The organism is Burkholderia sp. SRS-W-2-2016 (assembly GCF_001931485.1).
Taxonomy (GTDB): domain Bacteria; phylum Pseudomonadota; class Gammaproteobacteria; order Burkholderiales; family Burkholderiaceae; genus Paraburkholderia.
Map to the genome: position 1 here is coordinate 1 of NZ_MSDV01000042.1, position 114799 is coordinate 114799.

General features: G+C 65.5%; 98 protein-coding genes, 4 tRNA genes, 1 other RNA gene, 3 pseudogenes and 1 riboswitch (1 of these 107 cut by a window edge). Of the genes and pseudogenes, 43 read left to right on the forward strand and 63 right to left on the reverse strand.

The window, feature by feature from the left end:
• From BTH42_RS18450 to BTH42_RS18465, 4 genes are all read right to left on the reverse strand, one after another.
• Nucleotides 1–632 (reverse strand): electron transfer flavoprotein subunit beta/FixA family protein (locus BTH42_RS18450; protein WP_075302000.1); only part of this gene is annotated, 632 nt, incomplete at its 3' end.
• A gap of 263 nt (nucleotides 633–895) precedes the next feature.
• Complete coding sequence (locus tag BTH42_RS18455; protein WP_075302002.1) at nucleotides 896–1693, reverse strand: MetQ/NlpA family ABC transporter substrate-binding protein; 798 nt, start codon at nucleotides 1691–1693, stop codon at nucleotides 896–898.
• 53 nt (nucleotides 1694–1746) lie between these two features.
• The gene (locus BTH42_RS18460; protein ID WP_075302004.1) at nucleotides 1747–2400 is read right to left on the reverse strand and encodes a methionine ABC transporter permease; all 654 of its coding nucleotides are present in this window, start codon (nucleotides 2398–2400) and stop codon (nucleotides 1747–1749) included.
• Nucleotides 2390–3424 (reverse strand): methionine ABC transporter ATP-binding protein, encoded by a 1035-nt coding sequence (locus tag BTH42_RS18465; protein WP_075302006.1) that lies wholly within the window; start codon nucleotides 3422–3424, stop codon nucleotides 2390–2392. The genes BTH42_RS18460 and BTH42_RS18465 overlap by 11 nt, the downstream gene beginning before the upstream one ends.
• Nucleotides 3425–3663: 239 nt before the next feature.
• On the opposite strand from BTH42_RS18465, the gene BTH42_RS18470 reads away from it, so the two are divergent.
• The gene (locus BTH42_RS18470) at nucleotides 3664–4569 is read left to right on the forward strand and encodes an alpha/beta hydrolase (RefSeq protein WP_075302008.1); all 906 of its coding nucleotides are present in this window, start codon (nucleotides 3664–3666) and stop codon (nucleotides 4567–4569) included.
• Between the two features lie 6 nt (nucleotides 4570–4575).
• Here the strand turns inward: BTH42_RS18470 and BTH42_RS18475 are convergent, their stop codons facing one another.
• Both BTH42_RS18475 and BTH42_RS18480 read right to left on the reverse strand, forming a co-directional pair.
• On the reverse strand, nucleotides 4576–5406 hold the full coding sequence (locus BTH42_RS18475) for an enoyl-CoA hydratase (RefSeq protein WP_075302010.1): 831 nt from the start codon (nucleotides 5404–5406) through the stop codon (nucleotides 4576–4578).
• A gap of 52 nt (nucleotides 5407–5458) precedes the next feature.
• The gene (locus tag BTH42_RS18480) at nucleotides 5459–6382 is read right to left on the reverse strand and encodes a histone deacetylase family protein (protein ID WP_075302012.1); all 924 of its coding nucleotides are present in this window, start codon (nucleotides 6380–6382) and stop codon (nucleotides 5459–5461) included.
• A 345-nt stretch (nucleotides 6383–6727) separates the two neighbouring features.
• Here BTH42_RS18480 and mltB point away from each other — a divergent pair, with 345 nt between their 5' ends.
• Complete coding sequence (gene mltB, locus BTH42_RS18485; RefSeq protein WP_075302206.1) at nucleotides 6728–7906, forward strand: lytic murein transglycosylase B; 1179 nt, start codon at nucleotides 6728–6730, stop codon at nucleotides 7904–7906.
• Between the two features lie 133 nt (nucleotides 7907–8039).
• Here the strand turns inward: mltB and cysM are convergent, their stop codons facing one another.
• From cysM to gyrA, 17 genes are all read right to left on the reverse strand, one after another.
• Nucleotides 8040–8942: a cysteine synthase CysM gene (cysM, locus tag BTH42_RS18490; RefSeq protein WP_075302014.1), complete on the reverse strand. Its 903-nt coding sequence runs from the start codon at nucleotides 8940–8942 to the stop codon at nucleotides 8040–8042.
• 276 nt (nucleotides 8943–9218) lie between these two features.
• On the reverse strand, nucleotides 9219–9587 hold the full coding sequence (locus BTH42_RS18495; protein ID WP_075302208.1) for a helix-hairpin-helix domain-containing protein: 369 nt from the start codon (nucleotides 9585–9587) through the stop codon (nucleotides 9219–9221).
• Between the two features lie 78 nt (nucleotides 9588–9665).
• Nucleotides 9666–10658 (reverse strand): ADP-glyceromanno-heptose 6-epimerase, encoded by a 993-nt coding sequence (gene rfaD / locus BTH42_RS18500; RefSeq protein WP_075302016.1) that lies wholly within the window; start codon nucleotides 10656–10658, stop codon nucleotides 9666–9668.
• An 81-nt stretch (nucleotides 10659–10739) separates the two neighbouring features.
• Nucleotides 10740–11756 carry a D-glycero-beta-D-manno-heptose-7-phosphate kinase gene (gene rfaE1, locus BTH42_RS18505; RefSeq protein WP_075302018.1) on the reverse strand — a complete coding sequence of 339 codons (1017 nt, stop codon included), beginning with the start codon at nucleotides 11754–11756 and terminating at the stop codon, nucleotides 10740–10742.
• Entirely contained in the window at nucleotides 11722–13125 is a 1404-nt protein-coding gene (locus BTH42_RS18510; RefSeq protein WP_075302020.1) for a UDP-glucose/GDP-mannose dehydrogenase family protein, read from the reverse strand. Before BTH42_RS18510 ends, rfaE1 begins: the two co-directional genes overlap by 35 nt.
• A 56-nt stretch (nucleotides 13126–13181) precedes the next feature.
• Nucleotides 13182–14357, reverse strand: a complete 1176-nt coding sequence (gene lapB / locus BTH42_RS18515; RefSeq protein ID WP_075302022.1) for a lipopolysaccharide assembly protein LapB — start codon at nucleotides 14355–14357, stop codon at nucleotides 13182–13184.
• Between the two features lie 70 nt (nucleotides 14358–14427).
• Nucleotides 14428–14721 (reverse strand): lipopolysaccharide assembly LapA domain-containing protein, encoded by a 294-nt coding sequence (locus BTH42_RS18520; RefSeq protein ID WP_075302024.1) that lies wholly within the window; start codon nucleotides 14719–14721, stop codon nucleotides 14428–14430.
• Nucleotides 14722–15018: 297 nt separating this feature from the next.
• Complete coding sequence (locus BTH42_RS18525) at nucleotides 15019–15342, reverse strand: integration host factor subunit beta (RefSeq protein ID WP_006050255.1); 324 nt, start codon at nucleotides 15340–15342, stop codon at nucleotides 15019–15021.
• A gap of 21 nt (nucleotides 15343–15363) precedes the next feature.
• Entirely contained in the window at nucleotides 15364–17097 is a 1734-nt protein-coding gene (gene rpsA / locus BTH42_RS18530; protein ID WP_075302026.1) for a 30S ribosomal protein S1, read from the reverse strand.
• Between the two features lie 162 nt (nucleotides 17098–17259).
• Nucleotides 17260–17946 (reverse strand): (d)CMP kinase, encoded by a 687-nt coding sequence (cmk, locus tag BTH42_RS18535; RefSeq protein ID WP_075302028.1) that lies wholly within the window; start codon nucleotides 17944–17946, stop codon nucleotides 17260–17262.
• Between the two features lie 46 nt (nucleotides 17947–17992).
• Entirely contained in the window at nucleotides 17993–19297 is a 1305-nt protein-coding gene (aroA, locus tag BTH42_RS36060; protein WP_256702093.1) for a 3-phosphoshikimate 1-carboxyvinyltransferase, read from the reverse strand.
• A gap of 18 nt (nucleotides 19298–19315) precedes the next feature.
• Nucleotides 19316–20257 (reverse strand): prephenate dehydrogenase/arogenate dehydrogenase family protein, encoded by a 942-nt coding sequence (locus BTH42_RS36065; RefSeq protein WP_256702097.1) that lies wholly within the window; start codon nucleotides 20255–20257, stop codon nucleotides 19316–19318.
• 61 nt (nucleotides 20258–20318) lie between these two features.
• Nucleotides 20319–21440, reverse strand: coding sequence for a histidinol-phosphate transaminase (gene hisC, locus BTH42_RS18545; protein ID WP_075302030.1), 1122 nt, complete (start codon nucleotides 21438–21440; stop codon nucleotides 20319–20321).
• A 96-nt stretch (nucleotides 21441–21536) separates the two neighbouring features.
• Entirely contained in the window at nucleotides 21537–22616 is a 1080-nt protein-coding gene (gene pheA / locus BTH42_RS18550; RefSeq protein WP_075302042.1) for a prephenate dehydratase, read from the reverse strand.
• A gap of 64 nt (nucleotides 22617–22680) precedes the next feature.
• Nucleotides 22681–23763: a 3-phosphoserine/phosphohydroxythreonine transaminase gene (gene serC, locus BTH42_RS18555; RefSeq protein WP_075302044.1), complete on the reverse strand. Its 1083-nt coding sequence runs from the start codon at nucleotides 23761–23763 to the stop codon at nucleotides 22681–22683.
• A 244-nt stretch (nucleotides 23764–24007) separates the two neighbouring features.
• Nucleotides 24008–24613, reverse strand: coding sequence for a DUF2059 domain-containing protein (locus tag BTH42_RS18560; protein ID WP_075302046.1), 606 nt, complete (start codon nucleotides 24611–24613; stop codon nucleotides 24008–24010).
• Between the two features lie 125 nt (nucleotides 24614–24738).
• Nucleotides 24739–27375 carry a DNA gyrase subunit A gene (gyrA, locus tag BTH42_RS18565; protein WP_075302048.1) on the reverse strand — a complete coding sequence of 879 codons (2637 nt, stop codon included), beginning with the start codon at nucleotides 27373–27375 and terminating at the stop codon, nucleotides 24739–24741.
• A gap of 487 nt (nucleotides 27376–27862) precedes the next feature.
• Between gyrA and ompA the strand changes: the two genes are divergently transcribed.
• The 10 genes and pseudogenes from ompA to BTH42_RS18620 all read left to right on the forward strand — a co-directional run bounded on the left by ompA (nucleotide 27863) and on the right by BTH42_RS18620 (nucleotide 37374).
• Nucleotides 27863–28510: an outer membrane protein OmpA gene (gene ompA, locus BTH42_RS18570; RefSeq protein ID WP_026228725.1), complete on the forward strand. Its 648-nt coding sequence runs from the start codon at nucleotides 27863–27865 to the stop codon at nucleotides 28508–28510.
• A gap of 241 nt (nucleotides 28511–28751) precedes the next feature.
• A complete protein-coding gene (ubiG, locus tag BTH42_RS18575; RefSeq protein WP_075302050.1) occupies nucleotides 28752–29450 on the forward strand; it encodes a bifunctional 2-polyprenyl-6-hydroxyphenol methylase/3-demethylubiquinol 3-O-methyltransferase UbiG in 699 nt (232 codons plus the stop codon).
• A 30-nt stretch (nucleotides 29451–29480) separates the two neighbouring features.
• The gene (gene gph / locus BTH42_RS18580) at nucleotides 29481–30194 is read left to right on the forward strand and encodes a phosphoglycolate phosphatase (protein ID WP_075302052.1); all 714 of its coding nucleotides are present in this window, start codon (nucleotides 29481–29483) and stop codon (nucleotides 30192–30194) included.
• A 160-nt stretch (nucleotides 30195–30354) separates the two neighbouring features.
• Nucleotides 30355–30724: a transfer-messenger RNA gene (gene ssrA / locus BTH42_RS18585) on the forward strand.
• Nucleotides 30725–30930: 206 nt separating this feature from the next.
• Nucleotides 30931–32172, forward strand: coding sequence for an integrase arm-type DNA-binding domain-containing protein (locus BTH42_RS18590; RefSeq protein ID WP_075302054.1), 1242 nt, complete (start codon nucleotides 30931–30933; stop codon nucleotides 32170–32172).
• On the forward strand, nucleotides 32169–32807 hold the full coding sequence (locus BTH42_RS18595) for a hypothetical protein (protein WP_075302056.1): 639 nt from the start codon (nucleotides 32169–32171) through the stop codon (nucleotides 32805–32807). Before BTH42_RS18590 ends, BTH42_RS18595 begins: the two co-directional genes overlap by 4 nt.
• 96 nt (nucleotides 32808–32903) lie before the next feature.
• Nucleotides 32904–33227: an AlpA family transcriptional regulator gene (locus BTH42_RS35810; RefSeq protein WP_218642015.1), complete on the forward strand. Its 324-nt coding sequence runs from the start codon at nucleotides 32904–32906 to the stop codon at nucleotides 33225–33227.
• Nucleotides 33224–33715 carry a hypothetical protein gene (locus BTH42_RS34880; RefSeq protein ID WP_143752114.1) on the forward strand — a complete coding sequence of 164 codons (492 nt, stop codon included), beginning with the start codon at nucleotides 33224–33226 and terminating at the stop codon, nucleotides 33713–33715. Before BTH42_RS35810 ends, BTH42_RS34880 begins: the two co-directional genes overlap by 4 nt.
• Nucleotides 33716–33928: 213 nt before the next feature.
• Nucleotides 33929–36675 (forward strand): annotated as a pseudogene (locus BTH42_RS18610) (bifunctional DNA primase/polymerase).
• A gap of 213 nt (nucleotides 36676–36888) precedes the next feature.
• On the forward strand, nucleotides 36889–37374 hold the full coding sequence (locus BTH42_RS18620) for a hypothetical protein (protein ID WP_075302064.1): 486 nt from the start codon (nucleotides 36889–36891) through the stop codon (nucleotides 37372–37374).
• 122 nt (nucleotides 37375–37496) lie between these two features.
• Here the strand turns inward: BTH42_RS18620 and BTH42_RS35815 are convergent, their stop codons facing one another.
• The 4 genes and pseudogenes from BTH42_RS35815 to BTH42_RS18635 all read right to left on the reverse strand — a co-directional run bounded on the left by BTH42_RS35815 (nucleotide 37497) and on the right by BTH42_RS18635 (nucleotide 39834).
• The gene (locus tag BTH42_RS35815) at nucleotides 37497–38387 is read right to left on the reverse strand and encodes a restriction endonuclease subunit S (RefSeq protein WP_256702098.1); all 891 of its coding nucleotides are present in this window, start codon (nucleotides 38385–38387) and stop codon (nucleotides 37497–37499) included.
• Nucleotides 38388–38438: 51 nt separating this feature from the next.
• A pseudogene (locus BTH42_RS36070) lies at nucleotides 38439–38723 on the reverse strand (restriction endonuclease subunit S); the annotation flags it as partial.
• 59 nt (nucleotides 38724–38782) lie between these two features.
• Nucleotides 38783–38986 (reverse strand): type I restriction-modification enzyme R subunit C-terminal domain-containing protein, encoded by a 204-nt coding sequence (locus BTH42_RS18630; RefSeq protein WP_256702094.1) that lies wholly within the window; start codon nucleotides 38984–38986, stop codon nucleotides 38783–38785.
• Nucleotides 38983–39834 (reverse strand): DUF4145 domain-containing protein, encoded by an 852-nt coding sequence (locus tag BTH42_RS18635; RefSeq protein ID WP_083654846.1) that lies wholly within the window; start codon nucleotides 39832–39834, stop codon nucleotides 38983–38985. Before BTH42_RS18635 ends, BTH42_RS18630 begins: the two co-directional genes overlap by 4 nt.
• Nucleotides 39835–40921: 1087 nt before the next feature.
• Here BTH42_RS18635 and BTH42_RS18640 point away from each other — a divergent pair.
• A complete protein-coding gene (locus BTH42_RS18640; RefSeq protein WP_075302070.1) occupies nucleotides 40922–41290 on the forward strand; it encodes a hypothetical protein in 369 nt (122 codons plus the stop codon).
• A gap of 190 nt (nucleotides 41291–41480) precedes the next feature.
• Here the strand turns inward: BTH42_RS18640 and BTH42_RS18645 are convergent, their stop codons facing one another.
• Entirely contained in the window at nucleotides 41481–41747 is a 267-nt protein-coding gene (locus BTH42_RS18645; protein ID WP_075302072.1) for a hypothetical protein, read from the reverse strand.
• 202 nt (nucleotides 41748–41949) lie between these two features.
• Nucleotides 41950–43029: a substrate-binding domain-containing protein gene (locus BTH42_RS18650; RefSeq protein WP_075302074.1), complete on the reverse strand. Its 1080-nt coding sequence runs from the start codon at nucleotides 43027–43029 to the stop codon at nucleotides 41950–41952.
• Nucleotides 43030–43162: 133 nt separating this feature from the next.
• On the opposite strand from BTH42_RS18650, the gene BTH42_RS18655 reads away from it, so the two are divergent.
• From BTH42_RS18655 to BTH42_RS18670, 4 genes are read left to right on the forward strand one after another with little or no spacing between them, the layout of a single operon-like run.
• Nucleotides 43163–43648, forward strand: coding sequence for an NAD(P)H-dependent oxidoreductase subunit E (locus BTH42_RS18655; protein WP_075302076.1), 486 nt, complete (start codon nucleotides 43163–43165; stop codon nucleotides 43646–43648).
• Nucleotides 43645–45222 (forward strand): NADH-quinone oxidoreductase subunit NuoF, encoded by a 1578-nt coding sequence (locus BTH42_RS18660; protein WP_075302078.1) that lies wholly within the window; start codon nucleotides 43645–43647, stop codon nucleotides 45220–45222. The genes BTH42_RS18655 and BTH42_RS18660 overlap by 4 nt, the downstream gene beginning before the upstream one ends.
• A gap of 15 nt (nucleotides 45223–45237) precedes the next feature.
• Complete coding sequence (gene fdhF / locus BTH42_RS18665) at nucleotides 45238–48183, forward strand: formate dehydrogenase subunit alpha (RefSeq protein WP_075302080.1); 2946 nt, start codon at nucleotides 45238–45240, stop codon at nucleotides 48181–48183.
• Between the two features lie 8 nt (nucleotides 48184–48191).
• Nucleotides 48192–48461, forward strand: a complete 270-nt coding sequence (locus BTH42_RS18670; RefSeq protein ID WP_075302082.1) for a formate dehydrogenase subunit delta — start codon at nucleotides 48192–48194, stop codon at nucleotides 48459–48461.
• A 162-nt stretch (nucleotides 48462–48623) separates the two neighbouring features.
• Here the strand turns inward: BTH42_RS18670 and BTH42_RS18675 are convergent, their stop codons facing one another.
• The gene (locus BTH42_RS18675) at nucleotides 48624–50381 is read right to left on the reverse strand and encodes an FAD-dependent monooxygenase (RefSeq protein ID WP_075302084.1); all 1758 of its coding nucleotides are present in this window, start codon (nucleotides 50379–50381) and stop codon (nucleotides 48624–48626) included.
• Nucleotides 50382–50613: 232 nt separating this feature from the next.
• Here BTH42_RS18675 and BTH42_RS18680 point away from each other — a divergent pair, with 232 nt between their 5' ends.
• Nucleotides 50614–52461 carry a tetratricopeptide repeat protein gene (locus tag BTH42_RS18680; protein ID WP_075302086.1) on the forward strand — a complete coding sequence of 616 codons (1848 nt, stop codon included), beginning with the start codon at nucleotides 50614–50616 and terminating at the stop codon, nucleotides 52459–52461.
• Between the two features lie 123 nt (nucleotides 52462–52584).
• On the opposite strand, the gene BTH42_RS18685 is transcribed toward BTH42_RS18680, so the two are convergent.
• The gene (locus BTH42_RS18685; protein WP_075302088.1) at nucleotides 52585–53886 is read right to left on the reverse strand and encodes an MFS transporter; all 1302 of its coding nucleotides are present in this window, start codon (nucleotides 53884–53886) and stop codon (nucleotides 52585–52587) included.
• A 325-nt stretch (nucleotides 53887–54211) separates the two neighbouring features.
• Between BTH42_RS18685 and BTH42_RS18690 the strand changes: the two genes are divergently transcribed.
• Nucleotides 54212–54736: a GNAT family N-acetyltransferase gene (locus BTH42_RS18690; RefSeq protein WP_075302212.1), complete on the forward strand. Its 525-nt coding sequence runs from the start codon at nucleotides 54212–54214 to the stop codon at nucleotides 54734–54736.
• Nucleotides 54737–54960: 224 nt separating this feature from the next.
• Nucleotides 54961–56100, forward strand: a complete 1140-nt coding sequence (locus BTH42_RS18695) for a hypothetical protein (RefSeq protein WP_075302090.1) — start codon at nucleotides 54961–54963, stop codon at nucleotides 56098–56100.
• Nucleotides 56101–56170: 70 nt separating this feature from the next.
• Here the strand turns inward: BTH42_RS18695 and BTH42_RS18700 are convergent, their stop codons facing one another.
• From BTH42_RS18700 to BTH42_RS18710, 3 genes are all read right to left on the reverse strand, one after another.
• Entirely contained in the window at nucleotides 56171–56896 is a 726-nt protein-coding gene (locus tag BTH42_RS18700) for a DUF2968 domain-containing protein (RefSeq protein WP_075302092.1), read from the reverse strand.
• A 275-nt stretch (nucleotides 56897–57171) separates the two neighbouring features.
• Nucleotides 57172–58716, reverse strand: coding sequence for a type 1 glutamine amidotransferase (locus BTH42_RS18705; protein WP_075302094.1), 1545 nt, complete (start codon nucleotides 58714–58716; stop codon nucleotides 57172–57174).
• A gap of 151 nt (nucleotides 58717–58867) precedes the next feature.
• A complete protein-coding gene (locus BTH42_RS18710; protein ID WP_075302096.1) occupies nucleotides 58868–60625 on the reverse strand; it encodes a cation:proton antiporter in 1758 nt (585 codons plus the stop codon).
• Nucleotides 60626–61101: 476 nt separating this feature from the next.
• On the opposite strand from BTH42_RS18710, the gene BTH42_RS18715 reads away from it, so the two are divergent.
• The 7 genes from BTH42_RS18715 (at nucleotide 61102) to guaD (ending at nucleotide 71502) form a co-directional block, all read left to right on the forward strand.
• The gene (locus BTH42_RS18715) at nucleotides 61102–62481 is read left to right on the forward strand and encodes an amidase (protein WP_075302107.1); all 1380 of its coding nucleotides are present in this window, start codon (nucleotides 61102–61104) and stop codon (nucleotides 62479–62481) included.
• A gap of 324 nt (nucleotides 62482–62805) precedes the next feature.
• Nucleotides 62806–63315, forward strand: coding sequence for a disulfide bond formation protein B (locus BTH42_RS18725; RefSeq protein ID WP_075302109.1), 510 nt, complete (start codon nucleotides 62806–62808; stop codon nucleotides 63313–63315).
• Between the two features lie 412 nt (nucleotides 63316–63727).
• Nucleotides 63728–65278 (forward strand): xanthine dehydrogenase small subunit, encoded by a 1551-nt coding sequence (gene xdhA, locus BTH42_RS18730; protein WP_075302111.1) that lies wholly within the window; start codon nucleotides 63728–63730, stop codon nucleotides 65276–65278.
• Entirely contained in the window at nucleotides 65278–67737 is a 2460-nt protein-coding gene (gene xdhB, locus BTH42_RS18735; RefSeq protein ID WP_075302113.1) for a xanthine dehydrogenase molybdopterin binding subunit, read from the forward strand. The genes xdhA and xdhB overlap by 1 nt, the downstream gene beginning before the upstream one ends.
• Nucleotides 67738–67867: 130 nt before the next feature.
• Complete coding sequence (gene xdhC, locus BTH42_RS18740) at nucleotides 67868–68884, forward strand: xanthine dehydrogenase accessory protein XdhC (protein ID WP_075302115.1); 1017 nt, start codon at nucleotides 67868–67870, stop codon at nucleotides 68882–68884.
• A gap of 80 nt (nucleotides 68885–68964) precedes the next feature.
• Nucleotides 68965–70017, forward strand: a complete 1053-nt coding sequence (locus BTH42_RS18745) for an adenosine deaminase (RefSeq protein ID WP_075302117.1) — start codon at nucleotides 68965–68967, stop codon at nucleotides 70015–70017.
• Nucleotides 70018–70092: 75 nt separating this feature from the next.
• Nucleotides 70093–71502 (forward strand): guanine deaminase, encoded by a 1410-nt coding sequence (guaD, locus tag BTH42_RS18750; protein WP_075302120.1) that lies wholly within the window; start codon nucleotides 70093–70095, stop codon nucleotides 71500–71502.
• 122 nt (nucleotides 71503–71624) lie between these two features.
• Here guaD and BTH42_RS18755 read toward each other — a convergent pair whose 3' ends face one another.
• The 17 genes from BTH42_RS18755 to BTH42_RS18835 all read right to left on the reverse strand — a co-directional run bounded on the left by BTH42_RS18755 (nucleotide 71625) and on the right by BTH42_RS18835 (nucleotide 88498).
• Nucleotides 71625–72869 (reverse strand): NAD(P)/FAD-dependent oxidoreductase, encoded by a 1245-nt coding sequence (locus BTH42_RS18755; protein ID WP_075302122.1) that lies wholly within the window; start codon nucleotides 72867–72869, stop codon nucleotides 71625–71627.
• A gap of 92 nt (nucleotides 72870–72961) precedes the next feature.
• Complete coding sequence (locus BTH42_RS18760; protein ID WP_075302124.1) at nucleotides 72962–73384, reverse strand: signal peptidase; 423 nt, start codon at nucleotides 73382–73384, stop codon at nucleotides 72962–72964.
• Nucleotides 73385–73470: 86 nt separating this feature from the next.
• Nucleotides 73471–74709: a beta-ketoacyl synthase gene (locus BTH42_RS18765; RefSeq protein ID WP_075302126.1), complete on the reverse strand. Its 1239-nt coding sequence runs from the start codon at nucleotides 74707–74709 to the stop codon at nucleotides 73471–73473.
• Nucleotides 74706–75932: a beta-ketoacyl-ACP synthase gene (locus tag BTH42_RS18770; protein ID WP_075302128.1), complete on the reverse strand. Its 1227-nt coding sequence runs from the start codon at nucleotides 75930–75932 to the stop codon at nucleotides 74706–74708. Before BTH42_RS18770 ends, BTH42_RS18765 begins: the two co-directional genes overlap by 4 nt.
• Nucleotides 75932–76657, reverse strand: a complete 726-nt coding sequence (locus BTH42_RS18775) for a 3-ketoacyl-ACP reductase FabG2 (RefSeq protein ID WP_075302130.1) — start codon at nucleotides 76655–76657, stop codon at nucleotides 75932–75934. The genes BTH42_RS18770 and BTH42_RS18775 overlap by 1 nt, the downstream gene beginning before the upstream one ends.
• A complete protein-coding gene (locus BTH42_RS18780; RefSeq protein ID WP_256702095.1) occupies nucleotides 76654–77262 on the reverse strand; it encodes a hotdog family protein in 609 nt (202 codons plus the stop codon). Before BTH42_RS18780 ends, BTH42_RS18775 begins: the two co-directional genes overlap by 4 nt.
• Before the next feature lie 5 nt (nucleotides 77263–77267).
• Nucleotides 77268–78452, reverse strand: coding sequence for a beta-ketoacyl-[acyl-carrier-protein] synthase family protein (locus BTH42_RS18785; protein WP_075302132.1), 1185 nt, complete (start codon nucleotides 78450–78452; stop codon nucleotides 77268–77270).
• Nucleotides 78449–80974 carry an MMPL family transporter gene (locus tag BTH42_RS18790; protein ID WP_075302134.1) on the reverse strand — a complete coding sequence of 842 codons (2526 nt, stop codon included), beginning with the start codon at nucleotides 80972–80974 and terminating at the stop codon, nucleotides 78449–78451. Before BTH42_RS18790 ends, BTH42_RS18785 begins: the two co-directional genes overlap by 4 nt.
• Complete coding sequence (locus BTH42_RS18795; RefSeq protein WP_075302216.1) at nucleotides 80974–81675, reverse strand: outer membrane lipoprotein carrier protein LolA; 702 nt, start codon at nucleotides 81673–81675, stop codon at nucleotides 80974–80976. Before BTH42_RS18795 ends, BTH42_RS18790 begins: the two co-directional genes overlap by 1 nt.
• Before the next feature lie 140 nt (nucleotides 81676–81815).
• Nucleotides 81816–82268, reverse strand: coding sequence for a thioesterase family protein (locus BTH42_RS18800; protein ID WP_075302136.1), 453 nt, complete (start codon nucleotides 82266–82268; stop codon nucleotides 81816–81818).
• Between the two features lie 60 nt (nucleotides 82269–82328).
• Nucleotides 82329–84074 (reverse strand): glycosyltransferase, encoded by a 1746-nt coding sequence (locus tag BTH42_RS18805; protein WP_075302138.1) that lies wholly within the window; start codon nucleotides 84072–84074, stop codon nucleotides 82329–82331.
• Nucleotides 84074–85822, reverse strand: a complete 1749-nt coding sequence (locus tag BTH42_RS18810; RefSeq protein WP_075302140.1) for an AMP-binding protein — start codon at nucleotides 85820–85822, stop codon at nucleotides 84074–84076. The genes BTH42_RS18805 and BTH42_RS18810 overlap by 1 nt, the downstream gene beginning before the upstream one ends.
• Complete coding sequence (locus BTH42_RS18815) at nucleotides 85819–86490, reverse strand: hypothetical protein (RefSeq protein ID WP_075302142.1); 672 nt, start codon at nucleotides 86488–86490, stop codon at nucleotides 85819–85821. Before BTH42_RS18815 ends, BTH42_RS18810 begins: the two co-directional genes overlap by 4 nt.
• Nucleotides 86490–86741 (reverse strand): acyl carrier protein, encoded by a 252-nt coding sequence (locus BTH42_RS18820; protein ID WP_075302144.1) that lies wholly within the window; start codon nucleotides 86739–86741, stop codon nucleotides 86490–86492. The genes BTH42_RS18815 and BTH42_RS18820 overlap by 1 nt, the downstream gene beginning before the upstream one ends.
• 3 nt (nucleotides 86742–86744) lie before the next feature.
• The gene (locus BTH42_RS18825) at nucleotides 86745–87044 is read right to left on the reverse strand and encodes a phosphopantetheine-binding protein (protein ID WP_075302146.1); all 300 of its coding nucleotides are present in this window, start codon (nucleotides 87042–87044) and stop codon (nucleotides 86745–86747) included.
• Nucleotides 87019–87813 carry a 1-acyl-sn-glycerol-3-phosphate acyltransferase gene (locus BTH42_RS18830; protein WP_075302148.1) on the reverse strand — a complete coding sequence of 265 codons (795 nt, stop codon included), beginning with the start codon at nucleotides 87811–87813 and terminating at the stop codon, nucleotides 87019–87021. The genes BTH42_RS18825 and BTH42_RS18830 overlap by 26 nt, the downstream gene beginning before the upstream one ends.
• Complete coding sequence (locus tag BTH42_RS18835) at nucleotides 87797–88498, reverse strand: beta-ketoacyl synthase chain length factor (protein ID WP_075302150.1); 702 nt, start codon at nucleotides 88496–88498, stop codon at nucleotides 87797–87799. Before BTH42_RS18835 ends, BTH42_RS18830 begins: the two co-directional genes overlap by 17 nt.
• A 546-nt stretch (nucleotides 88499–89044) precedes the next feature.
• Nucleotides 89045–89261: riboswitch (yybP-ykoY riboswitch) on the forward strand.
• Between the two features lie 8 nt (nucleotides 89262–89269).
• Here BTH42_RS18835 and BTH42_RS18845 point away from each other — a divergent pair.
• Nucleotides 89270–89842: a TMEM165/GDT1 family protein gene (locus BTH42_RS18845; protein WP_075302154.1), complete on the forward strand. Its 573-nt coding sequence runs from the start codon at nucleotides 89270–89272 to the stop codon at nucleotides 89840–89842.
• An 82-nt stretch (nucleotides 89843–89924) separates the two neighbouring features.
• Here the strand turns inward: BTH42_RS18845 and BTH42_RS18850 are convergent, their stop codons facing one another.
• Nucleotides 89925–90623: a DUF4136 domain-containing protein gene (locus tag BTH42_RS18850; RefSeq protein ID WP_075302156.1), complete on the reverse strand. Its 699-nt coding sequence runs from the start codon at nucleotides 90621–90623 to the stop codon at nucleotides 89925–89927.
• Between the two features lie 290 nt (nucleotides 90624–90913).
• Here BTH42_RS18850 and pepN point away from each other — a divergent pair, with 290 nt between their 5' ends.
• The 3 genes from pepN to BTH42_RS18865 all read left to right on the forward strand — a co-directional run bounded on the left by pepN (nucleotide 90914) and on the right by BTH42_RS18865 (nucleotide 94915).
• Complete coding sequence (gene pepN / locus BTH42_RS18855; RefSeq protein ID WP_075302158.1) at nucleotides 90914–93619, forward strand: aminopeptidase N; 2706 nt, start codon at nucleotides 90914–90916, stop codon at nucleotides 93617–93619.
• 129 nt (nucleotides 93620–93748) lie between these two features.
• The gene (locus tag BTH42_RS18860; protein WP_075302160.1) at nucleotides 93749–94765 is read left to right on the forward strand and encodes a class 1 fructose-bisphosphatase; all 1017 of its coding nucleotides are present in this window, start codon (nucleotides 93749–93751) and stop codon (nucleotides 94763–94765) included.
• Between the two features lie 74 nt (nucleotides 94766–94839).
• Nucleotides 94840–94915, forward strand: a tRNA-Thr gene (locus BTH42_RS18865).
• Nucleotides 94916–95007: 92 nt separating this feature from the next.
• On the opposite strand, the gene BTH42_RS18870 is transcribed toward BTH42_RS18865, so the two are convergent.
• Nucleotides 95008–96114 carry an acyltransferase gene (locus BTH42_RS18870; RefSeq protein ID WP_075302162.1) on the reverse strand — a complete coding sequence of 369 codons (1107 nt, stop codon included), beginning with the start codon at nucleotides 96112–96114 and terminating at the stop codon, nucleotides 95008–95010.
• A 912-nt stretch (nucleotides 96115–97026) separates the two neighbouring features.
• Between BTH42_RS18870 and BTH42_RS35525 the strand changes: the two genes are divergently transcribed.
• The gene (locus BTH42_RS35525; protein WP_008921206.1) at nucleotides 97027–97176 is read left to right on the forward strand and encodes a hypothetical protein; all 150 of its coding nucleotides are present in this window, start codon (nucleotides 97027–97029) and stop codon (nucleotides 97174–97176) included.
• 276 nt (nucleotides 97177–97452) lie between these two features.
• Nucleotides 97453–98043 carry a chorismate mutase gene (locus BTH42_RS18875; RefSeq protein ID WP_075302164.1) on the forward strand — a complete coding sequence of 197 codons (591 nt, stop codon included), beginning with the start codon at nucleotides 97453–97455 and terminating at the stop codon, nucleotides 98041–98043.
• A 53-nt stretch (nucleotides 98044–98096) separates the two neighbouring features.
• Here the strand turns inward: BTH42_RS18875 and BTH42_RS18880 are convergent, their stop codons facing one another.
• Nucleotides 98097–99245, reverse strand: a complete 1149-nt coding sequence (locus BTH42_RS18880) for an exonuclease domain-containing protein (RefSeq protein ID WP_075302166.1) — start codon at nucleotides 99243–99245, stop codon at nucleotides 98097–98099.
• A 246-nt stretch (nucleotides 99246–99491) separates the two neighbouring features.
• Nucleotides 99492–99695, reverse strand: a complete 204-nt coding sequence (locus tag BTH42_RS18885) for a cold-shock protein (protein WP_075302168.1) — start codon at nucleotides 99693–99695, stop codon at nucleotides 99492–99494.
• A gap of 400 nt (nucleotides 99696–100095) precedes the next feature.
• Between BTH42_RS18885 and BTH42_RS18890 the strand changes: the two genes are divergently transcribed.
• Both BTH42_RS18890 and BTH42_RS18895 read left to right on the forward strand, forming a co-directional pair.
• Entirely contained in the window at nucleotides 100096–100347 is a 252-nt protein-coding gene (locus tag BTH42_RS18890) for a hypothetical protein (protein WP_075302170.1), read from the forward strand.
• Nucleotides 100348–100880: 533 nt separating this feature from the next.
• Nucleotides 100881–102029 (forward strand): porin, encoded by a 1149-nt coding sequence (locus tag BTH42_RS18895; protein ID WP_075302172.1) that lies wholly within the window; start codon nucleotides 100881–100883, stop codon nucleotides 102027–102029.
• 146 nt (nucleotides 102030–102175) lie between these two features.
• Here the strand turns inward: BTH42_RS18895 and greB are convergent, their stop codons facing one another.
• Nucleotides 102176–102745 carry a transcription elongation factor GreB gene (gene greB / locus BTH42_RS18900; RefSeq protein ID WP_075302174.1) on the reverse strand — a complete coding sequence of 190 codons (570 nt, stop codon included), beginning with the start codon at nucleotides 102743–102745 and terminating at the stop codon, nucleotides 102176–102178.
• A 126-nt stretch (nucleotides 102746–102871) separates the two neighbouring features.
• On the opposite strand from greB, the gene BTH42_RS18905 reads away from it, so the two are divergent.
• Together BTH42_RS18905 and BTH42_RS18910 are read left to right on the forward strand one after the other, a co-directional pair.
• Nucleotides 102872–102948: transfer RNA gene (locus BTH42_RS18905), tRNA-Arg, on the forward strand.
• 78 nt (nucleotides 102949–103026) lie between these two features.
• Nucleotides 103027–103103 (forward strand) — tRNA-Arg (locus BTH42_RS18910).
• Nucleotides 103104–103215: 112 nt separating this feature from the next.
• On the opposite strand, the gene BTH42_RS18915 is transcribed toward BTH42_RS18910, so the two are convergent.
• From BTH42_RS18915 to BTH42_RS18935, 5 genes are all read right to left on the reverse strand, one after another.
• The gene (locus BTH42_RS18915; RefSeq protein WP_075302176.1) at nucleotides 103216–103701 is read right to left on the reverse strand and encodes a phage protein NinX family protein; all 486 of its coding nucleotides are present in this window, start codon (nucleotides 103699–103701) and stop codon (nucleotides 103216–103218) included.
• 196 nt (nucleotides 103702–103897) lie between these two features.
• On the reverse strand, nucleotides 103898–106258 hold the full coding sequence (locus BTH42_RS18920; protein WP_075302178.1) for a bifunctional (p)ppGpp synthetase/guanosine-3',5'-bis(diphosphate) 3'-pyrophosphohydrolase: 2361 nt from the start codon (nucleotides 106256–106258) through the stop codon (nucleotides 103898–103900).
• Nucleotides 106259–106343: 85 nt separating this feature from the next.
• A complete protein-coding gene (gene rpoZ, locus BTH42_RS18925; protein WP_044848533.1) occupies nucleotides 106344–106547 on the reverse strand; it encodes a DNA-directed RNA polymerase subunit omega in 204 nt (67 codons plus the stop codon).
• A 60-nt stretch (nucleotides 106548–106607) separates the two neighbouring features.
• Nucleotides 106608–107288 carry a guanylate kinase gene (gene gmk, locus BTH42_RS18930; RefSeq protein WP_075302180.1) on the reverse strand — a complete coding sequence of 227 codons (681 nt, stop codon included), beginning with the start codon at nucleotides 107286–107288 and terminating at the stop codon, nucleotides 106608–106610.
• Nucleotides 107289–107306: 18 nt separating this feature from the next.
• On the reverse strand, nucleotides 107307–108230 hold the full coding sequence (locus BTH42_RS18935) for a YicC/YloC family endoribonuclease (protein ID WP_075302182.1): 924 nt from the start codon (nucleotides 108228–108230) through the stop codon (nucleotides 107307–107309).
• 276 nt (nucleotides 108231–108506) lie between these two features.
• On the opposite strand from BTH42_RS18935, the gene rph reads away from it, so the two are divergent.
• The 4 genes from rph to BTH42_RS18955 all read left to right on the forward strand — a co-directional run bounded on the left by rph (nucleotide 108507) and on the right by BTH42_RS18955 (nucleotide 111241).
• A complete protein-coding gene (gene rph / locus BTH42_RS18940) occupies nucleotides 108507–109244 on the forward strand; it encodes a ribonuclease PH (RefSeq protein WP_075302184.1) in 738 nt (245 codons plus the stop codon).
• Nucleotides 109245–109264: 20 nt separating this feature from the next.
• A complete protein-coding gene (gene rdgB, locus BTH42_RS18945) occupies nucleotides 109265–109870 on the forward strand; it encodes an RdgB/HAM1 family non-canonical purine NTP pyrophosphatase (protein WP_075302186.1) in 606 nt (201 codons plus the stop codon).
• The gene (gene hemW, locus BTH42_RS18950) at nucleotides 109867–111096 is read left to right on the forward strand and encodes a radical SAM family heme chaperone HemW (RefSeq protein WP_075302188.1); all 1230 of its coding nucleotides are present in this window, start codon (nucleotides 109867–109869) and stop codon (nucleotides 111094–111096) included. The genes rdgB and hemW overlap by 4 nt, the downstream gene beginning before the upstream one ends.
• A gap of 55 nt (nucleotides 111097–111151) precedes the next feature.
• Nucleotides 111152–111241: transfer RNA gene (locus tag BTH42_RS18955), tRNA-Ser, on the forward strand.
• Between the two features lie 101 nt (nucleotides 111242–111342).
• Here BTH42_RS18955 and BTH42_RS18960 read toward each other — a convergent pair.
• Both BTH42_RS18960 and BTH42_RS18965 read right to left on the reverse strand, forming a co-directional pair.
• Nucleotides 111343–111573 carry a hypothetical protein gene (locus BTH42_RS18960; RefSeq protein ID WP_075302190.1) on the reverse strand — a complete coding sequence of 77 codons (231 nt, stop codon included), beginning with the start codon at nucleotides 111571–111573 and terminating at the stop codon, nucleotides 111343–111345.
• 158 nt (nucleotides 111574–111731) lie between these two features.
• Entirely contained in the window at nucleotides 111732–112952 is a 1221-nt protein-coding gene (locus tag BTH42_RS18965; protein ID WP_075302192.1) for a Bcr/CflA family multidrug efflux MFS transporter, read from the reverse strand.
• Nucleotides 112953–113382: 430 nt separating this feature from the next.
• On the opposite strand from BTH42_RS18965, the pseudogene BTH42_RS18975 reads away from it, so the two are divergent.
• Nucleotides 113383–113976: pseudogene (locus tag BTH42_RS18975) on the forward strand (hypothetical protein); the annotation flags it as partial.
• 291 nt (nucleotides 113977–114267) lie between these two features.
• Nucleotides 114268–114799, forward strand: partial view of a glutamate-1-semialdehyde 2,1-aminomutase gene (hemL, locus tag BTH42_RS18980; RefSeq protein WP_075302196.1) — the 5' portion only. 752 nt of this gene lie beyond the right edge of the window; only the first 532 of its 1284 coding nucleotides appear in the window; it begins with the start codon at nucleotides 114268–114270; its stop codon lies beyond the right edge, outside the window.

A 114799-nucleotide genomic window follows, 5' to 3' on the forward strand; every position in this document is an offset into this window, starting at 1 on the left:
ACGTTCACGCCGAGGTCTTCGGGCTTGATCGTTTCCAGCGGCTTCTTCTTGGCCTTCATGATGTTCGGCAGCGTCACGTAACGCGGCTCGTTCAGGCGCAGGTCGGTGGTGACCACAGCCGGCAGCGTCAGCGCCAGCGTTTCCGCGCCGCCGTCCACTTCGCGCGACACCGTCGCCTTACCGTCGGCAACAACAACCTTCGACGCAAAAGTAGCCTGCGGCAGATTCGCGAGCGCCGCGAGCATCTGGCCGGTCTGGTTCGAGTCGTCGTCGATCGCCTGCTTGCCGAGGATCACCAGTTGCGGCTGTTCCTTGTCGACCAGCGCCTTCAGCAGCTTCGCAACCGCCAGCGGCTGCAGGTCTTCATTCGATTCGATCAGGATCGCGCGGTCCGCGCCGATCGCCAGCGCGGTGCGCAGCGTTTCCTGCGCCTGCGTGACACCCGCCGACACGGCGATCACTTCAGTTGCGACGCCGGCTTCCTTCAGACGCACCGCCTCTTCAACGGCGATTTCGTCGAACGGATTCATCGACATCTTGACGTTGGCAATGTCGACGCCCGTACCGTCCGATTTCACGCGGACTTTCACGTTGTAGTCGACCACTCTTTTCACTGGCACCAGAATTTTCATGCACACGCTCCAAAGTTACGAATACGTCAACCCGTCAAACATTATAACGACTGCCCCGATGGCAGCCTTGTCGCGGGCGCATTAGCACGAGGATATCGCTCCCCAGCGGCGTGACGGCAATATCGAACGATCGTTCTATTTTAATCTCGAAAAAACCCGGGCGACAACCCCGGGTTCCGACTCAGACCTCTAATTCGCATCGCTGTCTGCCTGACTGTTCGATTTGCCGTCGTTTCTTGCGAGGTCCGGGCGCTGCAATCACATCACCACGAAGTGATCACCGCTCCGCCAAATTTGCTCTCTACGAACTGCTTCACTTCCGGCGAGTGGTAGGCCGCCACCAGTTTCGCGACCCACGGCTTGTTCTTGTCGGCCTCGCGGATCGCGATCACGTTCACGTACGGGCCCTTCGGATCTTCGAGCGCGATCGCGTCCTGCTTCGGCTTGAGCCCCGCTTCCATCGCGAAGTTGGTGTTGATCGCGGCGGCGTCGACGTCGCCGAGCGAGCGCGGAATCTGCGCGGCGTCGAGTTCGACGATCTTCAGCTTGCGCGGATTCTCGACGATATCGAGCGGCGTCGCCTTCAGGCCCGCATCGGCGCGCAACTTCAGCAGCCCCTGCTTTTGCAGCAACAGCAGCGCGCGGCCGCCGTTGGTCGGGTCGTTCGGCACCGCGATCTTGGCGCCCGGCTGCAACTCGGCGAGCGACTTCAGCTTCTTCGAATAGATCCCCATCGGATAGGTGACCGTATCGGCGATCCGGATCAGCTTGTAGCCGCGGTCCTTCACCTGCGCCTGCAGATACGGGTCGTGCTGGTAGCTGTTCGCGTCGAGGTCGCCGCCGGCGAGTGCCGCGTTCGGCTGCACGTAATCGGAAAACTCGATGATCTTGATGTTCAGGCCGTTTTTCGCGGCGACCGTCTTCACGACGTCCATGATCTGCGCGTGTGGGCCGCCGGTGACGCCCACCTTGATCGTGTCTTCCGCGTGCGCCGCGGTAGTGGCGAACAGCGAGGCCGCGCCGAGCGCGGCGGCCAGCTTGAGAATCGAACGACGTTGCATGATGAACCTTCCGACTTTATCGGCGGGCCGCCCTGACGGGGCCTCGCCTTTGTTTATTTATGGCTCAGACGACGCACGAGCCAGTCTCCAAACGACTGCACCAACTGCACGAACACGATCAGGATCAGCACGACCGCGAGCATCACTTCCGGCAAAAAGCGCTGATAGCCATAGCGGATGCCGAGGTCGCCGAGACCGCCGCCGCCGATCGCGCCGGCCATCGCCGAATAGCCGACCAGCGACACGAACGTGATGGTCAGCCCCGCGATCACGCCCGGCAGCGATTCCGGCAACAACACCTTGAAGACGATCTGGCTGGTGGTCGCGCCCATCGCCTGAGCCGCTTCGATCAGCCCGCGGTCCACTTCACGCAGCGCGGTCTCGACCAGACGCGCGATGAACGGCGCGGCGGCGATCGTCAGCGGCACGATCGCGGCGGCCGTGCCGATCGAGGACCCAACGACCAGCCGCGTGAACGGAATCACCGCGACCAGCAGGATGATGAACGGCGTCGAGCGCACCGCATTGACGAGCACGCCCATCGTGCGATTGACCGCGACGTTCTCGAGCACGCCCTGACGGTCGGTCAGATACAGCAGCACGCCGAGCGGCACACCGACCACCGCGCCAATCAGTCCGGACACGCCGACCATCACCAGCGTTTCCCAGAACGACTGGACGAACATATCGAACATTTCACTCAACATGCGAGAGCTCCTCTACCACCACACCCTGCTCGCGCAGAAACGTAATTGCCTGCGCGACCTTGCCCGGTTCGCCGCCCGCGAGCACCGCGAGCGAGCCGAACGCCTGGCCCTGGATCTCGTCGATCTGGCCATGCAGGATGTTGAAATCGAGCTCGTAACGGCGGATCGTCTCCGACAGGATCGGCTGATCGACGCCCGAGCCGGTGAACGCGAGGCGCAGCAGATGGCCGTTGCCCGTCTGCAGCCGCTGCGCGACCCGCGCCTTCAGCGCCGGCGGCAATTCCTGCGCGATCACGTCGCCGATCAGCGCGCGCGTAACTTCGTGGCGCGGCTGCAAAAACACGTCGATCACCTTGCCCTGTTCGACGACGCGGCCCGCGTCGAGCACCGCGACGCGGTCGCAGACCTGCTTGATCACGTCCATCTGGTGGGTGATCAGCACGATCGTCAGGTTCAGTTCGCGGTTGATGCGCTTGAGCAGGTCGAGAATCGCGCGGGTGGTTTCCGGGTCGAGCGCGGAGGTCGCCTCGTCGGAGAGCAGCACCTTCGGCTTGCTCGCGAGCGCGCGCGCAATGCCGACACGCTGCTTCTGGCCGCCGCTGATCTGCGCCGGATAGCGGTCCTTCTGCGCCGACAGCCCGACCAGCTCGAGCAGCGGCAGCACGTTCGCCTCGATTTCGTCGCGCTTCATGCCGGCCAGTTCGAGCGGCAACGCGACGTTCTCGTACACGGTGCGCGAGGACAGCAGATTGAAGTGCTGGAAGATCATGCCGATCTCGCGCCGCGCGTCGCGCAGTTGCGCGGCGGGCAGCGTGGTCAGATCGCGGCCGTTGACGACGATATTGCCTTCGGATGGGCGCGTCAGCAGGTTGATCGTGCGCACGAGGGTGCTCTTGCCCGCGCCGCTGCGGCCGATGATGCCGAACACCTCACCCGCCGGAATCGACAGATTGACGTTGTGCAGCGCCTCGACCCAGCCCCGGGGTCCGGCAAAGCGCTGGGAGATATTGCGAATTTCGATCATGGACAAACGAAAACGGCGGAGGCTGCCGGCGAGCGTATTGCTCCCGACTAGCGGCCGCCGTTGCTTTTATTGGGATTTGAGCCGCCATTCTACCGCAGCGCCGACATACGCTTTAATAATCAATTCCGATCTTTTCATAACCTGAAAGCATTAGAGGAGCGGTCGAGCACGCGAAGCTCGCGTGCTCAACGCGGCTGCGACTATGATTCGCTGCACCGCCATCAGTCGATCCCGCCGTCATGCAGACCTCCCCTAGCCACACCGTGCGCGCGAGCGCCGGCCGTCTCAAGAACGCCCCGCCGCAGCGCGAGTCGATCAGCACCGCCGACGGCGTCGAGTTGCCGCTGTATCGCTGGCGCCCGGACGGCCAGCTTCGCGCGACGGTCGCACTGCTGCACGGGCTCGCTGAGCACGCCGGCCGCTATGCGGCATTGGCCGGCCGGCTCAACGCGGCCGGCATCGAGCTGGTCGCGATCGATCTGCGCGGCCACGGCGATGCGCCCGGCAAACGCGCGTACGTACGACGCTTCGACGACTACCTGCTCGACGCGCAGGCGTTGCTCGACGCCGCCGCGCAGAGTTGCGCGCTGCTGTTTCTGATGGGGCACAGCATGGGCGGCGCGATTGCCGCGCTGTATGCGATCGAGCGCCTCGACGCGAGCGGCCGGCGCCTCGCCGGTCTGATTCTGTCGAGCCCCGCGCTCGCGCCGGGCCGCGATGTGCCGAAATGGATGCTCGCGGCGAGCCAGATAATCAGCCGCATCTACCCTTCGTTCCCGGCGATGAAGATCGACGCCGCGCTGCTGTCGCGGCTGCAACCGGTCGTGAACGCGAACCGCAACGATCCACTCGTGCATCACGGCGCGATTCCCGCGCGCACCGGCGCCGAGCTGCTGCTGGCAATGGCGCGGATCGAACGCGGCCGCGCGGACCTGCGGATGCCGCTGCTGGTGTTTCATGGCACCGAGGACAAACTCACCGAACCCGACGGCAGTCGCGCGTTCGGCGCTCATGCGGGCTCCCCGGACAAGACGCTGACGCTGCACGAAGGCAGCTATCACGAGACGATGAACGACCTCGATCGCGACCGGGTGATCGGCGCGCTGGTCGATTGGATCGAGCGGCGCGCGGTGGGGAGAAGCTGAAGCGCGTTACTCGCGCTTCCAGTCCGGCGCGCGTTTGTCGATGAACGCCTGCACGCCTTCGAGCGCCGAGTCGTCCATCATGTTGCAGGCCATCGTCTGTCCGGCCAGCTGGTACGCGGCCTCGATGCCCATTTCGAGCTGGCGATAGAACAGCCCCTTGCCCGCGCTGACCGCCTCGACCGGCTTCGCGCAGATACTCGTCGCGAGCCGCGCGAGTTCGTCGTCGAGCGCATTGGCGGGCGCGACGCGATTTACCAGACCCTGCTGCTTCGCGTCGGCCGCGTCGATGAAATCGCCGGTCAGCAGCATTTCGAGTGCCGCCTTACGCGACAGATTGCGCGACAGCGGCACTGACGGGGTCGCGCAGAACAACCCCAGATTCACGCCCGACACCGCGAAGCGCGCGGTATCGGCGGCGACCGCGAGATCGCACATTGCGACGAGCTGGCAACCGGCCGCGGTCGCGATCCCATGCACGCGCGCGATCACCGGCTGCGGCATCCGCTGGATCGTCAGCATCAGCTTCGTGCAGCGCGCGAATAGCTGCTGGTAGTACGCAAGCGACGGCGCCGCGCGCATCTCCTTCAGATCGTGTCCCGCGCAGAACGCCCGCCCGGCGCCCGCGATCACGACGACCCGCGCGTCGGTTTGCGCGAGCGCGGCGAGCGTCTGCTGCAGTTCGTCGAGCAACGCCTCGGACAGCGCATTGAACGCATCGGGCCGGTTCATCGTCACGCGTACGACACCCGGCACGCGATACGCGTCGTGCTCGACCTCGACCAGCGACGCGCTGCCGGGGTTAGCGTTCGCATTGACGTTGTCAGGGCTGGCGTTCATGGCTCGTGGATTCCTCGTTGCGTTGATGTTCGGGCGCGCAAACCGCGCGGTATCAGATCTCCGCCAGCGAGCGCAGATGCGCGACCACGCTGCGCCCGAGCGCCGACAGGTTGTAGCCGCCCTCCAGACAGCTGACGATGCGCCCGCGCGCATGGCGCCGCGCGACTTCGCGCATCTGGTCGGTGATCCACGCGTAGTCGTCTTCGACGAGTCCCATGTTGCCGAGATCGTCTTCGCGATGCGCGTCGAAACCGGCCGAGATGAACAGCATCTCCGGCTTGAATTCGTGCAGGCGAGGCAACCACAGCATGTCGACCGCCTCGCGCACGGCCATCCCGTTCGAGCGCGCGGACATCGGCACGTTGCACATGTTCGGCGACTGGTTGTCGGCGCCGGTGAACGGATAGAACGGGTGCTGGAAGATGCTGCACATCAGCACGCGCGGGTCGCCCGAAAACGCGGCTTCGGTGCCGTTGCCGTGATGCACGTCGAAGTCGACGATCGCGACGCGCTGCAAGCCATGCACGTCGAGCGCGTGGCGCGCGGCGATCGCGACGTTGTTGAAAAAGCAGAAGCCCATCGCGCGCGCCGGCTCCGCGTGATGGCCGGGCGGACGCACGCTGCAGAACGCGTTGTCGTAACGGCCTTCGATCACCGCGTCGGTGGCGGCCACCGCCGCGCCCGCCGCGCGCAACGCGGCCTGCCACGTATGCGGATTCATCGTCGTGTCGGGATCGACTTCCGCGATGCCCTCGCTCGGCGCGAGGCCGCGGATGTAGTCGACGTGCGCCTGCGTATGCACGCGCAGCAACGCGGCTTCGTCGGCGAGCGGCGCGGACTCGCGCTCGAGCAGCGCGTCGATGCGGCTCGCGATCAGCTGATCCTCGATCGCCTGCAGGCGCGCCGGACATTCGGGATGCCACTGCCCCATGTCGTGCAGCAGACAGTCGGGGTGGGAATAGAAGCCTGTTGCCATAGTTCTGATCTGCGTCTCTTGTCGCCGGCGCATCTCGATGCGCGCGGCGTGTCTCCGTCGAACGGCGCGCCCATCGCCACCGCGATATGCAGCGCGCCCATCTTCATCAAGTTACCACACGATACCGCGCCGGCGGCGCTGTCGCAGATTCGGCACGGTGTTGCGAAAGGCGTCGGGTATACTGCCCCGACCCGTTGTTCGCGTTTTTCGTTGCTGCCGCTTCCCGTCCTTCACGCATCGCGCTCACTGCTCACCATGACCGTCAAGCTTGCTCTGTCCGCACGATCCCCACGCACTCCGCTTCGCCTCGCCACCCTTACCGCCTCACTGTCCGTCGCAGCGTGCCTGTTGATCGCCGCGGCGCCGGCGAGCGCCCAAAAGGTCGCGAAAAAGGCACCGGTGCAGGTCGCGCAGAGTCAGCCGCAACAGGCCGTGCCGCAAGGGCAAACGTTTGAGGAAGAGATCATTCCGCAGCGTTATGCGAACAACGCGAACGTCGATGCGTTCATCAGCGAGATGGTCGCGCGCTACGACTTCGACGAAGCGTCGCTGCACGCGCTGTTCGCGGGCGTCAGCTATTCGGCGACCGCGGTGAAGCTGGTCACGCCGTCGCCGACGCCGTCGGTCAAGAACTGGCGCGCGTATCAGGCGCGTTTTCTCGACCCGGTGCGGGTGAATGCCGGTGTGCAGTTCTGGCGCGAGAACCAGGACACGCTGCAACGCGCGGCCCATGAGTTCGGCGTGCCGCCGGAGGTGATCGTCGGCATCATCGGCGTCGAGACGATCTACGGCCGCTATATGGGCAACTTCCGCGTGCTCGACGCGCTGACCACGCTCAGCTTCGACTATCCGAATACCGCGAATCGCGCGGACCGCCAGGCCACCTTCCGCAAGAATCTCGAAGACTATCTGGTGTGGACGCGCGACGCGCAGATCGACCCGACCACGGTGCTCGGCTCGTACACGGGCGCGATCGGCATTCCGCAATTCCTGCCGAGCAGCATCGTGCAGTACGCGGTGAACTACGACGGCAACAAGCGCATCGATCTGCGCACCAGCGAAGCGGACGCGATCGGCAGCGTCGCGAATTATCTGCGCCAGAACGGCTGGGAAAGCGGCCGGCCGGTGGTGTGGCGGATCGGTTCGGACATCGGCAGTCTCGGCGTCGCGCAGGCGGCCGCCAACGGTCTGCCGGAGCCGCACTGGCCACTCGATCAATTGCTGCGCGCCGGGCTCGTGCTGAACGAACCGAATGTCGATATCGCGGCGGAAGCGAGTACGCCGGTGACGGTGGTCGATCTGCCGTCGCCGGGGCGCGGCACTGAGTTCAAGCTGGGCCTGAAAAATTTCTATGTGCTGACGCGTTACAACCGCAGCTTCTTCTATGCGCTCGCGGTGTATCAGCTCGGTCAGAAAGTGAAGGCGCAGATGGAAGCGCTCGATGCGGCGAGCGCCGCGAAGGCAGCGAACAACGGCAATGCGGTGCAAGGCGCGGCTAGTCCGTCGAATTCCGCTTCGCAGTGAGTGATATGTGAGGCGCTGAAGCGCGACCCGCGCTTCGCGTTGCAAGCATGAAAAAAGCGCCGGCTAGACCGGCGCTTTTTCTTTGGCTCGCGCACACGCGATGGTGCACGCGAAAGTTCTACTGCGCGGTGGCTTACGCGGGAAACACGCCGGTGGACAGATAGCGGTCGCCGCGATCGCAGACGATGAACACGATCGTCGCGTTCTCGACCTGACGCGCGATCCGCAGCGCGACTTCACACGCGCCGCCCGACGAAATGCCGGCGAAGATCCCCTCGACCGACGCGAGCCGCCGCGCCATCGCTTCGGCCGCGGCCTGGCTCACGTTCTCGACGCGATCGACGCGGCTGCGATCGAAAATCTTCGGCAGATACGCTTCCGGCCATTTGCGAATGCCCGGAATACGCGAGCCCTCTTCCGGCTGCGCGCCGATGATTTCGATCTGCTGGTTCTGCGTTTTCAGATAGGTCGACACCCCCATGATCGTGCCGGTCGTGCCCATCGACGACACGAAGTGCGTGATGCGCCCTTCGGTGTCGCGCCAGATTTCGGGGCCGGTGCCTTCGATGTGCGCAGCCGGATTGTCCGGGTTCGCGAACTGGTCGAGGATGATGCCCTTGCCTTCGCGCTGCATCTGCTCGGCGAGATCGCGCGCATACTCCATGCCGCCCTTGACCGGCGTCAGCACGATTTCCGCGCCGTAAGCGGCCATGCTCTGCCGGCGCTCGACCGACAGGTCCTCCGGCATGATCAGCACCATCTTGTAGCCGCGGATCGCGGCGGCCATCGCCAGCGCGATGCCGGTGTTGCCGCTGGTCGATTCGATCAGCGTGTCGCCCGGCTTGATACGCCCGCGCGCTTCGGCCTTCTTGATCATCGACAAAGCCGGCCGGTCCTTCACCGAACCCGCGGGATTGTTGCCTTCGAGCTTCGCGAGAATCACGTTGTTGCGGCTGCGGATCTCGTCGTCGGGAAGCCGGACGAGTTGCACGAGCGGCGTGTTGCCGACCGTGTCTTCAATCGTTTTGTATGCCATGGCGGGTCTAGCGGTCGAGACGCGAAAGTGGGAATTGAATCTAACGATTCTAAACCACGACGTCCGCCGCTGCGGTTCGGCCCTGCTGCCCGCATGGATGCAGACCGCGGCCCACGCAAAAAACCCGCGGAGGGAACCGCGGGAAATGTGTGTGTATAACGGGGGCGTCGTTCGCTGCATGCGCCGCGGCAGCGCGAAGCCGCAACGATCCGGCGAACGATGCGAGCGGTCCGGCGCGCATGCCGCACGAGCGGCAAGCACACCGGCCGCGGTGGCCTATTTCTTCACCGCCACTGCGGCGCCACCTTTCTGCGCGGCGGCCTGGGCAGCCGCGGCGGGCTCTTTGGATCCAGCGACCGCAACCTGCGTGCTAGCAGCAGCGCCAGCCGGACCGACAGCGAGACCTTCCGCCTGCAGGCGCTCGACGGTACGCCCGCCCATGCCCTTGACGCGTTTGCCGAGATCGGTCGGGTCCTTGAACGGACCATGCGCGCCGCGCTCGTCGAGAATTGCCTTGGCTTTCGCCTGGCCGATGCCCTTGATGCCGAGCAGCGCATCCTCATTCGCGGTGTTGACGTCGACCATCGCATACGCGTGGCCGAAAGCGGCGAGCATCGCCGCGGTAACCAGTACTTTTCGAAACATGTTGGAATCTCCCTGTTGCCACTGACCGGCGACCATCACCGGCCAGGAGATTCCAGTTTAGAGAGGAAGCCGTACTAATTACACCTGGCCGAACAGCCAGCGCACGTAACGGTCGACGCCTTCCTGCACGCTCAGGAACGGCGCGTCGTAGCCGGCCGCGCGCAGCTTCGACTGGTCCGCTTGCGTGAAGCACTGGTACTTTCCGCGCAGCGCGTCGGGGAACGGGATGTACTCGATCAGCCCGCGCTGCACCAGCTCGGCGAGCGACAGCGCCGGTTCGTTATTGAGCGCGCGCAGCGTGTTGACCACGCTGCTGGCGATATCGTTGAACGGCTGCGCGCGGCCGCTGCCCAGATTGAAGATGCCCGACTTGTCCGGGTTGTCGAAGAAGAACAGATTGACCTTCACGACGTCTTCGACCGACACGAAGTCGCGCGTCTGTTCTCCGGCCGCATAGCCGTTGTACTCGCCGAACAGCTTGACCTTGCCCTCGGCGCGGAACTGGTTGAAGTTGTGGAACGCGACCGATGCCATGCGCGCCTTGTGCGTCTCGCGCGGGCCGTACACGTTGAAGTAGCGAAAGCCGGCGATCTGGCTTTTCGCGGTGGGCAGCACGCGGCGGATCACCTGGTCGAACAGGAACTTCGAATAGCCGTACACGTTCAGCGGCGCCTCGACCTCGCGCTCCTCGACGAAGCGGCTCGAACCGCCATACGTCGCCGCCGACGACGCATACAGGAACTGGACGTTCTGCGCGAGGCAGATGTCGAGCACGTCGCGGCTATAGCGATAGTTGTTCTCCATCATGTAGCGGCCGTCGGTTTCCATCGTGTCCGAGCAGGCGCCTTCGTGGAAGATCGCGCGCACCTTGCCGAACTCGCCGCGCCGGAAGCGTTCGACGAATTCGGTCTTGTCGAGATAGTCGTCGATTTCGCAGTCGACCAGATTCTTGAACTTGTCCGCGCGCGTCAGGTTGTCGACGGCGATAACGCGTTGTTCGCCTCGCTCATTGAGCGCCTTCACGAGATTGCTGCCGATAAAACCGGCCGCGCCGGTGACGATGACGGTCATGATGATCCTGCGATAGTGAGCGGTGGATGACGCCTCGCGGGGCGCGGGGCCGCTAGGGACGGCGGCGCCCGGCGGGCGGTATCAGGAAAAGAGTTCGTCGTAATCGACGGTGGCGGTGCCGAGTTTGCCGACCACGATGCCGGCCGCGCGATTCGCGAGCCCGACCGCGTCGACCAGCGACAAACCCGCGCCGAGCATCGCGGCGAGCGTCGCGATCACGGTGTCGCCGGCGCCCGACACATCATACACTTCGCGTGCAACGGCCGATGCGTGCAGGATGCCGTCGTCGGCGAACAGCGTCATGCCCTCTTCCGAGCGCGTCAGCAGCAGCGCCTTGAACTCGAGTTCGGCGCGCAGCTTCGTCACGCGCGCGATCAGATCTTCTTCGGACTTCCACTGCCCGACGACCTCGCGCAACTCCGCGCGATTCGGCGTGATCAGCGTCGCGCCGCGATAGCGTTCCCAGTCGTCGCCCTTCGGATCGACCAGCACCGGCTTGCCGGCCGCGTGCGCCTTCGCGATCATCTGCGTGACGTGGGTCAGGCCGCCCTTCGCGTAATCGGACATCAGGATCACGTCGTGCGACGGCAGCAGCTCGTCGAAACGCGCGAGACCCGCGAGCAGCACTTCGTGCGCGGGCGAGTTTTCGAAGTCGACGCGCAGCAGTTGCTGTTGACGCGACAGCACGCGCAGCTTGATCGTCGTCAGCAGCGCCGGGTCGCGTTCGAGATGCGGCGCGACGCCGCTTTCGCCGAGCAACTGCACGATCCGCTCGCCCGGTTCGTCATGGCCGACCACGCACAGCAGACCCGCCTGCGCGCCGAGCGCGACCGCGTTGCGCGCGACGTTCGCCGCGCCGCCGAGACGATCTTCCTGGCGCTGCACGTGCACGACCGGCACCGGCGCTTCCGGCGAGATACGGTTGACGTCGCCGAACCAGTAGCGGTCGAGCATCACGTCGCCGACCACCAGCACGCGCGCCGCGTTCAGTTGCGCGCGCGGCACCGTCGGCAGCGGCTGCGCCGGCGTGGCCGTGGGCGCCGTGGGCGCCGTGGGCTTTGCCTCAGCCATGGGCCGGAAGTTCAGAGGGTTGGGCATAGGGGCGTCCAATAGCGTGATAGTCAATGCCGAGTTCGGTCATCGCGTCCGGTTCGTACAGATTGCGGCCGTCGAAAATCAGCGGCGTTTTCAGCACCGATTTCAGGTGCGCGAAATCAGGACTCTTGAACTCCTTCCATTCGGTCACGATCACGAGCGCGTCGGCGCCGGTCAGCGTTTCGTCCTGGGTGCTCGTGAACGTGAGGCGCGCAAGTTGTTCCGGCGCATCGTGCAGGTCAATTGCGAACACGCGGCGCGCTTCGGTCACCGCGACCGGATCGTACGCGCGCACCGTCGCGCCCCGCGCGAGCAGCTCGCCGATCACGCGACGGCTCGGCGCCTCGCGCATGTCGTCGGTATTCGGCTTGAACGCGAGACCCCAGACCGCGAAGGTCCGGCCGCTCAGGTCCTCGCCGAGTTTCGCGGTGACCTTGTTCACCAGCACGTCCTTCTGCGCGTAGTTCACTTCCTCGACCGCTTCGAGAATGCGCAGGTTGTGGCCGCTTTCGCTGGCCGTGCGGATCAACGCCTGCACGTCCTTCGGGAAGCACGAGCCGCCATAGCCGCAGCCCGCATACAGGAAGTGATAACCGATGCGCGGATCGGAGCCGATCCCGCGGCGCACCGCTTCGATATCGGCGCCGACGCGATCGGCCAGATTCGACATCTCGTTCATGAACGAGATGCGGGTCGCGAGCATCGCGTTGGCCGCGTACTTGGTGAATTCGGCCGAGCGCACGTCCATGTACAGCGTGCGTTCGTGATTGCGGTTGAACGGTCCGTACAGACGCTTCATCAGTTCGCGCGCGCGCTGGCCGGCTTCGTCTTCGTCGATACCGATCACGATGCGATCGGGACGCATGAAGTCGTCGACCGCCGCGCCTTCCTTCAGGAACTCGGGATTCGACACCACCGAGAAGCGATGCTGCGCGCTGCCGGCGAGCCCGCGCTTCGCGAGCTCTTCTTCGATCACCGCGCGCACGCGCTGCGCGGTGCCGACCGGCACCGTCGATTTGTCGACGATCACCTTGAAGCCGCTCATCGTGCGGCCGATGTTGCGCGCCGCCTCCAGCACGTACTGCAGATCCGCCGAGCCGTCTTCATCGGGCGGCGTGCCGACCGCGATGAACTGCACGTCGCCGTGCGCGACACTGGCCGCGACATCGGTCGAGAACGTGATGCGGCCGGCCGCGCGGGTGCGCGCGATGATTTCCTGCAGGCCCGGCTCGTGAATCGGCACGCCACCGTTGTTGAGGATGTCGATCTTGCGCTGGTCGACGTCGAGGCAGAACACGTCGTTGCCGATTTCGGCGAGACAGGCACCGGTGACGAGACCGACATAGCCCGTGCCGATAATGGTGATTTTCATACGCTTTCCGGTAGAGGGTTCCGGTGAAGGGTACCGACCGTGATGCCGGCGGCGCGTCAGCTCGACGCGTTGATCGGCTCGACGCGGCGCGGCGCATAGGTTTCCCAACCGCTGCAACCCGGACACTGCCAGTAGAAAAGCCGCGCTCTGAAACCGCAATTCTGGCAGGTATAGCGCGGCAGGTTTTTGGTGCGCTGCCGGATCAGTGTGCGCATCAGTTCGAGCTCGCTGCGGCGCGGCTCTTCGGCGACCGCCTGCTGCGCTTCGAGCAGACGCGTCATGCCGGCGAGGTTCGGCGACTTCTGCATCTGCGAGCGCGCGAGCGCGTGGGCCGCATCGGCACCGCGCAGCGACGCGACGTGCTGATACGCGACGTCGAGCAGATCGTTGCTCGGATGACGGTCGACCCAGGTGGTCAGCAGATCGGCCCCGTCCTGCGGGCGGCCGAGCGCCTCGTACGCCTTCATGATCTTCTCGGCGACGAGCGGCAGATACGCGGGATTCTGTTCCTCGACGCGGCGCCACTGCGTGATCGCCGCTTCCGGCGCGGCGCCGGCCGCGTCGACGTCGCCGAACAGGATCGTCGCGCGCACGTTGGTCGGGTTCGCCTTCAGCGCGAGTTCCAACTGACGGCGCGCCTCGTCCGGCTTCTTCTGCTGCAGCGCTTCCTGCGCGAGTTCGCAATGGAACTGCGCGATTTCCTTGTCGAGCGACGGCGCGCCCATCGTTTCGAGGTGACGCGCGGTATCGATCGACTTGACCCAGTCCTTCTCGATCTCGTAGATCGTCAGCAGCGCGCGTTGCGCGCCGAGTGCGTAGTCGCCGCTCTGCAGCGAACGGAAGGTTTCCTCCGCGCGGTCGAGCAGCCCCGCTTTGAGGAAGTCCTGGCCGAGTTCAAACAGCGCGTGATCGCGCTCGCTGACCGGCAGATCCGCGCGGCTCAGCAGATTCTGGTGCACGCGGATCGCCCGATCGGTTTCGCCGCGGCGGCGGAACAGATTGCCGAGCGCGAAGTGCAGCTCGACCGTTTCGGGGTCGAGTTTGACGACTTCGATGAACGCGTCGATCGCCTGGTCGGGCTGCTCGTTGAGCAGGAAATTCAGGCCGCGGAAATACGAGCGCGGCAAGTTGGCGCTCTCGGACAGCAGCGTCTTGAGGTCGTAGCGCGCGGCCATCCAGCCGAACGCGAACGCGACGGGTATGACGAGCAGCCACCAGAAGTCTAGATCCATGCGATTAATGCAAATGAGCGGGGAAGCAAACAACGAAAAGCCGCGCGTGGAGCGCGCGGCGCAGAATCGGTCAGATCAGCGGCGGCATCGGCGGCTGTTCGACCACGGCCGGGGTTTCGCGCGCGACGCGCAACTCGCGCCGGAGCTTGCCGTTCTCCATGCGCAGACGCACGACGGCGGGCATCGCCGATACCAGCCCGGCCACGAGGCCGATCACGAAAAACGCGAGGCCGATCAGAATCAACGGCGCCGACCACGTGTAGCCGGCGAGGAAATTCAGCGCAGCGGGTTGCATGTTGGAGAGCGCCAGCACCAGCAGCAGCACGAACACCAGCACGCGGATCAGCCAGACGAAAAATTTCATGAATAGATCTCTTGACGGCAGTTGCGGGGTGACGCCGGCTTGATGACGCGTCGCGCCACGGTGTTGCCCGCGCCGAAGTGACCCGTATTGTAATTGAAGCCCTCGCGGCTGGGCAGCAGGTGGCCGGAAGCCCCCTTGCGGGCACTTTCAGCACGTTGCGCACCGTCACGGACAACAACCCCAAAAAACGCGGGCGAAAAAAAAGCGCCCGAAGGCGCTTTTCCTGGTCTTTTGCCGATTGGCTTTGGCCGCTGACGACACTAGCTTTGCCACGCTGCAAGACGCACAGCGGAGTCATTACAGGTCGTCATCCGGCTCTTCGGCTTTCAGCGGCTCGCCCGCACGGCGATCCACCCGCTCACGCAATTCCTTGCCCGGCTTGAAGTGCGGTACGTACTTCTCGGGTACCAGCACCTTCTCGCCCGACTTCGGATTGCGTCCGACGCGGGAGGGACGGCGGTTGAGGCCGAAGCTGCCGAAGCCACGAATTTCGATGCGATGACCTTTGGCAAGCGCCTCCGACATCGCATCGAGCATCGTCTTCACCGCGAAATCCGCATCCTTGAGGACAAGTTGCGGAAATCGCGTAGCCAGCTGGGCGACCAATTCCGATTTGGTCATACTGCAGCAGACCTCTCAGGCTTACTGGTTCTGGCCGTCGAGCTTGGCCTTCAGCAGCGCGCCGAGGTTCGTCGTGCCGGTAGCAGCTGCGCTCGAATCCGAAGCAGCGAGGCCGCGGATGGCTTCCTGCTGCTCAGCCGAATCCTTCGCCTTGATCGACAGGTTGATGCCGCGCGACTTGCGATCGATGTTGATGATCATCGCGTTGACCTTGTCGCCTTCCTTCAGCACGTTGCGAGCGTCTTCCACGCGGTCTTGCGCGATTTCCGAAGCACGCAGGTAGCCTTCGACTTCACCCGACAGCTGGACCACGGCACCCTTCGCGTCGATCGACTTGACGGTACCGTCGACGATCGAACCCTTGTCGTTCATTGCAACGTAGTTGCTGAACGGGTCGCCTTCGAGCTGCTTGATACCCAGCGAAATGCGTTCCTTCTCGACGTCGATGCCGAGAACGATCGCTTCCACTTCGTCGCCCTTCTTGTACTTGCGAACGGCTTCTTCGCCGGTTTCGCTCCACGACAGGTCCGACAGGTGAACCAGACCGTCGATGCCGCCCGGCAGACCGATGAACACGCCGAAGTCGGTGATCGACTTGATGGCGCCGCTGATCTTGTCGCCCTTCTTGAAGTTGCGGCTGAAGTCGTCCCACGGGTTCGGCTTGCACTGCTTCATGCCGAGGCTGATACGGCGGCGGTCTTCGTCGATTTCGAGAACCATGACTTCGACTTCGTCGCCCAGCTGGACAACCTTCGACGGCGCAACGTTCTTGTTGGTCCAGTCCATTTCCGACACGTGGACGAGGCCTTCGATGCCCGATTCCACTTCGACGAATGCGCCGTAGTCGGTGATGTTGGTGACCTTACCGAACAGGCGCGTGCCCGACGGGTAACGGCGCGAGATGCCTTCCCACGGATCGTCGCCCAGTTGCTTGATACCGAGCGAAACGCGGTTCTTTTCCTGGTCGAACTTGAGGATCTTCGCGGTGACTTCCTGGCCAACCGACAGAACTTCGCTCGGGTGACGCACGCGACGCCATGCGATGTCGGTGATGTGCAGCAGGCCGTCGATGCCGCCGAGGTCCACGAACGCGCCGTAGTCGGTGATGTTCTTGACCACGCCTTCGACGATCGCGCCTTCCTTCAGCGTTTCGAGCAGCTTTGCGCGCTCTTCGCCCTGGGTCGCTTCGATAACAGCGCGGCGCGACAGCACGACGTTGTTACGCTTGCGATCGAGCTTGATCACGCGGAATTCGAGGGTCTTGCCTTCGTACGGGGTCGTGTCCTTGACCGGACGCGTGTCGACCAGCGAACCCGGCAGGAACGCGCGGATGCCGTTGACCATCACGGTCATGCCGCCCTTGACCTTGCCCGTGATCGTGCCGGTCACGAGTTCGTTGTTGTCGAGCGCTTTTTCCAGCGACAGCCACGAAGCCAGACGCTTCGCCTTGTCGCGCGACAGGATCGTGTCGCCGTAGCCGTTTTCCAGCGCGTCGATCGCGACGGAAACGAAGTCGCCCGCCTGCACTTCTACCTCGCCCGCGTCGTTCAGGAACTCTTCGAGCGGGATGTAGGCTTCGGACTTCAGACCAGCATTAACGACCACGAAGTTGTGGTCGACACGCACGACTTCGGCGGAGATCACTTCGCCGGCGCGCATGTCCTGCTTGGTCAGCGACTCTTCGAACAGAGCCGCAAAAGATTCGGTATTCGGGGTAGAGGTTTGCAGGTCGGACATAAAAATCAGAATTTGCATGGTGTTCGCTGCGCCTCGCCGACCGGAATGGTCAGCTGATCGGCATACACGCGAATGCCACGCGGGGTTAAAGGTTAAAAACAACGCTTCGCGACCATCGCGAAGCACCTACCAGCAACGGAACCGCCACTGGCTGACCGCCGATGCGTTACTTGTTTCAAGTCACGCTTGCGGGACCAGCGCTTCATACCATTGCACCACCTGCTCGACCGCCTGGTCGACCGACAATGCGGAGGTATCAAGCAGCTTTGCATCCGCTGCGGGCTTGAGCGGCGCGGCCGCGCGCTGACTGTCACGCTCGTCGCGCTCACGCAAATCCCGGAGCAAGTCATCTATATTAGCAGAAAATCCTTTTTGGATCAATTGCTTATGCCGGCGCGCCGCGCGGGCCTCGACGCTGGCGGTCATGAACACCTTCAGCACCGCGTCCTGGAAGATCACCGTGCCCATGTCGCGGCCGTCCGCGACCAGCCCGGGTTCCTTGCGGAACGCCCGCTGACGCGCCACCAGCGCGGCTCGCACCGGCGCGTGCACGGCGATCGCCGACGCACGGCTGCCGACTTCCTCGGCGCGGATTTCAGTCGATACATCGTGGCCGTCGAGCTGCGCAAGGCCCTCGCGGAACGTGATGTGCAGGTCGTCGATCAGCTTGACCAGCGCGTCGATGTCGTCCGCGGCGACGCCGTAGCGCAGGCTCGCGAGCGCCGCGAGCCGGTAGAGCGCGCCGCTGTCGAGCAGGTGAAAGCCGAGGCTCGCGGCCACCAGCGCGGCGACGGTGCCTTTGCCGGAGGCGCTGGGGCCGTCGATCGTAATAACAGGCGTCTGGTGAAAGGGGCGGGTCGGTTTCATCTAAAAAGTCGCACGTCAGGCGATTCGCACGCGAATCTGGGTTGAATCAGGGTTGCGCGAGCGCGGTGAAGCGCTCGAAATAATCGGGGAACGTCTTGCCGACGCACTTCGGGTCGTTGATCCGGATCGGCACGCCGCCCAGACTCACGAGCGAGAAGCACATCGCCATCCGGTGATCGTCGTAGGTGTCGATCGCGGCGTTCGGGATCAGCTTTTCGGGCGGCGTGACGACGAGGAAATCCTCGCCCTCCTGCACCTTCGCGCCGACCTTGCGCAGCTCGGTCGCCATCGCGGCGATCCGGTCGGTTTCCTTCACGCGCCAGCTCGCGATGTTGCGCAGCGTGGTCGTGCCGTCCGCGAACAGCGCGGCGACCGCGATCGTCATCGCGGCGTCGGGAATCAGGTTGAAGTCCATGTCGATCGGGTCGAGCTTGCCGTGGTCGTTGCCGACCCCGCGCACCTCGATCCAGTCGTCGCCCATCTGCAGGTTCGCGCCCATCCGGATCAGCGCGTCGGCAAAGCCGACGTCGCCCTGGATACTCGCGCGGCCGACGCCTTCCACCTTCAGCGGGCCGCCGCCGAGTGCACCCGCGGCGAGGAAATACGACGCCGAGGACGCGTCGCCTTCGACCATGATCGTGCCCGGCGACTGATAGCGCTGCCCCGCCGGCACGATGAACTGATGCCAGCCATGGCGCTCGACCTTGATGCCGAAGCGCGCCATCAGCTTGATCGTGATCTCGATGTACGGCTTCGAAATCAGTTCACCGTCGACCTGCACCGTGCTCACGCCGCTCGCGGTGCGCAACAGCGGCAGCGTCATCAGCAGCGAGGTCAGGAACTGGCTCGACACGTCGCCGCGCACGCGGATCGGCGCCTCGGCGGTGATCTGCGCGGGACGGATACGCAGCGGCGGATAGCCTTCGTTCTGCTCATAGTCGATCGACGCACCGATCTGCCGCAAGCCGTCGACCAGATCGCCGATCGGCCGCTCGTGCATGCGCGGCACGCCATGAATCCGATAGCTGCCGCCGTTCACCGCCAGCGCCGCGGTTAGCGGGCGCACCGCCGTGCCGGCATTGCCGAGGAAGAGATCAGTCGTGCGCGCGGTGAACGCGCCGCGCGTGCCGGTCACCACACAGGTGTCGCCGTCGCGCTTCAGACGCACGCCGAGCTTTTCGAGCGCGTCGAGCATCACGCGGGTGTCGTCGGAATCGAGCAGATTCGTGATCGTCGTCTCGCCTTCGGCAAGCGCGGCGAGCAGCAGCACGCGGTTCGAAATGCTCTTCGAGCCAGGCAGACGAACCGTGCCGGCTGCACGGGAAAAAGGTCCGAGATCGAGGAATTCCATGATGAGTCCAGTTTCCGGTTATTTCGACGCGTCGCTGCCGGCCACACCGGTCGCGCGCTGTTCCTGCCATTGGCTGCGGGCGACGCGCGAGCGGGCGAATACCGCTTCGAGCGCGGCGCCGTCGCCGGCTTCGATCGCGGTGCGCAGGCGCGCGAGCACCGCGGTGTACGCATCGAGTTCGTCGAGCAGCGCGGCGCGATTGGCCACGCAGACGTCGCGCCACATCTCCGGGCTCGACGCGGCGATGCGCGTGAAGTCGCGAAAGCCGCCGGCCGCGAACGAAAACTTCAGCGCGGCATCGGGCGAATTGAGGATCTGTTCGACCAGCGCGAACGACAGCACGTGCGGCAGATGACTGACCGACGCGAACACGCGATCGTGCTGCGCGGGCGCCATCTCGCGCACCAGCGCGCCGGTCGCGCGCCACATCGCGGCGACTTGCTCGACCGCTTGCGGCTGATTCTCCGGCAGCGGGCACAGCACCACGTTGCGATTCACGTACAGGTCGGGCAACGCGGCGTCGACGCCGCTCGATTCGCGCCCGGCAATCGGATGCCCGGGCACGAACTGGCCGATGCGCGCACCGAGCGCCGCGCGCGCGGCGGCGACTACGTCGGATTTGGTGCTGCCCGCGTCGGTGACGATGGTTTGGGCGTCGAGATACGGCGCGATGCGTTCGAGCAGCGGCTGCGTCTGCGCAACGGGCGCCGCGAGCAGCACGACGTCGGCACCGGCGAGCGCGTCGCGCAACGCGGCAGCATCGTCGAGCGCTGCGGCGGCGTCGATCACGCCCAGCGTCAATGCGCGCTCACTCGACGCGGCGCTGCGTCCGACGCCAATCACCGTCCGCGCCCCACCGACCTCGCCGCGCTCGCGCAACGCGCGCGCAAGCGATCCGCCGATCAGACCGACACCGAAAATCACCAGCTTGTTAAAGGAAAACGCGGCCACGTCGCTCACACAATACGGACAATAAGCGCGCCGTTCCTGCCGGTTCGACGCGCGGGTCAAGGATCAATGCTTACGCCGCGGCAGGCTCGGCAAGCGTTTTTTCGAGCGCCGCGAGGAACGCTTCGTTTTCTTCCGGCAACCCGATCGTGATGCGCAGCCACTGCGGCAAACCGTAGTTAGCGACCGGACGCACGATCACCGCCTGCTTCAGCAGCGCGAGATTCACGCGGGCGCCGGCGGCGTTGTCGTTGCCGACCCGCACCAGCACGAAGTTGCCTTCGGACGGTACGTATTCGAGACCGAGCTTGTCGAATGCTTCGCTCAGACGGCGATAGCCTTGCGCGTTCAGCGCCGCGCTTTTCTCGAGAAACGCGCTGTCGTTCAGTGCGGCGATCGCCGCGGCCTGCGCGAGCGTGTTCACGTTAAACGGCTGACGCAGACGGTTCAGCAGATCGGTCAATTCAGGCTGCGCGATCGCGAAGCCGATGCGCAGACCCGCGAGGCCGAACGCCTTCGAGAACGTGCGCGACACCAGCAGGTTCGGATAGCGGCGCACCCACGCGATCGAGTCATAGCGCTTGTCCGCCGACAGATACTCGGTGTACGCCTCGTCGAGCACCACGACCACGCGGCGCGGCACCTTGTCGAGAAACGCCTCGAGCGTCGGGCCGTCGATGAACGTACCGGTCGGATTGTTCGGATTCGCGACGAACATCAGGCGCGTATCGTCGGTGATCGCGGCGAGCATCGCGTCGAGATCGTGGCCGTAGCGCACGGCCGGCACGACGATCGCGCGTGCGCCGACGCCTTGGGTCGCGAGCGCGTAGACCGCGAACGAGTACTGCGCAAACACCACCGACTCGCCCTTCTCGACAAACGCATGCGCGGCGAGTTCGAGGATGTCGTTGCTGCCGTTGCCAAGCGTGATCCACTCGGCCGGCACGCCGTAGCGCGCGCTCAGCGCGGCCTTCAGCTCGAAGCCGTTCGAATCCGGATAGCGGCCGAGGTCGGCGATCGCCTGCGCCATCGCGCGCTGCGCGGACTCGGGCATGCCCAGCGGATTCTCGTTCGATGCCAGCTTCACGATGCTCGCCTCTTCGAGACCGAACTCGCGGGCCACTTCCGAAATCGGCTTACCGGCGATGTATGGCGCGATCGCGCGCACATAGGAAGGGCCGAAAGACGCTGTCATGACAATCTCCGAACGAGTATGAGTAGTTGATTTCGTAGCCGGGCGGCGTATTCGATGCCGCCCGGGACCGGCTGCCGGTATCCGTTGAATGGGGCCTTAGCGGGCCCGCGGATAGGAGCCGAGGATCTTCAGGAACGCGGCCTTCTCGCCAAGTCCGGCCAGCGCGGCGGCGACGGCCGCATCGTCGCGATGACCTTCGACGTCGATATAGAAGTAGTACTCCCACGTGCCGACGCGCGCCGGACGCGATTCGAAACGCGTCATCGACACGCCGTGGCGCGACAGCGGCTCGAGCAGCTTGACCATCGCGCCCGGCTCGTTCGCGACCGACACGATCAGCGACGTCTGGTCATGGCCGCTCGGACCGGTCGGCTGCTTGCCGATCATCACGAAGCGCGTGCGGTTATGCGGGTCGTCCTGGATCAGCGCGTTGGTGACCTGCAGGCCGTAGTGGATCGCGGCGCGGTCGCCGGCGATCGCCGCGACGGTCGGGTCTTCCGCCGCCATCCGCGCGGCCTCGGCATTGCTCGCCACCGCCTGGCGCTCGAGATGCGGCGCATTGGTCGACAACCAGCGCTGGCACTGCGCGAGCGCCTGCGCATGAGCGCACACGCGCGTGACACCGGCGAGGCCGTTTTGCGTAAGCAGATTGTGGTGGATCGGCAAAGCCAGCTCGCCGCCGATGATCAACTGCGTTTGCAGCAGCAGATCGAGCGTGCGCGACACCGCGCCTTCGGTCGAATTCTCGACCGGCACGACGCCGTAGTCGGCGGCGCCGGCTTCGACCGAGCGGAACACTTCGTCGATCGACGGGCACGGCAGACCTTCGATCGACTGACCGAAGTACTCGTGCATCGCCTGTTCGCTATAGGTGCCGACCGGCCCGAGGTAGGCGGTCTTGATGGTCTTTTCGAGCGCGCGGCTCGCCGCCATGATCTCGCGCCAGATCGCGCTGATGTGCTCGGCGGCGAGCGGGCCCGCGCTCATCTCCTGCAAACGCGCGATCACTTGTTGCTCGCGCTCCGGCCGGAACACCGGCGCGTTGAAATGCTTCTTGACCTCGCCCACTTCGAGCGCGACCGACGCGCGCTGATTCAGGAGCGCGATCAGCTGCGCGTCGAGCGCGTCGATACGATCGCGCAGAGGTTTGAGTCGGGTATTGAGTTCGTCGTCCATGCTTGAGATACAGCCCTGCCGGGTAACTGCTGGAAAAGATGCGCGCGCCTGCGAGTCGCTCGACTCAGGCGCCGCGCTGCTCGAATTCCTTCATGTATTCGACGAGCGCTTTGACGCCTTCGAGCGGGACGGCGTTATAAATCGACGCCCGCATGCCGCCGACGGACTTGTGGCCCTTTAGCTGCACCAAGCCGCGCGCTTTCGCGCCGGACAGGAAATCTTCGTTGCGCGACTCGTCGGCGAGGAAGAACGGTACGTTCATCCGCGAGCGCGAGCCATGCTCGACCTTGTTCAGATAGAAGCTGCTCGCGTCGATCGTGTCATACAGCAGCTTCGATTTTTCGAGGTTGCGTGCTTCGATCGCCGTGAGGCCGCCCTGCTTCTTCAGCCACTTGAACACGAGCCCGGCGATATAGATCGCGTAGGTGGGCGGCGTGTTGTACATCGAATTGTTCTCGGCGACGGTCTTCCATTCGAACGCGGACGGACAGATCGGCATCGCGCGATCGAGCATGTCCTCGCGCACGATCACGACCGTCACGCCGGCCATGCCGATGTTCTTCTGCGCGCCGCCGAACAGCACGCCGTATTTGGCGATGTCCATCGGGCGCGACAGGATATGCGACGACGCGTCCGCGACGAGCGGCACGTCGCCAAGGTCGGGAATCTCGAAGGTTTCGACGCCGTGGATCGTCTCGTTCGTGCACAGATGCACGTAAGCGGGATCGTCCGACAGCTGCCATTCCACGCGCGCCGGCGCGCGGGTGAAGCCGTCCGCGGTCTGGCCGCTCGCGGCCAGATGCACGCTGCCGTACTTCTGCGCTTCCTTGAACGACTTCTGCGACCACGAGCCGGTAACGACGAAATCCGCGCGCGGCTTCGAGCCGAGCAGGTTCATCGGCACGATCGCGTTTTCGCCGAGGCCGCCACCCTGCAGGAACAGGATGCGATGGCTCGCCGGCACCTGCAGCAACTCGCGCAGGTCGGTCAGCGCTTCCTCGTGGATCGACATGAATTCTTTGCCGCGATGGCTCATTTCCATCACGCTCATGCCGCTGCCGTGCCAGTTGAGCATTTCGTCGGCTGCCTGGCGCAGCACTTCTTCGGGCATGGCCGCCGGGCCGGCGGAGAAATTAAAGACGCGCATGTGAGGTCCTGGAAGCGGGCGCGATAAAAACGAAAACCGCGCGAAATTCGGCGAAAGATCTGCGAAACGGCTCACCGAAAAAGAAAAATGGCCGTCTGCGCCTGTGCGCAAACGGCCATTATCGCATTGTCGCCGCCAACCCGCCACGCCGTGTGGCCCGGCGGGTGCGCCTTCCGGGCACTTGCCCGGGCGGCGAAGGCAGGCTGCCGGCCTTACTACCGGCAGCGCTGCCCGACGAGCGGAATTACTTGGCTGCCGGCTTGACCGACGCGACTTCCTTGTCGGCCTGGTCACGCGTTGCCTTGATCGATTCCGGCATGTACTTCTGCATCAGGCTGTTCACGACGTCGCGGCCAACCTGATCCTGCACCTGGATGAACTTGCGGCCGGTCGGGCTCTTGTAGAACGTCGTCAGATCCTTGATTTCCGACGTGCTGTAGTACTTCGCGTACGCGTCGTACTGAGCCTGCATTGCGTCCTGACGGAAGCCGTCCGTTGCGAACACCTGGCCTGCGCCGTCGACCAGCTTCGGCACCGCGTTCTTCTGCAGCGCCGGCACGGCAGCCTGCTTCTGCTTGTCCGTCATCGTCTTGTTTTCGCTCAGCGCGTCCGACAGGATTGCCGGCACCAGCTGCTTGGCTTGCATCTGCGCGCTGTTGCCGATCGCGCCGACCAGCTTCTGTGCGTCGATGGCGTCGAGCAGGTCTTTGATCGCTGCCTGCTTGGCCGGGTCAACCGGTGCTGCTGCAGCGGCCGGAGCTGCCGGCGCCTGGTTTTGCAGCGCTTGAGCCATTGCGAACGTCGGCACGAGGGCAGCCAGCAACATCAGTTGTTTGAATCGTTTTTGCATCATTACTCCCTAAGAGAAATTAACTTGAACCGCGCGCCGCGCTGGAAAGCGTATCGGCCCGATACGCAAAGATCCACAGCGTAGCTTCAACTTATTAACTGAGACTGAAACACCGCCGACGCGGATCAGGCTGCACCGCCCTCACCTTCATTGTCGCCGTTGTCGCTTTCAGCGGAGCCGTCGGTTTCGCTTTCCGACTCGCCTTCGGCCTCAGCCACCTGTTGCAGACCGGACAGCTTGGTCCCTTCGTCAAGGCTGATGAGTGTAACACCTTGAGTTGCACGGCCCATTTCACGAATTTCCGACACACGAGTACGAATCAACACGCCTGTCGTAGTAATCAGCATGATCTGCGCTTCCGGATCCACCAGCGTCGCGGCGACCACCTTGCCGTTACGCTCCGAGGTCTGGATCGCGATCATTCCCTTCGTGCCGCGGCCATGACGCGTGTATTCGATGATCGGCGTGCGCTTGCCGAAACCGTTCTCGGTCGCGGTGAGCACCGACTGCTGCTCGTCGCCGGCCACCAGCAACGCGATCACGCTCTGGCCGTCCTCGAGCTGCATGCCGCGCACACCGCGCGCCTCGCGGCCCATCGGACGCACGTCGTTCTCGTCGAAGCGCACCGCCTTGCCCGAATCCGAGAACAGCATCACGTCGTGCTGGCCGTCGGTGATAGCCGCGCCGATCAGGTAATCGCCCTCGTCGAGACCGACAGCAATAATACCCTTGCGCAGCGGACGGCTGAATGCCTCGAGCGGCGTCTTCTTGACCGTGCCCAGCGCGGTCGCCATGAACACGAACTTGTCGGCCGAGAATTCCTTGACCGGCAGCACGACGGTGATCTTCTCGCCTTCCTGCAGCGGGAACATGTTGACGATCGGCCGGCCGCGCGAGTTGCGCGAACCCTGCGGAACTTCGTAGACCTTGACCCAGTACACGCGGCCGCGGTTCGAGAAGCACAGGATGTGGTCGTGGGTATTGGCGATGAACAGCGTATCGATCCAGTCGTCTTCCTTCATGGAAGTCGCCTGCTTGCCGCGACCGCCGCGCTTTTGCGCGCGATATTCGGACAACGGCTGCGATTTCACGTAGCCCGCGTGTGACATGGTCACGACCATTTCCTGCGGCGTGATCAGGTCTTCGGTGTTCAGCTCGGTCGCGTTCAGCTCGATCTTCGAGCGGCGCGCATCGCCGAACTCGGCTTTGATCGACGTGAGTTCTTCGACGATGATCGCCGAAATGCGTTCCGGGCGAGCCAGGATGTCCAGCAGGTCGGCGATCTGCGCCATCACGTCGCGATACTCGCCGATGATCTTGTCCTGCTCGAGACCGGTCAGGCGCTGCAGACGCATCTGCAGGATTTCCTGCGCCTGGGTGTCGGACAGACGGTAGAGGCCGTCGACCTGCATGCCGAACGACGGGTTCAGCCCTTCCGGACGGTACGCTTCACGGCCGCCCGCGGTCGCGTTCTCCGTCTCGGCGCGCGACAGCATCTCGCGCACCAGCGACGAATCCCACGGCCGCGCCATCAGTTCCTGCTTGGCGATCGGCGGAGTCGGCGCGGCCTTGATGATCGCGATGAATTCGTCGATGTTCGCCAGCGCGACCGCGAGGCCTTCGAGCACGTGGCCGCGCTCGCGCGCCTTGCGCAGTTCGTAGACGGTACGCCGCGTCAGCACTTCCCGGCGATGCGACAGGAAGCACGTGAGCATTTCCTTCAGGTTCAGCAGCTTCGGCTGGCCGTCGACGAGCGCGACCATGTTCATGCCGAAGGTGTCCTGAAGCTGGGTGGCCTTGTACAGATTGTTCAGCACGACTTCGGGCACTTCGCCGCGCTTGAGCTCGATCACCACGCGCATGCCGCTCTTGTCGGACTCGTCGCGGATATCGGAAATGCCTTCGAGCTTTTTCTCGTTGACGAGCTCGGCGATACGCTCGAGCAGCGAACGCTTGTTCACCTGATACGGCAGTTCGTCGACGATGATCGACATGCGCTGGCCGCGGTCGATTTCCTCGAAGTGCGTGAGCGCGCGCATCACCACGCGGCCGCGCCCTGTGCGATAGCCGTCGCGCACGCCGGCCACGCCGTAGATGATGCCGGCGGTCGGGAAGTCGGGCGCGGGGATGATCTCGATCAGCTCGTCGATCGTCGCTTCGGGGTTCTTCAGCAGATGCTGGCAGGCGTCGACGACCTCGTTGAGGTTGTGCGGCGGAATGTTGGTCGCCATCCCGACCGCGATGCCGGACGAGCCATTGATCAGCAGATTGGGAATGCGCGCGGGCAGGATGGCCGGTTCGTTTTCGCTGCCGTCGTAGTTCGGCACGAAGTCGACGGTTTCCTTGTCGATGTCGGCCAGCAGTTCGTGGCCGATCTTCGCCATGCGGATTTCGGTGTACCGCATCGCCGCGGCGTTGTCGCCGTCGACCGAACCGAAGTTACCCTGGCCGTCGACCAGCATGTAGCGCAGCGAGAAGTCCTGGGCCATCCGCACGATCGTGTCGTACACAGCCGTGTCGCCGTGCGGATGGTATTTACCGATCACGTCGCCGACGATACGCGCCGACTTCTTGTACGCGCGGTTCCAGTCGTTGTTCAGCTCGTGCATCGCGTATAGCACGCGCCGGTGCACCGGCTTCAGGCCATCGCGGACATCGGGAAGCGCTCGCCCTACGATCACGCTCATCGCGTAATCGAGATACGAACGGCGCATTTCCTCCTCGAGGGAGATTGGCAGAGTCTCTTTGGCGAATTGATCCATTATCCGTATCTTTTACGTGCGAAGGCGACGGCCAGACCGTCGCCTTCGCGTAAGCATTGCAGGCGCAACGCATCACGCGATTCTAACATGCCGGGCCTGGGCCTCCGACGAAGGTACGTATACATATTAGTAGGGCGCCCGCCAGAGCCCGTCCGCGGCCCGCCAATATTCCGTTTTTCGCAATTATCAGGCTCGATTCGTGCGTAGGCCAATCGGCCGCTCAGCCAGAGCTGGCGGACCCCTGAGACGAAAACATTTGTTGCGCATGCACCACAAACGAAGGGTGATTTGATGGGGGGCGGATTTTTTTTTCGTCGGAAGGGAACGATATGGCAAAATGCCAACGCACAAAGAGTCAGACACTGCTCGAAGTCTACACAGACGGTTTTTGTTCCGCACCAATGTTATACTTCGAGCAATGTATGACTTGTCTTCGTCAACAGGCTCGCAGTAAACCTGCGGTAATCTCAATTTCGAGAGGAGAAATATGAATAAACTTTCAAAGCTCGCGTTCATTGCAGCTACCGCGGTTATGGCTGCATCCGCCATGGCACAGTCGGTGCCGGCGTCGCGACAAGCTACGAACGACAACTGGGTGAATGGTACCGGCGAATACGTGTGGATGAACGGCACGAACGAGCTGTGCTGGCGCGATGCATTCTGGACGCCGGCTACGGCCAACGCAAAGTGCGACGGCGCGCTGGTTGCTCAGGCTCCGACCCCGCCGGCACCGGTCGCTCCGGCTCCGGCAATCTCCAGCGAAAAGATTACGTATCAAGCTGACGCTCTGTTCGACTTCGACAAGGCAATCCTGAAGCCGGCTGGCAAGGAACGTCTGAGCGAACTGGCATCGAAGATTCAAGGCATCAACCTCGAAGTCGTCGTTGCAACGGGCCACACCGACCGTATCGGTTCGGACGCGTACAACGACCGTCTGTCGCTGCGCCGTGCTCAAGCTGTGAAGGCATTCCTGGTCAGCAAGGGCGTCGAAGCCAACCGTATCTACACGGAAGGCAAGGGCCGCCGCAACCCGGTTACCACCGGCTGCAACCAGAAGAACCGCAAGCAACTCATCGCCTGCCTCGCACCGGATCGTCGCGTGGAAGTCGAAGTTGTCGGTACGCCGAAGCAGTAAGCTGCAAAGTTACCGCAGTATCGAAAGCCCCACTTCGGTGGGGCTTTTTTTATGCGCGCCGAGATCGAGCGGCGGCTGAAGCGAACCTTACCGCGATCATGCGAAAAGCCGCGGAAGCCCTGCTGCCGCGGGCTCCACGGCCATCGCCGGCGTGCCCCGCACTTTTGCCGGTCCGTCTCTCGCCCTATATACTCGGGGTTTATCCTCGAGCGTCACCGCTCTCATCGAGGCAGTTTTCGCCATGACCAACGCCGATCCCCACGAACTACAGAAATTCAGCGACCTCGCGCACCGCTGGTGGGACCCGAACGCCGAATTCAAGCCGCTGCACGAACTGAATCCGATTCGCCTGAGCTGGATCGATGCGCACGCGCATCTGGCCGGCAAAAAAGTGCTCGATATCGGCTGCGGCGGCGGCATCCTGTCGGAATCGATGGCGGGGCTCGGCGCGCATGTGAAGGGCATCGACCTGTCCACCCAGGCGCTCGGCGTCGCGGATCTTCACAGCCTTGAAAGCGGTGTAACGGTCGATTACGAAGAAATCGCGGCTGAGGCCCTCGCGGCCCGCGAACCGGGCACTTACGACGTGGTCACCTGCATGGAAATGCTCGAGCACGTGCCGCAGCCGGCGGCCATCGTCGAAGCCTGCAAGAACCTCGTGAAGCCAGGCGGCTGGGTGTTTTTCTCGACACTGAACCGAAACGTGAAGTCGTATCTGTTCGCGGTCATCGGCGCCGAATACATCGCGCGGATGCTGCCGAAGGGCACCCACGACTACGCGCGCTTCATCCGCCCGTCGGAACTCGCGGGCTTCGTGCGCGCAGCCGGTCTGCGCACCGACGACATCAAGGGCATCGTCTATAACCCGCTCAGCAAACACTTCACGCTGTCGACCGACACGAGCGTCAACTACATGCTCGCCTGCCGCCGCGACGCCTGATCCGCACCGACCCGCACGACCCACCCGACGATGAGCGATCCGACTCCCCTGCCCCAACGCGAAGACAACGAGAACACGCTCGGCTTTTGCCACGCCGTGCTGTTCGACCTCGACGGCACTTTGGCCGACACGGCGCCCGACCTCGCGGCGGCCGTCAACAAGATGCGCCACGACCGCGGCCTCGAAATGGTACCGCTCGAACAGTTGCGCCCGCTGGCGTCGGCCGGCGCGCGCGGGCTGATCGGCGGCGCCTTTGGGATCGGCCCCGAGGATCACGAGTTCGCGTCGATGCGCGAGGAGTTCCTCGCCAACTACGAAGCGGATCTGTGCATCGAAACGACGCTCTTTCCCGGCATCGCCGAAGTGCTCGACGATCTCGACGCGCGCGGTGTGCGCTGGGGCATCGTCACGAACAAGGTGGCCCGGCTCACCGAGCCGCTGGTCGCGCAACTGGGGCTAGAAGAACGCGCCGGCTGCGTGGTGAGCGGCGACACGACCCCGCATTCGAAGCCGCACCCGGCACCGTTGTTGCACGCGGCGCGTGACTTGAACATCGCGCCCGAGCGGGTCGTGTATGTCGGCGACGATCTGCGCGACGTGCAGGCCGGTTTCGCGGCCGGCATGAAGACGGTCGCGGCGGCGTACGGCTATTGCGGCAACGACATTCCGCCGACGCAGTGGCACGCGCAGCACGTGGTGCAATCGCCGGCCGAGCTGCAGCAGTTGCTGCGCGATATCGGTTGAATTGTGCGCGGCTGACCTGTACGACTGAAATTCGCGTCCAAAACCGCTGCCGACACACTTCCTAACGAAGTTACCGCCTCCGTCGGCCGCGGCACACACGACGCGGCAGTCAATCTATTGTAAAATCGCGTCTGGCTCGCATATGTGAGCAACGAACCGCGGGGGCGACCTGGTTTCGACAGGGGTTGCGAAGCGGCTAGGGCATGTCGAGGACCCGTCACCTCGTTAATCAATGGGAAAAACGTAACTGCAAACGACGATACGTTCGCACTGGCAGCCTAAGGGCCGCCGTCCTCTGCCTAGTTCACTGACGGGCTAGTGTCGCAAGACCGGTAGCAATACCGACAGAGGTCATATACGTCAGTTAAGCCTTGGCGGCGTCACGACGTCCGGGTCGAAAATCTAGTGAATCGCCGTAGCGCAGCGTGTTCGTCCGCGTCGCTCCGGTTAAATCAAAAGACAGAACTAAACATGTAGAACTGGTCGTAGAGGACTTCTGGACGCGGGTTCGATTCCCGCCGCCTCCACCAAACAAATATCTGGCAGCATCTGCCAATCTCCTGAAACCCGCGTAGCTGGAAGGCTTCGCGGGTTTTTGCTTTCTGGGAATCGCTGGGATACTCTGTGTCAATCTGGTGGTATCGGGTGGCATAACTGGTGGCACATCGACAGCTCCGCAGGTCGATACCACCACACCACGTACCACCGCCCCGCAGACCAGCCCGAGAGTTTCCAAATGGCCCTGACCGATACCGAAGTCCGCAACGCTGCACCGAAAGCGGCCCCTTACCGCCTCGGCGACGCCGCAGGCATGTACCTTGAGGTTTCAACTGCCGGGTCGAAATACTGGCGGCTACGCTACCGCTTCGCGGGCAAACAGAAAACGCTCGCGCTCGGCGTCTATCCCCAGACGACGCTCAAACAGGCGCGCGAACGCCGTGACGCGGCTCGCCAGCAACTTGGTAAAGGCGTCGACCCGGGCGCGGCCCGCAAGGCGGAGAAACAGACCCAGCGGCTGAACGCTGCGAACACATTCGAAGCGCTGGCGCGCGAGTGGCACGAGCGCTTCTCCCCCACCTTGTCGGAGTCGCACGCAGCACGCAACCTGCGAAGGCTCGAAAAATACGCGTTTCCCTACATCGGCGCGTTACCGGTTGCCGACCTCGCCCCTGCGGACGTGCTGGGCGTATTGCAACGAATCGAGAAAACCGGCCATGTCGAGACGGCGCACCGCGTACGCATGCTGATTGGCCAGGTCATGCGCTACGCCGTTTCGAACGGGCGCGCGCAACGCGACGTGGCAGCCGACCTTCGCGGCGCTCTGCCGCCTGCGCAGGTCAAACACCATGCCGCCATAACGGAACCGGTCGCACTCGGCGCACTGCTGCGCACAATCGACGGCTACACCGGCACGGCGACCGTGAGCGCCGCCCTGCGGCTCGCACCGCTCCTGTTCCAGCGACCAGGCGAACTGCGTCAGGCCGAATGGACCGAATTCGACCTCGACGCCGCAATGTGGACTGTGCCCGCCGCGCGCATGAAACGAAAAAAGGCCGGCAAGGAGAACGGCCCTGACCACCTCGTACCGTTGAGCACGCAGGCGGTTGCGCTGCTGCGCGGACTGCACCTGCTGACCGGGCGCGGTCGCTTCGTGTTCCCCAGCCTGCGCGGCGGCGACCGGTGCATGAGCGACATGGCCATGTCCGCCGCGTTCAAGCGTATGGGCTACACCGCCGACGAGGCGCTGCCGCACGGCTGGCGTGCGACGGCACGCACGCTCGCCGTCGAGGAACTTGGCGTGAGCGCCGAAGTGATCGAAATGCAGCTCGCGCACGAGGTCCGCGACAGTCTGGGCCGTGCGTACAACCGCACGCAATGGCTCGACGCACGGCGCGACCTCATGCAGAAATGGGCCGACTATCTGGACGGGCTGAAGGCTGGCGCGAAGGTGCTGCCGTTCGCGGGCAATGCGCAATGACCGAAGCGGAGTTCGACGTTGTGGTGGGCGCACTGATCGACCGCCAGCTAAAGTCATCTCGACGGGCGGGGCTGCTGACCGGCACGAATGCCCACACGTCAGCCGAAGCAACGATCGATGACTGGCCGTGGCCGGTCCTGCACCACAGGCGCGAATTGTTCGACCGGTGCGGTGGGGCTGCGCCCTTCTGGCAGTTACTCGTGCGACGGCTGACCGCCACCGGCTTCCTTGACCCTGCGTTTCCGTCGCAGCACATAAAGCTGCGCCTCGCGCTTTGCGATGCGTTCGGCTCGGACGCCGACCCCGAGCTGATGGACGACGATGAGGAAAAGGCCGCACGCATCGCGCTGCTAGCGGCGCTCAATGGCGACGCACCGAAGGGTGCAAAAACCACTCTAAAGCAGCGCAGCGCCGCGAAAAAAGCTTCAGAGGCTAGGCGAAACTTCACGCCGGAGCAGCGCGCGGGAATAATCCGTGACATCGAACGGCTGCTGCCGCAGACGCACAGCGTGCGCAGCGCTGCGGAAATCGTTGCGCGCCAACTGAACGCGTCCAACTCTGAGTTGCGCGCATCTCTCGGCGTTACCTGCGAAGGCGAGATAAAGCCCGAAACGATCCGTCGCTGGGTCAGATAAAAATTTTGGGTGGACCTTTTTGGTCTACCCACGACAAAACACAACAGTAGCTCCAATGCAGCGCGTTCCAGCCGCTGACAGAAAACAGGAGCAAACATGGCCCTCGACAAACCTGTGCGCTCAAAGCGCACTCCGCGCACAGACCTCGAATCCCTTCCTCTCGAATCCGCCGCAAACCGGCTACAGGGCGACGCGCTGCTGACGCCGCGTGAAACGATGCGCCGCGCAGGACTCGCCTACAGCAGCATGTACGAGGCGATGCGGCTGCGTGGTTTTCCAAAACCCGTCAAGGTCGGCGGTGCACGCTCGAACCGTTGGGTGCTGCGCGAAGTCGATGCGTGGATTGCTTCGCGCATTGCCGAACGCGATGCAAGTGCGAAGAAAATAACGAAGGCGTGCGCCGCGCAGGATGTTGCATGATGGCAACCATCAGAGTGCTCAACGCGCCGCCCTGTGCCGTCGAACTGGCGTTTTACGCGACCCTTGGCACGGCGGGGCTGCACCACGGGCATAAATGGAACCGCGACGGTGCCGACTCCAGAATTGAGGAAGTTCGCAGCCGCCGCAACCGTAGCGGCTGCCCCTTTCTCGCCGTACATCACGCCTGCTGCGCAGTCGGCGAGAAACTCGACGGTCTTTGCTGCTCACTGTTCGAACCGCTCAACTACGGCCCTCTCGCCACCGCGCGTCGCGTCGGCTCGGACTTTTTGCACAAACGCATGTTTGGCGCACTTGCAGCACTGGCGGCACTCGACCTGGCGCTAGCCGAGCGACTGCGCGACGAATACGGCGATTGTGTACGAGATCGATGGGATGCTGACGCGCGCGAGGTTCGACGTGTGGCGCTATCTCGACCTGCTCAAACACCTTGCCGATATCGCCGTGCGGATTCACGACGCCGCTATTGAACAGGATCTCGTTATTTGCCCCTGTCAGGCGGGACGCATGGCTCAGGCTCTTGACTACGCCAGGGCCGGATTCGACCGGGCGCACGAAGAGGCGAGCGTGTGGGCAAAGAAAAAGGCAGCTCGTAAGGCCGCCTTCTGAAGACCACTTCGAGCGCCGACCCATCCTTCACGACCGGTCGGCGACGTTTCACTACATTGCGAGGTCATACTGGCATGAGCGACCTGTTATCGCAACCGCTGTTCGATGGCGCAGCTGCACCACACCCCGAACAATCTCACCCGCAACCTCGCCCGGAGCGTGCAGCGATCCTAGCCGCCGTTGACGAGTACACGGCGCGCGGCTGGGCCGTGTTACCACTCAAGGCGGGCGACAAAGAACCTGCAAACGAACACGGCTTCAAGGACGCCGTGAGCGCTCCACAAGAGGCGCGCGACCTGTTTGCGAAGTACAAGCGCAAGCACGTGAACATCGCCGTCGCAACGGGCGCGATGTCGGGCGGCCTGCTGGTGATCGACACGGACATTCAGCACGGCAAGGATGGCGAGGCGCGACTCGCTGCGCTCGAAGCACAGCACGGAGCGCTGCCCGCGACATATCGGGTCCGCTCGGGCAGCGGCGGGAAGCATCGTTACTTCACTGTGCCTGCAGGCGTGCGAATCGCGAGCCGGAAAAACGCGCTCGGCGAAGGGGTGGATGTGAAGTGTGAGAAGGGGTACGTTGTCGCGCCGCCGTCGATCACGACGAGCCCTCCGCCTCCGCCAGAGGACATAACCGGACCCTACACCGTCGAGTACGACATGCCCGTGGCACCCGCACCCGCATGGTTGATAGACCTGCTGGCGGCCCCAGTACCGAACGGCGCACGGATGAACGACCATGCGAACGGCGCGAGGGTCGATAACAGCGATCTGGGCGCAGGCGTCGTGCATGACTGGTCCTACACCCCGGAGAATGACGTGCTACTCGCCGACATTCTGGCGCACGTCGAGGCCCCGGATCCGTTCGACTCGGACCACGACGCACATGACACCCTGACGTGCCTCGGATGGCTCGGCGGCCTGTACGCGCTCAAACAGTTCTGCGTGCAGTACGAATGGCCGCTCGACGTGAGGTACCGGCACGTCGACGCATACTCATTCCCCGCACCGCAGTATGCGGAAGCTGTGAAGAACGGCGTTGCGCGCGCGAAGTTTGATTCGATCACGCCTAACGGCACGCTCGACATCGGCGCACTCATCAACAGCGCGAAACGTTGCGGCTGGAGGTGGCCGAAGCCGGCGCCCCGCTTCAATGATGCCAGTGCCGGCACGTCGCACGATGCACACGACGACGCTGTAGACGGCGCTGCGCAGGCTGACACCGCAGCACAGGCGAATGGCACGGACGACCGGATTGCACGCGAGGTCGAGCGGCTGGCGGCGCAACCGCACGATGCGATGCTTGATGAGCTTGCGAAGATGCGCCGCCGCGATTACGAAGGCATCCGTGAAAAACTCGCTAGGGCAGTGCATATGCGCGCGTCCGCACTCGATGACGACGTTCGGGATGCACGCGGCGGCGCAGGGGACGGCGCGCTCGGGGGCCACCCGCTATCGTGGTCCACGGTCGAGCCGTGGCCGCTGCCCGTCGATGGCGCGGCGCTGCTCGATGAGATTGCCGCAGTGATTGGGCAGTACGTCGTGTGCGACCAGGAGGGCATCCACGCGGCGGCGCTATGGGTTCTCATGACGCACGTGTTCGAGGTGGTGCGCGTCAGCCCGCGCCTCTTTATCACAGCGCCTGAAAAGGCATGCGGCAAGACGGTCCTGCTGGAAATCATCGGCGAACTCGCGCGCCACCAGCTGCAAACTGTGAGCGTGACGCCTGCCGCGCTCTTTCGGGTGATCGAGCTGAGTCACCTGACGCTGCTGATTGACGAGGCTGATCGCATCCCGCGAGACGCGACGGAACTGCACGCGCTGCTCAATTCCGGTCACACGCGCGCGAGCGCGACAGTCCTGCGCACCGTCGGCGACAAGCACGATGTACGCGCGTTCAGCACGTGGGCACCGCTCGCACTCGCGGGCATCGGACGGCTGAGCGACACGCTTATGAGCCGCTCAATTGTCGTGCAGCTACAGCGCAAGCTGAAAGACGCGAAGGTCAAGAAACTGCGCGAGGCGCACAAGCGCGCGCTCGAACCGCTGCGCGGGCGCATCGCCCGCTGGGCCACCGACAACACCGCTGCCGTGGGGCAGGCGTGCGCAAGCCCGGCAATCGCGTTGCAGGCGCTCGACGGGCGCGACGCGGACAACTGGGAGACGCTGCTGGCAATCGCCCACGTCGCTGGTGGCGCGTGGCGCAGGTACTGACCCACAGCACGCTTGAACAGGACGACGGCATAGGCGTCGCGATGCTGCGCTCAATCCGGGACGTATTCGACCGCCTCGCCATAGATAAGATCTCGTCCGCCGATCTGTGCACGGAGCTAGCCAGGGACGAAGAAGCGCGCTGGGCAACTTGGAACCCGGGCAAGTCGATCACACCCAACCAAGTCGCACGGATACTGAGCGGGTTCGGAATCCGGTCAAAAGGAGTCCGCACCGGCCCTCAATCGACGCCGAAGGGCTATGAACGCCAGCAGTTTACAGAGTGTTGGTCGCGCTACCTCGACGGCGGCGGCGAGCAATCCGAACAGGGCGAATCGGTCGAGCGAAACGCGTCCAATACACCACCTACGCCGGGAAACCCGGATTCTAGCCGCAACGCCGCAACAAGCCCGCCAGATAAGGCTGAGAGCGTTGCGGCTGACATTTTCGAAGAGCGCAGCCGCAACGGCGAAACCCAAGCCCAGCAAGGCTGTTGCGGCGTTGCGGCTCAAAACCCGGAATCCGGCGCGCAACCATGTACTGCGAGCGAAACGGACGATTTTTTCGCCAGTTTGAACGCCAGACCGACGCGGCGCAGGCGTGCGCAATAAATGGGTTACCACATGCAATCAGGATATTCGCCGGAATATTCAAAGGTGAGTAGGGTTATCCTGTTTTTCCTCACCTCAACAGGAGCGCATTATGACGACCCACCCGAAATTGCCATTGTTCGACGAGCCGCCGGACCGCAAAACGGCTGCATGCGCCATCACCCGCCCTGACACCCACGGTCGCAGCGCAGCTTGAGCGTCGGGAGAACTGACATGGGCTACATGAACGACTGGGCGAATCAGACGCTGCGCGATAGCACCGGTGCCATTGCGCAGGCGCAACGGGTGCAGGCCGAAGTCGCAGCAAGGCGTGAGCGCGAGCACGCAGCCGCCGATGAGGCCGAAGACCTCCGGCGCACGGCGCGCGCCACGCACCTGCTACGCGTCGAACAGAAGAGGCTCGAACTCGCCCGACTGCGCGCGGACACCGTTGACGCGCAGCTCGTGCGCTGGCGGGACGCGCTGCCGCCTGAGCAGCGCTGCATGCGCCGGTCGTTCGCCGACATCCGCGCGGCGATACGCGGTGTGCGCATCGGCACGAACGCAACCAACCCTGCATTGGCAGCCGCGCTGCGCCGGGCGGGCTGGTGTCGTGAGCGCGACTGGCGCGACGCGTCGAACGGTTACCGGATATGGTGGTATCCGCCCGTCTGGGAGCGACACGAGGCCGATGCGGCGGACTTCGGATGGTACGACTGACTTTACGTCAGTAATGCCGCCCGCATAACCCTAGGACCGCCAGCAACGTCCGACGCGCAGCCAAGCTTTCCGAGTTCGGACGGCTGAAACGCGAAGTACTAGCCAATCGAAGGTGGTTCTGCTTACCGCCCCGCAACGGACTGGGCGCGTTTTGTGCGCGCCCCCTTGCTCGCCTTGCTTTCACCTGACCGTTGTGCCTTCAGCCGCTTCAACAGAGCTGCGGCGGACTCATCGCTCGGGTCCTGCGGGACGAGATCGCCACGGAAGGCCTTAGCTAAAATGGCAGGCGTCAGACGGTCCATTGCGGATTGAGCACTCTTCAGCTTTGTTTCAAGGCCGTCGGCAATCGCTAATAGCGAATCAACGCGGCGGACAATCTCGGCTTGTTCATCCTCTGGCGGCACAGGAATCGGTGTTCGTCTGACATCAGCCAAATTTAGACCTGGCATATCGATTCCGCGGTAGTGGGCGTGCAACCAGCGTTGCGTTGCTGGCGCCTCCAGCACAATTGCAAGATAACGCGTTGATAATGAATTCGATGGGCGAAAACGCGCCGTCCCTTGGGTAATATTTGCGCCTTCGAGTTCGGCAGGGACTATGGCGACCTTCGTAGCCCGGATGATACCCAACAGCACATCGCCGCCCTTGAGAGCAGCGCGAGCATATTTTTTCGCAATCGCGGGACTTGTTCGCAGGAGTTGATGCACTTGGATGCGTCCATCAACGATGTCCATCCCTCGGACGTAGGGCACTCCTTCCGCGAGCTTGGGTCCCGGCTGAACAATTCCATAAACAATTTCTGCGTCAGCCGCGACCGCCTCAGATGCTCTCCGAATGCGCCATGATTTTGGCAAAGACACCAACCATCGTTCAATCTCTGGCACATCTTCTTCGGCGTTCGTCTTCGCGTCATGAGCGGAGTGCACAAGATCCGCGTTCTCCCTGCGCCACGCCTCTGTCAGTTGTCCCGCAACAGCGGCAGCTAGTACTGATTGCCGGAATTGTTTGAGCATAGGCGCCACGAGAGCTAAACGGTCACGGCACGCATCCACGCGCGCGAGCACGGTGTCGAGTTTGTCGGCGATGCGTCGCTGCTCACGTTCTGGCGCTACTAAAAAAGGTAGCTTTGCGGCAACTCCGCCCGACAACTCTTTGAACGTTGTACCAGTCGCACGTTGCTCCGCAATTGGCTTGATATAACGAAGGTAGTAGTACACGAATCTGCTGTCCAGACCATCAGGTAGCACGAAACTCTTAAAGCCTTGATTCGTCGTTAGCTCGTTCTTCGCAATCGCAACATAGCCGATAGGCGCACGACTAGAGAATAGTACAGTGCCCGCAGGCAGTTTCCGGGCGGAACACGATGTAAATCACTATTGAACGGACGAAGCGATCCCCAAGACGGGAATTATGCCACCTGCGGCCAGAGTGCCCCGGCGAGGCCTTGCAGCACATCGTCGAGCTTGCCACCCAGTGTCTTGTTCAACAGCTTCGCGCCGCCATCGTTGGCAAACGTGGTGTTGACGAACTGCTCATCGATAACCACCTCATGGACGAGTTGCTTCGCCAGTCGATCGAGCCATTTGCGTTGCACATGAGTCCAGTTCGTCATCTTGTAAATACCTTCCATCGCATGTGCAACGCGCTGATCGAAGGGAAGGAGACCCATCCCGCATCGACTAGCTGTTGGTCGATAAGGATGCGCGTCAGCTCTTCATTCAGCACGAGATTCTTCGTCGCCTTTTTCGTGCTCGCCTGTGCTTCCTTGGCTTGCTGGGCGTCAAGCTGTGCCTGAAACTGCTTTACCTTGGCGTCGAACTCTTCCTGGGCCTTCTTGAGGGCTGCCTCCTGTTCGTGCGCAAGCTCCTTGTATGTCTTCGCCTCCGCGTCCATCTGCAACGCGAGCGTCTCGTACTCCTGTTTCTCCTGCGCGACGAGGTCGGCGAGTTGCTGGTTGTCTTCGAGCGTTTGCGAGGCGGCTTTCAGTTGCGCCTTGAGCTGATCGATCTCGTTCTGGAGATTGCGTAGGTGCGAGCTGGGGTCCGCTGGCGGAACAAACGGGCCGGGCTTGAATGCAGTGCCCTGCTTTCCAAATGATTCATGGAACCAGATGGCGAGCGCGCGCGCGACCTTGAGGCCGTCCATGGCCTCCTTGTGCTGAGTCTTGAATTCGTGAGTGGCTTTGTTTCCTTCCACGCGCAGGGTGTGGAAGAGGCCCCGGATGGTCCGGTCGAGTCCGGCCTCGCGCTCCAGCCGATAGAGCAGGTCAGCCTGACTCATCTGCTCGAACTCTACGCCCAATCGTGCGGCAAGGTCCTGAGCCATCGCCTCCCCGAATTGCCGAAGCTTGATCAGTGTCGTGTTGGGGTCGGCGGCAAATGCATTCTCCGCTGCCGCGCCAAGTTGCGCGAGGAGTGGCGAGTGCTCGGCGAGGAAGCTGAAGTTCCCGGAATGGCTCACGATTATCGGCCTGGTCGTTTTTTGTGTCTGGAGAATACGCCAAACGACCGTACATGAAAATGAGTCCGCCCTCTCATTGCTTCAATACAAACAAGTTTCAATATTTGCGGAAATGCGTAGCCATGCGGTCTTCGCAGACGAGCCGCCTACTCACGTGGGCGTCCCCGGGTCGAGGTCTTGGGGGGAGGCGTGCCGGGCCTGGCACGGGTAGAGAGCGGGCGACCCTGTGCAACGGCTGCCGGTCGGTGCATTCAACTTCCGCCACGCGACCCGCAAGGCCCTGATTGCCCAGCGACGCACCGAGGTGAAACAGCGGTGCACCGACATCCTGGACACCAGTTGACGGGGAGCGCATCAGCCCGCCGTGACGCGCTTGCGCAGGTAGACCGTTCGCTCTCCCGGTGCTGCGTCTTGATCCGGTCAGGCGGCCACGCGGCAGGGCCCGCAAGGGTGACGACGGCTCGTTGCCTTGCTCGGACGACTACACCTGACGGGTCGCGGCCATCCGCCCCCGCGTAAACAACCAGGTTGTAAACACTAAAAAAAACGGCGTCTGGTCTGAGAGACTCACCTAAGCCCGGGTACCCGGGGGTATTCGAAGGGGACCATCGCCCCCGGTCTGGTGGGGGTGGGGGCGGTCGGACTGCACGATGTCGCCGGTCCGCACGCGCGCACGATAGGCGACCTGTCTTGACAGTGTTACATCGCGCCCGGATCAGCCGTCAGAAGCTTCGGCGCGGTGGCATATGCGGTGGTATAGGGCTGATACCCCGCTGCGCAAACCCTTGTATGACGGGATTCACAGCCTCAATACGAGGTGGACACCGCCACCAAACACTCAGGACGCTCGTCAAGAGCGTCCCCCAAAACCCCGGCAGCCCCTCAAGGCCGCCGGGGTTTTTCTTTGCGCGTCGTCGCGCGGCAATAACAAAAGTCCGCAGCCGTGCCGCCCGGCCTGGAATAAACCTCCGCCCTCACCCGTTCACTGGTTGCGACCGCCGCGCGGCGGTCCGCACATCTCCTCGCTGCCTGCATCCGAAGCGCGCCGTCACTCGTCAAACACGTCGTCAACACAGGAGTCCGCATCATGCGCAAAATCATCCTCTGCATCGCTCCGCTCGCACTCGCCGCGCTTCAGACGAGCGCGTTCGCCGAACCGCCCAAGCTCGACAACGGCCGCTTCGTCACGGCCGACGGCATGACGCTCTACACCTTCGACAAGGACACCACGCCCGGCGTCAGCGCCTGCACCGGTGGCTGCATGAGCAACTGGCCGGCGGCGACCGCGGCATCGACCGACAAGCCGTCCGGCGACTGGACGCTGATCCCTGCCGCGGACGGCAAGCAGCAATGGGCGTACAAGGGCCATCCGCTGTATCGCTACGCGGCCGACAAGCAGGCTGGAGACTCAAAGGGGGACGGCTTCAAGGATGTCTGGCACATCGCGAAGCCTTGAGAAGCGCCGAGGTCCCGGGCCGAGCCGGGGACAACACCGCTATAACAACGCGCGATCGCTCGCGGCGCCGAGCGTCGCGAATACGGAAATTGCGGAAATGAGACCGGGGCGCCCAAAAACTCCGCCAACAAAAGCACAACGCCGGCTCAAAAGCCGGCGTTGCATCAACTGACGAGTCCCGCGAGGGTCCTTACTCGTCCTGCGGGCACTGCAGGTTACAGCCGTTCGGGTCGCCCATGTCGCCACGCTTGCGCGCCGCCGAACGCTTGCCGTGCTGATACTTGGCCGACGGCGCGGACGCCGCGAACGGCATCTGCGGATGCTCGTTGATACGGAATTCGTCGTTCAGGATGCCGCCCGGCACGCCGGGGGAATTCTGGGCGAAGGCGACGGAGGTGGTGGCGCAAAGCACACCTGCCGCGGCAACGGCGGCACATGCGTGAAGAAAAGCTTTCATGTCGGTTGAGCGCGCGTTGGCGCGAGGTTAAAGCGGAGACGAAGCCAGAAGAGTAGCGGAAACCGGCGCGCCGCGCAGCGGCACGGCCCCGCCGGACCCGCATTTATGTGCATTTAAGTTTACGCGCTCTTACGTCGGCGCCGGAACGACTGCTCAAGACGCCGCTCAGCCCGCCGCTCAAGCACGCCACGCAACCCGCCGTTCACGCCACCGCTTCGCCGAGCCCTTCGGCCAGATCGACGATCCGCCCGCAATCGCGCGGATCGTAGCCGTCCAGTTGCTCGACGCAGTGACGAAACCCGCTGCTGCGCAGCAACTCGATCACCGCCGCGAGCGGTGCACGCGACAGACGCGCGCGGTCGCACGCGAAGAAATAGTCCTCGTCGACGACCGGAATGAAGTCGAGCCCGAAATGATGCGCGGCCGGCTCCACGCCGAAGCCCACGTCCGCCATCCCGCTCGCGACGAACGCGGCGATCGCCGAATGCGTGAGTTCGGTCGACGCATAGCCGTTCACGCGATCCGGGTCCACGCCGACCCGCCGCAGCGACAGATCGAGCAGCATCCGCGTGCCGGAACCCGGCTGGCGGTTGACGAAGCGGATATCGTCGCGCGCGAGGTCGCCGAGACCGTCGATCCCCTTCGGATTGCCCTTGCCGATGAACAGGCCCTGCTTGCGCCGCGTCAGATGCACGAGCACGTGGCGCTGCGGATCGAGCCAGCGCCGGTAGACGTCGGCGCAGGTTGTGCGAAATTCGTTGAGCGGCAGGTGAAAGCCCGCCAGATCGCACTCGCCGCGCGCGAGGGCGCTGACCGCGTCCGCGCTGTCGCGGTACTTGATGTCGACCGGCTGATCGCCCGCGACCAGCGCGGTCACCAGCGCCGCCACCGCATAGCCGTGCGACGCGTGAATGCGCACGTCGTCGGCGGGCGGCGCGAGCCAGCGGTTCAGATCGCTGGCCACTTCGCTCGCCAGCGCCTGCAGATTGCCGTCGAGCCGCTCGCCGCACAGCCGCTGCGCGCGCAGCACCGCATGACCGAGTTCGGACAGCACCGAGCCGCGCCCGCGCTCCTTCGAGATCAACGGACCGCCCAGACGCTCCTCGATGCCGCGCAGCAAACCCCACGCATGCCGGTAGGACAAACCCTTAAGCGCGGCGGCCTGCGCGATGCTGCCGGATTCATCGACGAGCGCGAGCAGCGGCACCACGTCCGACAGGCTGGCCTCGTAGCCGTCCGTGCCCTTCACCACCAGCTCGACCTGACATTCGACCCTGATCATATATGTTGAGGTTTCTCCTATTGCACACGCCCGCCGGCGCGCCTATCGTTCGGCTATACCATATCGAATAGACGAAGCATACGTGCACGTATTATGAATAACAAGTGCATATATAGCTTTGGAGGAGCCCCCATTGGAAGATTCCCTCGCTACGGCGCCGGAGCAGCTCGTGCAACGTCACGCGCAACCGGGCCGCTCGCTGATCGCGATCCTGCACGCCATTCAGGACGAGCTTGGTTACGTCCCGCCTGACACGGTCGCGCCGCTCGCCCGAACGCTGAATCTGTCGCGCGCGGAAGTGCACGGCGTGATCACCTACTACCACCACTTTCGCAGCCAGCCGCCCGCCCCCGTGACCGTACAACTGTGCCGCGCGGAAGCGTGCCGCAGCATGGGCACCGAAGCGCTCGCGCAGCATATCGAGGCGCACACCGGTTGCCGCTTCGACGCCGCGCACGAGCACGGCGCGACGGTCGAACTCGAATCGGTGTACTGCCTCGGCCAATGCGCGTTGTCGCCCGCGATGATGCTCAACGGCACGCTGCACGCGCGCGTCACACCGCAGAAATTCGACGCGCTGCTCGCCGCAGCTCGCAAATGCGTGGAGGTGCCGGCATGACCCGCATCTACGTTCCGCGCGACTCGTCCGCGCTGGCGCTCGGCGCCGACGCAGTCGCACAAGCGATCGAAGCCGAGGCCGCGCGCCGCGGCATCGCGGTCGAACTGGTCCGCAACGGTTCGCGCGGACTGCTGTGGCTCGAACCGCTGGTTGAAGTGGCAACGCCCGCTGGCCGCGTCGGTTATGCGAACGTCGAGGAGCAGGACGTCGCCGCGCTGTTCGATGCCGGTTTTATCGACGGCGGAGAACATCCGCGCGGCGTCGGCATCGTCGACGAGATTGCGTATCTGAAGAAGCAGCAGCGCCTGACCTTCGCGCGCATCGGCATCACCGACCCGCTGTCGATCGACGACTACGTCGCGCACGGCGGCCTCGCAGGCCTGCGCGCCGCGCTGCAAACCGACGGCGACGCCGCCTGCGAAGCGCTGATCGAATCCGGCCTGCGCGGCCGCGGCGGCGCCGCGTTCCCGGCCGGCATCAAGTGGCGCACGGTCCGCGGCGCAAAGGCCGCGCAGAAGTACATCGTCTGCAATGCCGACGAAGGCGACTCGGGCACCTTCTCCGATCGTCTGGTGATGGAAAGCGATCCGTACCTGCTGATCGAAGGGATGATCATCGCGGGCGTCGCGACCGGCGCGACGGTCGGCTACATCTACGTGCGCAGCGAATACCCGCATTCGATCGCGACGCTCGATGCGGCCATCGAACGCGCGCGCGCGGCCGGCTGGCTCGGCGATAGCGTGCTGGGCAGCGCGCATCGCTTCGAACTATTCGTCGCGAAAGGCGCGGGCTCGTATGTCTGCGGCGAGGAGACCGCGCTGCTCGAATCGCTCGAAGGCAAGCGCGGGATCGTTCGCGCGAAGCCGCCGGTGCCGGCGCTCGCCGGTCTGTTCGGTCAGCCGACCGTGATCAACAACGTGATCACGCTCGCCACGGTGCCGGTCATCTTCGCGCGCGGCGCGGCCTTCTATAAGGACTTCGGGATGGGCCGCTCGCGCGGCACCCTGCCGTTCCAGTTGGCCGGCAACATCAAACATGGCGGCCTCGTCGAACTCGCGTTCGGCGTCACGCTGCGCGAGCTGCTCGACGAATACGGCGGCGGCACCGCGAGCGGGCGGCCTGCGCGCGCGGTGCAGGTCGGCGGTCCGCTCGGCACCTATCTGCCGGAAAGCCAGTGGGGCATTCCGATGGACTACGAAGCATACGCGGCGGTCGGCGCGGTGATCGGCCACGGCGGTCTCGTCGTGCACGACGACACGTCGAATCTCGCCGAACTCGCGCAGTACGCGATGCACTTCTGCGCGCTCGAATCGTGCGGCAAGTGCACGCCGTGCCGGATCGGCTCGACGCGCGGCGTCGAGGTGATCGCGCGGATCCGCAACGGCGATACGTCGACGCGCCAGGTCCAGTTGCTGCGCGATCTGTGCGACACGATGGTGTCCGGTTCGCTGTGCGCGATGGGCGGCATGACGCCCTTCCCGGTGCTATCCGCGCTCGATCACTTCCCCGAAGATTTCGGTCTCGCCGGCGCGTCGGCCGATTCCGCCGACCACGCGACCCAAGCCGCGGCCTGACCCAGGAGCCTTACCATGTCCGATCAGCTCAACTCTCCCGTCGGCGGCTGCGGCTCCGGCAATTGCGCGTGCAAAGCGCAGGCGCAGGCCCGCGCGGCCAACCCGTTCCACGACGATACCGACTACGGCACCCCCGCGCGTCACGCGGACATCGACGTCACGCTCGAAATCGACGGCCAGGCGGTCACGGTGCCGGCCGGCACCTCGGTGATGCGCGCGGCCGCCGAAGCCGGCGTCAACGTGCCGAAGCTGTGCGCGACCGATTCGCTCGAACCGTTCGGCTCGTGCCGTCTGTGCCTCGTCGAGATCGAGGGCCGGCGCGGCTATCCGGCCTCGTGCACGACACCGGTCGAAGCCGGCATGAAGGTGCGCACGCAGACCGAGCGGCTACAGTCGCTGCGCCGCAACGTGATGGAGCTGTACATCTCCGATCACCCGCTCGACTGTCTGACCTGCCCCGCCAACGGCGACTGCGAACTGCAGGACATGGCCGGCGTGACGGGTTTGCGCGAAGTGCGCTACGGCTTCGACGGCGCGAATCACCTGAAAGACAAGAAGGACGAATCGAATCCGTACTTCACGTATGACCCGTCGAAGTGCATCGTCTGCAATCGCTGCGTGCGCGCGTGCGAGGAAACTCAGGGCACGTTCGCGCTGACGATCGCCGGCCGCGGTTTCGAATCGCGCGTCGCCGCGAGCGAAAACCAGCCGTTCATGGATTCGGAGTGCGTATCGTGCGGCGCGTGCGTCGCCGCGTGCCCGACCGCGACGCTGCAGGAAAAGAGCGTCGTGATGCTCGGTCAGGCCGAGCACTCGGTCGTCACGACCTGCGCGTATTGCGGGGTCGGCTGCTCGTTCAAGGCCGAGATGAAGGGCAACCAGGTCGTGCGGATGGTGCCGCACAAGAACGGCCAGGCGAACGAAGGCCACGCGTGCGTGAAGGGCCGCTTCGCGTGGGGTTACGCGACGCACAAGGACCGCATCACCAAGCCGATGATCCGCGCGAAGATCACCGACCCGTGGCGCGAAGTCAGCTGGGACGAAGCGATCAATTACGCGGCATCGGAGTTCCGGCGCATCCAGACGAAGCACGGCCGCGATTCGATCGGCGGCATCACGTCGTCGCGCTGCACTAATGAGGAAACCTATCTGGTTCAGAAGCTGGTGCGCGCCGCGTTCGGCAACAACAACGTCGACACCTGCGCGCGCGTGTGCCACTCGCCGACCGGCTATGGGCTGAAGACGACGCTCGGCGAATCGGCCGGCACCCAGACGTTCGCGTCGATCGACAAGACCGACGTGATCATGGTGATCGGCGCGAATCCGACCGACGGCCATCCGGTGTTCGGCTCGCGTCTGAAGCGCCGCGTGCGGGAAGGCGCGAAGCTGATCGTGGTCGATCCGCGCCGCATCGATATCGTCGATACGCCGCACGTGAAGGCAAGCCACCATCTGCAGTTGCGCCCCGGCACCAACGTCGCGATCGTCAATGCGCTCGCGCATGTGATCGTCACCGAAGGGCTGCTCGCCGACGAGTTCATCGCCGAACGCTGCGAAACCCGCGCGTTCGAACAGTGGCGCGATTTCGCCGCGCTGCCGGAGAACGCGCCGGAAGCGACCGAAGCGGTCACCGGCGTGCCCGCCCAACAGCTGCGCGAAGCGGCCCGAATCTATGCGACCGCCGGCAATGCGGCGATCTACTACGGCCTCGGCGTGACCGAACATGCGCAAGGTTCGACCACGGTGATCGGTATCGCAAACCTCGCGATGGCGACCGGCAACATCGGCCGCGAAGGCGTCGGCGTCAATCCGCTGCGCGGCCAGAACAACGTGCAGGGTTCGTGCGACATGGGCTCGTTCCCGCACGAGTTGCCCGGCTATCGCCATGTCGGCGACACGCTGGTGCGCTCGCAGTTCGAACAGGAGTGGAACGTCACGCTGCAGTCCGAACCGGGCCTGCGGATTCCGAACATGTTCGACGCCGCGCTGCACGGCAGCTTCATGGGCCTGTACTGCCAGGGCGAGGACATCGTGCAGTCGGACCCGAACACGCATCATGTGGCGGCGGCGCTGTCGGCGATGGAATGCATCGTCGTGCAGGACATCTTCCTGAACGAGACCGCCAAGTACGCGCACGTGCTGCTGCCCGGTTCGTCGTTCCTCGAAAAGGACGGCACCTTCACCAATGCCGAGCGCCGCATCTCGCGCGTGCGCAAGGTGATGCCGCCGCTCGCCGGCTACGCGGACTGGGAAGTCACGCTGCTGCTGTCGCACGCGCTCGGCTACGAGATGGATTACACGCATCCGTCCGAGATCATGGACGAGATCGCGCGCCTCACGCCGACCTTCCACGGCGTGTCGTATCGCAAGCTCGACGAACTCGGCAGCATCCAGTGGCCGTGCAACGAACACGCACCGGACGGCACGCCGACGATGCACGTCGACGAATTCGTGCGCGGCAAGGGCAAGTTCGTGATCACGAAGTTCTTCGCATCGCCGGAAAAAGTCACGCGCAAGTATCCGCTCCTGCTGACCACCGGCCGGATCCTGTCGCAGTACAACGTCGGCGCGCAGACCCGCCGCACCGACAACTCGCGCTGGCATGAAGAGGATCGGCTCGAACTGCATCCGGACGATGCCGAGGAGCGCGGGATCAAGGACGGCGACTGGGTCGGCATCGAATCGCGCGCCGGACAGACCGTGCTGCGCGCGAAGGTGGCTTCGCGGATGCAGCCTGGCGTCGTCTATACGACGTTCCACTTCCCCGAATCGGGCGCCAACGTGATCACCACCGACAGCTCCGACTGGGCGACCAATTGTCCGGAGTACAAAGTGACCGCGGTGCAGGTGATGCCGGTCGAGCAGCCGTCGCAATGGCAGAAGGACTATTCGCGCTTTAACAGCGAACAGCTCGATCTGCTCAAGCAGCGCGAACTGGCCAACGTGACCTCGGGTAAGTGAGGCGAGCCATGGACATTCGCAATCTGATCGACATGGCGAACCGGATCGGCGACTTCTTCGAATCGATGCCGGATCACGAGGAAGCGCTGACCGGCGTCGCCGAACATATCCGCCGCTCGTGGGAGCCGCGGATGCGCCGCGCGCTGCTCGCCTCGCTCGATGAAGCGCCGGACGCGTATGGTCTCGCGCTGACGGACTTCACGCGCGAGGCGATCGTGCGGTATCGGGAGAAGTTGACGCCGGCTGCTGCGGCGCCGGCGCCCGCACCGGCGGCTTAGGCGCCGGTTTAGACGGTGTCACCAGCCCGGCGGCTGGCACGGGGCGGCCTGTACGGTCCGCACCGCGCCAGCCGCTTTCCTTTTGACGCATGCGGCGATGCGTGGCGCGGTCAGGCCCTGTCGCTTCGCGTCCGCCCCCCATCGCGCGAGCGCAGTCAACACTCACAACGCCACCGGCGCCACGACCTCGCTGCCCATCGCGTACCAGGCCTCGCAGTGCCGCACCAGCCCATGCAGGTCCGAGCCGGTGCGCCCGCGCGCGCTGATATAGCCGTCCGGCCGCACCAGATAGAACGCCGGCCGCGTGCGTCCATACGATTCCGAGAGCGCCGGCGCGCCGTCGCCGGTGGTATCGGTGATACGCCAGATCCGCACCGCGCCGGGCAGCAACCGCTCGACTTCACCAGCCAGCCGTTCGACCTCCGGGTCGGGCGGCGGCCCGTGCTTCGCGGCGGGATCGAGCGGTGTGTCGTCGACCGGCAGCGGCGGCACCAGCAAAAACAGCGAGAAATACGCCGGATCGTGCAGATCGAAAATGCACCCGACTCCCGGCGCCCGCCCGAGCGGACCGTCGATCACGTGCACCAGCGCATCGGGCGCGCGCTCGCCCGCGCGCGGGCCGCCGTCGAGCACCCGTTCGAGCGTCAGCGGACTGCGCCGGTACTGGACCGACAGCTCGCTGATCGTCGCCCGCGCGGCATCGCGCAGCGGACCGAGCGCGGCCAGCACCGGCATCACGCGCTCGCGCAGCAGTTTGAGCGGACCGTGATCGGCCTCGGCCAGTTGCGTGATGAAGCCGGTCTGGCGCAGCACATCGCGCTCGATCGGATGACGTTCCGCGTGGTAGGTGTCGAGCAGCCGGTCCGGCGCCGCGCCGTTGATCACCCGCGCGAGCTTCCAGCCGAGATTGAGCGCTTCCTGAATGCCGGTGTTCATCCCCTGCGCGCCGGCCGGACTGTGCACGTGCGCGGCATCGCCGGCCAGAAACACCCGGCCGACGCGCAGCCGGTCCACCATCCGGCTGTTCACCCGGAAATGCGCCGACCACGCGAGGTCGGACACGTCGACCCGCTCGCGCACGCGCCGCGCGATCAGCGCCTTGCATTGTTCGAGCGACGGCGGCGGCAGGTTCGCGTCAGGCGGCGTGCCCGCGGGCGCATCCGGCGCTACCGTGCCGGCGGTCGCCGGCACCGCGGCCGGCCCCACCGCGCTGAACAGCGGCGCGACCGCATGATCGGCAATCAGCCGATGCCGGCCGTGCCCCATCGGAAACAGCGCGACGAGGCCTTCGCCGGACGCGAAGATATGGAACTCGTCGTCGGGCCAGTCGGTTTGCGCCTGCAGGTCGGCCAGCAGGAAGTTCTGTTCGAGCGTCTTGCCCTCGAACCTCAGCCCGAGACGGTGGCGGATCGGGCTATGCGCGCCGTCGGCGGCGATCAGGTAGGCCGGGCGCATCGTTTCGCTGCGGCCGTTCGGGTGCCGCAACGTCGCTTCGACGCTCGCCGAGCCTTGCAGGAACATCGTCAGTTCGACGCCGCGCTCGACCGTCACGCCGAGCGTCGCCAGATGTTCGGTAAGCAGCCGCTCGGTCACCGACTGGTCGAGGAACAGCAGATACGGATAGCGGGTGTGCAACGGATCGAAATCGAGCTGCGCGAGCCGCATCCCGTTCGAAAACAGATTGGCGACGCGCGCGCGATGGCCGAGGTCGAGAAACGGTTCGATCAGCCGATGCTGTTCGAGCAGTTCGAGCGTGCGCGCCTGAATGCCGACCGCGCGCGAATACGGATTCGGCTGCGGCGCCTTGTCGATCAGACGCACAGGGATGTGGGCGCGCGCGAGACTCATCGCCGCGGCAAGTCCGGTGGGACCAGCCCCGACGATCAGCACCGGCGACGCGTCGTAATCGGCAGCGTCCATGCGGAACTCCGGAGGGGCAACAGTGCGCTCTAGTGTACGCCGCCATTTAACTCGCCAGCGGTGCGCCGCATCAAAGCGCGTCGCGTACGCGGGCGTGTACGAAGCGTGCATGCAACAGGCATAGCACCCAGCGCCGAGCACGCGTCCAGCTCCCCACCCGCCCAATTTCCGGCCCGCCCCGGCAAGTATGGGAAAATGCGCGCTCAGTCCGATCCGAACGCCCCTCCCCGTCATGCAACCAGTATTTGACCGCGCGTTCGCCGCGCATCGTGACGGCCGCCTCGACGACGCCGAACGCGGCTACCGCGCGACGCTCGACCTCGATCCCTCGCACGTCGACGCGCTGCATCTGCTCGGCGTATTGCGCCACCAGCAGGGCCAGCACGCTGAAGCCGCGGCGCTGGTGCGGCGCGCGGTCGATCTGCGCCCCGAAGACGCCGCGCTGCAACTGAACCTCGGCAACGCGCTGAAAGCGCTCGGCCAGATCGACGAGGCGATCGACCAGTTCCGCAACGCGCTGACGCTCGCGCCGACCTTTCCGATGGCGCACTACAACCTCGGCAACGCGTACGCGTCGCTGGGCCGTCACGAAGACGCCGCCGACGCGTTCACCCGCTCGCTGCGGCTGCAACCGGAAGACGCGTCGTCGCACAACAATCTGGGCAACGCATTGCACGCGCTCGGCCGCCACGCGGAGGCGATCGCCTCGTTTCGCCGCGCGCTCGAATTGCGCCCCGGCCATGCGGGCGCGCTGAACAATATGGGGATGTCGCTGAACGCGCTCGACCGGCCCGACGAAGCGGTGCCCTGCTTCGAAGCGGCGCTCGCGACCGAGCCGCGCTTCGTCGCCGCGCTGTTCAATCTGGCCAATACCTTCGATGCGACCGGCCGCCATGCGCAAGCGGTCGCCTCGTTCGAGGCCGCGCTGCGTCTGCAGCCGAACCTGCCGCCGGCGATCTACGGGATGGGCAACGCGCTCGCCGCGCTCGGCCGGCCCGCGCAGGCGCTGCCGTATCTGGAGCGCTCGGTCGGGCTCGACCCGCAATTCGCGCTCGCGTGGCTCGCGCTCGGCAGCGCGCATCAGGCGCTCGGCGCGCACGCGGCCGCGGTGCGCGCGCTCGATCAGGCGCTGCGCCTGCGCCCCGATCTGGCCTCCGCGCACATGAACCGCGCGCTCGCGTGGCTGGCGATGCGCGACTTCGCGCGCGGGCTGCCCGAATACGAATGGCGGCTGCAAACGCTCGCGCAGCCGGCCATCCAGACGCTGCCGCGCTGGCACGGCGAGCCGATCGAGCGGCATACGCTGCTGATCCATGCCGAGCAGGGTTTCGGCGACACGCTGCAGTTCGTGCGCTTCGTGCCGCTCGCCGCGCAGCGCGCCGCGCGGGTGGTGCTCGAAGTGCAGCCGCAGTTGCTGCCGCTGCTGGCGCCCGTCGCGCAGGCGTGGCGCGTGACGCTGATCGCGCAGGGCCAGCCGCGCCCCGCCGCCGATCTGCAGATTCCGCTCCTGAGCCTGCCGCTCGCGCTCGGCACCCGCTACGACACGATTCCGGCGCGCACCCCGTATCTGGACGTGCCGCCGGCCTACGGCCGCAAATGGCGCGGCTCGCTCGGCGGGCACGCGAAACGCAAGATCGGGCTCGCGTGGTCGGGCCGGATCCAGCGCAACGAAACCCGCACGATGCCGCTCGCCGCGCTCGAGCCGCTGTTCGCGCTCGACGGCATCGACTGGATCGTGCTGCAGCCCGAGTTGTCCGACGCCGAGCGCGCGGCGCTCGACGCGCATCCGCGCGCCGCGTCGATCCATCGCTTCGAGCGGCGGATCGGCGACTTCGCGGATACCGCGGCGATCGTCGAGCGGCTTGATGCAGTCGTGTCGATCGATACGTCGATCGCGCACCTTGCCGGCGCGCTGCGCAAGCCGCTGTGGGTGATGCTGCCGTTCGCGCCCGACTGGCGCTGGTTCGACGACGACGCGCGCAGCCCGTGGTATCCGGGCGCGACGCTGGTGCGGCAGCCGCGGCCGGGCGCGTGGGACGAGGTCGTCGGGGCGGTCGCGCAGGAACTGCGGCACGGCTAGCGCGACCGGCGGGTTTCAGCCCGCCTGCCGCTTCGCCAAACAAAAACCCCCGCGTTCGTTAGAACGCGGGGGTTTTTTACTTCAGCGTGCGCGGCGCAACGAGTCACCGCGGCACACCCACCATCAAGCCGCCCGATACTGATTGCGCGACTCCGGCGTGCGATACAGGAACAGCGTCGCGAGCAGACCGCAGATCGCCGCCACGCCGAGCACCAGCCCCGGCGCCGCCTTGTTGCTGGTCACGTGGATCAGCAGGGTCGCGATCGCCGGCGTGAAACCGCCGATCGTCGTCGCCAGACTGTACGCGAGCGAGAAGCCGGCGGTGCGCACTTCGACCGGCATCACTTCGGTCAGCGCGACGACCATCGCGCCGTTATACGAGCCGTACAGGAACGACAGCCACAGCTGCACCGCGAGCAGCCGCGCGAACGACGGCTCCGCGACCAGCCACTGCAGCGCCGGATATGCGGTGAGGATCGTCAGGATCGTGAACACGAGCAGCACCGGACGGCGGCCGATCCGGTCCGACAACGCGCCCGACAGCGGCAGCCAGATCAGATTCGAAATACCGACGCACACCGTGACGATCAGCGTATCGATCGCGGAGAGCTTCAGCACTTCCTTACCGAAGGTCGGCGTGTACGCGGTGATCATGTAGAACGACACGGTGGTCATGATCACCATCCCCATGCCGCCGAGCACGACCGGATAGTTCGCGGCCATCGACTTCATGATCTCGCCCATGCTCGGACGATGCTTGCGCGCCTCGAACTCTTCGGTCTCCCGCAGCGAACGGCGGATGATGAACAGGAACGGCACGATCAGGCAGCCGATCAGGAACGGCACGCGCCAGCCCCACGCGAACATCTGATCGGCCGGCAGCGCCTTGTTGAGCGCGACGCCGATCAGCGCGGCGAACACCACCGCGACCTGCTGGCTGCCCGATTGCCACGAGCAGTAAAAGCCCTTGTTGCCCTTGGTCGCGATCTCCGACAGATACACCGACACGCCGCCGAGCTCGACGCCGGCCGAGAAGCCTTGCAGTAATCGCCCGAGCAGCACCAGCACCGGCGCGAGCAGACCGATCGTCGCGTAGCCCGGTATCGCCGCGACCGTGAGCGTGCCGAGCGCCATCAGGCCCAGCGTGAGAATCAGGCCCTTGCGGCGGCCGTGATGGTCGATGTACGCGCCGAGCACGATCGCGCCGAGCGGACGCATCAGGAAGCCCGCGCCGAACACGGACAGCGACAGCATCAGCGACGCGAATTCGCTGCCGCTCGGGAAGTAGGTCTTGGCGATCGCCGAAGCGTAGTAGCCGTAGACCATGAAGTCATACATTTCAAGAAAGTTGCCGCTGACGACGCGGAAAACGGTCTTGAATTTGGATTCTTCCTTGACGGAAGCAACGTGGGTCGCAGTCGACATGACACTCTCGGATAAGCCTGCCGCCCGGTCGCGCGGATCGACGCGGACCGTGACGGTGTGGCAATTGGAACGATCCACTGCGTTTGGCAGACGGATGCCGGGACCGCGCGAGACGAGACAAGGGGGCTCGCGCCGGGGGCGCCGCATTCTGATGGGCAAAGCGTCGAGCCGCTATCAGGGTAAACGCTGTACATCAGGCGGGACCGGTGCCACGTATGTTACTGCTGATAACGCTGTTGCGAAATACATACAGTTTGCTTACACAGGCTGCCACCGGGCGGCACGATAGAGGACCGCGCAAGGCCATACCTAGTTGACGATGACGATGCAAACCACCCCTGCTCTTTCCTTGCGCCCCGCCACGCCCGCCGACGCCGCGCTGATCGCGTCGATTCATAGCGCGAGCTGGCAGGCCACCTACCGCGGGCTGCTACCCGACGCGTTTCTCGACAGCGAAGTCAGCCGCGAACGCGCGGCCTACTGGGACGCGCGTCTGCGCGCGCCGGGCGGCGAGCGGCGCATCGTGCTGCTGGCCGAACTGGCCGGCGAGCCGACCGGCTTCGTATGCGTCGAGCGACAACCCGGCTCCGCGTGGGGCGTGCTGCTCGACAACCTGCATGCGCTACCCGGCTACCAGGGGATCGGCGTCGGCCGCACGCTGATGCGCGCCGCCGAGGACTGGGCGCGCGCGCAGGGCGAAGCGCAGCTGTATCTGTACGTGCTCGAAGGCAATACCGCGGCGATCGGCTTTTACGAACGGCACGGCTGGCAGTTCGTCGGCGCCGAGCCCGATCATATGGGCGGCGTCGACATCACCGCGTTGCGCTACGTGTACCGGTTCAAGCCCTGAGCGGTTCAAGCCTGAGCACAGCGGCTTTTGCGGTCGCCGGACGGCGCTGTCTCGAATACACGTTGCGACTTTTCGTGCAAGCATCGGCCGAATTTTAGAAATAGTCCGAATCTCGGCGCGTGTGTTTCGAGGCATTATTTTCGGCTGCCGGCAATTTCGTCGGTCTCCTACAGATTCCGTGACTGCCTCGCCGGTGGTTCTGTCACGGACACCGGAACAAGCCGATGTCCAGCACGCCGCTCACCCTGATCGAAGGCGCTTATGCGCTGCCCCGCCTGCGTCCGCTCGAACGCTTGCCCGAGCCATTCGGGCGCGACTGGTCGTTTCTGCCGACTGGCCAGCGCTGGCGCCAGGAACTGGAGTCGCTGTATGCGGCGCTGTTGCGCACGGTCTGCATCGGCGAAGGCGGACTGCTGGCGTACGGGCAGTGGGTCACGTTCGATAACGTGCGGTTCGGCGTGCAGCGCCTCGTGGCGGCGAAGCCGGCCAGACGCGGCGCGTCGCGTTCGGCCGCGCCGAAACCGGTCGCACGAACCGCATCGTTCGACACCACCCGCAAGAACCCCCTCGGGCCCACGCGCATCCCGTTGAAGATTCGCACGCCGAGAACGGCGCGGCGGCGCGCGTCCAGGCAGCGGCGCGCGGTCGCGGCGGGCATCGTCTGCGCGCTCGGCTGCGTCGCGCTGTTCGCGTGGCTGCGGCTCGCGCAACATGCCGATCAGACACCGCGGCAGGTCGTCGAGAATATGCTGAAACCGCTGCAAACGCTGCTGACTCGTGGCGATGCGCCGGCGCAGAAGCGGGAAGCTCAAGTCGAGGCGGTGGCGCGGCAAGCGGCGGCGCCGGGCGAGACGGCTGCGCAGGCGTCCGGTGGCGCGGCGGTTCGCGCGGATGTTGTGCCGTCAGCGCGGAAGCCGGATCTTGCAGGCGGGACTGCGTCTGCGGCCACGCCCACGGCAACGTCCACCTCTGTCGTAGCCTCGGTTCGAAACGCCACGACACCCACCGCACTCCCCTCCGATACCCATTCCTCTTCGACGCGGCGTGTCGCGCGTATGGATACGCATCGGCCGGCGGTGGCTCGCTACGCCGCCAATTCGGCGTCGCATGGCAACGGCCTGGTGCGCGGTGCGTACGTACCCGGACGGCCGGGCTCGGCCGCCGCGGCCAAACGCAACGCGTCGCGCGCGCCGGACTGGCTCGGCACCGACGATTACGACAGCGTCACGATGTCCGCCGCGCTGCAACTGCTCGACCAGGCTGCCCCTGCCCGGTCGAACGCCATGCCGGCGAATAGCACCGAGTGGGCGGATCATCTGTCGCAGCGGCGCGTGACCGAAATCCCCGACCGCTTCGCCCGCTGAGCGAATCGCGGCAACGGACGTAAAAAAGCCCGGCTGTTATACACAGCCGGGCTTTTTTTCATTCACACGTTTATTTCTGCGACGGCAAGCCGAGTTCCGTCTGTTGCTGCAACTGCATCACCTGGCTCTGCACCTCACGCAATTGCGCCTGCGCCTTGTCGCGTTCCGCGCGCAGCGCGAGCGCCTCGCCGCGAGTCTGACGCTGATAGTCGTCGACCTTCGCCTGCTGCGTGCGCGCGACGTCGAGATCGGCCTTCAGGCGTTGCGCCTGCGTCTGCGACGTCGTAATGATCCCTTGCAGATACGTGTTCTGCGCCTGCAATTGCGTGCGCCGGATCTCGACGTCCGAGAGCTTTTCAGTCTGCCGGGAGAAATCGGCGTAAATCGTTTCCGCGCGTTCGGACGACGCCGAGCGGATCACGCGCCAGAAATGTTTATCCTGAAATAGCGCGACGTAATAAGTCATCCTCGCAGGATAGAAAAACAGACTCGCGCCGTAGCTGCCGTTATAGGTCGTACGCAGTTCGCTCAGATTCGAGTCGTGAATCAGCTGCATCAGTTCGGCGACATCGCCGCGCGCCGTGCCGGACGCGCTGTCCGAATCCGCGCTTGTATCGAGGTTCGCGGGCACGCTGGCCGCGGCGTCCGGTTGCGGCGTCAATTCGCTGACGGCCGGCCGGGTGCCGGCGCGCGGCGCGGTGCCGCCGTCCTGTGCCGCCAGCGCGACACCCGCATGACACAGCGCATAGGTGCTCGCGATCAGCATCGCGCGCCGGATGATCAACGGATACTTCATACAGCCTGCTCCACGCAAATCCAGAATAGCCCGCGATTATCGCGCGGATTTGCTGCGAGGCGAAGCAGTTAACTGTTGTCTCTACGCACTTAAAATCGAGATAAAGCGCGGGATTAACGCGGATTTTAAGAATCGGCTTTATCTCGATTTTTATCGCAAATTAACGGGCTCACGAAGCAACACGGGAGTCCTGATTATTTCGAGAGAAGCGCGTCGCCGGTATAAAAAATAATGCCGGCGCGCATTGCACGCGCCGGCACCCTGCCCGATTCCGGTTAGAACCGCGTCTCCCGCGCGACGCGCAGGAAGGTATCGAGCAACGGCGTGCAATCGAGCAGTTCCGGGCCGCCCGCGCGGTGAAATTCCGGATGCCATTGCACGCCCATCACGAACGGCGCGCGACGGTAGCGCACCGCCTCGATGATGCCGTCCGACGCCGACACCGCCTCGATGTTCAGATCGCGGCCGAGCGTCTTCACCGCCTGGTGGTGAATCGAGTTGACGATCGCGTCGCGCCGTCCGGGGAACATGTTCAGCAGCGTCGAGCCGTCCGGGAAATGCACGCCGTGACGATGCTGGTCGTAGTTCTCGTTGACGTGCGCGTCGGCGGTCGGCACGTCGGTCGCGATGTCCTGGTACAGCGTGCCGCCGAACGCGACGTTGATCAGCTGACAGCCGCGGCACACGCCGAGCACCGGCTTGCCGGACTCGACGAACTCGTGCAGCAGTTCGAGCTCGTACATGTCGCGCACGCGGTCGCCGGGCCATTCGTGGCTACTCGCCGCTTCCGCGTAGGTCTGCGGCGACACGTCGGCGCCGCCTTGCAGCAGCAGGCCGTCGAGGTGCTTCGCGTAGTCGCGCAAACGGATATTGCTCGGATGCAACATGCCCTGATGACCGACGGTCGGGATCATGAACACCAGCACATCGCGCGACATCACCCAGTGCGCGATCGATTCCTCCAGATACTGCAGCGTCTTGCCGCGCAGCCCCATCGCGCCCGGCTCCGGATGGAAGATCCGCGCCGATACGCCGATGCGCAGCGTGCGCTGCGTGATGCGCTGCCCCGCGCGATCGAACAGCTGCCGCGCGCGCGCCGCGATGATGCGGCCGAATACGCTCCACGCCGAATCGCTCTGGCGCAGATAGCGCGGCGGCGACGGCGGCAGCGCGTTGGGCGGCGGCGGGTTGGTCGCGCTGAAATCGGGCGCCGCGCCGAAGCCGGGCGGCGGCGAGCCGGCCGCACGCGCGGTGGTGGCGGGGGCATCGGTGGCGGCGAGCGGTTCGTCGGTAACGACGTCGACGTCCACCGCACCGAACGGCGCCGACGCCGGAGAAACCGATACGTCCGCGGGCGGCTCGCTCACCAAGGGGGCGGGCTTCACCACCTGGGCCGGTTTCACCGTCGGCTCGAACTTCGCGCCGGTCCCGCCCGTGTCGGCCCGCGTAGTGCCCGCTTGAGCACCTGCCTGAGCACCCGACTGAGCACCCGCATGGCTGCCGGCGCGCCGCGCGTCGCGCTCGTGCACCGCCGCTTCCTGCCGCGCGGTGGATTCCGCGGCGGCGCTGCGCGCCTCGGCCGCATCGCGCAACCGGGCCGAACGTGGGTCTTCAGGCGTCACCGACGACGCGCTCAGCGGGTCATCGGTCGACGAGCGCACGGTCGCCTCCTCGGCCGCGGCGTCTTTAGCCGGCGACTGAGTGGCGTCTTCATGCGAGGGAGGAAGTGCGGCGGCCGTTTCCGGCGCGCCGGTCGGCGCGGGTGTGGCCGCCGGAGGACTGCCGGTCGTGCCGGCGTTTTCGGGTTTGTTTTCGCTCATGACTGTCGGACTGGCGCCTTTCACGCGAACGAATGAATATGCCCTGATTATCCGCCAGCGCCGCGAGGCGGGCAAACGCGCACACAATTGCTCACATTGTTGCAGCCGTGTCGCCTCGCGGCTTCACGCGCTCACCCGGAAACCCATTCACTCAAGGGTCCGGCTGTTCCTCGAACGTTTCGCGCAGCGCGATCTGCATCGACGCGTGGATCTTCACGCACCAGCGCCACACCAGCGCGAGCAGCACCGCCGCGCACACCAGCACGGCGACCAGCAGGCCGGTCGGCGGCAGGATGCTGCTCGACAGCGCGGCCACCAGCAGGAACACGCCGATCATCGACACGATCGGCACCACATCGGCGATCGTGCGGCGCAACGCGCTGGTCAGGCGCCCCGCGTTGCTCGGCTGCACGCTGACTTCGGCGAGCAGCAGCGCGAGCGATTTGGTCTTGCGATAGACCGCGACCAGGAACGGCAGCGACACGAACAGCGCGATGCTCCACTGCACGACGCGCTGCCACGAGCCGTCGGCGAGCCAGTGGCCGAGCAGCCGGCCGGTGTACGGCGCGCTGTACGACACCGCGAGGAAGATCGCGGCGACGAACGCGAGATTCACCGCGATCTGCACGATGATCCGCCGCGTCATGCCGAACAGCGTCGGCTCGCCGGTTTCGGTGGTCAGGCTGCGCAGCCATTGCCCATACAGCCCGAACACGTTCGACAGCGTCTCGGGCATCACCCGCGCGATCCGCCGCGTCAGCGGATCGGCGACACGGATCAGATACGGCGTGCTCAACGTGGTCAGCGCCGACACCGCGACCGCGATCGGATACAGGAAGCCGCTGGTGACCTTCAGCGTGACGCCGAGCGACGCGATGATGAACGAGAACTCGCCGATCTGCGACACGGTCATGCCGACCCGCATCGAGGTGCGCGCGTCGCGTCCGGCGAGGAAGGTGCCGAGTCCGCACGACACGATCTTGCCGACGATCACCGCGAACGTGATCAGCGCGATCGGCCACGCGTACTCGATCATCACTGCGGGGTTCAGCATCAGCCCGATGGTCACGAAGAAGATCGCGGAAAACGCGTCGCGCAGCGGCGCGATCAGATGTTCGATCCGGTGCAGATGGCGCGACTCGGCCATGATCGCGCCGATCAGGAACGCGCCGAGCGCGATGCTGTAATCGAGCTTGACCACCAGCAGACAGAAGCCGAAGCAGAAACCGAGCACCGACACCAGCAGCATCTCGTCGCTGTGCGTGCGCGCCACGTAATTCAGCGCGCGCGGCACCAGCAGCACGCCGACCAGCAGCGACACCATCATGAACAGCAGCAGCTTGCCGAGCGTGATCGCGGCGAGTCCGGCGCTCAGCTGGCCGGTCTGCGCGATGCCGGTCAGCAGCACCAGCATCGCGATGCCGAGAATGTCCTCGACGATCAGGATGCCGAACACAAGTTGCGCGAAGCCCTCGCGTTTCAGACCGAGATCGGACAGCGCCTTGACGATGATCGTGGTCGACGAGATCGCGAGAATCGCACCGAGAAACAGCGAGTCCATCCGGCTCCAGCCGAACGCACTGCCGATCTCGTAGCCGATCCACAGCATCAGCACGATCTCGGACAATGCCGCGACGATCGCGGTCAGGCCGACCTTGAACAGTTTGCGCAGACTGAATTCGAGCCCGAGCGAAAACATCAGGAACACCACGCCGAGCTCGCCGAGCGTCTGGATCGTCTGTTCGTCGTGGATCAGCTGGAACGGCGGCGTGTACGGCCCGATGATCACGCCGGCCGCGATATAGCCCAGCACCACCGGCTGCTTCATGCGATGGAACAGCACGGTGACGACGCCGGCCAGCGCCATCACGACGGCTAGATCCTGAATGAAGCCAATGCCCTGGTGCATGAACGCGTTCCTTACAGAAAGTAATGTGTTGCCGCAGTTTAACAAACGGATCGGCCGCGTCTGATTGTGCCCTGGTGAAATTTTGGGCAAAAGACGGCGGTCACACGTCATGTGACGACTGCGTGCGAGCGGGTTTTCGACGGCCTCGACGCGTAGCAGATATCACCTTAATATTTCCCCAAAATTTTTGAGACACGATCGAGACACCAGCCACGCCCGTTCCCGCCCAACACGCCCGCGTTGCCCGCCGCCAGGCCGACAGCCACCCTGACAAACCGCTCCGATGACACTCCCGCCAACCTTCCCGCTTCGCTTCCCGGCCGGGGTCGTCGCCGTTAGCGGGCTTCGCCGGTTCGCTGAGCCGCCCCGCCCGCCGCGCACCGCGTGCGACGCGACCGGCAGCGCGGTCGCTGTCGCTGTCGCCGCACCAAACGGCTCACCCTTTCACCCGCTTCAACCGGATCTGAACGAACCTCATGGCCACTGAATTCGCCCCCTTCCCGCCGCTTGCCCAGCTTGCCGCCGATCTCGCCGCCGGCCGCACCACCAGCCGCGCGCTGGTCGAAACCGCGCTCGAACGGATCGCCGATCCGGCCGGCCAGGGCGCGGCGGTCTTCATGCACGTCGACGCCGACGCCGCGCGCCATGCCGCCGACGCGCACGACCGCCTGCGCGCGGCCGGCACCGTGCTGTCGCCGCTCGCCGGCATCCCGGTGTCGGTCAAGGATCTGTTCGACATCGAAGGCCAGCCGACCCGCGCGGGCTCGGTGGTGCTCGCCGGCGCGCCGCCGGCCACCGCCGACGCGGTCGCGGTCGCCCGGCTGAAGCGGGCCGGCGCGGTGCTGGTCGGGCGCACCAACATGAGCGAGTTCGCGTTCTCCGGGCTCGGCCTGAACCCGCACTACGGCCATCCGCTGTCGCCGTACCGGCGCGGCGTCAAGGGCGACGAACGGATTTCGGGCGGCTCGTCGTCGGGCGCGGCGGCCTCGGTCGCCGACGGCATGGCGGCGGTCGCGCTCGGCACCGACACCGGCGGCTCGATCCGCATCCCGGCCGCGCTGTGCGGGCTGACCGGCTTCAAGCCGACCGCCGCGCGGATCCCGAAACAGGGCGGCGTGCCGCTGTCGAGCACGCTCGATTCGTTCGGGCCGATCGGCGTGTCGGTCGCGTGCTGCGCGCTGGTCGACCGGATGCTCGCCGGGCTCGAGCCGCGCATCCCGGCCGCGCGGCCGCTCGAAGGGGTGCGCCTGGGCGTACTGACCAATTACGTGACCGACGGCGTCGAGCCGGAAGTCGCACGCGCAATCGATACCGCGCTCAAGCACCTGGAAGCGGCCGGCGCGATCGTCAGCGAAGTGCGCTTCGCGCCGCTCGACCGGCTGCCGGAGATCAACCGGATCGGCTTTTCGCCGATCGAGGCGTATGCGTGGCATCGGCCGCTGCTCGAACGGCATCGCGACCAGTACGACCCGCGCGTGCTGGTGCGCATTCTGAAAGGCCAGCCGGCCAGCGCGATCGACTATCTGGACCTGCTGGCCGAGCGCCAGGCGCTGCTCGACGAAGCCGCGCGCACGCTGTGGCAGCGCTTCGACGCGGTGGTCGCGCCGACCGTGCCGGTGGTGCCGCCGCGCGTCGCCGACCTGCTGCACGACGACGACGCGTTCGGCCGCACCAACGCGCTGATCCTGCGCAATCCGAGCGCCTTCAACTTCCTCGACAGCTGTGCGCTGTCGCTGCCCTGCCATCTGCGCGGCGACGCGCCGGTCGGGCTGATGCTGGCGGGCGCGCCGCACGCGGACGACGCGCTGCTGGCGATCGGGCGGGCGGCCGAGGCGGTGTTGAACGCGATCCGGTGAGCGGGGCGGGGTTCGCGGCGAGCGGCAACGCGTGTGGTAGGAGGCAGGTGGCAGGTGGCAGGTGGCAAGCGGTAGGCGGTAGGCTGCAGGTGGCAAGCGGTAGGCGGTAGGCGGTAGGCGGTAGGCGACAGGCGGTAGGCGACAGGCGGTAGGCGGTAGGCGACAGGCGGCAGGCGGCAGGCGGTAAGCCGTAACCGGCAAATCACGGCCCCCCTACCGCATCCCGGTCCGCGCCGGAATCGTCTGCCGATACGCGGCCGGGAGGGCGTTCGCGCTAGAATCGCGGGCACCCGCTTTCACCGTTTCGAGATAACCCGACGACCCATGAACAACGATTCCGCGATGCTGCGCCGCGAGCGCTCCCTGCTGGTTCTGCTCGGCCTGATCTGCGTCGCCCTGGTGGGCGGCGCGCTGTACCTGCAGTTTTTCGAGCACGAAGATCCGTGCCCGCTGTGCATCATCCAGCGCTATTTCTTCCTGCTGATCGCGATCTTCGCGTTCCTCGGCTCGCGCTTTCACAACTGGCGCGCGGTACGCGTGCTCGAACTGCTGGCCGCGCTGTCGGCGCTCGCCGGCATCGCGACCGCCATGCGCCACGTGTACGTGCAGGCGAATCCAGGCTTCAGCTGCGGCTTCGACGCGCTGCAACCGGTCGTCGATAGCCTGCCGCCCGCGCACTGGCTGCCGAGCGTGTTCAAGGTCGCCGGCCTGTGCGAGACCCCCTATCCGCCGATCCTCGGCTTGTCGCTGCCGATGTGGTCGCTGGTCGGCTTCGTGGTCGCGTTTCTGGCGCTCGCGCTCAGTCTGGTGCGCAATCGCCGCCGGGTCGGCTGACGTGGTTTGAAAAAACGGGCGAATCCGCGCGCCAATAGAGCGCCGGATTCGCCGCGATGTTCTCCGCTGCGCCACGCCTGCACAAACCACCGGACTGCGCGCCGTCCAGCGGGCGCGGCCGCAACCCGGCGCCAATCTTCCGCACTTCTCGCCACCCGGCCCTCCGGCCGCCGCGCTCCGCGCGCGCCCGCTTCGGTCCACCGCGCTTCCCCGCTTCCCCCGCAACTTCCCGCCGCCGCGCGAATCGTACGAGCATCATGACCGCCGCCACATGAGCTTCATGCGGCGCGGAAAATATTTTCGGCCCGGCGTAGTGCTATCGTCGGGTCTGGATGGCGATCTACGTGCGCGAGGCCGGCTTCGGTGACCCCTGCGTAACGCGCGCCCGGTCCGCACTGTCTTCCGATTCGCCATGACAACGCAAACCATCCGCTTCTATCACCAGGGGTCCGTCCGCGAGGTCGCGGGCATCCCGCCGACGCGCACCGTGCTCCAGCACCTGCGCGAGGATCTGCGCTGCACGGGCACCAAGGAAGGCTGCGCGGAAGGCGACTGCGGCGCGTGCACGGTCGTCGTCGGCGAACTCGACGCGCATGGCGGCCTCGCGCTGAAAGCGGTCAACGCGTGCATCCAGTTCCTGCCGACGCTCGACGGCCGCGCCCTCTTCACCGTCGAAGATCTGCGCGGCGCTAACGGCGCGCTGCATCCGGTCCAGCAGGCGCTGGTCGACTGTCACGGTTCGCAATGCGGCTTCTGCACGCCCGGCTTCGTGATGTCGATGTGGGCGCTGTACGAAAACCAGCCCGCCGGCGCCGGCCTACCGACTCGCGATGAAATCAACACCGCGCTGTCCGGCAATCTGTGCCGCTGCACCGGCTACCGGCCGATCGTCGAAGCCGCGCAGAAGATGTTCGATTACCAGCAGCATCCGCGGCATCCGCGCCTCGCGCTCGACCGCGACGCGCTCGTCGCGACGCTGCGCACGCTACAACGCGCGGACACCTTCGAATACCGCGCGCCCGATGCCCGCGGCGCCACGTTCGGCTCCTCCGCCTTCTACGCCCCCGTCTCGCTCGATGCATTCGCGACGCTGCGCGCGCAGCATCCGGACGCGCGCATCGTCGCGGGCAGCACCGATGTCGGGCTGTGGGTCACCAAGCAGTTCCGCGAACTCGGCGAGTTGCTGTACATCGGCAACGTCGCCGAATTGAAGACGATCGCGCGCGACGCGCAGATGCTGACGATCGGCGCGGCCGCCACCCTCGAAGACGCGTTCGCGGCTCTCACGGCCGACTACCCCGAACTCGCCGAACTGTGGACCCGCTTCGCATCGCTGCCGATCCGCAATGCCGGCACGCTCGGTGGCAACGTCGCGAACGGCTCGCCGATCGGCGACTCGATGCCGGCGCTGCTCGCGCTCGACGCCGAGCTCGTACTGCGCCACGGGCGCGCGAGCCGCACGCTGCCGCTCGATGCGTTCTACGTCGGCTACCAGAAGAGCGCGCTCCGGGCCGGCGAATTCGTCGCCGCGCTGCGCGTGCCGCGCCCGGCCGGCGCGCTGCGCTTTCGCACCTACAAGGTGTCCAAGCGCTACGACCAGGACATCTCGGCGGTGTGCGCGGCGTTCGCGCTGCACATCGGCGAAGATCGGACGATCCGCGCGGCCCGCGTCGCGTTCGGCGGAATGGCCGCGACGCCGCAGCGCGCCGCGCACGCCGAAGCGGTACTCGACGGCGCGCACTGGGACGAAACCACCGCGCGCCGCGCAATGGACGCGCTCGCCGCCGACTACCAGCCGCTCACCGACATGCGCGCATCGAGCGCGTACCGGCTGAAGGTCGCGCGCAATCTGCTGTGGCGCTTCTACCTCGAAACGCGCGACGACGCGCCGCTCGCGCTGTGCGACGTGAACGCGTTCGCATTCGAAGCCGACGCGGCGACAATCGCGAAGGAGGTGCCGTGATGAACCGCACCGATGTGTTTGTCGAAGAGCGTGCCGGGACCGGACCGGCGCAACGGGACGCCGAACCGAACGACGCCGCGATCGGCGTGCCGCTGCCGCACGAATCCGCGGAACTGCACGTGAGCGGCGAAGCGACCTACACCGACGACATCGCCGAACTTCACGGCACGCTGCACGCGGCGCTCGGTCTGTCGCGCCATGCGCATGCGCGGATCGTGTCGATGGATCTGGACGCGGTGCGCAACGCGCCCGGCGTGATCGCGGTGCTGACCGCCGACGACATCCCCGGCGAAAACAATTGCGGCCCGGTGCTGCACGACGACCCGATCCTCGCCGACGGCATCGTGCAATACCTCGGCCAGCCGGTCTTCGCGGTGATCGCCGAGAGCCACGAACTCGCGCGCCGCGCGGCCGCGCTCGCGAAAAGCGACGACGTGGTCCGCTACGAGCCGCTCGAAGCGATCCTCACCGCGGCACAGGCGAAAGCCGCGAAGCAGTTCGTGCTGCCGCCGCTGCATCTGCGGCGCGGCGATCCCGATGCGAAGATCGCCGCCGCGCCGCATCGGCTGCAAGGCAGCTTCGAAGTCGGCGGCCAGGAACAGTTCTATCTCGAAGGCCAGATCGCGTACGCGCTGCCGAAGGAAATGGACGGGATGCTCGTCTATAGCTCGACGCAGCATCCGAGCGAAATGCAGCAGGTCGTCGCGCATATGCTCGACTGGCCCGCGCACAACGTCGTGTGCGAATGCCGGCGGATGGGCGGCGGCTTCGGCGGCAAGGAATCGCAGTCGGCGCTGTTCGCGTGCGTGGCCGCGCTCGCCGCGCAACGCACGCGCAGGCCGGTCAAACTGCGCGCCGATCGCGACGACGACTTCATGATCACCGGCAAACGCCACGACGCGGTCTACGAATACGAAGCCGGCTTCGACCAACGCGGCCGCCTGCTCGGCGTGCGCGTCGAGATCGCGTTGCGCGCCGGCTATTCGGCGGACCTGTCCGGCGCCGTTGCAACGCGCGCGGTGTGCCACTTCGACAACGCGTACTATCTCGCCGACGTCGATATCGTCGCGCTGTGCTGCAAGACCAACACGCAGTCGAACACCGCGTTTCGCGGCTTCGGCGGTCCGCAAGGCGCGCTCGTGATGGAGGTGCTGCTCGACGAGATCGCGCGCGAACTGCAGAGCGATCCGCTCGACGTGCGGCTCGCGAATTACTACGGCGTCGGCGAACGCGATACGACGCCGTACGGGCAGCGCGTCGACGACAACATCCTCGCGCCGCTGACCGACGCGCTGCTCGACACCAGCGACTATCGCGCGCGCCGCGCCGCACTCGCCGCGTTCAACGCGCGCAGCCCGGTTCTGAAGCGCGGGATCGCGCTGACGCCGGTCAAGTTCGGTATTTCGTTCAACGTACCGTTCCTGAACCAGGCCGGCGCGCTCGTGCACGTGTACAAGGACGGCTCGGTGCTGGTCAATCACGGCGGCACCGAGATGGGCCAGGGGCTCAACACGAAGGTCGCGCAGGTGGTCGCGAACCAGTTCGGCCTGCCGCCCGCGCGGGTGCGGGTGACGGCCACCGATACGTCGAAGGTCGCCAATACGTCGGCGACCGCCGCGTCGACCGGCAGCGATCTGAACGGCAAGGCCGCCGAAGACGCCGCGCAAAAGATTCGCGCGCGGCTCGCCGAACTCGCGGCGAAGCTGCTCGGCGGCGACGCGGCCGACGTCGAATTCGCGCATGGCGGCGTGACGGTGAACGGCGGCGCGATGCCGTTCGGACAACTGGTCAACGCCGCGTATCTGGCGCGCGTGCAGTTGTGGTCGGACGGCTTCTACGCGACGCCGAAAGTGCACTGGGACGCGCAGACGCTGACCGGCCATCCGTTCTATTACTTCGCGTATGGCGCGGCGGTGTCGGAAGTCGTGATCGATACGCTGACCGGCGAATGGAAGCTGGTGCGCGTCGACGCGCTGCACGATGCCGGGCAGTCGATCAATCCGGCGATCGATCTCGGTCAGGTCGAAGGCGGCTTTATTCAGGGGATGGGCTGGCTCACCAGCGAGGAACTATGGTGGAATCGCGACGGCCGGTTGATGACGCACGCGCCGTCGACGTACAAGATCCCGGCGGTCAGCGATACGCCCGCCGCGTTTCACGTGCGGCTCTACGAGAACAGTAACGTCGAGCCGACCGTGTTCCGCTCGAAGGCGGTCGGCGAGCCGCCGCTGCTGCTGCCGTTCTCGGTGTTGCTGGCGATTCGCGACGCAATCGCCGCCGCGGTGCCGGCCGCGAAAGCTGCTCCGCCGTTGCGCGCGCCGGCGACGCCGGAAGCGATACTCGATGCGCTGGACGCGTTGCGTGAAGCGAACGCGACGGAAGCGCCCACGCAAGCCCCCGCCGGAGCGCAGACGCTCGCGCAAGCCGCGCCCCCATCCGCGCCGGACGGGTCGCACTGAATGGAACAACCGCGCAACTCGGCGTCATTGCCGGCCGCAGCATCGAACGACCCGACGCGACACGACCGCCGAAGGCCAGAACAACCCGCCGCCCGGACACCCCGCGCGGCCCCGCATGGAGAAACGCCGGATGCAAGCCTGGCTCACTGACCTGCAACACCTGCTCGCGCACGGCGACGCCGCCGTGCTGGTGACGGTCGCGCGCGCCGAGGGTTCGGCGCCGCGCGAAGCGGGCACCAAGATGATCGTCACGCGCGAAGCGGCCCGCCATACGATCGGCGGCGGCCACCTCGAATGGAAGGCGATCGAGACCGCCCGCCAGGTGCTGCGCGACGGCATGCGCGCGCCGCAGATGCGACGGCTCGAACGTTTCGCGCTCGGCCCGAGCCTCGGCCAATGCTGCGGCGGCGCGGTGATCCTCGCGTTCGAACGGCTCGACGTCGGCGATCTCGGCTGGATCGCGTCGCTCGCGAAGCGGCTCGCCGCCGGCCTCGCGACGGTGCGTAGCGTATCATTCGGCCCCGCGCCGGATCCGGTGATGCTGTCCGAGCCCGAACCGGGCGTCGACACCGCCGACTGCCTGCTCTGGGACGGCGCCGGTTTCGACGACAGCAGCGCGCTGCTGACCGAGACGATCGCGCCGGCCGAATTCCCGGTCGTGCTGTTCGGCGCCGACCACGTCGGCGCGGCGCTGGTGCGCGTGCTCGCCACGTTGCCGTGCACGGTGCGCTGGGTCGACGAACGCGACGCGCAGTTTCCGCCGCCGGAGACCCTGCACGCGCCGAACCTGACGATCGACGCGAACGACGCGCCCGACGAAGCGATCGATCAGGCCGCGCCGAACACGTACTTCGTCGTGATGACGCACAACCACGCGCTCGATCTGGAACTCGCCGAACGCATCCTGCGGCGCGGCGACTTCGCGTTCTTCGGGATGATCGGCTCGCACAGCAAGCGCAAGCAGTTCGAGCATCGGCTTGCCGCGCGCGGCATCGATCCGGCGCAGATCGCGCGGATGAAGTGCCCGCTCGGCGTCGACGGAATCGTCGACAAGGCGCCCGAGGTGATCGCGATTTCCGCGGCCGCGCAGCTGCTGCAGGCGGTCGAAGCGAACGCGGGCGCGCGCCGCGCGAGCCAGCCGGTGTGACGCGCGGACCGCGCCATCCCGCGCCACCCCCGCGCCACCTTCTACGCATTCAACAACTAACTACCCAGCCCCCGACCACCATGACTACGACAACCGCTACCCCGCTCCCGCTCGCCGATAAAACCGCACGCGCGCCGAAGGCCGAACTGCACATCCACATCGAAGGTTCTCTGGAGCCCGAACTGATTTTCGCGCTCGCGCAGCGCAACGGCGTGAAGCTCGCGTACGACTCGGTCGACGCGCTGCGCGCCGCGTACGCGTTCACCGACCTGCAATCGTTCCTCGACATCTACTACGCGGGCGCGAGCGTGCTGCTGCACGAGCAGGACTTCTACGACATGACGATGGCTTATGTCGAACGCTGCCTCGCCGACAACGTGATCCACAGCGAAATCTTCTTCGACCCGCAGACCCACACCGAACGCGGCGTGCGGATCGCGACCGTGGTGGCCGGCATCGAACGCGCGCTCGCCGACGCGGAAAAGCGCGGGATGTCGAGCAAGCTGATCCTGTGCTTCCTGCGCCATCTGTCCGAGGAAGACGCGCTGGCCACCTTCGACGAAGCGTTGCCGCTGTTCGAGCAATACAAGCACCGGCTGATCGGCGTCGGTCTCGATTCGTCGGAGCGCGGCCATCCGCCGTCGAAGTTCGAGCGTGTGTTCGCGAAGGCGCGCGCTCTCGGTCTGAAGCTGGTTGCGCACGCGGGCGAGGAAGGCCCGCCGTCGTACATCTACGAAGCGCTGGACGTGCTGAAGGTCGATCGCGTCGATCACGGCGTGCGCAGCATCGAGGACCCGGCGCTCGTCACGCGGCTCGCCGACACGCGCGTCGCGCTGACCGTGTGCCCGCTGTCGAACCTGAAGCTGTGCGTATTCGACGATATGACCAAACACACGCTGAAGGACCTGCTCGATCACGGCGTCGCGGTGACCGTCAATTCCGACGACCCGGCCTACTTCGGCGGCTACGTGAACGCGAACTATCTGGCCACCATCGACGCGCTGAAGCTCGACGACGCCGAGGTCTACACGATCATCCGCAACGGCTTCGAGGCGTCGTTCGTGACGCCCGAGGAACGCGACATGCTGATTGCAAAGCTGGACGCGAGCTGGCGGCAAAACGGCCCGCACTGACGGGCAGCAACCGGCGGCGGGCGTGTCGCGACACGCCCGGCAGACCGGCTTTCAACCTTCGGAGACAGCTTTTCCATGACTGCATCGGCTCACACCGCGCAAGCGGGCACCCCGGCCTCGGCCGGCCCCTCCGCGCAGAGCGCGTTCCGCGCGCAACTGCTGACCTTCCACGGCGATCCCGCGCACGCGCCGCACGGCGCGGTGTACCACGAAGACGGGCTGCTGATCGTCGAGGACGGCCGGGTGGTCGCGGCGGACGCGTACGCGGCGCTCGCAGCGCGGCTCGCGCCCGGCACCCGCGTCGAAGACCGGCGCGACAAGCTGATCGTGCCGGGCTTCATCGATACGCACATCCACTACCCGCAGACCGACATGATCGCGTCGCCGGCGCCGGGTCTGCTGCCGTGGCTCGACACCTACACGTTCCCGACCGAGCGCCGCTTCGGCGAGACCGCGCATGCGCGCGAGACCGCGAGCTTCTTCGTCGATGAACTGCTCGCGTGCGGCACCACCACCGCACTGGTCTACTGCACGGTCCACAAGGAATCGGCCGAGGCCCTCTTCGCCGAGAGCGACGCGCGCAATCTGCGGATGGTCGCCGGCAAGGTGCTGATGGATCGCAACTGCCCCGAGTTCCTGCGCGACACCGCGCAATCGGGCTACGACGACAGCGCCGAGCTGATCAAACGCTGGCACAACCGCGGCCGCCAGATGTACGCGCTGACGCCACGCTTCGCGCCGACGTCGACCGAAGCGCAGCTCGAAGCGTGCGGCGCGCTCGCCCGCGCGCATCCGGACATCTTTATCCAGAGCCACGTCGCGGAGAACACCGACGAAGTGAAATGGGTCGCCGACCTGTTCCCCGGCCACCGCAGCTATCTGGACGTCTACGATCACTACGATCTGCTGCGCCGCCGCGCGGTCTACGGCCACTGCATCTACCTCGACGACGAAGACCGCAAGCGGATGGCGCAAACCGGCGCGGTCGCGTCGCACTGCCCGACTTCGAACCTCTTTCTCGGCAGCGGCCTGTTCGACTTCGACAAGGCCGATTCGGCCGGCATGCCGATCGCGCTCGCGACCGACGTCGGCGGCGGCACGTCGTTCTCGATGCTGCAAACGATGAACGAAGCGCACAAGGTCGCGCGCCTGGGCGGCCACCATCTGACCGCGACCCGGATGTTCTATCTGGCGACCGCCGGCGCGGCCGAAGCGCTCGATCTCGGCGACAAGGTCGGCACGCTCAAGCGCGGCGCGGAAGCGGACTTCGTCGTGCTCGATCCGCAGGCGACGCCGCTGCTCGCGCGCCGCACCGCGCGCAAGGAATCGCTGGAAGAGCTGCTGTTCGCGTTCGCGCTGCTCGGCGACGATCGTGCGGTGTACGAAACGTACGCGGCCGGCCAGTGCGTGCATCGGCGCGATGAAGCGCGCAAGCATGTGGCGGGGGCGCGGGTGGAGCGCGGAGCGAGGGTGCTGGCCGATTGAATGGCTGATTTACGGCCGATTGGTTCTACATAGCAAAACGGCGCTTCGAAAATCCGAAGCGCCGTTTTTTTCAGCCGTGCCGCCGGAAAGCGGCCGTGCACTGCTGCTGCGTCACCGCTCGATCACTGCGGTTTGCACAGCTCGTGCAGCACGTCGAGCCGCCTGGCCGTATCGGCGACATATGGATTCGACTCATCCCACGCATAGCCGGCGAGCACCGCGCAGATCATCCGGCGAATCGCCGGGTTCGGCTCCGGGTAGTAGATGATGTCCTGCAACTCGCCGGTGTACCAGCGCTCGACGAACGCGCGGAACGTATCGATGCCCTTGCGCAGCGGCACGTCGTAATCGGCGGCCCAGTCGACCGCCTCGCCGTCCAGTTGCCGGTTCAGCGTGCGCGCGGCCAGATGCGCGGAGCGCAACGCGATCGTCACGCCCGACGAAAACACCGGATCGAGAAACTCGCCCGCATTGCCGAGCAGCGCATAACCGGGTCCATGCAGACGCTCGACGTTCGCCGCATAACCGCCGATCCGGTTCACCGGCATCAGGAACGGCGCATCGCCGATCAGCCGGTTCAGCGTCGGCTCCTGGCGGATCAGCGCGCGCAGCGTCGCCTCGCGCTCCGCGTCCGGTACCTCGAGAAAGCTCGCCTCGGCCACGCAGCCGACCGACGAGCGGCCGCCCGCGAGCGGAATCATCCAGAACCACACGTCGCGGCGCTCCGGATGCGTGGCGATGCAGATCTTGTTGCGATCGGCGGCGTCGAGCGTCAGGCCGTCGCGCACGTGCGAGAAGATTGCCGCGCGGGTCGGCATGCGGGTCGGCGACTCCAGATTCAGGAGGCGCGGCAGCACGCGGCCGAAACCGCTCGCATCGAGTACGAAGCGCGCTTCGACCTGGTATTCGTGGCCCGCTTCATCGACTACGTCGAGCCGCGGCGTCGCGCCGGTTTGCACCGCGCGCACCGTGTGGCCGAAGCGCACGTCGGCGCCCTGCGCGGCCGCGCAGCGGATCAACAGGTCGTCGAACTGCGCGCGCTCGACCTGGTACGTGGTGCCCCAGCCGGCCGAATGCTTGTCGCGGAAGTCGAACGACGAATGCTGGTCGCGATAGACGAAATACGCGCCGTTCTTGTACTGGAAGCCCGCCTCGACGACGGCCTGCAGCATCCCCGCTTCTTCGAGGTACGCCATGCTTTGCGGCAGCAGGCTCTCGCCGATCGAGAAGCGCGGAAAGTGCTGCCGCTCGAGCACCAGCACCGAGCGGCCCGCCTTGCGCAACAGCGCGGCGGCGACCGCGCCGGACGGACCCGCGCCGATGATCGCGACATCGACCGTGGTCCGGGTTGAGGAATCGCTATTCAAATCTCTGCTCCAACGATTTGCATGCGTGCCGCGCACGCATGCAGGGTTTCGTGCGGCTCGCCGGCGCTCGCGTCGCGGCGCGCCGCGTCACTTCAGCCCGCTTCCAGCACCACGAGTTGCCCGCGCACCCCGATCGCCGCCGCGCTCGGGCTCACGCCGCAGGTGAAGTCGGTCGATGAACTGGTTTCGTTGCTGTGAAAGCGCGTCGACACGTCGATCACCGCATTCGCGTGACGCTCGCGCGCGGCGGCGCGCAGCTTGCGGACCGCTTCGGCGAGCGCCTGATGGCACGCGTCGTCCGGGCTCGACGTCTGGCGCGCGATCCGCACCGAATACGCCACTTCGCCGAGCCGCGTCTTCACCGGCTGATGACTTTGCTGTCCGAAGTACACCGGCACTTCGCCGCGCGACTCGCCGCCGGCCGCCGCGAACGGCAAGGACTTCACCTGCGTCGCGCAACCGGCCTGCGTCAACGCGACCACCAGCACTGCTGCCACTCCAACCAGCTTCTTCATTGTTATTCCCTTCCCTGTTTTCAGATTGGCGGCCGCCGCGCTGCGTTTGCGTCGCAGTGGCCCGTTGGCATGGTTCGGCGTCCTGCTCAAGCGCCTCGCCACGCTTCGAACATCAGGCTCGCGCAACTGCCGCCGAACCCGAATGAAACCGACATCGCCGTCTCGATGCGCGCGGCGCGCGTCGCCCGCACGAGCGGCAGGTCGCGCAGTTCCGGCTCCGGCTGATCGACCGGCGCGGTGCCGGCGATAAAACCGTCGCGCATCATCAGCAACGTATAGATCGCTTCGTGCGCGCCGCACGCGCCGAGCGAATGACCGGTCAACCCCTTGGTCGACGAAAACGCCGGCACGCCTTCCGCCGATGCGCCGAACACATCGCGCAACGCGTGCAGTTCTTCGAGGTCGCCGCGCGGCGTCGACGGTGCATGGGTGTTCAGGTAATCGGGACGGCGGCCCGCTTCGGCGAGCGCGCCGCGAATCGCCCGCGCGATGCCCGCGGCACCGGGCGCGACCATCGCCGCGCGCTCGGTGCACGCGCCGAAGCCGCTCAGCTCCGCGTAAATCCGCGCGCCGCGTGCGAGCGCGTGGTCGAGCGCTTCGAGCACCAGCACGCCGCCGCCCGATGCGATCACGAAGCCGTCGCGCGCGGTGTCGTACGGGCGTGATGCGCTCAGCGGCGTGTCGTTGAAACCGCGCGACAGCGCGCCCATCGCGTCGAACATCAGCGTGGTGTGGTCGTGCAGCGCTTCGCTGCCGCCGGCCAGCACGATCTGCTGACGGCCGGTCTGGATCAGTTGCAGCGCCTGGCCGAGCGCGAGCGCCGAGGTCGTACACGCGGACGACGGCGAGTAGCTGACGCCCTCGAGCCCGAACACCTGTGCGACGTTCGCCGACGCGGTGCTGCTCATCGCGTGCGGCACCGTGTACGGCGGCAGCTTGTCGATCCCGCGCGTGTGCGCGATGGCCAGCGCCGCGTCGTAACTCGCCAGCGCGCCGACGCCCGAGCCGATCACGACGCCGGCTTCCGGCGACTGCAACGCCTGCGCGGTGAGTCCAGCGTCGTCGATTGCGTGGCGCGCCGCGTGGCACGCGAAGCGCGCGGTGTCGCCCATGAAGCGCTCCAGCTTGCGTTCGAACGGCGACTCGCCGGCCACCGACGCGACGCCCGCGACCTGCGAGCCGAAGCCGCGCTCGCGCCACGCATCGACCCGCTCGATCCGCGAGCGGCCCGCGCGCAATGCGGCCGATACGTCGCCCAGCGTATTGCCGAGACACGACACGATGCCCATGCCCGTCACGACCACGCGTTGCAGCGCGACGCTCATCGAACGCGCCTGAAAATCAGCGACGTGTTGATGCCGCCGAACGCGAAGTTGTTGCTCATCACGTACTGCGCATCGATCTCGCGCGCGCCGCCGACGATGTAATCGAGCGGCGCGCAGGCCGGATCGATATGGTCGAGATTGAGCGTCGGCGCGTACCAGTTGCGCTTCATCATCTCGATCGTCCACCACGCCTCGATCGCGCCGCACGCGCCGAGCGTATGGCCGATGTAGCTCTTCAGCGAGCTGATCGGCATGCGCGCGCCGAAGGTCTGCGCGGTCGCGTGGCTTTCGGCGATGTCGCCGCGATCGGTCGAGGTGCCGTGCGCGTTCACGTACGCGATCGCATCGGGCGACAGCTGCGCGTCGCGCAGCGCGAGCTGCATCGCCAGCGCCATCGTGCCGGCGGTCGGCTGCGTCATGTGCGCGCCGTCCGAGTTGCAGCCGAAGCCGACGATTTCCGCGTGAATCCGCGCGCCGCGCGCGAGCGCGTGCTCGTACTCTTCGAGCACCAGCGTCGCCGCGCCCTCGCCGACCACGAGGCCGTCGCGCGCGGCATCGAACGGACGCGGCGTGAGGTGCGGTTCGTCGTTGCGGGTGCTGGTCGCGTACAGCGTGTCGAACACCGCGACCGCCGGCCCCGACAACTCTTCCGCGCCGCCCGCCAGCATCAAGGTCTGCTTGCCGCTCTGGATCGCCTCGTACGCGTAGCCGATCGCCTGACTGCCGGACGCGCACGCGCACGAGGTCGGGATGATGCGGCCTTTCAGATCCCAGAACAGGCTGACGTTCACGGCCGTGGTGTGCGGCATCATCTGCACGTAGCTGTTCGACGTGACGTTGCTCATCGAGCCGGTTTCGAGCATCGCGCCGAACGCGCGGATCGGCTGCACCGAACCCGACGACGAACCGTACGCGACGCCCATCCGGCCGTCGGCGATGCTCGCATCGTCGGCGAGGCCCGCATCGGCGAGCGCGAGTTCGCTCGCGCGCACCGAGTACAGCGACACCGGGCCCATCGAGCGCACTTTCTTGCGCGGGTAATGCGCGGGCGTCGTGAAGGCCGGCAACGGACACGCGAGCCGGGTATGCAGCGCGTCGAAGTAGTCCCATTCGGCGAGCCGCCGCACCGCGTTTTCGCCGCTTCTCAGGCGCGCTTCGACCGCGTCCCAGCTGTCGCCGAACGCGGTCACGCCGCCCATGCCGGTAATCACGACGCGCTTCATCAGATCATCCCGCCGTTCACGCCGATCACCTGACGCGTCACGTACGACGCGCCGTCGGACATCAGAAAGCTCACCACCGCCGCGACCTCGGCCGGTTGGCCGACGCGGTTCATCGGCACCGTTTTCAGCGCCTGTTCGAGCGGCATCTGTTCGAGCATGCCGGTTTCGACCAGCCCCGGCGCGACGCAGTTGACCGTGATGTTGCGCGACGCGAGTTCGACCGCGAGCGCCTTGGTCGCGCCGATCAGACCGGCCTTCGCCGCGCTGTAGTTGACCTGGCCGCGGTTGCCGATCACCCCCGACACCGACGCGATCGTGACGATCCGGCCGCCCTTGCGCGCGCGCACCATCGGCATCGTCAACGGATGCACGACGTTGTAGAACGCATCGAGCCCGGTCTCGATCACGACGTCCCAGTCCTCGTCGGTCAGCGCGGGGAACGCGGCGTCGCGGGTCACGCCCGCGCTGCACACGATCCCGTAGTACGGGCCGTGGGCGGCGACATCCGCTTCGAGCACTTCGCGGCACGCGGCGCGCTCGCGCACGTCGAACTGCAGCACGCGCGCGCTGCCGCCCTGCGCGGCGATGCCGGTCGCGACCGCGTCGGCTTCAGCGCGGCCGGTACGGCAGTGCACGGATACCGCGAAGCCGTCGGCGGCCAACTTGTACGCAATCGCGCGGCCGATGCCGCGGCTTGCGCCGGTAACGAGAACACGCCGGCTCATGAGTTGAAACTCCCTTCGATAAAAGACTGGAAATCGGGCGGTTGAAACACCTTGATCACCGCTTCGGCGCAGCGAGAGTCGCCGTCGTCGATCGTGCATTCGTACGCGCCGTGGCCGGCTTCGCTGCGTAGTAGTTCGGTGACCTGAATGCGCAGTTGCGCGCCGGCGCGAAACGCGGGTTGCGACGCCTCGTAGCTGCGCGAGCCGAGCAGCACGCCGGGACGCGCATGGCCGCCGCCGCGCATCGCCAGCAGCGCGACGTGCGCGGCGATCGCCTGCGCCATCAGCTCGATGCCGATCCACGCGGGCATCGCGCCGTCGGCGTCCGCGTACCACGCATGCGGGTCGACGCTCGCGGATGCGCTGAGCGTGGTGTCGGCGAAGGTCTCGACCGCGTCGAGCAGCAGCATGCTGCCGCGGTGCGGGATGATCGATTCGATCGACTGGCGGGCGAGGGTTTCGAGGCTGGGCGGCACGCTGCTGGTTTGCTCGGTGCCGCCTGGCTCGACGCGGCCTGGCTCGACGCGCGCCGGGGCGACGGCGGCCTGTTCGACGCGATCTGGCGCGCCGCCAGCTGTCTGCGAGTTGGGTGACGAAGTCGCCATGCGCATCACCGGGCCAGAATCAAACTGACATTGCTGCCGCCGAACGCGAACGAATTGCTCATCGCGTACTGCGTGCCGGCGCCGCGCGGCAACGCGCGCGAGCCCTGCACCAGATCGAGCGCGGGCAGCGCCGGATCGGCGTCGCCGTCCCACAGATGCGGCGGCAGGTTCGCGTCGTCGCGTGCGAGCGCGAGCCACGCGAAGCCGAGCTCGGTCGCGCCGGCCGCGCCGAGCTGGTGACCGGTCAGCGGCTTGGTGCCGCTCGCGGCGACGCCGCCGGGGAACACCCGCGCCATCAGATGCGCTTCCATTTCGTCGTTCTTCTGCGTGGCCGTCGCGTGCAGATTCACATAGCCGAGCGCCGACGCCGCGATCCCCGCATCCGCGAGCGCGTCGCGCAACGCGAGTTCGCCGCCCACACCCCGCGGGTCCGGCGCGGAAATATGATGCGCGTCGCTCGACTCGCCTAGCCCCGCGAGCCGCACCGCCGCTTCGTCGCGGCTCATCAGGAACACGGCCGCGCCCTCGCCGACGTTGATCCCGCGCCGGTTACGGCTCATCGGATTGGTGCGCGTGCTGCTGGTCGACTCCAGCGACGCGAAGCCCTGCACCGTGAGTTCGCATAACGAATCGACGCCGCCGACCACGACCGCGTCGCACAACTGCAATTGCAGCAGCCGGCGCGCGGACGCGAACGCCTTCGCGCTCGACGTGCACGCGGTCGAGATCGTGAACGCCGGCCCCTGCACGCCGAGCGCGGCGGCCGCGAACGGCGCGGCGGTGCCGATTTCCATCTGCCGGTAGTTGAAGTTCTCCGGCAACTGGCCCGCCTGCGCGTGATAGACGAACGCGGTTTCGGCCGCCTCGATGCCCGACGTGCTGGTGCCGAGCACCACGCCGATCCGCTCGGAGCCGTAGCGCTCGCGCGCCGCTTCGATGGCCGGCGCGATCTGCGCGAGCGCGGCGAGCAGCAGCCGGTTGTTGCGGCAGTCGTAGCGCGCCAGATCGGCGCGCGGCGCGAGTTCGAGCGGCGTGAGCACGCTGCCGACGAACGCATCGCCGATCCCCGTATGGACCGGCCCCATGCCGGGCGATTGCGCGGCGGCGAGCGCCGGCACGATCGCGTCGACGTCGCCGCCGAGCGCGTTGATCATGCCGAGCGCGTGTAGATAAACCGATGGCGCTTTCATGCCGCCCTCCGTGATTCCGATGACTTCGCGCCTGGCTTGCGCGCGGGCGTTGCGGTTGGCATCCCCATCGGCGCGAGCAGCACCGACACCAGGATCCCGAGCGCGAGCGTCGCGCCGAAGCTGCGCAGCGCCGGCATCGCGCTCATCGCGAGCATGCCGAACGACAGCAGCGTGGTGGCCGCCGACAGCAGCACCCCGGTCCACACCGCGCCGAGATCCGCCGCGGCGCGCAGACAGCCTTCGCGCAGAAACACCGCATAGTTTGCGCCGACGCCGAGCACCAGCATCAGCGCGAGCCAGTTGAACAGATTGAGCGGCACGCCCGCGTAGCCGAACACCGCGAGCGCGACGCCGACCGCGAGCACCACCGGCAGCGTGGTCGCGATGCCGCCGCGCACGCGATAGCGCAGCATCAGCAGCGCGCCGACGACCAGCAGCGCGCCGCCGAGCCACCAGCCGCTATCCACCCGATATTCACCGAACAGCTTCGATACGCTGGCGGCTTTGTCGACGAAGACCACGCCGGGCAGGCCGTGCGCGAGCGCGACCAGTGCGGCGGCGTTGTGCGCGGTTACGCGTTGGGGAATGACGACGGCGGCGTAGCCCGCGGTGTTTGCCGTGTTCGCGGCGTGCGCAGGAGTCTGCGCGTTCACGCTTACCGCGCCGAGCCACAGATGCCGGTACGGCTGCGACCACGGCAGCGCGAGCCACTGATCGACCGTCAGCGGCGCCTGCGGCTTTGCGTACGCGGCGAGCCACGCGTCGGCGACTTCGTCCTTGAAACCCGCTTGCAGCAACGTCGCGCGCAACGCGGCCGGGTCGTTGAACACGTGCTGCGCGAGCAACGCGCGATCTTCGTTCTGCCGCTGTGCCGACGGCACGAACTGCGCGACCGACTGATAACCGCCGACCGCATCCGCGCCGCCGTCGAGCGCATCGAGCTTCGAGCCGAGCGCTTCCGCGCGCTGCAACACCGCTTCGGGCGTATCGCCGCGCACGACGAAAAACTGCGCGCTGTTATCGACGCCCACCGCCGCGCGCACGGTGTCCTCCTGCGCGACCAGCGACGCATCGCGCTGGATCAGCAGATGGATGTCGTCGTCGCTGGTCAGGCGCAGCCAGCCTGGCACTGCAGTCAGCAACAGCAGCGCCGCGACCAGCCACGCGCGCTTGCCGGCAAGCAGGCGCTGCCAGTGCGCGAGCAGTCGCGCGGCGCCGTCGAACACCCGCTGCGGACTACGCTTCGGCGCGCGCGTAAGCAGCGTGGGCAGCAGCCATAGCACCGACGCGAACGCGGTCACGATGCCGGCAATCGCGAAGCACGCGATCTGCTTGAGTGCCGGGAACGGCACCCACATCAGGATCGCGTAGCCGAGCAGGCTGGTCGCCAGCGCGACCGTCAGCGCCGGGCGCACCGTGCGCGCGCCGCGCCGCGCATCCCAGTCGCGGCCCGCGCCGAGATAGACGACGAAGTACTGGATCGAATAATCGACGGCCTCGCCGATCAGGCTCGCACCGAACACCAGCGTCAACAGATGCAGCTTGCCGAAGATCAGCAGCGTGGCGGCAAGCGCGCAGACGATGCCGAGCGCGGTCGACACGAAGCCCAGCAGCAACAGACGCGGCGAGCGGAACACCCACAGCATCAGCAGCGCGATCCCGCACAACGACGCGATGCCGATCAGGTGCACTTCGCGTTCGGACGCGCTGCGCGCCGCTTCCGCGTAGAACACCGCGCCGGCGCGCGCGACCGTCACGTCGGGAAAACTTTGGCGCAACGCGCTTTCGGCGTCGGCGAGCGCCACGTGGACCGCGCGCTGGGTTTTCGTTTCGTACGCCGAACCGGGCAGCGTCGCGACCAGCAGCACGCTGGTCGTCGCGCTCGGCCCGTCGCCCTGATGCGAGACCAGCAGGTTGTCCTCGACGGTCAGATTCGATGTCGCGAGCGGCAGGCCGCCGAGCCAGCGTTGCAGCCAGCCGAACGGATCGTCGGCGAGCGGCGTGGTGAGGCCGCCTTGCAGCGGACTGTAGAGGCGCTGCGCGAGCAGGTCGTGCAGCGCGGTCGTGTCTGCTTGCGCGTTGGCTTTTGCGTTGGGTTGCGCATCCGGCTGCGCGAGCGTCGCGCGGTCGGCCGGCGTCAGTAGACCGAAGCGATACGGCAGATACAGCGCCGCGATCTGCGACAGATCGAACGGCGGCAACTCGGCGGTCACCGAGCCGAACGCGCCGCTCTTTTGCAGCGCCGCGCCGAGCTGCTTCGCGGCCGCTTTCGCGTGCGTGTCGTCGTGGCTCGTGACCAGCAGCACCGTGCGATCGCCGAGCGCGCTCGCGAGCGTGTCGACCGCTTTTTCGGCGACCGGGTCCGCCTCGGTCGCGGGCAGCAGCGCGAGCAGATTGGTTTCGAGCGGCGCGGGGCCCGCGAAGCGCCAGCCGCAATAGAGCGCCGCCAGCAGCGCGAGCACGAGCCATGCGGCGCGCACGCCCCATGTCTGTTTCGCCCTGCGCTGTTGCGGCAGGTCCATCACGGCGCTCCGAACAGGTTGCGCTCGGCCGGCGTCGGTTCGGCGACGGCCGCGCTGTGCGCGAAGTCGAGCTGCGTAACGTCGCCGTTCGCGAGCGTGATGCGCAGGTTTTGCAGATAGTCGCCGCCGCTCATCTCGAGACCCTTGATCGATTGCGCGAGCTGCGGCTGGTTCGGCGTGAGATGCATCCGCCATTGCGCGGCGCTACCCGCCGCGCTCACGTCGAATTGCGAGTACAGCGCGGACAGATCGCCGCCGAGCATCGCGCGCATCATCTTCGAGACCTGCGCGACGCCGCGCGTGCCCTGCGCGCTATGCGTGCCGACGCGCTGGCCGGCCGCGTTCAGCTGGGCGACGCCGGCATCGGTGATCACATAGGTGGCCTTGTACGGCGTGTCGATCTGCCAGATCACGCCGCGCTCGCGATAGAACAGCAAACTGCCGCTGCTGACGAGCGGCTGCTTCATCGCGGCGAGCGTTTGGGTCTGCGTGAATTGCGCGCGCACGCCCTTCGGTTCGGCGAGATGCGCGGCGATCTGGGAGACGAGTGCGGGGTTGTTTGCGGTTGGTGTTGCGGCAGCGTTTGGGGCCGCGCTTGCGGCTACTGTTGCGGCTGCATTAGCTGCGGCGCCGGCTGGGCCTGCCGCGTTAGCGGCAGCGGCCGGCCATGCGAGCGCGCCCGCCACGGCGACCACACCCATCGCGCTCATCGCGCGCAATGCGAGCGCCCCTGCCCCGCCGATCCAACCGGTCAACCCGATCGCACCGATCTCACGCATCGCATGCTGCGCGCGCATCGCAACCGCCGTATGCCACGCGGCAGCTCCCGCCGCGCGTCGCTTCATCGCTGTCCCCATACACGCTCCAGCTTTTCGATCACCACCGGCGGCGACACGAATTGCAGCTCGTGGCTCGCGGCATCGACCGCGACCTGGATCGTGTAGCCCTTCGTGAGCCGCGTGCCGGTCGCGGAATCGACGATTTCATACGCTATTTTCAGGCGGTTTTCGTATTCGAGCAGGTGCGCGCGCACTTCCAGCGTCTGGCCGTAGACGGCCGGCTTCACGTACTTCAGATGCGCCTCGACGATCGGCCACACATAGCCGGACGCCTCCATCTCGCGATAGTCGTAATCGAACGCGCGCAGCAGCGTCGCGCGGCCCATTTCGAAGTACTTCAGATAATTGCCGTGCCAGCACACGCTCATTGCGTCGACGTCGTGAAACGGCACTTCGACGGTCGTGCTCGCGCTCAGCAGGTGGGGTACGGTCGGCACTTTCGGGGCCTCGATCATCCGTTGTTTCCTTTGCGATAGTGGTCCGGCAGTGCGCGCGTTACGACGCGCGTGCGCGGGTCAGGTTCGGCCATTCGCGCCTCGCTTCGAACCGGCCCAGAAGTCGAAGAAGTTGAACCATTGATACGGCGCCTTGCGGCAGTAGTGTTCGAGCCGCAGCGCATAGCGCTGCGTCCACGCGGCCAGATGCTGCGCGCGTTCGCGGCGCGGCAGCTCGATACGCTCGGCGAAAGGCTCGAAGTACATCCGGTAGCCGTCGCGCTCTTTCAGGCAGAAGAACAGGTAGACCGGGCAGCCGAGCGCATGCGCGAGCACGTACGGCCCCTGTGCGAACGGCGCGCTCGCGCCGAGGAACTGCGCGTCGGTGGTGCGCCCCGCCTCGTTGGCCGGCACCCGGTCGCCGACGATCACCAGCAACTCGCCCGCATCGATGCGCTGCTGCATCAGCACCGCGGTCTGCGGACCGAAGTCGCCGACTTCGAGCAGATGTCGCGCGAAATCGCGATTCGACGCTGCCAGCACATGATTGAAGCGGCGCGCGTGCTCGGTGTAGACGACCGCGGTGACCTTCGCGTGCGCGCCGCGCACCGCGAGCGCGCGGACCATCTCCAGATTGCCGAGATGCGCGCCGATCACGAGCGCGCCCTTGCCGCTCGCGATCAATGCTTCGAAGGCCGAAGGATCGTCGAAGCTGACGTCGGTTTCGTTGACGCGGCCGGTCCACGCGGCGAGCTTGTCAAAGCCCGATTGCGCGAACGCGAGCATATGGCGATACGCGGACAGCCAGCCGGGGCGCGGCGTGTCGCCGGACGGTGCGACCGTGCCGAGATGGCGGAAATAATTGGCCGACGCGTCGCGCGCGGCACGGCCGGTCAGCAGGAAATACGCAACGATCGGATGCAGCCACAGCGCGGTGAAGCGGCGGCCGAACAGCTTGCAGCTGAGCGCGAGCAAACTCATGCCGAGATGGCTGCCGCGTTCGGCGATGCGCCACCACGCTTCGGGCGGCTGGGCGCCCTGCTCGCCAGAGGAATCGGCGGAATCGGCGGCGCTCAGCCCGCGCCGCGGCATCAGCTTGTGCGCGAGCAGCATCGGCAGACGCCACAGCATCCCGAACACGAGCCGCGTATGACTGCGGCTGATCCGCACGTTGTCCCACAGCACGTCGAAATGCGATACGCCATCAAACGCGTAGGTCACGCGCGTCGGGATCGAGCGGAACGCCGCGCGCCGCCAGTGCAGGCGCACCAGAATTTCGATGTCGAAATCCATCCGCGTCGGCAGCTGCACGCTGTCGATCAGTTCGCACACGAGCGCCAGCGGATAGAGCCGGAAGCCGCACATCGAATCGCGGATCGTCAGCGACAGCGTTTCGATCCACACCCACACGTGCGTCAGATAGCGGCCATACAGGCGCGACTTCGGCACCGTGTCGTCATAGACCGGCCGGCCGAGAATCACCGCGCCCGGTTCGGCGCGCGCGGCGTCGAGAAAGCGCGGCACGTCGGCCGCGTCGTGCTGGCCGTCGGCGTCGATCTGCAACGCGTGCGTGTAGCCGGCCGCGCGCGCGGCGCGCAAACCCGCCATCACCGCCGCGCCCTTGCCGCCGTTTTCCGGCAGGCGCAGCAGCGTGAGCTGTCCCGCGTATTGCCGCGCGAGCGCGGCGAGCACCTGCTGGGTCGGCTCGTCGCTGCCATCGTCGACGACGAACAGCGGCAGAGCATGCACCGCCAGATGCGCGACGGTCGCGCCGATCGCGTCCTTGTGGTTGTAGATCGGAATCACGATGCACGGCGCGAAGCGCATCACGCGTCCTCCCGCTGCACGAGCACGCCCGATGCGCAGTCGCGGCCGTCCAGCCGGTACGCGAACTGCACGCGGCGGCGCGCGGCGTCGTGCGTCAGCGTGAGTTTGAGCACCGCGCCGGGCGGCACCGGCGCCATGAACTTGAGCCGCTCGACCGATGCGACCGCGCGCACCCGCGGCCAATGCGCGGCCGCGAGCCGCGCGGCCCAGTCGACCTGTACGACGCCCGGCAGAATCGGCAGCCCCGGGAAGTGGCCGGCGAAATGGATCAACGTGGGCGGCACGCGCAGCTCGATCTGCAGCGTGTCGCCGCTGCGCGCCTCGGCGAGCACTTCCATGCCCTCGGCGCGCGGCGCGAACGCGGCGGCCACCGCGCTCGCCGGCAGCTTGCCGCGCGCGTCGAATGGCAGGCTCACGCGAAACCGCCAGTGGCGCGGCAGCACCACCGCATCGAAATAATCGGCGAGATGACGGCGCAGCACTTTCGCGAGCGCGACGCGGCCGTCTTCGAGCAGCGCCGCGCTGCCCGCGCCGGTCAGCGCGACCACCGCGCCGACCCGTTCGCGCGACGCACCGTCGAGCGACACCAGCGCCGCCTGCGCGACGTACGGATGCAGCGCAAGCCGCGCTTCGAGTTCGGGCAGCGACACGCGCTTGCCGTCGAGCTTCAGCACCCGGTCGAGCCGCCCTTGCAGGCGGAAGCGGCCGTCGGCGTCGAACGCGATGCGGTCGCCGGTGCGATGCCAGTCCGTGTGGTCCAGATGCGGCGAGCGCACGCACAGCGCGCCATCGTCATCGTCGCGGCGCACTTCCGCGCCGGCGACCGGCTGCCATGCGTCGCCCTCGTCCTGACGGCGCCACGCAATCCCGCCGGTCTCGGTGCTGCCGTAAATTTCGAGCGGCGCGGCGCCGTAGCTCGCCGCGTAGTGCTGCGCGGCGTCGGCCGCGAGCGGACCGCCCGACGAGAAGAACGCGCGCGGCGCCGGATCGAGCGCGGCGAAGCCCGGCAACGCGGGCCAGCGCGACAGTTGCGCGGGAGTCGACACGATCGCGGTCGCGCCGCATTGCGCGATGCGGCTTTGCAGCTGCAACGGCTCGATGCCGAGCGCGCGATCGAACGCGCGGCCCGCCGCGAGCGGCCACAGCACGCGAAACAGCAGACCGTAGATGTGGTGATGCGGGACGCTCGCGAGCATCGTCGCGTCGCCGATCAAGGCGCCCCACTGGGTCTCCAGCGTGTGCACCTCGGCGTTGAATTGCGCGAGCGTTTTGCGGATCGGCTTCGGCGTGCCGCTGCTGCCTGAGGTGTAGAGCGTGAGCGGCGCTTGGGGGTCGATCGGATAAGTGGCGTTAGCGGCGGTAGCGACGTGAGTGGCTTCGGCGGTTTCGGCCCCCGCGGACAGCGGCGGCAGGTCCGCGTCGCTCAACATGAAGTCGTACGCGCCGGCGAGATCGGCGAGATAGCCGGGCGTCGCGTTGGCCGGAATCACCGGCTCCTTGCCGCACGCGAACAACGCGAACAGCGCGCACGCGAAGTCGAACGGATCGTCGATGCAAAGCGCGCAGCGCCGTGCGGCGCTTGCGTCACGAGCGTCAAGCACGTCGCGCGCTTCGACGAGCGCAATCAGCGCCGCGACCCGCGCGCGAAACGCCGCGCGATCGAGCAGCGTGGCGCCGTCGCGGCACACCGGCGTAGCGGCGGGCGCGAGCCCGGGCGCGGCGACCAGCAGATCGTGCAACGCGATCATCGCGCCTCCGAACCCGCACGCGCGGCGCGCGGCAACACGACGAGCCGTCGCCAGATATATTCGCCGGCGAGCAGCACGCCGATCAGCCCGTAAGCGATCACGCCGTTGTACAGCGACCAGTTCGCGCGGCTCCAGGCCAGCGCGGTATAAGCGGAAAAGAGCCCGTTCAGCACGAAGAATCCACACCACAGTTGCGTGACGCGGCGCGTATAGCGCACGCCACTCGCCGGCAGATCGGGCTCGCCGAGCCGCGCGAATTTTTCGATCATCGACGGTCCGCGCACGAGCGTCGCGCCGAACGCGATCAGCAATCCGAGATTGACGAGCGAGGGATAGAAGCGCAGCAGCAGCTCGCTATCGGTGACGACGATCGCGACCGACGCGCAGCTCAGCAGCACCACGACGCTCCAGTCGAGCGCGGACAGCTGGCGCAGCGGCATCGCGAGCGGGCCGCCGCCGAGCCAGCGTTGCAGCCACAGCGTCGCCAGCAGCAAAAAACCGACCAGACGCGGCGCGTCCCAATGCCATGCGCATAGAATCAGCGCCGGATAGGCGAGTTTCAGCAGCACCTGCGCGACGGTCCTGCCCCAGTGAGGCCGGGCGCCCGGCACGCGGCCAGCGGCGGCACGCGGCTCCGGCAGCGGCGAGCGCGGACGCGCGGCCGGCATCAGCCTTGCGCCGCGAGCAGCGATTCGACCGCGCCGATCACGTCGCCGACGGTACGCACGGATTTGAACTCTTCCGGCTTGATGCGGCGGCCGGTCATTTCCTGCAGCTTGATGGCCAGATCGACCGCATCGATGCTGTCGAGATCGAGGTCTTCGAACAGATGAGCTTCCGGCGTCACCGCCTCCGGCTCGATCGCGAAGTTCTCCTTGAAGATCGCGCGGATGCGCTCAAGAATTTCAGTCTCGGACACGGTTCATTCCCCCTTCCTGGTGGTGTCGTTCGCGGTCTGCGCCGCCGCGCGCTGACTCTCGACCAACGCGGCAAGCGTGTTGATCGAGCGAAAGTGCTCGCGCGTGCGTTCGTCGTTCGCCGCGATGGTCAGTTGGTATTGTTTGCGCAGCACGATGCCGATCTCGAGCGCGTCGATCGAGTCGAGACCGATGCCGTCGGAACCGAACAACGGCGCGTCGTCGTCGATGTCGGCGGGGCTCAGGTCTTCGAGATCGAGGGCTTCGATCAGAAGCTTTTTAATTTCCAGTTTTAAAGAATCCATAATCGAACAGGTGCTGGGTAATGTGGGCTTCGACCGCATGCGTGACGCTGCGCGCCGCGATGGCCGGCGTCGCGGCCGCTGCCGCGAGATCGTCGACGCCGAGCGGCTCGAGCACGTTCACGCGCATGCGGAACGCGCGCGCCGGTACGTGGTACCAGCGCATCTGCCGGGTGAACGCGGGTGGATCGCAATCGATCAGCACCGGCACGATCGGCGCGCCGGTCTTCAGCGCCATGTGCGCGAAGCCGCGCGAAAACGCGTGCAGGCGGTTCGGTGCCGGACTGCGGGTGCCTTCCGGAAAGATCAGCATCGTATAGCCGGATGCGAGTTGTCTGGCCCCGGCATCGACGAATTCTGTCGCGTCCGAGTTGCTGACATACTCTGCGGCTCGGACGATTCCCCAAAAACACGGATTGCGCCAATGCGCGTTCTTCACCACGCAGCAGGCGCGCGGCGTCAGCGCGAGCAGCACCATCACGTCGAGATAGGTCGGGTGATTGGCGACCACCACGGCCGGGCCGCCCGCGCGCAATGCGTCGGCACCTCGCACGTCCAGTTCCATCACGCCGATGCGCTGCAACACTGCGACCAGTGCGCGGAAAAAAACGTGGATCACCGCGGTCACCGCGCGCTGTCGAGACGCGCGATGCGGCCACAGCCATGCGAGCGGAAACACCAGCACCGAGAACAGCGCGCCGCACACGCCGAACACCGCGAAGGCGAGGCCGGTCGCGCAGAAGCGCCACAGGTAATCAAGCCGCGCGCGCATCCCAGCTCCAGTGCCAGCGCGCGCCGGCGCGTTGCCAGCAGGCCGGCTGGCCGGTTTCGAGGCAGTGCAGCAGCGCCTGACTCTGGGTCGGGAAGCTGGTTGCGTGAGCCGGCGCGGCGGAAACCTCGCGCGCCTGCGTCAGCGAACACAGCAGCTGCCCGGCCGGGGCCGCCGCGTCGATCAACAGCGCGAGCGCGCCGCCCTGCACTTCGTCTTCGATCGTGCCGTACGCGAGATCGGCCGGTTCGTCCGCGTACACCAGCAGCACCGGCTCATCCGCCCGGGTCTGATATTGCGCGTACGCTTCGAGCAGCGCATAACCGAGCGTCTCGGCGCCCGCCGACACCGCGCTGGCCGCGGAACGGTCGCCGCGCGCGATGCCGAACACGCCGGTCATCGCGTTCAGTACCGACAGGCTGAACGCGGTCGGCGATACCGGTTCGCCGGCGCTGATCGAACGCAGGATATCGGTGGTGCGGCGCAACTCGCCGTGCCGCGACGCGAACACCACCCGCACCGGCTCGGCCGCGACACAGTCGTGCGCGACCTTGAGCGCCACCTTGGACAGCGTGCTGAGACGCCGCCGCACGATCGGCTCGATAAAGCCGATGTCGGGTGCGGCAGATGCGGTAGCCGGCCAGCTAGACCAGCGACCGACCGGAATGGTCCAGTGCAGATCGGGCATACGGTATTCGCGCGTAAAACAGGAAGAGGCTCGGGCGCCTGGCGGAAGATGCCGCCGTGACAACGAACGGCGCCGGCAGCAGCGGGACAATCCAGCCGGAGACGAGCGTCTTCTTGATGGGGAATTCAATTCAGGATTATCGGCACATGGCCCCGATTATTCAGGCGCCGTCGACCATTAGTCTGATGATCGCCGCGGCTCCTTTTGTGGCCCGAATAATACTGAATATTGTGGATTAAATCAGCCACAAAAGACGTATCTATCTGTATCCGCGCGATTTAAGCAACACTTTGTCAGACAAATTGACAAAGGCGCGCGCGAGCGCGGGTGGAGCGGGGTTTCGGGCGCGCTTGCCGGTTTTGTCGCGCATGCGTTCCGAGTATTTTTGCAACGATTTTCCGCGTTTGTGGGACGCCGAAACGTTTGCGCGTTTTTCGCAAAAACTTTCATTCGACTTTCGACTTACAAACCCGACGACGCCTGATGAGCGCCGCCGCATCGTCCGCGCAACATTGGCGGCAACCGCGTGCGCGGGCCTGCTATACTCCGCCCCTCATTGGGGAGTAGCCGCCCCGCGAACCGTCCGCACCGCGTTTTTGCCGGTGCGTTGCAGCGGTGCTACGCGGGGGCGCCTGTCAACAGACTTGGCCGTCACGGCCATGGCAGACGCAGCCTCTGGCCTGGCGAGACCGATGATCCACACGCGCCGCAACAGGGCCCGGCGTGTCGTGGGTCGTCGCTCGTTCACATCTGGCCCGAGGATCATTCAAAGTGACTCAAGCTTTTCTTATTTCGACCGGTGCGGTCGCGCTCGCCGAGATCGGCGACAAGACGCAATTGCTGTCGCTCGTGCTGGCCGCGCGCTATCGCAAGCCGCTGCCGATCATTCTCGGCGTGCTCGCGGCGACGCTGATCAATCACGCGGGCGCCGGCGCGCTCGGCGCGTGGCTCGGCTCCATGCTGACACCGACCGTCATGCGCTGGGCGCTGGCCGTGTCGTTCATCGGCATGGGCTTGTGGATCCTCGTGCCCGACAAGCTCGACGACGAGGAAGCCAACACCAGCCGTTCGCATCTGGGCGTGTTCGGCACCACGGTCGTCACCTTCTTCCTTGCCGAGATGGGCGACAAGACGCAGATCGCGACGGTCGCGCTGGCCGCGCGCTTTCACGACTTCTTCGGCGTGGTCGCGGGTACGACGCTCGGCATGATGATCGCGAACGTGCCGGCGATCCTGCTCGGCGACCGCTTCGCGCATCGTCTGCCGACCAGGCTCGTGCACGGCATCGCGGCGGTGATGTTCGTCGTGCTCGGCGCGATGGCGCTGTTCGGCGTCGGCGTTTAAGCGGCGCGGGGCGGCTCTACTGCGGCTCTACTGCGGCTCTACTGCGGCTCTACTGCGGCTCTACTGCGGCTCTACTGCGGCTCTACTGCGGCGCCTTCGGCGCCGTTGCCGCTGCCGGCGCCGACGCGCCCGCCGCCGGCAGCGACACCTCGTTCGCGGCCGCCCCGCCGCTCCCGCCCAACGGAATCTTCACCGTATGCACGGCGCCGTTGGCGAGCGGGAAATCGGATAACGCGCTGCGCGCGAGATAAGGCATCGCGCGCACCAGCGACGACTCGCCGCCGAAATTACGCGCGGTCACGTTATAGACCTCCTTGCCGCTCGCGCGCTCGGTGATGCGGATCCCGAGCAGATGCGTGAACACCGGATAGCTCTGATTCACGTAGGTCGCCGGAAACGGCCCCCACGGGCCCCACGGATCGAACGGGCGGCCCCAGTACGGACCGGGCCACGGGTTGTAGTAGACCGGCTCGGCGACCGTCACGATATCCGAGCGGATCCCATAGGCGAGTTCGACCAGATAGCGCGCCTGCGCGCGCTCGACTTCGCGGAACGCATGCAGCGCAAGCTCGTTCGCGACGATCCGCTCGTACGCGCTCAATTCGAGGTTGTTCTGCTGATCGTCGTGGCGCGTGAACGCGTAGGTGCGGGTCGCGTCGCTGCCGCTCCACGCCGAGAACGCGGTGACCTGGGTCGTCACGTAGGTCGTGCAGCCGGACAGCAGCACCGTCAGCGCGACGAACGTCAGCGCGATGCGGCGGGTCCATCGATCGATGTTCATGGTCTACCTCGTGAAGCCTCGGATGGCTTCGGTTAAACGTATGTTGCGTTTATTCCATCGGCGGATGCGCGGCGGCCCTTTACCCGGCAAGCCTCGCCGAGCCCTACGCCGCGCACCGGCCGCCACGCGCGGCGCCCGATAATACGCTGACCGCCCAAGCCGGTAAAAGGTTCTTCCGGCGGCGCCTTTCCCCTTCCGCACGATCGCCCGAGCCTTTGTACAATGGCTCGACAAGCCCGGCTCGCGCGCCCTTCGCGCGCGGCCGCTCGAATCCTCCACCACAGAACGCCATGGCCGATACCGAAACGCCCAATGTGATCCGCCGCGCCGACTACGCGCCGCCCGCCTTCCTGATCGACACCGTCGCGCTGGAGTTCGATCTGGTCCCCGAACGCACGGTCGTCAGGAATACGATGCAGTTGCGCCGCAACCCGGACGCCGCGCGCGCCGCGCACCTCGAACTGATGGGCGAACAGCTCGAATTCGTCAGCGCCGAGATCGACGGCAAGCCGTTCGCGAACGTGCATCCGCACGAGCATGGGCTCTCGCTCGACAACGTGCCGGACAGCTTCGAGCTGACTCTCACCAGCATCTGCAACCCGGCGCAGAACACCACGCTGTCGGGGCTGTACGTATCGAGCGGCAACTTCTTCACGCAGTGCGAGGCCGAGGGCTTTCGCCGCATCACCTACTTCCTCGACCGCCCCGACGTGATGGCGAGCTTCACGGTCACGCTGCGCGCGAGCAAGGCCGACTATCCGGTGCTGCTGTCGAACGGCAACCTGCTCGAAGAAGGCGATCTGCCCGACGGCCGTCATTTCGCGCGCTGGGAAGATCCGTTCAAGAAGCCGAGCTATCTGTTCGCGCTGGTCGCCGGCAAGCTGGTCGCGCTCGAGGAACGCGTGACCACCAGTTCGGGCAAGGAAAAGCTGCTGCAGGTGTGGGTCGAGCCGCACGATCTGGACAAGACCCGTCACGCGATGGACTCGCTGATCCATTCGATCCACTGGGACGAGCAGCGCTTCGGCCTCGAACTCGACCTGGACCGCTTCATGATCGTCGCGGTCAGCGACTTCAACATGGGCGCGATGGAGAACAAGGGGCTCAACATCTTCAACACGAAGTACGTGCTGGCGAACCCCGAGACCGCGACCGACACCGACTTCGCGAACATCGAGGCGGTGGTCGGCCACGAGTACTTCCACAACTGGACCGGCAACCGCGTGACCTGCCGCGACTGGTTCCAGCTGAGCCTGAAGGAAGGCCTGACGGTGTTCCGCGATCAGGAATTCTCGGCCGACATGGCCGCCGGCGACAGCGCCGCCAGCAACGAAGCGGCGCGCGCGACCAAGCGCATCGAGGACGTGCGGGTGCTGCGGCAGATGCAGTTCGCCGAGGACGCGGGTCCGATGGCGCATCCGGTACGCCCGGAGAGCTACGTCGAGATCAACAACTTCTACACGATGACCGTCTACGAGAAGGGTTCGGAAGTCGTGCGGATGTATCAGACGCTGTTCGGCCGCGACGGCTTCCGCAAGGGCATGGACCTGTATTTCGAGCGCCACGACGGCCAGGCGGTGACCTGCGACGACTTCCGTCACGCGCTCGCCGACGCGAATGGCCGCGACCTCGCGCAGTTCGAGCGCTGGTATAGCCAGGCCGGCACCCCGCGCGTGTCGGTGCGCACCCGTTACGACGCAGCGCAGCGCCGCTACAGCGTGACGCTGCGCCAGGGTTACGGGGACGGCGCGCCGGCCGCGCGCGAAACCCAAAAGGGTCCGCTGCTGATTCCGTTCGCGATCGGCCTGATCGGCAAGGACGGGCAGGATCTGCCGCTGCAACTCGACGGCGACGCGCAGGCATCCGCGTCGACCACCCGCGTGCTCGAATTCACGCAGACCGAACAGACCTTCACGTTCGTCAACGTCGCGCAGGAACCGCTGCCGTCGCTGCTGCGCAATTTCTCGGCGCCGGTGATCGTCGAATACGACTACAGCGCCGAGCAGCTCGCGTTTCTGCTTGCGCACGACAGCGATCCGTTCAACCGCTGGGAAGCCGGCCAACGGCTCGCGACCCGCGAGCTGCTCGCGCTCGCCGCGCGCGCGGCCAAGGGCGCAGCGCTGCAACTCGACGACTCGGTGGTCGCCGCGTTCGCGCGCGTGCTGACCGACGAGACGCTGTCGCCGGCGTTCCGCGAACTCGCGCTGATGCTGCCGTCCGAAGCGTATCTGGCCGAGCAGATGGCCGAGTCGAATCCGGCGGCGGTGCACGCGGCGCGGCAGTTCGTGCGCAAGCGTCTGGCCAATGCGCTGAAGGACGACTGGTTCAAGGTCTACGACCAGCATCGCACACCGGGCGGCTATGAAGCGACCCCGGAGGCGGCCGGCCATCGCGCGTTGAAGAATCTCGCACTGTCGTATCTGACCGAACTCGACGAACCCGCCGAGGCGGTGCGTCTCGCGGCCGCGCAATACGAAGCGGCCAACAACATGACCGATCGCGCGGCGGCGCTGTCCGCGCTGCTCAACGCGGCGGCGCAGCAAGGCGGCAGCCCGGAGGCGCAGCATGCGCTCGAGGATTTCTATCTGCGCTTCGAGAAAGAGCCGCTGGTGATCGACAAGTGGTTCGCATTGCAGGCCACCCAGCGCGGCAGCGCGCGGCAGCCGGTGATCGATACGGTGCGCAAGCTGATGGCGCATCCGGCGTTCAACCTGAAGAACCCGAATCGCGCGCGTTCGCTGATCTTCAGCTTCTGCGCGGCGAACCCCGCGCAGTTCCACGCCGAAGACGGCTCGGGCTACGCGTTCTGGGCCGAGCAGGTGATCGCGCTCGACGCGCTCAATCCGCAGGTGGCCGCCCGCCTCGCGCGTTCGCTCGAACTGTGGCGCCGCTTCACGCCGGCGCTGCGCGACCGGATGCGCGCGGCGCTCGAGAAGGTCGCCGCGCAGGTGAAATCGCGCGACGTCCGTGAGATCGTCGAGAAGGCGTTGGGCTAAGACTCCCCTGAGGGGTAACGAAAGCCGGCACGGGTTGCCGGCTTTTTTTCGTGCGCGGCCAAAAGCACGGAACCGGCCCGGCGAGCGGTTAAAATCCCAATATTCTTTGTGCCTTCCCGGAGTACAGCAATGTCTTTGCAACGTCGTACCACTCTCTCGAAGTACCTGATCGAGCAGCAGCGTGAGACCAATAACCTGCCCGCCGACCTGCGCCTGTTGATCGAAGTTGTCGCGCGCGCGTGCAAGGCGATCAGCTATCACGTCAGCAAAGGCGCGCTCGGCGATGCGCTCGGCTCGGCCGGCAGCGAGAACGTGCAGGGCGAAGTGCAGAAGAAGCTCGACATCCTGTCGAACGAAATCCTGCTCGAAGCGAACGAATGGGGCGGCAACCTCGCCGGCATGGCATCGGAGGAAATGGAACAGTTCTTCCCGATCCCCGCCAACTACCCGAAGGGCGAATACCTGCTGGTGTTCGATCCGCTCGACGGCTCGTCGAACATCGACGTCAACGTGTCGATCGGCACGATCTTCTCGGTGCTGCGCTGCCCGGACGGCCATCAGCCGACCGAGCAGTCGTTCCTGCAGCCGGGCACCCAGCAGGTCGCCGCCGGCTACGCGGTGTACGGCCCGCAGACCGTGCTGGTGCTGACCACCGGCAACGGCGTGAACTGCTTCACGCTCGATCGCGAGCTCGGCTCGTGGGTGCTCACGCAAAGCGATATGCGCATTCCGGTCGAAACGCGCGAGTACGCGATCAACGCGTCGAACGAGCGTCACTGGTATGCGCCGGTCCAGCAGTACATCGGCGAGCTGAAGGCCGGCAAGGAAGGTCCGCGTCAGGCCGACTTCAATATGCGCTGGATCGCGTCGATGGTCGCCGACGTGCACCGTATCCTGAACCGCGGCGGCGTGTTCATGTACCCGGCCGACAAGCGCACGCCCGAGAAGCCGGGCAAGCTGCGTCTGATGTACGAAGCGAATCCGATGGCGTTCATCGTCGAGCAGGCGGGCGGCGCGGCGACCAACGGCGAAAAGCGCATCCTCGATATCCAGCCGAAGAGCCTGCACGAACGCGTCGCGGTGTTCCTCGGCTCGAAGAACGAGGTCGATCGCGTGACCCGCTATCACCTCGAAGCGAAGAAGTGATCTGAAAATAAAAAAATGAGCGTAGGGGCTTGCCAAGTCAGCAAAGTAGTCCCTATAATCTCGTTTCTCCTGATGCCGGAATAGCTCAGACGGTAGAGCAGCGCATTCGTAATGCGAAGGTCGGGGGTTCGATTCCTCTTTCCGGCACCATCAAGTTTCAAGCAAAAAGCCCAGTCCTCGTGACTGGGCTTTTTGTTTTCCGGCTCCCGCGCGTTGCGCGGTCTCCCCTCTCGCTTCGCCGCTCAGGTCGCGGCCGCCGGCGGATTGAGCGGCGCCTGCTCCGCATCCCGGTTACGCAACGCCTGCGCTCTCGCGATGATCGCGCGACGGGCCGGCACCTCGACGAGGAAATAGCCGAGCGCGCCGCCCGCCACCACCACGCCCAGCTCGGCGAGCAGAATCAGCGACGCGACGAGCGGGCTCTCCGGCATATGCAGCTTTCTCACGACCTGGTTACACGCGATCTGCAGGATCGGGTGGATCAGATAGATCGAGAACGAGATCTCGCCGAGAAACACCGCGACCCGGTTGCCGAACAGCGCATTGCCGATCGCCCCGCCCTTCGCGAGGCCCGCGATCACCAGCAGGATCAGCGGCAGCAGCAGGAACGGCAAGGTCGTCGACACAGACATCAGCACCAGCAGCGCGACGAGGCCGAAGCACATCACGAGGTCGCCCGGCTGCCACGTCTTCAGCAGCCGGAACAGCCAGTAGCCGGCGAGAAACTGCGGGACGATCCGCAGCGCGCCGAAAGTGGTCAGGCCGAGATCGCCGTCGTTGTAAATGAAGCAGTACACGCACAGCAGCACCCAGCTGATCGCGACGATCACGCCGCAGCTCAGTCGCGAAACCCGGCTCAGCAGTTTCGCGCAGAGCGGAAACACAAACAGATAAGCGAACCATTCGGCGCTGATCGACCAGGACACGAAATTCCAGCTGAGCTTCTTGTCGAGCCCCCACGCGTGAACGAGCAGCACGTTTTCGAGCGCGGTGCGCGCGGTGTAGTCCACCTCGTTATGCGCGAACTCGTGCCCCACCCGCTTCGCGGCGAACCAGAGTCCGACGAACAGCAGGAACGTCAGCAGGTGCAGCGGATAGACGCGCGCGAAGCGCTTGACGATGAACGAGCGGTAATCGGCCCAACCGAACGCGACGCTGCGCGACGGCAGATAGGTATAGGCGAGGATGAAGCCGCTCAGCACGAAGAAGATGTCGACGCCCCACACCCAGTTATCGACCAGACGCACGATGCCGAGCGGCAGCACGCCTTCGTTGTCGGCAAAGTGATGGATCACCACGAGCAGCGCGGCGAACGCGCGCAGGCCGGTCAGGTTGTTGATCTTTTGCATGAATTCCCCGGGCGATAACGCAGGTGAGCACACGAAGCGGTGCCACGCAAACTGGTCCGGCCGCGCGATTGCGCGGCTCATGGGCAAGCAAAATAGATATTGATGCAACGGTGTTGCGGCGCCGGTCCGATCCTTCGCTGCCACCGCTTTGCAGCCGGCTGTGTGCCGATTGATCCGCGTCGTTGTCGCCGGGGAGCGCCGGGATGAAAACAGCGACCGCGTGCGACTCGACACCGTACATCGTATAGGCCGACCCAGCCTCGCCTGTATGCGCTAACGCACCAACCTTCCACGCAATACCGGGCGACGAGCCTGACGAGCCGTGGGATGCATCGGACAACGCGTGACTGTTTGAATCATCGGCAGCCCGGCGCGCGCCAAAAGGTCTGTCATCCGATGAGGAGGTTTTGGCACAAAAATGCGGAAATGAGTTTGCCAGCCAACTGTCAGACGGTTAATTAGCGACGAAAATCATTAAATATTGTTCGACCCGTCAACGTAAGCCGGCATCTGCCGTTTACAAAAAATGAGGCGTGAATCGTTTGATCGGCAATTAACGAACGTTCATTCCCAGCGCGGGAAATTCTGCCGATGCGGCGACGCACAATTGTGTCATGAATTATTCATGGAAAACGCTTAATCGCAGCGCGGCAACGGCGGCCGGCGTTCGCGCCGAAAGCGCTGGAAACAGCCGTGGGAAGGGCAGTAACGGACAACGGAAGGATGGGATTGAAGGTCTGGCGAAGCAGGAGCGGAGAAACGCGTGCACTGGCCAGACGATAAATTTTATTCAAACAGTCTGTTTTAGTGTTGGCTTGTGCCGTTAAAGCAACAGAGAGTGAGTGACTTGCATCGGACACTGGTGCGATGCGGGGACCGAGGCAGATAATCGGTTTGTAAAGGAGAAAGATCATGGATGCCAAACCACCGAAGATTCCGACCCCGGATAAAGTCTTTTACCCGGATCCGGAACCCGTGGCCGTCGAGTTTCTGGGTGCCGAACTGCCGGAGCACGTTCGCGCATTTTTCGACGAACAACGCAAGTCGTGCGATCCGAAGTAACGGGGCAGTGGCGCGCCGCAGCATTCGCGCACGTGCAACAACCGCGCGATACACGCTCGCGCCCTTTTAATGCGTCCGACGCAGATGTCGTGACCGCGGACCGGCTCGTCTGATCGTCCCGCGGCGCTGGGTCATTCGGCCCGAGCGCCTGGTTGCGCGCGTCCCTCTCCTGCGCCGCGCATCCCACCCCCCCCTCCGATGCGGTTCACGCCGTTTGCCGGGCATCATTTATCCTTCTGGTTTTTCCGTCAGCGGCCGCCCGGCCACGTTCACGCCATGAATCGTTCGTATCGCTTCGCAGCGTCCTGCGCGCTCGCTCTCGCCGCCGCCTTCCCGTTCTCGCCCGCTCACGCCGATGGCGGCGACACCGCGCTCACCAATCTGATCGCACTGGTTTCGCAGCGCCTCGCGCTCGCGGAGCCGGTCGCGCGCTGGAAGTGGGCGAATCACCAGGCGATCACCGATACGCCGCGGGAAAACGCGCTGCTCGTCGATGTCGAAAAGCGCGCCGCCGCCGCGAACGTCGATCCGGCTTTCGCGCGCGCGTTCTTCCAGGATCAGATCGATGCGAGCAAGGAAGTACAGAACGCATTGTTCGCGAACTGGCGCAGCGGGCAGCCGCCGCAGGGCCCCGCGCCCGATCTGGCCACCTCCACGAGACCGCAGCTCGACAAGCTCACGCAAGCGCTGGTGGCCGGTCTCGCGCGCGTGCAACCGCTGCGCACGGCGGACGATTGTCCGTCGCGCGTCGCGCAATCGCTGGCTAACTGGAAATCGCTGACGCGCTATGACGCCGTGCATTCGAGCGCGTTGACGCATGCGCTCGGTCACGTGTGCGAAACAGGCGGGGTGGGCGCGACCGGCTAGGCAAGGTTGCCGAGCCGGTCGGCATCAAAGGCGCGGGCGCGCGCCGGCGCCGCTCAAACAGCGAGACTGGACTCGGGGGTATCGGTCGATACATTCAGCGGCATCACGCGCAGCCCGCGCGCGAGATGGCTCTGCAGGATCCGGTAGGTCGCCAGCTCGAACGCGCCCGCGAGTGCGCTCCCGTGCAGCAGCGCGGCCTCGCCGAGTGACGGCGCATGGCCGAGATAGCGCCAGCGATCGACCACATGAAACACGCGCTGCGCTTCCTCGCGCTCCTCGAATACGATCGGGCCGCCGAACGGCCACGGTGCGTCCGCGGGGTCGCTCTTCGTCACGCGCGGCAGCCGGTTCTGCCCCGGCCGCAACGTCGCGATCCACTGCGCCTCGGCGAGCATCGCGCCGAGTTCGCCACCGGTCGCGCGCCACTCGACGCGCCGGATCTGCTGCGCGAGCCTCATGTCCTTCGACGAGCGCCGCTCGCCGCTCAGATGCGCGCGCAGCCGCTGCCGCACCCGCACGCTGCGCCCGACATAGAGAGGCGCGTCGTTTTCTCCATAGAACACATACACGCCGCAGCCCGCCGGCGCGGTATCGAGCAGATCTTCGGTGATGTCCCCGGCCAGCCGGTAGCGCCGCGTGGTGCGCTCGATCTGCGCACGCAGCGCATCGAGCGGCACGAGCGTGGGCAAACGCTGCCAGAACTGCCAGATCAGATCGGCGTCGGCGAGCGCGCGGTGGCGGTCGGACGGCACCAGCGCGTGACGTTCGACGAGCGCGTCGAGGCCGTGGCGCTTTTCAGCCGGAAACAGCGCGCGCGACAGTCGCACCGTGCAGAGCACGTCCGGGTCGAACGCGAGTCCGACGCGGCGAAATTCGCTACGCAGGAAGCCGCGATCGAAACTCGCGTTGTGCGCGACAAACAGTTTGCCTTTCAGACGCTCGAGCAGCGCCGGCGCGACCGCGTCGAAGGTCGGCGCGCCGCGCACCATCTCGTTGGTGATGCCGGTGAGCTGCTGGATGAACGACGGAATCGGCTGCTGCGGGTCGATCAGACTGCTCCAGCGCGACACGCCGGCCGGCCCGACCTCGACGACACCGATCTCGGTAATGCGATGCTCGCTCGTGGAGCCGCCGGTCGTTTCAAGGTCGACGAAGACGATCGGCACTTCGAGCGCCACTTGCGGCGAAAACTGTTCGGACATGGAGGGGAGAAGGTTTCAGACGCGGGATTTTGCGGCAAGTATGCACCAGTTGGGCGCCGGGCATCCAGAAGGGACCGGCCGGCGCGCCGCCGGAAATCGGGGCCGGACTGCGACGCCCGGTTTGCAATCCACCTCACGCGCGCCCTTCCTCACCCGAAAATCGCGCCAAAAAATAAAAACCCTCGCATTACGGCGAGGGTTTTCCTTTGAAACCGACTTGGGCTTACCGCCCCCCGGCGCAGCGTTTTACAGCGGCTGGATATTGGCCGCCTGCTTGCCCTTCGGGCTCGCCTTGACCTCGAAGGACACGCGCTGATTCTCTTTCAACGACTTGAAGCCGTCCGCGCGGATCTCCGAGAAGTGCGCGAACAGGTCTTCGCCGCCCGCATCGGCCGTAATGAAGCCAAAGCCTTTAGCATCGTTGAACCATTTGACGATACCGGTTTCCATTTTCCTGTTTTCCTCGACGTTTATCAGACCGGGCATTTGCCCGAAGTGAACCAACCCCGAATTCATTGCCAGCCGATATCCGATTACATAAAAAAGACCGGCATCGACCAATGAAATGCGGCTTTGCCGTTATACGGGGAAGCCGGAATAGGCGTCAAGTAAACTCTACGTATGTGCTTAGCGCATAAACGGATAATCGTAAATCGCATTGCGTTACGCATAATCAGTCATATTTACCCAAGCCAACCTGGACGGCACTCGAACCCGGCAAATTTTTCTAATTACGCCGGACTAGATGTAACAAAATACGACTTTCCGTAAGTGTTTGTCCGGGTGGTTCCGATGCAGCCGAAATCGGATGATGGAAATCAGTAGTAGCGATGTGCTTCAGGAGGTTGTCATGCTGTTCAACGAAATTCGCCGACTCGTCGCCTGGCTCACTCATCCGCACACTGAAGTGGTCACCGACCCGCCGCCGGTCGAAGGCAAGGACGCTTCGCCCCTCTTTGATTTCGATCCGAGGTGGCATGGCGATCACTGGCAGAACCTGCTGTCCTCGCCAATGGACGCGCGCCATTACGTGATGGAGGACTGGAGCGTGTCGGTCGCGGATGACTGGGACCAGGCGAACGGCACCGTACCGGCGCACTAGATTACGGATCTCGCTCGCCCGTTCGCAATCCGCAGACAAAAAAAAGCGCGACTGGAAGGTCGCGCCGACAAAGGTTTGGAGATCTTTTTCGTCAACGAAAAAGTCTGCTTCGGAAAGCAGAAATTACAGTATAGCGGCGGGTGCAAATTCCATTATTCACACTATTAACAATCGTCTGTTGCCTTACTAACAACAATCATTTTCCCGTGGTTTTTTGCGTTGTTTTTTTGCATCGTTTAGTGTCGCGAATGAGCAACGCAACGCAAACCAATTCCTTTTCCGACTCCCCTATTAACGCGCAGAGCCTTTATCCATAAGGCTTAAACGGCGCTCGCCCATCGTTTCTTTCGACGTAATACTTTATTGCGAAAATCGGAACGCCCACTTCTGGAGGCGTCTCTCTACACTCTGCCTAATCGGAAACCGACGCGATCGGTTATCGCGTTTCTCACGCGGATCCCGCTTCTCGCAGCCCCGTGTGAAGGTGTCCCAAGCCAGCGGTTTATACCTCTCTCGCTTTTGGAGTCACATAAATGAAGAAGACACTCATGGTCGCGGCCCTCACGGGCGTTTTCGCAACAGCAGCGCATGCGCAAAGCAGCGTCACGCTGTACGGCCTGATCGACGCCGGCATCACCTACACGAACAACCAACATGGCCATAGCAACTGGCAAATGACCAGCGGCTCGGTGAACGGCAGCCGCTTCGGCTTGCGCGGGGCTGAAGATCTTGGCGGGGGCCTGAAGGCAATCTTCACGTTGGAAAACGGCTTCGGCATCAATGACGGCACGCTCAAGCAGAACAGCCGTCTGTTCGGCCGCCAGGCATTCGTCGGTCTGTCGAGCAACGACTTCGGCGCCGTCACCCTCGGCCGCCAGTACGACAGCATGGTCGACTACGTCGGCCCGCTGGCTCTGACCGGCACGCAATACGGCGGCACGCAGTTCGCCCACCCGTTCGACAACGACAACCTGAACAACTCGTTCCGCGTCAACAACTCGATCAAATTCCAGAGCGTGAACTACGGCGGCTTCAAGTTTGGCGGCTTGTACGGCTTCTCGAACCAGGCCGACGGCTTTGCGAACAACCGCGCATGGAGCGCGGGCGCATCGTATAACTGGGGCGGCCTGAATGTGGGGGCCGCTTACCTGCAGTTGAACAGCAACGGCGCCACCAGCGCGGCGGCGGCGTTCAACTCAGGCGGCGCAGTGTCGGGCGACAACACGTTCTTTTCTCAACGCCAGCAAACGTGGGGCGCCGGCGCCAATTACGCGTTCGGCCCTGCAACGGTCGGTCTTGTGTACTCGCAGACGAACCTCCATGGTCTGGTCGGCATCAGCCAGGGTGCATCGGGTGTTCCTAACGGCGTGGCGCTCCCGTCCAACAGCGCGCAGTTCCAGAACTTCGAAGCCAATGCCCGTTACGCTCTGACGCCGGCCCTGAGCCTCGCCGCTGCGTACACGTACACCCGCTCGAACCTGAACGCCAACCACATACACTGGAACCAGGCCAACCTGCAAGCGGCCTACGCGCTGTCCAAGCGCACCGACGTGTATCTGCAGGGCGTCTATCAGGCCGCCAACGAAGATTCGATCGTCGACGCGAACATCAACGGCGTCGGCGGGGCTTCGAGCAGCAACAAGCAGGTCTCTGTGACCGCAGGTCTGCGTCACCGCTTCTAAGTACTGCGGCAGTAATCGCAATAGAAAAGGCGCCGTTCGCGGCGCCTTTTTTTGTGCCCGTTGCGACGGGATTTTTGTCACTCGCTACCTGGCGAACACGGACGCGGGCGTGCCTTGCCTGCCCTGCCCGCATCTCCCACGATCGCTTACCCCCCGCTATCGGGCGGCGGATATTTGACGTCCAGAATATCGATCGGCTGCGGTCCCGCCGGCGTGTACAACGTGACGGTATCGCCGACTTTCGCCTTCAGCAGCGCGCGCGCAATCGGCGAAATCCAGCTTACGTGCCCGATGTCCAGATCGACCTCGTCGATGCCGACGATCGTCACCGTATTCTCCTCGCCGTCCTCGGTCGCATATTCGACGGTCGCGCCGAAGAACACCTGATCGACGCTTTCCTGGCGGCTGCTATCGACGACCTCGGCAAGATCGAGCCGCTTGGTCAGAAAGCGGATACGCCGATCGATCTCGCGTAAGCGACGCTTGCCGTAGATATAGTCGCCGTTCTCCGAGCGGTCGCCATTCGACGCCGCCCACGACACCAGCTTGACCACCTCGGGCCGCTCGACATCGATCAGATGCAGCAGCTCATCGCGCATCCGCCGATGGCCGGCGGGCGTCATATAGTTCTTGGTGCCCGCGGGCACGTCGGGCTGGGCGACGTCGAGATCGTCATCGCTGTCTTCGCTCGACTCTTTGACAAAGGCCTTATTCATAGTGGATCCAGTAAAACCGCAGCTAGCAACAACCTCCTGAAAGGTTACACGATCGGGCTCCCGACACAAATCTTGACGATAGGCTTCCCTTTTCCAAATCCGTTGGCTATAATCTCGTTTCTGTGTGCGGCTGTAGCTCAGTTGGATAGAGTACTTGGCTACGAACCAAGGGGTCGTGGGTTCGAATCCTGCCAGCCGCACCACCTTTTTCGAGTGACTTTGCTTCGGGAAAGTCCTCAGTTTCACCAGTATCATTGCAGTAATGCATCACCGTTTTGCGTGCGGCTGTAGCTCAGTTGGATAGAGTACTTGGCTACGAACCAAGGGGTCGTGGGTTCGAATCCTGCCAGCCGCGCCACCTATGAAGGGCCTTCCAATCGGAAGGCCCTTTGTTTTTCCAGCGGCACTTTTCCAGTGCGGCCTGTCGCGGCGACCGGCATCGGCTGGCAATCCGCGCAGCGCAAGCCCGCTCAGCGCGGCGGCGACTGGATATCCCCAATCTGCCCATCCGGGCGCGGCAAATCCTCCATCACGCCACCCACGGTCTGCTCGCTGATCGTCTCGACAGTCATGCCGTTCAATGCCTGACGCTCGCGCAGCACGTCGTCGACAGCAGAGCCGAAATGGCTCGCGACGAACGCGCGCAGCATTGCAATCCGTAGCGACTCGCCCCGCCCCTCGACCGCTCCCCGGCCGCCCTCGAACTCCGCGACGCAGATCGCGCCTTGCTCGTTCTGCTCGCGCACATCGAGCCGCCGCGCGCGCTCGAGCACGACCGCGGCCGTCGCCCACGACACGGACGGCGTAAATCTGCCATCCCACGGACGACCGCGATCGTTGCCGCGGATCGAGACGGTCTCGCCGCTATCGGTAAAGTAGATTTCGCGCACGAAGTCGTGCAGGCTGCGCGCCACCCAGTAATCGAGCGCTACGCCAGTGAGGTCGGCTACGTTCATCAGCGTTCTCCCCGGGTTCAGGTGAGTTGCTTTGACTCGCTACGTCTTGATCAGGAAGAGTCGCACGAACGATGCCTGAAGAGACAGGCCATGCGCAAAAGGCAGGAGATGCGCGGTCAGCGAGCGGCTGCGGAACGCTGCCCCTCGCTACCTGGTTGGGGCAGCGCCCAGAATCCGGCTAGCCGCGTTACCCGCCTCAGTAATCCGCGCGTTCGCGGTCGATCCGCATCCCGCCGTCATGGCGATGATGCCCTTCCTCGCTCGGCCGCTCGCGTGTGATGCGCATCACGTCCGGGTTGGTCCGAACGCGGCGCATCACATTGGCCAGATGCACCCGGTCGCTGACCTGGATTACGAAACGCAGCACCGTGGATTCCTGCGAAAGGTCTTCGTCCATTGCGATATGGACGATGTTCGCATCCGCCGACGTGATGTCGGCCGCCACTCGCGCGAACACGCCCTTGGTGTTCTTGACCAGCACCTTGACCGCGACGTCGAACAGACGCCCCGGTTGCGGCGCCCACGCGACGTCGATCCAGCGACCCGGATCGCGCCGGTGAATCCGCTGCGCGACGCGGCAGTCGGTGGTGTGAATCGCCATCCCGAGGCCAATGCCGATATAGCCCATGATGTCGTCGCCCGGAATCGGCCGGCAGCAGGCCGACAACTGCACCGACATCCCCTCGGTACCCGTGATGACCACCGGCGGCGCATGCGGCGTCGAACCGGACTCGGAGCGCGAGCCGTCGTCGTCGGCGTCGCGCCCGCTCATCAGCACCTCGATGCGCTTGGCCATCACCGCGGCGACACGTCGGCCGAGGCCGATGTCGGCGAAAATTTCCTGACGGTTCTTGTTGCCCGTCCATTGCACGAGCTTTTCCCACGCTTCCGGCGTCACGTCCGACAGCGCCAGCCCGTAGCCCTTCAGCCCCTGATCGACCAGCCGCTCGCCGAGCTGCACCGACTCGTTCAGACGCATCGTCTTCAGATAGTGACGAATCGCCGAGCGCGCCTTGCCGCTACGCACGAAGCCGAGCCATGCGGGATTGGGCTTCGAATACGGCGCGGTGATGACCTCGACGATATCGCCGCTCTTCAGCTCGGTCCGCAACGGCAGCAATTCGTTGTTGATCTTCACCGCGACGCACTGGTTGCCGAGGTCGCTGTGGATCGAGTACGCGAAGTCGAGCGCGGTCGCGCCACGCGGCAGCGCCATGATCTTCGACTTCGGCGTGAACACGTAGACCGCGTCCGGGAACAGGTCGATCTTCACGTGCTCGAGGAATTCGCTCGAGTCGCCCGCTTCGCTCTGGATATCGAGCAGCGACTTCAGCCACTGATGCGCGCGCTTTTGCACGTCGTTCAGATCCGCGCTGCCGTTCTTGTACAGCCAATGCGCGGCGACGCCCGCTTCGGCGATCTCGTGCATCTTGCGGGTGCGCACCTGAAACTCGATCGGCGCGCCGAACGGACCGACCAGCGTGGTGTGCAGCGACTGATAGCCGTTCACCTTCGGGATCGCGATGTAGTCCTTGAACTTGCCCGGCACCGGCTTGAACAGCGCATGCAGCGCGCCGATGCAGGTGTAGCACTCGAGCGCGCTCTCGACCACCACGCGAAAACCGTACACGTCGAGCACCTGCGAGAACGACAGCTGCTTGTCGCGCATCTTCTTGTAGATGCTGAAGATGGTTTTCTCGCGGCCGGTGACTTCGGCATCGAGCTTCGCGTCCGCGATTGCGCGCTGCACCGATTCGAGAATCTTGCCGACCACCTCGCGCCGGTTGCCGCGCGCGGCCTTGACGGCTTTTTCGAGCGTCGCGTAACGGTGCGGGTTGAAGTTCGCGAAGCTCAGGTCCTGCAGCTCGCGATAGGTATTGTTCAGGCCGAGCCGGTGAGCGATCGGCGCGTAAATGTCGAGCGTTTCGCGCGCCACGCGGCGACGCTTCTCCGGCGGCACCGCGCCCAGCGTGCGCATGTTGTGCAGCCGGTCGGCGAGCTTCACGAGGATCACGCGCACGTCGCGCGCCATCGCGAGCAGCATCTTGCGGAAGTTCTCCGCCTGCGCTTCCTCGCGATTGCGGAACTCCATCTTGTCCAGCTTCGAGAGACCGTCGACCAGTTCCGCGACCTTCGCGCCGAAGCGCTCGGCGAGTTCCGCCTTGGTCACGCCCTGGTCTTCCATCACGTCGTGCAGCAACGCCGCCATGATCGCCTGGGCGTCGAGATTCCAGCCCGCGCAGATTTCCGCGACGGCGACCGGGTGCGTGATGTACGGCTCGCCGCTCTGCCGGTACTGGCCGAGGTGGGCTTCGTCGCTGAAATGGAAGGCGGCCTTGACGTCCTTGATCTCTTCCGGCTGCAGATAGCCGGACAACACGGACGTCAGCCTGGCGATGGAAACGACGTCATGCCGGCGCGGCTGCTCCGGCGTGGCGGTCGGTCCGAACAGATGGCGAAACGACTGTTCGAGGACCGCGTCGATGTACTTGCGTGCAGACGAGGGGGAATCGGCGTCGTGATCCACTTCCGTGGCGGTGGGCGGGGTCGCACTCATGGTCGCCTCCGTAGCGGTCAGGGTTGGACGCAGGTCTGCACGTTGCTGCAATTACATGGCAATCGAAAACGAAAAACAGTGCGCCTTAGACCGGCACCTTCTTCAGCATTTCGACGCCGACCTGGCCGGACGCGATTTCACGCAGCGCGACGACGGTCGGCTTGTCACGGCTTTCGATCTTCGGCGTGTGACCCTGGGCGAGCTGACGCGCGCGATAGGTCGCGGCAAGCGCGAGTTCGAAACGATTCGGGATCTGTTTGAGGCAGTCTTCGACGGTAATGCGGGCCATGTTGGGTTCCTTCTCAGTATGTTGCTTATTCTACCTTATGTGCTCGGCACAACGCCGCGCTCACGCGTGCGGCAGGTGGATGCCGAGCTGCATGAAAAGCTGCGTGTGACGCGCGTACTGCGACGCGAAGCGCGAGCGCGTCGCGCCGACGAGGCAACGCAGTTCGGCGAGCGCGCGATCGAAGTTTTCGTTGATCACCACGTACTCCGCTTCGGCCGCGTGCGCCATCTCACCGCCGGCCGCGAGCAGGCGTCGCGTGATCACGTTCGGCTCGTCCTGGCCGCGCTTTTTCAGACGCTCTTCGAGCGCTTCGAGCGACGGCGGCAGAATGAAAATCTCGACCGCGTTGTGAAACTGCTTCTTCACCTGCTGCGCGCCCTGCCAGTCGATTTCGAGCAGCACGTCATGCCCGCTTTTCATCTGCTCCTCGATCCACACGCGCGAGGTGCCGTAGTAGTTGCCGTGCACTTCCGCGCTTTCGAGAAACTCGCCCGAATCGTGGCGCTGCATGAAGTCTTCGACGGTCGTGAAGTGATAGTGCTCGCCGTCCTGCTCCTTCGGACGCGGCGGGCGCGTCGTGTACGAGATCGACAGACGGATCGCGTCGTCGCCCGCGAGCAGCGCGTTCACGAGCGTCGACTTGCCGGCGCCCGAGGGCGCCACAACCATGAACAGATTGCCGGGATAAGCGCCGGCATTCGGACGGCGCGGCGCGCCGGTTTCGCGTGGGTGGTCGGTCATTTGATTAGTGCTCCAGCTTTATTCCAGATTCTGTACCTGCTCGCGCATCTGCTCGATCAGCAGCTTGAGCGTCATCGACGAATCCGCGAGTTCCTTCGCCGCGGCCTTCGAGCCGAGCGTGTTCGCTTCGCGGTTCAGTTCCTGCATCATGAAGTCGAGCCGCTTGCCGACCTTGCCGCCCTTCTCGATCACGTGACGCGTTTCGTTCAGGTGAGCGGTGAGGCGCGACAGCTCTTCGGCGATGTCGATGCGGATTCCGTACATCGTCACTTCCTGGCGAATCCGCTCGTTGATCTCTTCGCGCGAGACGATCGTCGCGGCCGCATCCGGCGCGGCGATGCCGAGCGCTTCCTGCAGACGCTCGACGATCTTCTGCTGATGCCGCGTGATCAGTTCCGGCACGAGCGGGGTGATCTTGGTGACGATGGTTTCCATTTCGGTGACGTTCGCGAGCAGCATGTTCGCGAGTTGCGCGCCTTCGCGCGCGCGCACGTCGATCAGATCGGCGATCGCCTGCTTGCCGCAGCCGAGCACCGCGTCGCGCAGCGTCTCGGGCGCAATGCCGCTTTCGGCGAGCACGCCGGGCCAGCGCAGAATTTCACCGGTGCGCAGACGGCCGGCTTCCGGGAATGCATCGAGCACCGCGCGCTCGAGCAGCGCGAGTTGGTCGAGCGCGTCGCGATTGATCGCGCCGGCGTTCGCCGACTGCTCGCTGCGTTGCAGATTGACGCGAATGTCGACCTTGCCGCGCGACAGCTTGTTCATCAGCATTTCGCGCAGCGTCGGTTCGCAGACGCGCACGTCTTCGGGCATGCGGAAGTTCAGATCGAGAAAGCGCGAGTTCACCGTGCGCAGTTCGACCGACACGCTGACGCCACCGGTGCCCGAGGCCGCGACGAGTTCGCGGGTCGCGCTCGCATAGCCAGTCATGCTGTAGATCATCGTATTTCTCGCGATTGCGGCCGGGCGTTGAACGCCGGCCTGAGAAGCGGATCGCCCGGCGTGTACGAGACGCGAGGCGGGGAACCGGCATTATCCCATTTTTGCCGGCGACACCCGGCGGCAGCGAGCGTGTATGCGGGCATGGATGCGGTCCGGCACGAGCATGACTGGCGTCGTCCGGCGCGCGTCCGGGGGGCCGCAACCGCCGCAGACGATCGGCGGTAAAATTGCGCTTTTCCCCCGCATCTCTTCCGACCTATTCCGAGCCCCTTCCACATGAGCAACGACAACCAACGCCCGAGCGGCCGCCAACCCAACCAGTTGCGCGACGTGCGCATCACGCGCCACTACACGAAGCATGCGGAGGGCTCGGTGCTGGTCGAATTCGGCGACACCAAGGTCATCTGCACCGCGAGCGTCAGCGAAAGCGTGCCGCCGTTTCTGCGCGACCGCGGCCAGGGCTGGCTCACTGCCGAATACGGGATGCTGCCGCGCGCCACGCATACGCGCAGCGACCGCGAAGCCGCGCGCGGCAAGCAGACCGGCCGCACCCAGGAAATCCAGCGCCTGATCGGCCGCGCGCTGCGCTCGGTGTTCGATCTCGAGAAGCTCGGCGCGCGCACCATCAATCTCGACTGCGACGTGATCCAGGCCGACGGCGGCACCCGCACCGCGAGCATCACCGGCGCGTTCGTCGCCGCGCACGATGCGGTCACGAAACTGCTCGCGTCGGGCCGGATCGAAAGCTCGCCGATCGTCGATTACGTCGCCGCGATTTCGGTCGGCGTGTACGACGGCGTGCCGGTGCTCGATCTCGACTACGACGAAGACTCGCAGTGCGATACCGACATGAACGTCGTGATGACGGGCTCGGGCGGTTTCGTCGAAGTTCAGGGCACCGCGGAAGGCGTACCGTTCTCGCGCAATGAAATGAACGCGCTGCTCGATCTCGCGAGCGACGGCATCAACACGCTGATCGCAAAGCAGAAAGAAGCGCTGGGAGTGCAGCAGTGAATGAGGTTCGTCAGGACGGCATGCCGTTGAAGAAGGTCGTGCTCGCGTCGAACAACGCGGGCAAGCTGCGCGAGTTCGCGGCGCTGTTCGGCGCGGCCGGCATCGAACTGATTGCCCAGGGCGCGCTCAACGTGCCGGAAGCGGAAGAGCCGCATCCCACCTTCGTCGAAAACGCGCTGACCAAGGCGCGTCACGCGGCGAAGCTGACCGGCCTGCCCGCGCTCGCCGACGATTCCGGCCTGTGCGTGCGCGCGCTGCGCGGCGCGCCGGGCGTGTATTCGGCGCGCTATGCGCAACTCGCCGGCGGCGAGAAAAGCGATGCCGCGAACAACGCGCGCCTCGTCGCCGAGTTGCGCGACGCGAACGACCGGCGCGGTTACTACTTCTGCGTGCTCGCGCTGGTGCGTCACGCGGACGACCCCGAACCGCTGATCGCCGAAGGCCGTTGGCACGGCGAGATTCTCGACGCGCCGCGCGGCGAGCATGGCTTCGGTTACGACCCGTACTTCTATCTGCCGTCGCTTGGCGCGAGCGCCGCCGAACTCGAGCCGGCGGTGAAGAACGCAAGCAGCCATCGCGCGATCGCGCTGCGGCAACTGCTCGCGCGTCTGTCGGAGGAAGCGTGATTCCGATTTACCCGACGCCCGCGGACATCGGCAACGGTGTCGTCAAGGCGTTCACGTCGCCGGGCAGCATCCGGCTGACCTCGCTGCCGCCGCTCGCGTTGTACGTGCATTTTCCGTGGTGCGTGCGCAAGTGTCCGTACTGCGATTTCAATTCGCACGAGTGGAAAGGCGAGTCGTTCCCGGAGAACGACTACCTCGACGCGTTGCGCGCCGATCTGGAAATGGCGTTGCCGCTGATCTGGGGGCGCCAGGTGCATACGGTGTTTATCGGCGGCGGCACGCCTAGTCTGCTGTCGGCGGCGGGGCTCGACCGGATGCTGTCGGATATCCGCGCGCTGCTGCCGCTCGACGCCGACGCCGAAATCACGCTCGAAGCGAACCCCGGCACGTTCGAAGCCGACAAGTTCGCGCAGTTTCGCGCGAGCGGCGTGAACCGGCTGTCGGTCGGGATTCAGAGCTTCAACGAAGCACATCTGAAGGCGCTCGGGCGGATTCACGATTCGGGACAGGCGCGTCATGCGGTCGAAGTGGCCGCGAACACTTTCGACAACTTCAATCTCGACCTGATGTTCGCGCTGCCGCAGCAAACGCTCGCCGAATGCCAGGCCGACATCGAGACCGCGTTATCGTTCGCGCCGCCGCATCTGTCGCTGTACCACCTGACGCTCGAACCGAACACGCTGTTCGCGAAGTTCCCGCCGGCGTTGCCCGACGACGATCAGTCCGCCGACATGCAGGACTGGATTCATCAGCGCACCGCCGAGGCGGGCTATGGGCGCTACGAGGTGTCCGCGTATGCGCAGCCGCATCGGCAGAGCAAACACAATCTGAACTACTGGCGTTTCGGCGACTATCTCGGCATCGGCGCGGGCGCGCATACGAAGCTGTCGTTTCCGAACCGGATCGTGCGGCAGGCGCGTTACAAGCATCCCACTACGTTTATCGAGCAGGCGAAGGCCGGCGCGAGCGTGCAGGAAGAGCACGAGGTGGGGCCGCGCGATCTGCCGTTCGAGTTCATGCTGAACGCGTTGCGACTGGTGGAGGGATTTCCGGTGCATCGGTTTATCGAGCGTACGGGTCTGTCGATCACGACGATCGAGCCGGCGTTGCAGGAAGCCGAGCGGCGCAAGCTGATTACGCGCGACCATGAGCGGATTGCGCCGACGCCGCTCGGTCAGGCATTCCTGAACGATCTGCAGGAGCTGTTTCTGAACGATCCGCAGTGAAGGCCAAGGGTGCGCTCTCGGCAGCACCCATTTTTCAGGTTACAATCCGCGGCTTGGAGGTGTGGCCGAGTGGTTTAAGGCACCGGTCTTGAAAACCGGCGAAGGAGCAATCCTTCCGTGAGTTCGAATCTCACCGCCTCCGCCAGACATCCAATGAATACGGGCCGCTTGGCCCGTTTTTCATTTCTGCGCTGCCAGAAGCTTGCGTGGTCCGGTCCATCGATTCGCTCGCTGGTCCAACGCCCATCACGCATCCGCAAGCTCCAGCTTCTCCCGCGCATCCGCACACCGCCGGTTCAGATCGCGATGCATCAACTGCCCGTCGAGCAAAGCCGATACATCGGTTAAACCGTGATCAAAGCGCAGGACGTATTCGATGTCGGTGTAGTCGTAGTAAGCGCCGCTGTCGGCCAGCCGTTGCGCTTCGGCGAATGCAGCGTGTTGCCGTTCGCCGTTCATCAGGTCTTTGATCGCCATGATTGCCGCTCCGAGGAACAGTGAAGTCATCATAGCAATGCAATCCGCGGCGCACGGTGGCGCGCGCGCAACACCAGGTGTTATCCGGAGAGGCGTCCGGTGATGTCACCGATCACGAAACGCCACGCAAACGCCAGGGCAAACACCAGCAACACCGCTCACGCAATCGCCGCCGGCGTCTTCGTCCCATGCCAGCGCAACACCAGCATCCGGCCGACAAAACACAGGCAACCAGCCACACCCACCACGATCCCCATCCCTTTCGGCGAGCCGTCCTGCCACAGCCCGACCGCGAGACTCGACAACGCGCCGAACGACAACTGCACCGCGCCGAACACGGCCGCGGCGGCGCCCGCGTTGGCCGGGTAGCGGTGCATCAGATCGGTCGTGCAGTTGGCCGACAGCACCCCGACCACGCCGACCACGAAGAACAGCCCGAACACGATCGACCACAGCCCGCCCCAGCCGGTCAGCGACACCAGACTGACGAACAGCGACGCGATGCAACTGATCAGCGCCGCGCACGAGATGATCGGCACCGGCCCGAAGCGGCCGACGAAACGCGTGTTCAGATAATTGCCGCCCATGATGCCGACGATGTTCAGCGCGAACAGGAAGCCGTAATGCTGCGCGGACACGTGGAAATACTCGATGTACACGAACGGCGTCGCGGTGATGTACGCAAACATCGACGCGAACGCCATCCCGCCGCACAACATATGCCCCCACGCGACCGGATCGCGCAGCAACGTGCCGTACGCGCCGAACGATTTCAGCAGCGCCGACTGCCCGCGCATCTCGCGCGGCCACGTCTCCGGCACCTTCAGGAATGCGGTCACCGCGCAGACCGAACCGAACAGCGTCAGCGCGACGAACACGGTGCGCCAGCCGCCCACCAGCAGCAACTGTCCGCCGATCAACGGCGCGACGAGCGGACCGATCGACGTGACGATCGCGATCATCGACAGCACGCGGGCCGCGTCGCCGGGCTCGTGCGCGTCGCGCGCGATCGCGCGGGCCAGCACCGACGCCGCGCCGGCGCCCAGCGCCTGCACGAAGCGAAACGCCACCAGTGAGCCGATCGAAAACGACATCGCGCAGGCGATGCTCGCCAGCGCATACATGATGATGCCGCCGAGCAGAATCGGCCGGCGGCCATAGGTGTCCGACAGCGGACCGTACAGCAGCATGCCGATCGAGAAGCCGAACATGAAGCTGGTGAGCGTCGATTGCGCGGCGCCGGTGCCGACCGCGAACGCCTGCGCGATGGTCGGCAGGCTCGGCAGATACATATCGATGGAAATCGGTCCGCAGGCGGCCAGCGCGCCGAGCAGCAGGATCAGCCGGGCATCAGGCCGGCGTTTGACGACGTGAGACATGGGAGGTCCGGGTGAAGCGCCGCGCCGGCATCGGCGGCGGACTTTTAAAAGCGGGGCGGCAACGGGCCGAGGGCTCGATTGTACGCGACGGTTATCAGGCAGGCCGCGTCCGCGCATGGTGGCGTGGGCGATCCGCTACAGCACGCGGGCAGCGACGGCGGCGGCCATGGCGGCGGTCTCAGCAGCAGTTGTGACGACGGTCGCGGTCGCGGTCACGGCGGTGATCGCGGCGGCGGCACACCGGCCGTCACCGCGATGGTCATCGCGGAGGTAGCGGCGCCGTCATGCCGCCGCTAGCCGACAGCCGCGCCGCCGATCAGTTAAGCTCCCGCCAGCCAGGCCGAAGCGTAGAGCGCACGCAGCAAGACACAACCGCGCGCCTCCCCGCCGCGCCAAACACCCCCTCCCCCGACCTCGTCACGAGCCTGCGATGACCGCTTTCCTGCTGATCTGGAGTCCCAAGAAATGGCCGTGGCCCGAGTTGCCCGACATCGCCAAACGCGTTGCCGCCGGCGAAGCGGTGGCGGACGTCTGGGGCTGCGGCTTCGCGCGCGGCATCCTGCCGGGCGACCGGGTGTTTCTGCACCGGGTCGCGCAGGAACCCAAGGGCATCTTCGGTTCCGGCTACGTGACGCGCGCGCCGTACGAAGTGCCCGACGCATCGACTAAACGCGGCTACCGGCTATGCATCGACTTCGTCTACGACTGGCTCGTCGATGCGCATCAGGCGCCGGTGATCGCGCGCGAACAGTTGCGCGTGCATCCGTTTTCGGTGCAGACGTGGGATGCGCAAAGCTCGGGCACGATCATCAAACCGATCGCCGAGGGCGCGCTCGAAAAGCGCTGGGCGGAACTGACCGGCAAGCGCAAGCCGCCGAAGCTCGGCCCGGCGAGCGGTCCGCCACGCTCGACGAAAGTCGCCGCGCATCAGGCGGCGGCGCAAAAGACCGCGGCCCGCCTCGCCGCGGCCGAGACCAAACCGGTAACTTCGAGCGCGCACGCACCGGTCGAACCGCCAAAGAGGCGCGCGGCGAGCAGCACGATCTCGCCTGGCAAGTCCACGCTCAGCGAGTCTGCGGCTACGAAGCGCCCGGCCCGCAAAACCGCGTCGAAAGCCGCGCCCAAAAATTAGGCAAACCACGGTCAGCACCGCGCTGAACCGCCGCTCGACGGCGCGCGGCGAGCGCCGCCCCGCACAGCCCGCCGACGCCGTCTCCGGTACAATTTCTCGATCCATCCCAGCATCGCGCGAATCGCCCGCGGGAATCGTCCCAGGCCGTTCGCGCCGCTACGCAACCCAATTCCAGCCATCGCCATGTCCAGAAACGACACCCTCTTCGAACGCGCGCAACGCACCATTCCCGGCGGCGTGAACTCGCCGGTGCGCGCCTTCCGCTCCGTCGGCGGCACGCCGCGCTTTATCGAACGCGCGCAAGGCGCGTACTTCTGGGACGCGGACGGCCAGCGCTATACCGACTACATCGGCTCGTGGGGCCCGATGATCGTCGGCCACGTTCATCCGGAAGTGCTCGAAGCCGTGCAGCGCGTGCTCGCGAACGGTTTCTCGTTCGGCGCGCCGACCGAATCGGAAATCGAGATCGCCGAGGAAATCTGCAAGCTGGTGCCGTCGATCGAACAGGTGCGCATGGTATCGAGCGGCACCGAAGCGACGATGAGCGCGCTGCGTCTCGCGCGCGGCTTCACGAATCGCAGCCGCATCGTCAAGTTCGAGGGCTGCTATCACGGTCACGCGGACAGCCTGCTGGTCAAAGCCGGCTCGGGTCTGCTGACCTTCGGCAACCCGACCTCGGCGGGTGTGCCGGTCGATATCGCGAAGCACACCACGG

Bases quoted from the DNA above. Each gene is read 5' to 3' on its own strand.
- BTH42_RS18455 (WP_075302002.1), bottom strand. From the start codon at position 1,693: ATGCAACGTCGTTCGATTCTCAAGCTGGCCGCCGCGCTCGGCGCGGCC.
- BTH42_RS18460 (WP_075302004.1), bottom strand. From the start codon at position 2,400: ATGTTGAGTGAAATGTTCGATATGTTCGTCCAGTCGTTCTGGGAAACG.
- BTH42_RS18465 (WP_075302006.1), bottom strand. From the start codon at position 3,424: ATGATCGAAATTCGCAATATCTCCCAGCGCTTTGCCGGACCCCGGGGC.
- BTH42_RS18470 (WP_075302008.1), top strand. From the start codon at position 3,664: ATGCAGACCTCCCCTAGCCACACCGTGCGCGCGAGCGCCGGCCGTCTC.
- BTH42_RS18475 (WP_075302010.1), bottom strand. From the start codon at position 5,406: ATGAACGCCAGCCCTGACAACGTCAATGCGAACGCTAACCCCGGCAGC.
- BTH42_RS18480 (WP_075302012.1), bottom strand. From the start codon at position 6,382: ATGGCAACAGGCTTCTATTCCCACCCCGACTGTCTGCTGCACGACATG.
- cysM (WP_075302014.1), bottom strand. From the start codon at position 8,942: ATGGCATACAAAACGATTGAAGACACGGTCGGCAACACGCCGCTCGTG.
- BTH42_RS18495 (WP_075302208.1), bottom strand. From the start codon at position 9,587: ATGTTTCGAAAAGTACTGGTTACCGCGGCGATGCTCGCCGCTTTCGGC.
- rfaD (WP_075302016.1), bottom strand. From the start codon at position 10,658: ATGACCGTCATCGTCACCGGCGCGGCCGGTTTTATCGGCAGCAATCTC.
- rfaE1 (WP_075302018.1), bottom strand. From the start codon at position 11,756: ATGCCCAACCCTCTGAACTTCCGGCCCATGGCTGAGGCAAAGCCCACG.
- BTH42_RS18510 (WP_075302020.1), bottom strand. From the start codon at position 13,125: ATGAAAATCACCATTATCGGCACGGGCTATGTCGGTCTCGTCACCGGT.
- lapB (WP_075302022.1), bottom strand. From the start codon at position 14,357: ATGGATCTAGACTTCTGGTGGCTGCTCGTCATACCCGTCGCGTTCGCG.
- BTH42_RS18520 (WP_075302024.1), bottom strand. From the start codon at position 14,721: ATGAAATTTTTCGTCTGGCTGATCCGCGTGCTGGTGTTCGTGCTGCTG.
- BTH42_RS18525 (WP_006050255.1), bottom strand. From the start codon at position 15,342: ATGACCAAATCGGAATTGGTCGCCCAGCTGGCTACGCGATTTCCGCAA.
- rpsA (WP_075302026.1), bottom strand. From the start codon at position 17,097: ATGCAAATTCTGATTTTTATGTCCGACCTGCAAACCTCTACCCCGAAT.
- cmk (WP_075302028.1), bottom strand. From the start codon at position 17,946: ATGAAACCGACCCGCCCCTTTCACCAGACGCCTGTTATTACGATCGAC.
- aroA (WP_256702093.1), bottom strand. From the start codon at position 19,297: ATGGAATTCCTCGATCTCGGACCTTTTTCCCGTGCAGCCGGCACGGTT.
- hisC (WP_075302030.1), bottom strand. From the start codon at position 21,440: ATGACAGCGTCTTTCGGCCCTTCCTATGTGCGCGCGATCGCGCCATAC.
- pheA (WP_075302042.1), bottom strand. From the start codon at position 22,616: ATGGACGACGAACTCAATACCCGACTCAAACCTCTGCGCGATCGTATC.
- serC (WP_075302044.1), bottom strand. From the start codon at position 23,763: ATGCGCGTCTTTAATTTCTCCGCCGGCCCGGCGGCCATGCCCGAAGAA.
- BTH42_RS18560 (WP_075302046.1), bottom strand. From the start codon at position 24,613: ATGCAAAAACGATTCAAACAACTGATGTTGCTGGCTGCCCTCGTGCCG.
- gyrA (WP_075302048.1), bottom strand. From the start codon at position 27,375: ATGGATCAATTCGCCAAAGAGACTCTGCCAATCTCCCTCGAGGAGGAA.
- ompA (WP_026228725.1), top strand. From the start codon at position 27,863: ATGAATAAACTTTCAAAGCTCGCGTTCATTGCAGCTACCGCGGTTATG.
- ubiG (WP_075302050.1), top strand. From the start codon at position 28,752: ATGACCAACGCCGATCCCCACGAACTACAGAAATTCAGCGACCTCGCG.
- gph (WP_075302052.1), top strand. From the start codon at position 29,481: ATGAGCGATCCGACTCCCCTGCCCCAACGCGAAGACAACGAGAACACG.
- BTH42_RS18590 (WP_075302054.1), top strand. From the start codon at position 30,931: ATGGCCCTGACCGATACCGAAGTCCGCAACGCTGCACCGAAAGCGGCC.
- BTH42_RS18595 (WP_075302056.1), top strand. From the start codon at position 32,169: ATGACCGAAGCGGAGTTCGACGTTGTGGTGGGCGCACTGATCGACCGC.
- BTH42_RS35810 (WP_218642015.1), top strand. From the start codon at position 32,904: ATGGCCCTCGACAAACCTGTGCGCTCAAAGCGCACTCCGCGCACAGAC.
- BTH42_RS34880 (WP_143752114.1), top strand. From the start codon at position 33,224: ATGATGGCAACCATCAGAGTGCTCAACGCGCCGCCCTGTGCCGTCGAA.
- BTH42_RS18620 (WP_075302064.1), top strand. From the start codon at position 36,889: ATGGGCTACATGAACGACTGGGCGAATCAGACGCTGCGCGATAGCACC.
- BTH42_RS35815 (WP_256702098.1), bottom strand. From the start codon at position 38,387: ATGCTCAAACAATTCCGGCAATCAGTACTAGCTGCCGCTGTTGCGGGA.
- BTH42_RS18630 (WP_256702094.1), bottom strand. From the start codon at position 38,986: ATGACGAACTGGACTCATGTGCAACGCAAATGGCTCGATCGACTGGCG.
- BTH42_RS18640 (WP_075302070.1), top strand. From the start codon at position 40,922: ATGCGCAAAATCATCCTCTGCATCGCTCCGCTCGCACTCGCCGCGCTT.
- BTH42_RS18645 (WP_075302072.1), bottom strand. From the start codon at position 41,747: ATGAAAGCTTTTCTTCACGCATGTGCCGCCGTTGCCGCGGCAGGTGTG.
- BTH42_RS18650 (WP_075302074.1), bottom strand. From the start codon at position 43,029: ATGATCAGGGTCGAATGTCAGGTCGAGCTGGTGGTGAAGGGCACGGAC.
- BTH42_RS18660 (WP_075302078.1), top strand. From the start codon at position 43,645: ATGACCCGCATCTACGTTCCGCGCGACTCGTCCGCGCTGGCGCTCGGC.
- fdhF (WP_075302080.1), top strand. From the start codon at position 45,238: ATGTCCGATCAGCTCAACTCTCCCGTCGGCGGCTGCGGCTCCGGCAAT.
- BTH42_RS18670 (WP_075302082.1), top strand. From the start codon at position 48,192: ATGGACATTCGCAATCTGATCGACATGGCGAACCGGATCGGCGACTTC.
- BTH42_RS18675 (WP_075302084.1), bottom strand. From the start codon at position 50,381: ATGGACGCTGCCGATTACGACGCGTCGCCGGTGCTGATCGTCGGGGCT.
- BTH42_RS18680 (WP_075302086.1), top strand. From the start codon at position 50,614: ATGCAACCAGTATTTGACCGCGCGTTCGCCGCGCATCGTGACGGCCGC.
- BTH42_RS18685 (WP_075302088.1), bottom strand. From the start codon at position 53,886: ATGTCGACTGCGACCCACGTTGCTTCCGTCAAGGAAGAATCCAAATTC.
- BTH42_RS18690 (WP_075302212.1), top strand. From the start codon at position 54,212: ATGCAAACCACCCCTGCTCTTTCCTTGCGCCCCGCCACGCCCGCCGAC.
- BTH42_RS18695 (WP_075302090.1), top strand. From the start codon at position 54,961: ATGTCCAGCACGCCGCTCACCCTGATCGAAGGCGCTTATGCGCTGCCC.
- BTH42_RS18700 (WP_075302092.1), bottom strand. From the start codon at position 56,896: ATGAAGTATCCGTTGATCATCCGGCGCGCGATGCTGATCGCGAGCACC.
- BTH42_RS18705 (WP_075302094.1), bottom strand. From the start codon at position 58,716: ATGAGCGAAAACAAACCCGAAAACGCCGGCACGACCGGCAGTCCTCCG.
- BTH42_RS18710 (WP_075302096.1), bottom strand. From the start codon at position 60,625: ATGCACCAGGGCATTGGCTTCATTCAGGATCTAGCCGTCGTGATGGCG.
- BTH42_RS18715 (WP_075302107.1), top strand. From the start codon at position 61,102: ATGGCCACTGAATTCGCCCCCTTCCCGCCGCTTGCCCAGCTTGCCGCC.
- BTH42_RS18725 (WP_075302109.1), top strand. From the start codon at position 62,806: ATGAACAACGATTCCGCGATGCTGCGCCGCGAGCGCTCCCTGCTGGTT.
- xdhA (WP_075302111.1), top strand. From the start codon at position 63,728: ATGACAACGCAAACCATCCGCTTCTATCACCAGGGGTCCGTCCGCGAG.
- xdhB (WP_075302113.1), top strand. From the start codon at position 65,278: ATGAACCGCACCGATGTGTTTGTCGAAGAGCGTGCCGGGACCGGACCG.
- xdhC (WP_075302115.1), top strand. From the start codon at position 67,868: ATGCAAGCCTGGCTCACTGACCTGCAACACCTGCTCGCGCACGGCGAC.
- BTH42_RS18745 (WP_075302117.1), top strand. From the start codon at position 68,965: ATGACTACGACAACCGCTACCCCGCTCCCGCTCGCCGATAAAACCGCA.
- guaD (WP_075302120.1), top strand. From the start codon at position 70,093: ATGACTGCATCGGCTCACACCGCGCAAGCGGGCACCCCGGCCTCGGCC.
- BTH42_RS18760 (WP_075302124.1), bottom strand. From the start codon at position 73,384: ATGAAGAAGCTGGTTGGAGTGGCAGCAGTGCTGGTGGTCGCGTTGACG.
- BTH42_RS18765 (WP_075302126.1), bottom strand. From the start codon at position 74,709: ATGAGCGTCGCGCTGCAACGCGTGGTCGTGACGGGCATGGGCATCGTG.
- BTH42_RS18770 (WP_075302128.1), bottom strand. From the start codon at position 75,932: ATGAAGCGCGTCGTGATTACCGGCATGGGCGGCGTGACCGCGTTCGGC.
- BTH42_RS18775 (WP_075302130.1), bottom strand. From the start codon at position 76,657: ATGAGCCGGCGTGTTCTCGTTACCGGCGCAAGCCGCGGCATCGGCCGC.
- BTH42_RS18780 (WP_256702095.1), bottom strand. From the start codon at position 77,262: ATGGCGACTTCGTCACCCAACTCGCAGACAGCTGGCGGCGCGCCAGAT.
- BTH42_RS18785 (WP_075302132.1), bottom strand. From the start codon at position 78,452: ATGAAAGCGCCATCGGTTTATCTACACGCGCTCGGCATGATCAACGCG.
- BTH42_RS18790 (WP_075302134.1), bottom strand. From the start codon at position 80,974: ATGGACCTGCCGCAACAGCGCAGGGCGAAACAGACATGGGGCGTGCGC.
- BTH42_RS18795 (WP_075302216.1), bottom strand. From the start codon at position 81,675: ATGGGTGTGGTCGCCGTGGCGGGCGCGCTCGCATGGCCGGCCGCTGCC.
- BTH42_RS18800 (WP_075302136.1), bottom strand. From the start codon at position 82,268: ATGATCGAGGCCCCGAAAGTGCCGACCGTACCCCACCTGCTGAGCGCG.
- BTH42_RS18805 (WP_075302138.1), bottom strand. From the start codon at position 84,074: ATGCGCTTCGCGCCGTGCATCGTGATTCCGATCTACAACCACAAGGAC.
- BTH42_RS18810 (WP_075302140.1), bottom strand. From the start codon at position 85,822: ATGATCGCGTTGCACGATCTGCTGGTCGCCGCGCCCGGGCTCGCGCCC.
- BTH42_RS18815 (WP_075302142.1), bottom strand. From the start codon at position 86,490: ATGCCGGCCGCGCGTCCGCGCTCGCCGCTGCCGGAGCCGCGTGCCGCC.
- BTH42_RS18825 (WP_075302146.1), bottom strand. From the start codon at position 87,044: ATGGATTCTTTAAAACTGGAAATTAAAAAGCTTCTGATCGAAGCCCTC.
- BTH42_RS18830 (WP_075302148.1), bottom strand. From the start codon at position 87,813: ATGCGCGCGCGGCTTGATTACCTGTGGCGCTTCTGCGCGACCGGCCTC.
- BTH42_RS18835 (WP_075302150.1), bottom strand. From the start codon at position 88,498: ATGCCCGATCTGCACTGGACCATTCCGGTCGGTCGCTGGTCTAGCTGG.
- BTH42_RS18850 (WP_075302156.1), bottom strand. From the start codon at position 90,623: ATGAACATCGATCGATGGACCCGCCGCATCGCGCTGACGTTCGTCGCG.
- pepN (WP_075302158.1), top strand. From the start codon at position 90,914: ATGGCCGATACCGAAACGCCCAATGTGATCCGCCGCGCCGACTACGCG.
- BTH42_RS18860 (WP_075302160.1), top strand. From the start codon at position 93,749: ATGTCTTTGCAACGTCGTACCACTCTCTCGAAGTACCTGATCGAGCAG.
- BTH42_RS18870 (WP_075302162.1), bottom strand. From the start codon at position 96,114: ATGCAAAAGATCAACAACCTGACCGGCCTGCGCGCGTTCGCCGCGCTG.
- BTH42_RS35525 (WP_008921206.1), top strand. From the start codon at position 97,027: ATGGATGCCAAACCACCGAAGATTCCGACCCCGGATAAAGTCTTTTAC.
- BTH42_RS18875 (WP_075302164.1), top strand. From the start codon at position 97,453: ATGAATCGTTCGTATCGCTTCGCAGCGTCCTGCGCGCTCGCTCTCGCC.
- BTH42_RS18880 (WP_075302166.1), bottom strand. From the start codon at position 99,245: ATGTCCGAACAGTTTTCGCCGCAAGTGGCGCTCGAAGTGCCGATCGTC.
- BTH42_RS18885 (WP_075302168.1), bottom strand. From the start codon at position 99,695: ATGGAAACCGGTATCGTCAAATGGTTCAACGATGCTAAAGGCTTTGGC.
- BTH42_RS18890 (WP_075302170.1), top strand. From the start codon at position 100,096: ATGCTGTTCAACGAAATTCGCCGACTCGTCGCCTGGCTCACTCATCCG.
- BTH42_RS18895 (WP_075302172.1), top strand. From the start codon at position 100,881: ATGAAGAAGACACTCATGGTCGCGGCCCTCACGGGCGTTTTCGCAACA.
- greB (WP_075302174.1), bottom strand. From the start codon at position 102,745: ATGAATAAGGCCTTTGTCAAAGAGTCGAGCGAAGACAGCGATGACGAT.
- BTH42_RS18915 (WP_075302176.1), bottom strand. From the start codon at position 103,701: ATGAACGTAGCCGACCTCACTGGCGTAGCGCTCGATTACTGGGTGGCG.
- BTH42_RS18920 (WP_075302178.1), bottom strand. From the start codon at position 106,258: ATGAGTGCGACCCCGCCCACCGCCACGGAAGTGGATCACGACGCCGAT.
- rpoZ (WP_044848533.1), bottom strand. From the start codon at position 106,547: ATGGCCCGCATTACCGTCGAAGACTGCCTCAAACAGATCCCGAATCGT.
- gmk (WP_075302180.1), bottom strand. From the start codon at position 107,288: ATGACCGACCACCCACGCGAAACCGGCGCGCCGCGCCGTCCGAATGCC.
- BTH42_RS18935 (WP_075302182.1), bottom strand. From the start codon at position 108,230: ATGATCTACAGCATGACTGGCTATGCGAGCGCGACCCGCGAACTCGTC.
- rph (WP_075302184.1), top strand. From the start codon at position 108,507: ATGAGCAACGACAACCAACGCCCGAGCGGCCGCCAACCCAACCAGTTG.
- rdgB (WP_075302186.1), top strand. From the start codon at position 109,265: ATGCCGTTGAAGAAGGTCGTGCTCGCGTCGAACAACGCGGGCAAGCTG.
- BTH42_RS18960 (WP_075302190.1), bottom strand. From the start codon at position 111,573: ATGGCGATCAAAGACCTGATGAACGGCGAACGGCAACACGCTGCATTC.
- BTH42_RS18965 (WP_075302192.1), bottom strand. From the start codon at position 112,952: ATGTCTCACGTCGTCAAACGCCGGCCTGATGCCCGGCTGATCCTGCTG.